The organism is Undibacterium sp. GrIS 1.8, assembly GCF_040544445.1.
Lineage (GTDB): Bacteria > Pseudomonadota > Gammaproteobacteria > Burkholderiales > Burkholderiaceae_D > Undibacterium.
This window is the reverse complement of sequence record NZ_JBEONQ010000003.1, coordinates 1-115,343: the sequence shown is the minus strand read 5'-3', so window position 1 is coordinate 115,343 and position 115,343 is coordinate 1. Positions and strand designations below refer to the sequence as shown.

100 protein-coding genes, 1 tRNA gene, 1 other RNA gene and 1 pseudogene (1 of these 103 running past the window's edge) are annotated in these 115,343 nt (G+C 46.7%); 22 read left to right on the top strand and 81 right to left on the bottom strand.

The window, feature by feature from the left end:
* The 13 genes from cheA to cysS all read right to left on the bottom strand — a co-directional run.
* On the bottom strand, window positions 1-1,732 hold the 5' portion of the coding sequence (gene cheA / locus AAKU64_RS02370) for a chemotaxis protein CheA (RefSeq protein WP_354361303.1). The gene continues 320 nt to the left of window position 1, outside the view; only the first 1,732 of its 2,052 coding nucleotides appear in the window; the start codon lies at window positions 1,730-1,732; its stop codon lies off the left edge, out of view.
* Window positions 1,733-1,782: 50 nt separating this feature from the next.
* The gene (locus tag AAKU64_RS02365) at window positions 1,783-2,148 is read right to left on the bottom strand and encodes a response regulator (RefSeq protein WP_322119056.1); all 366 of its coding nucleotides are present in this window, start codon (window positions 2,146-2,148) and stop codon (window positions 1,783-1,785) included.
* A 53-nt stretch (window positions 2,149-2,201) separates the two neighbouring features.
* Entirely contained in the window at window positions 2,202-2,750 is a 549-nt protein-coding gene (locus tag AAKU64_RS02360) for a chemotaxis protein (RefSeq protein WP_354330530.1), read from the bottom strand.
* Window positions 2,751-2,799: 49 nt separating this feature from the next.
* Window positions 2,800-3,729, bottom strand: coding sequence for a flagellar motor protein MotB (motB, locus tag AAKU64_RS02355; protein WP_322119058.1), 930 nt, complete (start codon window positions 3,727-3,729; stop codon window positions 2,800-2,802).
* Window positions 3,730-3,751: 22 nt separating this feature from the next.
* Window positions 3,752-4,612, bottom strand: a complete 861-nt coding sequence (motA, locus tag AAKU64_RS02350; protein WP_322119059.1) for a flagellar motor stator protein MotA — start codon at window positions 4,610-4,612, stop codon at window positions 3,752-3,754.
* A 458-nt stretch (window positions 4,613-5,070) separates the two neighbouring features.
* Window positions 5,071-5,874: a class I SAM-dependent methyltransferase gene (locus AAKU64_RS02345; protein WP_354361301.1), complete on the bottom strand. Its 804-nt coding sequence runs from the start codon at window positions 5,872-5,874 to the stop codon at window positions 5,071-5,073.
* 24 nt (window positions 5,875-5,898) lie between these two features.
* On the bottom strand, window positions 5,899-6,450 hold the full coding sequence (gene flhC, locus AAKU64_RS02340) for a flagellar transcriptional regulator FlhC (RefSeq protein WP_322119061.1): 552 nt from the start codon (window positions 6,448-6,450) through the stop codon (window positions 5,899-5,901).
* Window positions 6,451-6,505: 55 nt separating this feature from the next.
* Window positions 6,506-6,823, bottom strand: coding sequence for a flagellar transcriptional regulator FlhD (flhD, locus tag AAKU64_RS02335; RefSeq protein WP_262836001.1), 318 nt, complete (start codon window positions 6,821-6,823; stop codon window positions 6,506-6,508).
* A 558-nt stretch (window positions 6,824-7,381) separates the two neighbouring features.
* The gene (dnaQ, locus tag AAKU64_RS02330; protein ID WP_354330535.1) at window positions 7,382-8,110 is read right to left on the bottom strand and encodes a DNA polymerase III subunit epsilon; all 729 of its coding nucleotides are present in this window, start codon (window positions 8,108-8,110) and stop codon (window positions 7,382-7,384) included.
* Window positions 8,111-8,435: 325 nt separating this feature from the next.
* Window positions 8,436-9,833: a tRNA lysidine(34) synthetase TilS gene (gene tilS, locus AAKU64_RS02325; protein ID WP_354361299.1), complete on the bottom strand. Its 1,398-nt coding sequence runs from the start codon at window positions 9,831-9,833 to the stop codon at window positions 8,436-8,438.
* The gene (locus tag AAKU64_RS02320) at window positions 9,830-10,804 is read right to left on the bottom strand and encodes an acetyl-CoA carboxylase carboxyltransferase subunit alpha (protein WP_322119064.1); all 975 of its coding nucleotides are present in this window, start codon (window positions 10,802-10,804) and stop codon (window positions 9,830-9,832) included. Before AAKU64_RS02320 ends, tilS begins: the two co-directional genes overlap by 4 nt.
* 72 nt (window positions 10,805-10,876) lie before the next feature.
* Window positions 10,877-11,533 carry a DNA-3-methyladenine glycosylase family protein gene (locus AAKU64_RS02315; RefSeq protein WP_354330625.1) on the bottom strand — a complete coding sequence of 219 codons (657 nt, stop codon included), beginning with the start codon at window positions 11,531-11,533 and terminating at the stop codon, window positions 10,877-10,879.
* Window positions 11,530-12,921, bottom strand: a complete 1,392-nt coding sequence (cysS, locus tag AAKU64_RS02310) for a cysteine--tRNA ligase (protein WP_354330539.1) — start codon at window positions 12,919-12,921, stop codon at window positions 11,530-11,532. The genes AAKU64_RS02315 and cysS overlap by 4 nt, the downstream gene beginning before the upstream one ends.
* Before the next feature lie 206 nt (window positions 12,922-13,127).
* On the opposite strand from cysS, the gene AAKU64_RS02305 reads away from it, so the two are divergent.
* From AAKU64_RS02305 to AAKU64_RS02285, 5 genes are all read left to right on the top strand, one after another.
* Window positions 13,128-14,162, top strand: coding sequence for a L,D-transpeptidase Cds6 family protein (locus AAKU64_RS02305; RefSeq protein WP_354330541.1), 1,035 nt, complete (start codon window positions 13,128-13,130; stop codon window positions 14,160-14,162).
* 83 nt (window positions 14,163-14,245) lie between these two features.
* Complete coding sequence (locus tag AAKU64_RS02300; RefSeq protein WP_354361297.1) at window positions 14,246-15,430, top strand: L,D-transpeptidase family protein; 1,185 nt, start codon at window positions 14,246-14,248, stop codon at window positions 15,428-15,430.
* Between the two features lie 16 nt (window positions 15,431-15,446).
* Window positions 15,447-16,118, top strand: coding sequence for a peptidylprolyl isomerase (locus tag AAKU64_RS02295; protein WP_354361295.1), 672 nt, complete (start codon window positions 15,447-15,449; stop codon window positions 16,116-16,118).
* A 58-nt stretch (window positions 16,119-16,176) separates the two neighbouring features.
* The gene (locus tag AAKU64_RS02290) at window positions 16,177-16,665 is read left to right on the top strand and encodes a peptidylprolyl isomerase (protein WP_354330547.1); all 489 of its coding nucleotides are present in this window, start codon (window positions 16,177-16,179) and stop codon (window positions 16,663-16,665) included.
* A 29-nt stretch (window positions 16,666-16,694) separates the two neighbouring features.
* The gene (locus tag AAKU64_RS02285) at window positions 16,695-17,504 is read left to right on the top strand and encodes a UDP-2,3-diacylglucosamine diphosphatase (RefSeq protein WP_354330549.1); all 810 of its coding nucleotides are present in this window, start codon (window positions 16,695-16,697) and stop codon (window positions 17,502-17,504) included.
* Between the two features lie 246 nt (window positions 17,505-17,750).
* On the opposite strand, the gene cysE is transcribed toward AAKU64_RS02285, so the two are convergent.
* The 3 genes from cysE to rnr all read right to left on the bottom strand — a co-directional run bounded on the left by cysE (window position 17,751) and on the right by rnr (window position 22,091).
* Window positions 17,751-18,494, bottom strand: a complete 744-nt coding sequence (cysE, locus tag AAKU64_RS02280) for a serine O-acetyltransferase (RefSeq protein ID WP_354330551.1) — start codon at window positions 18,492-18,494, stop codon at window positions 17,751-17,753.
* 169 nt (window positions 18,495-18,663) lie between these two features.
* Window positions 18,664-19,407: a 23S rRNA (guanosine(2251)-2'-O)-methyltransferase RlmB gene (gene rlmB, locus AAKU64_RS02275; protein ID WP_354330553.1), complete on the bottom strand. Its 744-nt coding sequence runs from the start codon at window positions 19,405-19,407 to the stop codon at window positions 18,664-18,666.
* Window positions 19,408-19,616: 209 nt separating this feature from the next.
* Window positions 19,617-22,091 (bottom strand): ribonuclease R, encoded by a 2,475-nt coding sequence (gene rnr, locus AAKU64_RS02270; RefSeq protein ID WP_354361293.1) that lies wholly within the window; start codon window positions 22,089-22,091, stop codon window positions 19,617-19,619.
* A 175-nt stretch (window positions 22,092-22,266) separates the two neighbouring features.
* On the opposite strand from rnr, the gene AAKU64_RS02265 reads away from it, so the two are divergent.
* Window positions 22,267-22,351, top strand: a tRNA-Leu gene (locus AAKU64_RS02265).
* A gap of 390 nt (window positions 22,352-22,741) precedes the next feature.
* Here AAKU64_RS02265 and trhA read toward each other — a convergent pair.
* The 22 genes from trhA to surE all read right to left on the bottom strand — a co-directional run bounded on the left by trhA (window position 22,742) and on the right by surE (window position 45,843).
* The gene (trhA, locus tag AAKU64_RS02260) at window positions 22,742-23,359 is read right to left on the bottom strand and encodes a PAQR family membrane homeostasis protein TrhA (protein WP_354330557.1); all 618 of its coding nucleotides are present in this window, start codon (window positions 23,357-23,359) and stop codon (window positions 22,742-22,744) included.
* 511 nt (window positions 23,360-23,870) lie between these two features.
* Window positions 23,871-24,410 carry a phosphoribosyltransferase gene (locus AAKU64_RS02255; protein WP_322121577.1) on the bottom strand — a complete coding sequence of 180 codons (540 nt, stop codon included), beginning with the start codon at window positions 24,408-24,410 and terminating at the stop codon, window positions 23,871-23,873.
* A 37-nt stretch (window positions 24,411-24,447) separates the two neighbouring features.
* Window positions 24,448-25,761 carry an adenylosuccinate synthase gene (locus tag AAKU64_RS02250; protein WP_354330559.1) on the bottom strand — a complete coding sequence of 438 codons (1,314 nt, stop codon included), beginning with the start codon at window positions 25,759-25,761 and terminating at the stop codon, window positions 24,448-24,450.
* 3 nt (window positions 25,762-25,764) lie between these two features.
* Window positions 25,765-26,916 carry an ATP phosphoribosyltransferase regulatory subunit gene (locus AAKU64_RS02245; protein ID WP_354330561.1) on the bottom strand — a complete coding sequence of 384 codons (1,152 nt, stop codon included), beginning with the start codon at window positions 26,914-26,916 and terminating at the stop codon, window positions 25,765-25,767.
* A gap of 133 nt (window positions 26,917-27,049) precedes the next feature.
* Complete coding sequence (gene hflC / locus AAKU64_RS02240) at window positions 27,050-27,961, bottom strand: protease modulator HflC (RefSeq protein WP_354330563.1); 912 nt, start codon at window positions 27,959-27,961, stop codon at window positions 27,050-27,052.
* Entirely contained in the window at window positions 27,961-29,250 is a 1,290-nt protein-coding gene (hflK, locus tag AAKU64_RS02235) for an FtsH protease activity modulator HflK (protein ID WP_354330565.1), read from the bottom strand. The genes hflC and hflK overlap by 1 nt, the downstream gene beginning before the upstream one ends.
* 62 nt (window positions 29,251-29,312) lie before the next feature.
* Window positions 29,313-30,437: a GTPase HflX gene (hflX, locus tag AAKU64_RS02230; protein WP_354330567.1), complete on the bottom strand. Its 1,125-nt coding sequence runs from the start codon at window positions 30,435-30,437 to the stop codon at window positions 29,313-29,315.
* Window positions 30,438-30,475: 38 nt separating this feature from the next.
* Window positions 30,476-30,712: an RNA chaperone Hfq gene (hfq, locus tag AAKU64_RS02225; RefSeq protein WP_322119080.1), complete on the bottom strand. Its 237-nt coding sequence runs from the start codon at window positions 30,710-30,712 to the stop codon at window positions 30,476-30,478.
* 142 nt (window positions 30,713-30,854) lie between these two features.
* Window positions 30,855-32,198: a ribosome biogenesis GTPase Der gene (gene der / locus AAKU64_RS02220; RefSeq protein ID WP_354330568.1), complete on the bottom strand. Its 1,344-nt coding sequence runs from the start codon at window positions 32,196-32,198 to the stop codon at window positions 30,855-30,857.
* A 6-nt stretch (window positions 32,199-32,204) separates the two neighbouring features.
* Window positions 32,205-33,353, bottom strand: a complete 1,149-nt coding sequence (gene bamB, locus AAKU64_RS02215) for an outer membrane protein assembly factor BamB (RefSeq protein ID WP_354361291.1) — start codon at window positions 33,351-33,353, stop codon at window positions 32,205-32,207.
* Between the two features lie 12 nt (window positions 33,354-33,365).
* Window positions 33,366-34,031, bottom strand: coding sequence for a YfgM family protein (locus AAKU64_RS02210; RefSeq protein WP_354361289.1), 666 nt, complete (start codon window positions 34,029-34,031; stop codon window positions 33,366-33,368).
* A gap of 12 nt (window positions 34,032-34,043) precedes the next feature.
* Window positions 34,044-35,405, bottom strand: a complete 1,362-nt coding sequence (hisS, locus tag AAKU64_RS02205) for a histidine--tRNA ligase (RefSeq protein WP_354330574.1) — start codon at window positions 35,403-35,405, stop codon at window positions 34,044-34,046.
* Window positions 35,406-35,443: 38 nt separating this feature from the next.
* Window positions 35,444-36,709 carry a flavodoxin-dependent (E)-4-hydroxy-3-methylbut-2-enyl-diphosphate synthase gene (gene ispG, locus AAKU64_RS02200; protein WP_354330576.1) on the bottom strand — a complete coding sequence of 422 codons (1,266 nt, stop codon included), beginning with the start codon at window positions 36,707-36,709 and terminating at the stop codon, window positions 35,444-35,446.
* A 2-nt stretch (window positions 36,710-36,711) separates the two neighbouring features.
* The gene (locus AAKU64_RS02195; protein WP_354330578.1) at window positions 36,712-37,737 is read right to left on the bottom strand and encodes a RodZ domain-containing protein; all 1,026 of its coding nucleotides are present in this window, start codon (window positions 37,735-37,737) and stop codon (window positions 36,712-36,714) included.
* Window positions 37,730-38,530, bottom strand: a complete 801-nt coding sequence (gene pilW / locus AAKU64_RS02190; protein WP_354330580.1) for a type IV pilus biogenesis/stability protein PilW — start codon at window positions 38,528-38,530, stop codon at window positions 37,730-37,732. Before pilW ends, AAKU64_RS02195 begins: the two co-directional genes overlap by 8 nt.
* Window positions 38,527-39,684, bottom strand: coding sequence for a dual-specificity RNA methyltransferase RlmN (rlmN, locus tag AAKU64_RS02185; RefSeq protein ID WP_354330582.1), 1,158 nt, complete (start codon window positions 39,682-39,684; stop codon window positions 38,527-38,529). The genes pilW and rlmN overlap by 4 nt, the downstream gene beginning before the upstream one ends.
* 65 nt (window positions 39,685-39,749) lie before the next feature.
* Window positions 39,750-40,175: a nucleoside-diphosphate kinase gene (ndk, locus tag AAKU64_RS02180; RefSeq protein ID WP_354330584.1), complete on the bottom strand. Its 426-nt coding sequence runs from the start codon at window positions 40,173-40,175 to the stop codon at window positions 39,750-39,752.
* 349 nt (window positions 40,176-40,524) lie between these two features.
* Window positions 40,525-41,859, bottom strand: coding sequence for a 23S rRNA (uracil(1939)-C(5))-methyltransferase RlmD (gene rlmD, locus AAKU64_RS02175; protein ID WP_354330586.1), 1,335 nt, complete (start codon window positions 41,857-41,859; stop codon window positions 40,525-40,527).
* 165 nt (window positions 41,860-42,024) lie between these two features.
* Window positions 42,025-43,074: an RNA polymerase sigma factor RpoS gene (gene rpoS / locus AAKU64_RS02170; protein WP_354361287.1), complete on the bottom strand. Its 1,050-nt coding sequence runs from the start codon at window positions 43,072-43,074 to the stop codon at window positions 42,025-42,027.
* 114 nt (window positions 43,075-43,188) lie between these two features.
* Complete coding sequence (locus AAKU64_RS02165) at window positions 43,189-44,166, bottom strand: peptidoglycan DD-metalloendopeptidase family protein (RefSeq protein WP_354361326.1); 978 nt, start codon at window positions 44,164-44,166, stop codon at window positions 43,189-43,191.
* Window positions 44,167-44,209: 43 nt separating this feature from the next.
* The gene (locus AAKU64_RS02160) at window positions 44,210-45,097 is read right to left on the bottom strand and encodes a protein-L-isoaspartate(D-aspartate) O-methyltransferase (protein WP_354361285.1); all 888 of its coding nucleotides are present in this window, start codon (window positions 45,095-45,097) and stop codon (window positions 44,210-44,212) included.
* The gene (gene surE, locus AAKU64_RS02155) at window positions 45,094-45,843 is read right to left on the bottom strand and encodes a 5'/3'-nucleotidase SurE (protein WP_354361283.1); all 750 of its coding nucleotides are present in this window, start codon (window positions 45,841-45,843) and stop codon (window positions 45,094-45,096) included. Before surE ends, AAKU64_RS02160 begins: the two co-directional genes overlap by 4 nt.
* Before the next feature lie 108 nt (window positions 45,844-45,951).
* Here surE and AAKU64_RS02150 point away from each other — a divergent pair, with 108 nt between their 5' ends.
* Entirely contained in the window at window positions 45,952-46,932 is a 981-nt protein-coding gene (locus AAKU64_RS02150; RefSeq protein WP_354361281.1) for an NADPH:quinone oxidoreductase family protein, read from the top strand.
* A gap of 395 nt (window positions 46,933-47,327) precedes the next feature.
* On the opposite strand, the gene AAKU64_RS02145 is transcribed toward AAKU64_RS02150, so the two are convergent.
* The 17 genes from AAKU64_RS02145 to AAKU64_RS02065 form a co-directional block, all read right to left on the bottom strand.
* Window positions 47,328-48,596 carry a cyclic di-GMP phosphodiesterase gene (locus AAKU64_RS02145; protein ID WP_354361279.1) on the bottom strand — a complete coding sequence of 423 codons (1,269 nt, stop codon included), beginning with the start codon at window positions 48,594-48,596 and terminating at the stop codon, window positions 47,328-47,330.
* A gap of 211 nt (window positions 48,597-48,807) precedes the next feature.
* The gene (locus AAKU64_RS02140; protein WP_354361277.1) at window positions 48,808-49,608 is read right to left on the bottom strand and encodes a uracil-DNA glycosylase family protein; all 801 of its coding nucleotides are present in this window, start codon (window positions 49,606-49,608) and stop codon (window positions 48,808-48,810) included.
* 65 nt (window positions 49,609-49,673) lie between these two features.
* Window positions 49,674-50,258: a type II secretion system protein N gene (locus tag AAKU64_RS02135; protein ID WP_354361275.1), complete on the bottom strand. Its 585-nt coding sequence runs from the start codon at window positions 50,256-50,258 to the stop codon at window positions 49,674-49,676.
* A 138-nt stretch (window positions 50,259-50,396) separates the two neighbouring features.
* The gene (gene gspF / locus AAKU64_RS02130) at window positions 50,397-51,617 is read right to left on the bottom strand and encodes a type II secretion system inner membrane protein GspF (RefSeq protein WP_354361273.1); all 1,221 of its coding nucleotides are present in this window, start codon (window positions 51,615-51,617) and stop codon (window positions 50,397-50,399) included.
* Between the two features lie 6 nt (window positions 51,618-51,623).
* The gene (gene gspE / locus AAKU64_RS02125; RefSeq protein WP_354361271.1) at window positions 51,624-53,054 is read right to left on the bottom strand and encodes a type II secretion system ATPase GspE; all 1,431 of its coding nucleotides are present in this window, start codon (window positions 53,052-53,054) and stop codon (window positions 51,624-51,626) included.
* Window positions 53,055-53,058: 4 nt separating this feature from the next.
* On the bottom strand, window positions 53,059-55,212 hold the full coding sequence (gene gspD, locus AAKU64_RS02120) for a type II secretion system secretin GspD (RefSeq protein ID WP_322119100.1): 2,154 nt from the start codon (window positions 55,210-55,212) through the stop codon (window positions 53,059-53,061).
* Window positions 55,213-55,241: 29 nt separating this feature from the next.
* Window positions 55,242-56,021: a type II secretion system protein N gene (locus AAKU64_RS02115; protein ID WP_354361268.1), complete on the bottom strand. Its 780-nt coding sequence runs from the start codon at window positions 56,019-56,021 to the stop codon at window positions 55,242-55,244.
* 1 nt (window position 56,022) lies between these two features.
* On the bottom strand, window positions 56,023-56,526 hold the full coding sequence (locus AAKU64_RS02110; RefSeq protein ID WP_354330606.1) for a type II secretion system protein M: 504 nt from the start codon (window positions 56,524-56,526) through the stop codon (window positions 56,023-56,025).
* Window positions 56,523-57,854 carry a type II secretion system protein GspL gene (gspL, locus tag AAKU64_RS02105; protein ID WP_354330608.1) on the bottom strand — a complete coding sequence of 444 codons (1,332 nt, stop codon included), beginning with the start codon at window positions 57,852-57,854 and terminating at the stop codon, window positions 56,523-56,525. Before gspL ends, AAKU64_RS02110 begins: the two co-directional genes overlap by 4 nt.
* A gap of 50 nt (window positions 57,855-57,904) precedes the next feature.
* The gene (gspK, locus tag AAKU64_RS02100; RefSeq protein WP_354361266.1) at window positions 57,905-58,963 is read right to left on the bottom strand and encodes a type II secretion system minor pseudopilin GspK; all 1,059 of its coding nucleotides are present in this window, start codon (window positions 58,961-58,963) and stop codon (window positions 57,905-57,907) included.
* Window positions 58,960-59,631 carry a PulJ/GspJ family protein gene (locus tag AAKU64_RS02095; protein ID WP_354330612.1) on the bottom strand — a complete coding sequence of 224 codons (672 nt, stop codon included), beginning with the start codon at window positions 59,629-59,631 and terminating at the stop codon, window positions 58,960-58,962. Before AAKU64_RS02095 ends, gspK begins: the two co-directional genes overlap by 4 nt.
* 46 nt (window positions 59,632-59,677) lie before the next feature.
* Entirely contained in the window at window positions 59,678-60,082 is a 405-nt protein-coding gene (gene gspI / locus AAKU64_RS02090) for a type II secretion system minor pseudopilin GspI (protein WP_322119106.1), read from the bottom strand.
* Between the two features lie 2 nt (window positions 60,083-60,084).
* Window positions 60,085-60,558, bottom strand: a complete 474-nt coding sequence (locus AAKU64_RS02085; protein ID WP_354330614.1) for a GspH/FimT family pseudopilin — start codon at window positions 60,556-60,558, stop codon at window positions 60,085-60,087.
* Between the two features lie 8 nt (window positions 60,559-60,566).
* Window positions 60,567-61,046: a type II secretion system major pseudopilin GspG gene (gene gspG, locus AAKU64_RS02080; protein ID WP_354330616.1), complete on the bottom strand. Its 480-nt coding sequence runs from the start codon at window positions 61,044-61,046 to the stop codon at window positions 60,567-60,569.
* Between the two features lie 452 nt (window positions 61,047-61,498).
* On the bottom strand, window positions 61,499-63,349 hold the full coding sequence (locus AAKU64_RS02075; protein ID WP_354361264.1) for a M4 family metallopeptidase: 1,851 nt from the start codon (window positions 63,347-63,349) through the stop codon (window positions 61,499-61,501).
* 855 nt (window positions 63,350-64,204) lie between these two features.
* On the bottom strand, window positions 64,205-66,523 hold the full coding sequence (locus AAKU64_RS02070) for a xanthine dehydrogenase family protein molybdopterin-binding subunit (protein ID WP_354361262.1): 2,319 nt from the start codon (window positions 66,521-66,523) through the stop codon (window positions 64,205-64,207).
* Between the two features lie 206 nt (window positions 66,524-66,729).
* Window positions 66,730-66,918, bottom strand: a complete 189-nt coding sequence (locus AAKU64_RS02065) for a DUF1289 domain-containing protein (RefSeq protein ID WP_354334068.1) — start codon at window positions 66,916-66,918, stop codon at window positions 66,730-66,732.
* A 235-nt stretch (window positions 66,919-67,153) separates the two neighbouring features.
* On the opposite strand from AAKU64_RS02065, the gene AAKU64_RS02060 reads away from it, so the two are divergent.
* Window positions 67,154-67,756 carry a MarC family protein gene (locus AAKU64_RS02060; RefSeq protein WP_322119113.1) on the top strand — a complete coding sequence of 201 codons (603 nt, stop codon included), beginning with the start codon at window positions 67,154-67,156 and terminating at the stop codon, window positions 67,754-67,756.
* A gap of 73 nt (window positions 67,757-67,829) precedes the next feature.
* Here the strand turns inward: AAKU64_RS02060 and AAKU64_RS02055 are convergent, their stop codons facing one another.
* From AAKU64_RS02055 to AAKU64_RS02040, 4 genes are all read right to left on the bottom strand, one after another.
* Entirely contained in the window at window positions 67,830-68,018 is a 189-nt protein-coding gene (locus tag AAKU64_RS02055; RefSeq protein WP_322119114.1) for a hypothetical protein, read from the bottom strand.
* A gap of 113 nt (window positions 68,019-68,131) precedes the next feature.
* Window positions 68,132-68,728 (bottom strand): recombination mediator RecR, encoded by a 597-nt coding sequence (recR, locus tag AAKU64_RS02050; protein ID WP_354334065.1) that lies wholly within the window; start codon window positions 68,726-68,728, stop codon window positions 68,132-68,134.
* Window positions 68,729-68,886: 158 nt separating this feature from the next.
* On the bottom strand, window positions 68,887-69,213 hold the full coding sequence (locus tag AAKU64_RS02045; RefSeq protein ID WP_322119116.1) for a YbaB/EbfC family nucleoid-associated protein: 327 nt from the start codon (window positions 69,211-69,213) through the stop codon (window positions 68,887-68,889).
* A gap of 82 nt (window positions 69,214-69,295) precedes the next feature.
* Window positions 69,296-71,722, bottom strand: a complete 2,427-nt coding sequence (locus AAKU64_RS02040; RefSeq protein ID WP_354334064.1) for a DNA polymerase III subunit gamma/tau — start codon at window positions 71,720-71,722, stop codon at window positions 69,296-69,298.
* A 342-nt stretch (window positions 71,723-72,064) separates the two neighbouring features.
* Here AAKU64_RS02040 and AAKU64_RS02035 point away from each other — a divergent pair, with 342 nt between their 5' ends.
* Window positions 72,065-73,660: an esterase/lipase family protein gene (locus AAKU64_RS02035; RefSeq protein WP_354334062.1), complete on the top strand. Its 1,596-nt coding sequence runs from the start codon at window positions 72,065-72,067 to the stop codon at window positions 73,658-73,660.
* Window positions 73,661-73,986: 326 nt separating this feature from the next.
* On the opposite strand, the gene AAKU64_RS02030 is transcribed toward AAKU64_RS02035, so the two are convergent.
* The 3 genes from AAKU64_RS02030 to ffs form a co-directional block, all read right to left on the bottom strand.
* Window positions 73,987-74,448, bottom strand: a complete 462-nt coding sequence (locus tag AAKU64_RS02030) for a cache domain-containing protein (RefSeq protein ID WP_354334060.1) — start codon at window positions 74,446-74,448, stop codon at window positions 73,987-73,989.
* A gap of 77 nt (window positions 74,449-74,525) precedes the next feature.
* A complete protein-coding gene (locus tag AAKU64_RS02025; RefSeq protein ID WP_354334058.1) occupies window positions 74,526-74,987 on the bottom strand; it encodes a cache domain-containing protein in 462 nt (153 codons plus the stop codon).
* Between the two features lie 282 nt (window positions 74,988-75,269).
* Window positions 75,270-75,368, bottom strand: an RNA gene (ffs, locus tag AAKU64_RS02020) — signal recognition particle sRNA small type.
* 470 nt (window positions 75,369-75,838) lie between these two features.
* Here ffs and AAKU64_RS02015 point away from each other — a divergent pair.
* From AAKU64_RS02015 to AAKU64_RS02000, 4 genes are all read left to right on the top strand, one after another.
* A complete protein-coding gene (locus AAKU64_RS02015; protein ID WP_354334056.1) occupies window positions 75,839-76,768 on the top strand; it encodes an ABC transporter ATP-binding protein in 930 nt (309 codons plus the stop codon).
* 9 nt (window positions 76,769-76,777) lie between these two features.
* A complete protein-coding gene (locus tag AAKU64_RS02010) occupies window positions 76,778-80,347 on the top strand; it encodes an ABC transporter permease/M1 family aminopeptidase (protein WP_354361260.1) in 3,570 nt (1,189 codons plus the stop codon).
* Window positions 80,348-80,646: 299 nt separating this feature from the next.
* Window positions 80,647-81,759, top strand: a complete 1,113-nt coding sequence (locus AAKU64_RS02005; RefSeq protein WP_354334052.1) for an FUSC family protein — start codon at window positions 80,647-80,649, stop codon at window positions 81,757-81,759.
* 35 nt (window positions 81,760-81,794) lie between these two features.
* Window positions 81,795-82,109 (top strand): Mpo1-like protein, encoded by a 315-nt coding sequence (locus AAKU64_RS02000; RefSeq protein WP_354334050.1) that lies wholly within the window; start codon window positions 81,795-81,797, stop codon window positions 82,107-82,109.
* Between the two features lie 91 nt (window positions 82,110-82,200).
* On the opposite strand, the gene AAKU64_RS01995 is transcribed toward AAKU64_RS02000, so the two are convergent.
* The 12 genes from AAKU64_RS01995 to AAKU64_RS01940 form a co-directional block, all read right to left on the bottom strand.
* Window positions 82,201-82,647: a GNAT family N-acetyltransferase gene (locus AAKU64_RS01995; protein ID WP_354334048.1), complete on the bottom strand. Its 447-nt coding sequence runs from the start codon at window positions 82,645-82,647 to the stop codon at window positions 82,201-82,203.
* 82 nt (window positions 82,648-82,729) lie between these two features.
* Complete coding sequence (locus tag AAKU64_RS01990) at window positions 82,730-83,173, bottom strand: GNAT family N-acetyltransferase (RefSeq protein WP_354334047.1); 444 nt, start codon at window positions 83,171-83,173, stop codon at window positions 82,730-82,732.
* 85 nt (window positions 83,174-83,258) lie between these two features.
* Window positions 83,259-83,708 (bottom strand): acyl-CoA thioesterase, encoded by a 450-nt coding sequence (locus tag AAKU64_RS01985; RefSeq protein WP_354334045.1) that lies wholly within the window; start codon window positions 83,706-83,708, stop codon window positions 83,259-83,261.
* 1 nt (window position 83,709) lies between these two features.
* The gene (locus AAKU64_RS01980) at window positions 83,710-84,606 is read right to left on the bottom strand and encodes an alpha/beta fold hydrolase (protein ID WP_354334043.1); all 897 of its coding nucleotides are present in this window, start codon (window positions 84,604-84,606) and stop codon (window positions 83,710-83,712) included.
* A gap of 260 nt (window positions 84,607-84,866) precedes the next feature.
* The gene (locus tag AAKU64_RS01975) at window positions 84,867-85,769 is read right to left on the bottom strand and encodes an SDR family oxidoreductase (RefSeq protein ID WP_354361258.1); all 903 of its coding nucleotides are present in this window, start codon (window positions 85,767-85,769) and stop codon (window positions 84,867-84,869) included.
* 74 nt (window positions 85,770-85,843) lie between these two features.
* Complete coding sequence (locus tag AAKU64_RS01970; protein ID WP_354361256.1) at window positions 85,844-86,779, bottom strand: glutathione S-transferase family protein; 936 nt, start codon at window positions 86,777-86,779, stop codon at window positions 85,844-85,846.
* A 135-nt stretch (window positions 86,780-86,914) separates the two neighbouring features.
* A complete protein-coding gene (locus AAKU64_RS01965; protein WP_354334037.1) occupies window positions 86,915-87,916 on the bottom strand; it encodes an NADP-dependent oxidoreductase in 1,002 nt (333 codons plus the stop codon).
* 7 nt (window positions 87,917-87,923) lie between these two features.
* Window positions 87,924-89,186, bottom strand: coding sequence for a serine hydrolase domain-containing protein (locus AAKU64_RS01960; protein WP_354334072.1), 1,263 nt, complete (start codon window positions 89,184-89,186; stop codon window positions 87,924-87,926).
* 496 nt (window positions 89,187-89,682) lie between these two features.
* Window positions 89,683-90,213 (bottom strand): PaaI family thioesterase, encoded by a 531-nt coding sequence (locus tag AAKU64_RS01955; protein ID WP_354334035.1) that lies wholly within the window; start codon window positions 90,211-90,213, stop codon window positions 89,683-89,685.
* A gap of 193 nt (window positions 90,214-90,406) precedes the next feature.
* The gene (locus tag AAKU64_RS01950) at window positions 90,407-91,198 is read right to left on the bottom strand and encodes an SDR family oxidoreductase (protein WP_354334033.1); all 792 of its coding nucleotides are present in this window, start codon (window positions 91,196-91,198) and stop codon (window positions 90,407-90,409) included.
* A gap of 43 nt (window positions 91,199-91,241) precedes the next feature.
* Entirely contained in the window at window positions 91,242-93,059 is a 1,818-nt protein-coding gene (locus tag AAKU64_RS01945; RefSeq protein ID WP_354334032.1) for an acyl-CoA dehydrogenase, read from the bottom strand.
* A 247-nt stretch (window positions 93,060-93,306) separates the two neighbouring features.
* Window positions 93,307-94,485 (bottom strand): acetyl-CoA C-acyltransferase, encoded by a 1,179-nt coding sequence (locus AAKU64_RS01940; RefSeq protein WP_354334030.1) that lies wholly within the window; start codon window positions 94,483-94,485, stop codon window positions 93,307-93,309.
* A gap of 495 nt (window positions 94,486-94,980) precedes the next feature.
* Between AAKU64_RS01940 and AAKU64_RS01935 the strand changes: the two genes are divergently transcribed.
* Window positions 94,981-96,642, top strand: a complete 1,662-nt coding sequence (locus AAKU64_RS01935; protein ID WP_354334028.1) for an MFS transporter — start codon at window positions 94,981-94,983, stop codon at window positions 96,640-96,642.
* Between the two features lie 238 nt (window positions 96,643-96,880).
* Here AAKU64_RS01935 and ldcA read toward each other — a convergent pair whose 3' ends face one another.
* The 6 genes from ldcA to AAKU64_RS01905 form a co-directional block, all read right to left on the bottom strand.
* Entirely contained in the window at window positions 96,881-97,822 is a 942-nt protein-coding gene (gene ldcA / locus AAKU64_RS01930; protein WP_354334027.1) for a muramoyltetrapeptide carboxypeptidase, read from the bottom strand.
* Between the two features lie 343 nt (window positions 97,823-98,165).
* Window positions 98,166-98,678, bottom strand: coding sequence for a tRNA adenosine(34) deaminase TadA (gene tadA / locus AAKU64_RS01925; RefSeq protein ID WP_354334025.1), 513 nt, complete (start codon window positions 98,676-98,678; stop codon window positions 98,166-98,168).
* A 27-nt stretch (window positions 98,679-98,705) separates the two neighbouring features.
* Complete coding sequence (gene queD, locus AAKU64_RS01920) at window positions 98,706-99,149, bottom strand: 6-carboxytetrahydropterin synthase QueD (RefSeq protein WP_322118379.1); 444 nt, start codon at window positions 99,147-99,149, stop codon at window positions 98,706-98,708.
* Between the two features lie 37 nt (window positions 99,150-99,186).
* Complete coding sequence (gene queE / locus AAKU64_RS01915; RefSeq protein WP_354361254.1) at window positions 99,187-99,822, bottom strand: 7-carboxy-7-deazaguanine synthase; 636 nt, start codon at window positions 99,820-99,822, stop codon at window positions 99,187-99,189.
* A 549-nt stretch (window positions 99,823-100,371) separates the two neighbouring features.
* The gene (locus AAKU64_RS01910; protein ID WP_354361252.1) at window positions 100,372-101,634 is read right to left on the bottom strand and encodes a type II toxin-antitoxin system HipA family toxin; all 1,263 of its coding nucleotides are present in this window, start codon (window positions 101,632-101,634) and stop codon (window positions 100,372-100,374) included.
* Window positions 101,624-101,956 carry a helix-turn-helix domain-containing protein gene (locus AAKU64_RS01905; RefSeq protein ID WP_354361250.1) on the bottom strand — a complete coding sequence of 111 codons (333 nt, stop codon included), beginning with the start codon at window positions 101,954-101,956 and terminating at the stop codon, window positions 101,624-101,626. The genes AAKU64_RS01910 and AAKU64_RS01905 overlap by 11 nt, the downstream gene beginning before the upstream one ends.
* Window positions 101,957-102,253: 297 nt before the next feature.
* Between AAKU64_RS01905 and AAKU64_RS01900 the strand changes: the two genes are divergently transcribed.
* Window positions 102,254-102,850 (top strand): DUF6088 family protein, encoded by a 597-nt coding sequence (locus tag AAKU64_RS01900; RefSeq protein WP_354334017.1) that lies wholly within the window; start codon window positions 102,254-102,256, stop codon window positions 102,848-102,850.
* Window positions 102,851-103,178: 328 nt separating this feature from the next.
* On the opposite strand, the gene AAKU64_RS01895 is transcribed toward AAKU64_RS01900, so the two are convergent.
* A complete protein-coding gene (locus AAKU64_RS01895) occupies window positions 103,179-105,575 on the bottom strand; it encodes a TOTE conflict system archaeo-eukaryotic primase domain-containing protein (protein WP_354361248.1) in 2,397 nt (798 codons plus the stop codon).
* Between the two features lie 769 nt (window positions 105,576-106,344).
* On the opposite strand from AAKU64_RS01895, the gene AAKU64_RS01890 reads away from it, so the two are divergent.
* The 7 genes and pseudogenes from AAKU64_RS01890 to AAKU64_RS01860 form a co-directional block, all read left to right on the top strand.
* Window positions 106,345-107,181 carry a type IV toxin-antitoxin system AbiEi family antitoxin domain-containing protein gene (locus tag AAKU64_RS01890; protein ID WP_354361246.1) on the top strand — a complete coding sequence of 279 codons (837 nt, stop codon included), beginning with the start codon at window positions 106,345-106,347 and terminating at the stop codon, window positions 107,179-107,181.
* Window positions 107,182-107,332: 151 nt separating this feature from the next.
* Complete coding sequence (locus AAKU64_RS01885; RefSeq protein WP_323492474.1) at window positions 107,333-107,929, top strand: DUF6088 family protein; 597 nt, start codon at window positions 107,333-107,335, stop codon at window positions 107,927-107,929.
* Window positions 107,922-108,944, top strand: coding sequence for a nucleotidyl transferase AbiEii/AbiGii toxin family protein (locus tag AAKU64_RS01880; protein ID WP_354361243.1), 1,023 nt, complete (start codon window positions 107,922-107,924; stop codon window positions 108,942-108,944). Before AAKU64_RS01885 ends, AAKU64_RS01880 begins: the two co-directional genes overlap by 8 nt.
* Window positions 108,945-109,015: 71 nt before the next feature.
* Window positions 109,016-112,000, top strand: coding sequence for a TrlF family AAA-like ATPase (locus tag AAKU64_RS01875; RefSeq protein ID WP_354361241.1), 2,985 nt, complete (start codon window positions 109,016-109,018; stop codon window positions 111,998-112,000).
* Window positions 112,001-112,056: 56 nt separating this feature from the next.
* A complete protein-coding gene (locus AAKU64_RS01870) occupies window positions 112,057-112,878 on the top strand; it encodes an abortive infection family protein (protein ID WP_354361240.1) in 822 nt (273 codons plus the stop codon).
* A 380-nt stretch (window positions 112,879-113,258) separates the two neighbouring features.
* Window positions 113,259-113,765 (top strand): RadC family protein, encoded by a 507-nt coding sequence (radC, locus tag AAKU64_RS01865; protein ID WP_322209335.1) that lies wholly within the window; start codon window positions 113,259-113,261, stop codon window positions 113,763-113,765.
* Between the two features lie 571 nt (window positions 113,766-114,336).
* Window positions 114,337-114,777, top strand: a pseudogene (locus AAKU64_RS01860) (DUF932 domain-containing protein); the annotation flags it as partial.
* Between the last annotated feature and the right edge of the window lie 566 nt (window positions 114,778-115,343).

The following is a 115,343-nucleotide window of genomic DNA, read 5'->3' as shown; positions in this document are numbered from 1 at the left end:
GCATCGCAGGCTGCAATGACTCCATCACAAAGCCAAGAGGTAGTATATAAACTTCCTCACCAACCTTAATCGACATGCCATCTAAGATTGCCAGTGTCAGCGGCAACGAGATAGTGATGGTCGTACCAAATCCTTTAGCTGATCGAATATCGACCACGCCGCCCATGGCAGTAATATTGCGTTTAACCACGTCCATACCAACACCACGCCCAGAAACATCGGTAACGGCCTCCGCAGTTGAAAATCCTGGCGCAAAAATAAGCAACCAAACTTCGCTGTCAGACATAGCATCAGATACGGGCAAACCATTTTGCTTGGCTTTAGCGAGTATTTTTTCACGGTGCAATCCACCGCCATCATCACTAACTTCGATGACAATATTACCGCCTTGGTGAACTGCAGATAACGATAACTTACCGGCCTCGTGTTTACCCGCCTTTAGCCTGGACGCTGGCATCTCAATACCATGATCAATGCTATTTCTGACCAGATGAGTTAAGGGATCAACGATTCTTTCGATCAATCCTTTGTCTAATTCTGTAGAGGCACCATAAGTGACGAACTCAACTTTCTTACCTAGTTTGCTCGCTAAGTCACGCACCATTCGCGGGAAACGGGAAAAAACATAGTCCATAGGCATCATGCGTATAGACATCACTGCCTCTTGCAGATCACGCGTATTTCTGGTCAGATGTGCCACGCTACTAACTAAGCGCTCGTGCTCAATAGGATCCAGTACTTGGGTGCGTTGCTCCAACATCGCTTGCGTAATCACTAGCTCACCGATCAAATTGATCAGCTGATCCACTTTTTCAATACCAACCCTGATCGTCGACGACTCCTGAGATACCGATGCTTTTTCAACTTCTTTCTTAACTAAATTTTTCTTATCGGCACCGACAAGATTAGAACCGGATACAGGCTCTTTATTAGTAGCTGCCGGCGCTTGTTCACCACCCGCCAGAGGAGGAAACATTGATTCAATAGGCTCGAAAAAGCCATAACCTAAATCGTCGTCAGATTGATTATTTTTTGAACTAGCTTTAGCTGAAACAAAATCGGTTCTAGTAATTTTTAAATCATCAGGGTTCAAGATAAAAGAACATATTGCAACAATGTCGTCCTGACTTTCGTTGGTGTTCAACGTAACGACCGTACGACCTTTTTCAACTTCCTCTTTGCTAATAAATCCGAGTAAACCTAATTCAGACACGATAGCTTTAATGTCATCGGCAGATATCGGAGGTAGCTCTACCCGAAAACAAGACGTGTAAATTACGTTCTCGTGGTCTACATCTCTCGATCTATCCGCAAAACTAGCAACTGGCGCAGCAATGGGTACAGCGTCTTGCGACAAAGATTGCAGCAACATTCTGACATCTGCTACGGCATCCTGATCCACTGGGCTGCCATGCTTATGTCCATCCAATTGCATTTTTAAGATATCTTTTGCAATCAAAAAAGCGTCGACATGTTCAGATGTTAAGGCCATCTCCCCTTTTCTGATCTTATCTAAAAGTGACTCAAGTATATGTGTCACTTCAGTCATATCAGTTAAGCCAAACGTAGAGGCGCCACCTTTGATGGAGTGTGCTGCACGAAATATGGCATTCAGATCCTCAGGATCGGGGGAGGAAATATCGACGGCCAGCAATAGTTTTTCTTTCTCCGCAAGCAGCTCTTCTGCCTCGTCGAAAAAAACTTGAAAAAACTGACTCATGTCAATCGTCATTGTCGTACTCCGTGATTGGCTCGCATTAAAAAAGTAGTCTCAAAGGAGGTTTATCCAATGACTTTTTTAACGACCTCAGTTAACTTCTGAGGATCAAAAGGCTTTACCAACCAACCGTTTGCACCGGCAGCTCGACCTTTTGCCTTCATATCGTCACTCGACTCCGTAGTCAACATAAGGATGGGTACTCGCTGATAGGTTGGCAGAGCACGCAAGGACTTAATCAAGGTTAAGCCATCCATTCTTGGCATATTTTGATCAGTTAAAACGAGATCAACTACTTGATTTCTCGCTTTCTCTAAACCATCTTGCCCATCGACCGCCTCAATAACTAGATAACCAGCTGCTTTGAGACTAAACGCCACCATTTGTCTTAAAGAACCAGAATCATCCACTGCTAAAATTGTCTTGGCCATCATCACTCCGTTATACAGATTAAAGGGACACGCATCCCATCATCATTGAGTAGTTAAAATAACTCAATGTCACCACTATCTAAATGTTTTTGATTTACAGCTTTACGCAATAAACTTTTTAATTCAATGCTTTGTTTTTCTAAACGCTGAGTTATATCTTTGAGCAATAACGCTATTTCATCCGTTTCACTATCAAGCGGAATGCCATCGCCAACCAAACCGAGATTACTCAAAACCTCTCGCAAACCGGCACTGCGTTGAACAGTTCGGGAAATAAGCTGGCTAGTAAGATCCTGGAATTGAAGGCTAGTAACAGCAGCATTAATATGGACGGCAATGTCAACTTGTATTGCTTTAAGTCGATCAATACTGGCAACTGGCGCGGCGCCAGAAGAAATAACTAGGTCAATTTCTTCTTGCTGACTGGTGATGGCTGCATGCAAGGCCAAAAAACTCGCCCCTAGTTTTTCGATCGCCTCAGCGAGCAGAATAGTAGTTTGAACTAGATCAGTCTCTACTTCGAGCAGATGCTCGTTCCCATGACTTGAGACGCCAGACAAGAGCTCTTTTACATGAGACCCTAATACTTTCTTTTTTGACATATTCAGCATCCCAATTTTCTATTCATCTGATCCGATTATGCCCGTGTAACTATTGCACCACTTTGACAGGAACTTCAGCTGAGGGCTCAGAAGGATTTGTCAGTTCAATTGAACCACCATCTTGTGAAGCAGATTGTTCAGCTTTTTTATTCATAACGATGATACTTATGCGTCTATTAATCGGATTAAGAGGATCTTCTTTATCAAACAAAACCGATGATGATAAACCGACGACCCTTAGGACCTTAGTTTCATCCATACCGCCGTAAATCAGTTCACGACGAGACGCGTTTGCTCTGTCAGCAGACAGCTCCCAATTACTATATCCCTTCTCGCCACTGCCATAAGGTGCGGCATCGGTATGCCCAGACAAACTGATTCTGTTTGGCACATCGTTTAATGCCTTACCAATCTCATGCAGAATTTCTCTTGTATAGGGTTGCAAATCAGCTTTTGCAGAGGCAAACATCGGTCTGTTTTGCTCGTCAACCATCTGGATACGCAAACCGTCGGTCGTAATATCTAACAATAGCTGCTTTTTATATTGCTTTAGTATCGCATTCGATTCGATTGCCGTCTCAATTTTGCCCTTCAAGACTTTAAGACGCTCGGCATCTGCTTTTGCCAATGCGGCCTCTGCAGCTTGAAGGTTGTAGCTCTTTTTTTGCGCCTCAACATCGCCTTTTTTATTTTGGCCGTCGCGCAAAGTGAGATCTTTACCACCACCTTTAATGACACTAGAGCTGTCGCCACTACCATCACCGCCGGCCATGGCGACCTTCAGGGGAGTTTGAAAATACTCCGCAATCCCATTCAGATTACCTTTTGCTGTTGAACCAAGCAACCACATCAACAGAAAAAATGCCATCATCGCGGTAACAAAGTCAGCATAGGCAATTTTCCATGCTCCGCCATGATGCCCGCCAGCGACTTTTTTTATTCGCTTGACGATAATCGGTCTTAGTTCCTCATTAGCCATTATGCATTCCTGATCAGACTATCTACTTAGATTTAGATTGCTTAATGTGTTCTTCCAGCTCACTAAATGTAGGTCGCTCCGTCGAGTACAAAACCTTACGTCCAAACTCAACAGCAAGCGCCGGAGCGTATCCGTTTAAGCTAGCTAATAAAGTTACTTTTATGCATTGAAAGGTTTTAGAGGACTCGTCCAATTGTTGCTCCATCAAACCAGCCAACGGCCCAACGAAACCATAAGCGAGCAAAATACCTAAGAATGTTCCAACCAGCGCATGTGCAATCAATATACCGAGCTCTGCTGGCGGGATACCAACTGACTCCATTGTATGCACCACGCCCATCACCGCAGCAACAATACCAAAAGCAGGCAAACCATCACCTAACTTAGCAATAAAATGTGCCGGTGCCGCACCTTCATGGTGATGCGTTTCCAGCTCGTTATCCATCAGATTTTCGATCTGAAATGCATCCATATTTCCGGACACCATCAACCGTAAATAATCCGCAATGAATTCCATTAAGTGATGGTCAGAGGCAACGAGTGGATACTTGCTAAAAAGAGGACTCTCTTCCGGCTTTTCAATATCACCCTCAATTGACATTAAGCCCTCTTTACGTATTTTTGTCAGCACATCAAACAGCATGGTCATCAATTCCATATACAAGGCTCTGGTGTATTTGGAGCCTTTTAATACACCAGGAATTGCTTTTAAAGATGCCTTCAGGGTTTTACCGTTATTGCCGACCAAGGAAGCCCCAACGGCGGCACCACCGATCATCAGCAATTCGAGTGGCTGAAATAAGACGGCGATATGTCCGCCGGACATAACAAATCCACCGAACACTGACCCCATCACAACTATATAGCCAACGATGACTAGCACGAGCCAGACTCCTTATGAGAAAAGAACCAAATATAAGCGTGGAAATTAATCAGTGAATTAATCATCACATCAATTTGATCAATTAAGAGTTACAGGAAACAATTGCAAAAAACCGAATCTATCAACAAAAATAAGAGACAACGCTTCGCTGCTTTTTACGGGAATAGAATATACGTAAATTCAATATACTCCCCATTATTTTTATTAAAAACACCTTACTGTCCAAGTATTACCTGGACAATAAAATATACTACCTAGGAGTACCATAGCCAATCACAATCAAAGTTCAAACAACAATAACGCAAAAGGTACGAAAAATTTACATAAAGAGACGTTTATTTCTCACTACTTCAAGCTCTTGGCTAAGCCAAATATTTTATTCTTAGCAGCTCTGCACTATTCTCTTGAAGCTTAAAAGCAATTGAGTATTGCCTGAGGAATACATTACATGATTACTATTATATGCGCCATACATATAGTGTTGGATCATTAGGATTTTTATTTATACACAAGTCGGGAGCAACATTCGGCACTATAAATTCATAGCTAAGCAGTAATGACCCTGGCGTCATTTCTTTCCGCACTTTCTCCCATAACGATGGCATTGCAGCAGGCGAAAGATAAGCAAATACAACATCGAATTGGTTCAAATCAATTCTCTCGTAGCTACAGAATAAAAACTCAACTTTGGCTCGATTAAATTTCGCTCTTAAATAACTGATAAACCAAGGCAATGGCGCGATTTCAACACCATAAAAAAAACTGTCCCGTCTTACTTGCGCCAATTTGAGAACCAAGCCGCCCAGCCCACTGCCAACATCAACAAAATGGACAGGTCTGTCTGGCAATAACTCAAATAATGTCGGTAACAAAGAGGATTTAGATGGGTAATACGGCACCTGCGTGCGAAACGTACTCCAAAAAAGTAAAGCCAAAAAAATAAAACCACATAAATAGTAATAACGTGGAATATCAAAGGCCAAGAGTACGAAGACAGCAAGGGGAAAGAGGAAGTGAATAATCCACCACCACCAATCCATTTTTCGCCAATATGAAAAACAACAGGCGACAATTGCTTGCGCAAAAATGATGGTAATTGGAGGAATATTTTTTTTGAAGCTGACGCCTACAACAAGAGCAACGACGAGGCAAAGAAGGAGGGAAAAAATCTGTATCAATAACGACTGCAAGGCAGGCGGGAGCAATGGCTTACCCGCCAAAGAAATATCATTTTCGTTTGTTTGCTTTGACCTTAGGTTCAAAAAGGCTCCGAAAAATCGTCTGCATTATGCAACCATCGCTATTGAGTCTAATTCACGGGCTCTTTTAGTCTTGCCTGCTCGTGAAGGGACATGGCATAAACCACATGCATAATCATCATGCAAATCCAATGTGTGTGCAACAAATTGCCCGCCACATTTGTTGCATTTTGTGAATTTCAGAATTTTCGCATCAAAAAACCTCACCAAGGTCCAAGCACGCGTCAATGACAGCACTGGCTCATCACCTGCTTGAGGCGGTGTTTGTTCTAAATAAAGTCGATAAGCTTTGACAACAGCCTCAATGCCACTGATATCTGCATGATCATGCAAATACTTGTGAATATTCATAAATAACGATGAATGGATATTTGGCTGCCAAGTAATAAACCATTCTGTAGAAAAAGGCAGCATCCCTTTAGGAGGTGACACACCCTTTAGCTCTTTATATATTTTCAACAATCGCTCACGAGACAAACTCGTTTCGGACTCCAAAAGCTGCAAACGTGCGCCAAGATTGACTAAATCAATTGCCAACCGAATTTCGTGTGCTTCATTTACTACGCTTTTGCTAGCCATTTTGATCACCTCAGTGTTGAAAAATTATTAAATAGTCAGAAACTAATGAATCTCTTTAATGAATTTCCTCAACAGCTTGTCCAGCCATTAAAATTGCAGCATGAGAATGTGCCAAGGCGCGTTCTTTATTATAATTTGTCAACATGCACAAAATGGCACTGTCTTCAAATCTAAAGCGAGCAAGCATCATGTTAGAGCCAGCAAGCTTAAGAATTTGTGCGTTGTTCAACCCTTCAATCAGGTCAGCGATTTCTTTCGCTATGCCTAAACGAAATATCGCAGTAGCTTTGTCAGCACGAATCATTTGCTGAGCGAGCATCAGATAACTTAAGTTAGCGTCGCGAATTTCAGCCATCATATCGTTCGGTGTCATTTTTCTACCCTCCATCTTGTTTAACCCGGCACAGAGTTCGTTGCCAGTGAAATACATTGTGGATGCAAGAAAAATACCGGAGTATAGGCAGGAAGAGGTATTTAAGATGAGGAAAAACAGAAAAAACTCGTAGGAGTTTTTCCTACGAGCTATATTTGATTTCTTTTAGAAAGAATTTAAAAAGAATTTTTGATTTTTATTATTTTTAGAAAAAATAGTTTGTTCAATTAAATCAAGAACTTAGGTAAAAAATTAATATACTTTGTTCTATCTTTAGTACTATTAACGGCACCGAAATCAATAACTTTAGGGTTTATTAAAAATATTTTTTTATTTATCTATGTTTGTTTAACGACGCAAAAATCCAAAACTTTAGTAAAAAATTGAAAAATATTTTGGAAGAAATCGCTTGCTTGCAACAAAACATGCCGAAAACCATACAAATCAATGATTTTTTATTATTAATTTGTATGGATTTGGAATTGTGGAAGGATGAACTACTGACAAAAGTTGAAAATATAATCATGTGCAATTGAAAATTGCAGTCAATGCAGAGATTTATTCTGCTGTTTGACTATTTGAATGCCAAATACTTTGGCCACGCACTTCTTTACCTAAACCGACCAACAAGGTCTCATGTGCAGCAAGCTCATCATCAGAGGCGCAAACAACAATAACGCCTTGCAGCGGAATGTCTGGAAGTATCTCCTCTACCACAGACACTTTTTCTTCCACTTCAGCCTCTATAGCAAAACTATTTTGCCCACGAGACATCGCCAGGAACACATCCGCCAATAACTCGGCATCTAATAATGCTCCGTGGAGTTTTCGGTGCGAATTAGAAACGTCATAGCGAGTACAGAGGGCATCGAGAGAGTTACGCTTTCCTGGATGCAACTCCTTTGCCTGCACTAATGTGTCAGTAACTTGCTCTACATAGTCGGTAAAGACAGGCAAATTAAGGCGGAGAAACTCGGCATTAAGAAAACCGACGTCAAACGGTGCATTATGGATAACAACTTCTGCATCTTTAATATAAGCGCAAAACTCTTGGACAATTTCTGCAAATTTAGGCTTGTCGCTTAAGAACTCTGTTGTCAGTCCATGAACGGCTAACGCGCCCTCTTCCGAGTCACGTTCAGGATTAATGTAGCGATGAAAATTATTGCCAGTTAGCTTGCGGTTAATTAATTCTACACAACCAATCTCAATCACTCTGTCGCCAGTTCTGGCGTTGAGTCCTGTTGTTTCCGTATCTAAAACAATTTGTCGCTTCATATTTGTCATTTCATACTCGTCATTATTTTTATTAATATTGCCTAATTGATAGCAATAGTATTTAAAACTACGTAATTTTTTTAAATCAATTAGATGAGATCAGGAAAATTTAGATAGCTTTCGCGCATTAAATCTAGAGGAAACTAACTATACTCCCCATAACAATTCCAAAAAATGGCTGCTACCTCAATGATTATATGGACAACCGAATATACATACCTGGAGTATAAATATAATCATCTAAATTTACGCATCGACGACAACATAAACCAGAATAAACACTGCGTATATTTTGGTGCTTCATTCTAAAACCATGATTCTTTTACGTGCTCGGTTAATTAGCATCAGATTCCCACTTGATACAGATTTTTACGTTTGCATCGTCTGTGAAAAATGCGGACTCCATGCCGACACCAGCAGCAAACAAGAGTTTGCTTCCAGCAGATATAAATGGCAAACGTTCTCGTTGCCAAAATGGGATTTTCAAGGTTTGGTAATGACTTTTGATATCTCTGGTTGGCCGATTAAATGCCAACTTCAAGCGTTCACCACCTTGGCGAGGATGTATAGTCAAAACTTGTTGCTTTAACCAAATCAGATCAACTCCCGAAGAACACTCTTCAAAATATAAGGTTCCACCGTAACTAAGAAATGGGATGCTGGGCTCGCCATTCCAATTAAATTGTATTGGAGTTATCTCACTGCCTTTTACAACATCTTTCGGGGAAGCGTAAATTTTATTCTTGTATCGATGAATCCCCAACGTATCGTGAAAGACACTAATTTTTGCGTCGTCTCGCCCATCAAAAAGCTGATGTCGCATTTCTGTTAGCCTGGCAGTAGTTGGCATGCACACGCCCTGCTCTCCCAGCCAAAATCGCAATAAATTATCGATGCGGTCAATGCTGTAATTACGCAACAAACTAATATCCAATGCGCCATCTATTTCGCAGACACTTCTATCTTGCCGCGCTAATTCCGCCAGTAATCGGTTTGTTGACTGGGCGTGGGAGGCACTTCTTGCCAAGCGTTCAGTGTAGCCAGGCGAAATCACCGATAAGACGGACATCACCTGATGTCGTAAGGCATTTCGGGCATAACGCTGATCTGCATTAGATTCGTCGTCGACATAAGCAATCGTTGCTTCATCGGAATAGTCCAACAAGCTTTGTCGCGTCACTCCAAGCAAGGGCCTGGCCAACATGACGGTATCCGACCCTAATAATTTAGGTGCTTTATTAGATAAATCCATCCCGGATAGCCCAGCAACACCAGAGCCACGTAATAACTGTAGCAATACAGTTTCGGCCTGATCGTCTTGATGATGCGCCGTCAGGATAATAGGTAGTTGTCGTTCTTGGCATAAAGCACCTAGCGCTTTATAACGTGCCTCACGTGCAGAGGATTCAATACCATCCTTGCTTTGCTGATCCACTATGACTTTGACGCCAGCAAAAGTAACACCTGACAAAGCACAAACCGATGCGCAATGTTTGAGCCAAGCATCGGCATTAATGCTTAAACCATGGTGTACATGAAATGCAAAAAGTGGGATTTTATGTTTCTGGCAAAACTGATTTGCCAAAGCAAGTAAGACTGAAGAATCTAAACCGCCGCTATAAGCGACGGCCAAACCTTGTTCCGGCAAAGACAAAGCATTTTTTGAAAGTATCTCGTTAAGCGTGCGTTCAAAATGATAAGCCAACGTACGCTCATTTTTGGTCGCCGTCATTCTGACAGTTTAGTTTCCTTGAACTTACCATAGCTCATCAATTTTTCATGACGTGCTGCCAATAAATCTTTGGTTTTAACGCCTTGAAATTGACGCAAAGTATCTGCTAATGCACGCTTTACGAAAGCACACATTTGCTTAGGGTCGCGATGCGCGCCACCTAAAGGCTCATTGATAATTTTATCGATCAAACCCATCGCTTTTAATCGATGCGCTGTAAGACCTAATGCCTCAGCCGCATCCGCAGCACGGTCAGAAGTTTTCCATAAAATAGAAGCGCAGCCCTCAGGCGAAATGACTGAATAAGTTGCATATTGCAGCATCAATACTGCATCGCCAACCGCCAGTGCCAATGCGCCACCAGAACCACCCTCACCGATAATAGTTGCGATTAGTGGCACTTTTAACTCTGCCATCACATACAAATTGTGGCCAATAGCCTCAGACTGTCCGCGTTCTTCAGCGTCAATCCCAGGCCAGGCACCGGTGGTATCGATAAAAGTAAATACGGGAATATTAAATTTCTCAGCCAGTTTCATCAGACGCATGGCTTTTCTGTAGCCTTCTGGCTTCGGCATACCGAAGTTACGCATTGCGCGTTCTTTTGTGTCGCGTCCTTTTTGATGCCCGATTACCATACAAGATTGCCCGTTAAAACGAGCCAATCCACCAACAATCGCCTGATCATCTGCAAAACTACGGTCGCCGTGCAACTCATGGAAATCAGTGAATATCTGGTTCACATAGTCCATTGTGTAAGGACGTTGCGGATGACGAGAAATTTGTGAGACTTGCCAAGGAGTGAGTTTTGCATAGATATCTTTGGTCAACATCTGGCTCTTTTTAGATAACCGGTCGATCTCTTCAGAAATATCTACTGCAGAATCATCTTGCACAAAGCGCAATTCTTCAATTTTTGTTTCGAGCTCTGCAATAGATTGCTCAAACCCCAGAAATGTCGTTTTAGTCATTGTGACTCCCAATTGACAACATTGATCTCAACATCAGTCAAAACCAAGCCGCTGTTTCTTAACTTTAAAATATTATTCTGCTACCGGATCAAGGCTGCGCCATAAATACCAGGTTGCCACCGTGCACCAAGTGCCCCAGTTTGCAGCCACCTCTCTTGCATCACTGCGAGAAACGGGCTCACCGGAAAAATAGTTAGTACTAATGCCTTTAAGTAATCCGGGATCATCCAAAGGCAAAATATTCGGACGGAGCAGATTAAATATCAAAAACATCTCTGCTGTCCAGCGTCCTATGCCCCGAATTTGTATTAACTCCGAAATGACGTCTTCGTCGGCCATCTCCGCCCATTTGTCGACGTGCAGTCTTTTCTCTTTAAAATGCTCAGCAAGGTCAAGAATATATTCTGTTTTGCGTTTGGACAAGCCGCAGGCAAGCAATTTATCGCTTCCGGCTTTCAACACTTGTACATATGTACATTTTGGGCAAAGTTCGAGGAAGCGTTGCCATAAAGCATCTGCGGATTTTACCGAAATTTGCTGAGCTAAAATAGAGCGCGTGAGGGTTGTAAAAGGGTCGTCGCGACCAATTAGATACAAATCGCCAAATTGAGGGATCAGTTTGCGCATAATTCTATCGCGTTTCATCAACTCAACTTTTGCACTCTCCCAATATGCTGGTACTTGCGGCATATCTTTAGATGAAAGACCTATTTTTTCGATAACACTCATGCCCTGCGCCACTCGGTCAAACCACCAGCTTTGTCCTCAAGAATAATGCCTTCAGCTAAAAGTTCGTTACGAAGCCGGTCGGATTCCGCAAAATTCTTTGCTATTTTTGCCGCAGTACGCGCATCAATCCTTGACTGGATCTGGGTCATATCGTTGTCATTCAAAATTTGGGGAGATGCATGCAAATACTCGCTTGGCGAGCGTTGTAGCAAGCCTATCGTTCCAGCTAAGGCTTTTAATTGTCGCGCAAGTATAGGGGATTTCGTTTTATTCAGGTCATTTGCCAAGTCAAACAAGACAGAGATTGCAATTGGTGTATTGAAATCATCCAGCATTGCATCAGCAAAACGTTGGGCGTAGGCATCACTCAGATCCAGAGGTAATGCGTCACCTGGTATTTCTTTTAAAGCATTGTACAAACGAGTCAAAGCTGATTTTGCGTCATCCAAATGCGCATCAGAATAATTTAGTGGGCTACGATAATGTGCTCTTAATATGAAGAAACGAACCACTTCCGGGTCGTATTTTTTGAGAACATCACGTATCGTAAAAAAGTTACCCAACGATTTAGACATTTTTTCGTTGTCCAAACGTACAAACCCGTTATGCATCCAATAATTAACGAAAGTGTGCTGATGAGCGCCCTCAGACTGCGCAATTTCGTTTTCATGATGAGGGAACTGCAAATCTTGCCCGCCACCATGAATATCAAATTGCTCACCCAATAAATCACCTGCCATTGCTGAGCATTCAATATGCCAACCCGGTCGTCCCGTTCCCCATGGCGATTGCCATTTCACTTCTTCAGGTTCGGTTTCTTTAGCGGACTTCCAAAGTACAAAATCCAAAGGGTCACGTTTACCGGTATTAATATCGATTCTTTCACCAGCGCGCAGATCGTCTAATGACTTACCCGATAACTTGCCATAACCAGCAAAGTCACGAACAGAATAATTAACATCACCATCAGTTGCTTTATACGCCAAACCATTTGCTTCCAACTTGCCGATCAAATTGAGCATTTGTGGAATATATTGCGTTGCCCGCGGCGCATAATCAGGTGCCTGCACACCCAAGGCCTCAGCATCCTCATTCATATAATCGATAAAACGACCGGTCAGTTGCGAAATTGTTTCACCGTTCTCAACTGCGCGTTTGATGATTTTGTCGTCGATGTCCGTGATATTCCGTACATAGGTCACATCAAAACCAGAATTTCTCAACCAGCGCTGCACCATATCAAAAACGACCATCACGCGCGCATGCCCTAAATGACAATAGTCATAGACCGTCATACCGCATACATACATACGAATTTTGCCAGGTTCAATCGGGACGAAGATTTGCTTTTCGCGAGTCAGGGTGTTGTATATTTTTTGTTTAGTCATGAGCTGCGTGTAAATTGTTTTGCAAGATGATTGCGCGCAATGGCATTAAGCAAATAAACTCCGTTGTCGGCATGTTTACTTGTTAAAGCTAAAACGTGTCAAAAACCCATTTTGTGCGCATCTTTGTTAAGATGTCGCTTTATACTCAGTATAACATTGCCGAAGCGATGTTCCTCTGTTCACTAATGAAACCAAGTCCATTTACTATGCGCCACATCTTTAAAAGTGTTTTTGCGTTATCAAGCCTGTCTTTGGCGCTGATGTCATCGCCATCTTTTGCGGATGACGCATCGGATATTTCTAAAATGTTTCGTGCTGGACAAACGGTAGAGGCCTCTGCAAAACTGGACGCATTATTAGTCCAACGCCCTAAAGACGCGCAATTACGCTTTCTTAAAGGTTTGATTCTGACTGATCAAAATAAATCATCAGAAGCGATTACGGTATTTTCCAAGTTGACCGACGATTACCCTGAGTTGCCAGAACCTTATAATAATCTGGCAGTATTGTATGCCTCCACAGGACAATACGATAAAGCCAGAGCATCGTTAGAAATGGCGATTCGGACTAACCCTACTTATGGCACAGCGCATGAGAACTTAGGTGACGTCTACGCGAAATTAGCGAGCCAATCGTACGACAAAGCCCTGCAACTTGATTCTGCAAACACCGGTGCAAAACTAAAACTGACGCTAGTCAAAAATCTGATTGGCAATACGACAGGCGGCACCAACCCTAAAGCAGCAAGCAGCGCGCCTGCCGTCGCTGCGGCAAATCCAACTAAAGTCGCTCCGGCCAGAGCAGAGCCAGACCCGGTTAAAACAGCAAAAGTTGAGACTAAAGCGACACCAAAAACCGATCCAAAAGTAGAAGCAAAACCGGTTATTGCCGCAACAAATAATGATCAGGATGACGCTTTGAAAGTAGTAGAAAGCTGGGCAAAAGCATGGAGTGGTAAAGATACCAGTGCATATCTTGCCCATTACGCCAAAGACTTCGATACTCCCAAAGGTGAAACCCGCAAAGCTTGGGCCGAAGAACGTCGCGCCAGAATTGAGGGCAAAGGTCACATTAACGTCAAGATTGAATCAGCTAAAGTCAGTATTGATGGTAACAATGCCACCGTAAAATTCCGTCAAATTTATAGCTCTGACCAACTGACAGCCAATAGTCGCAAAACCTTAGCGCTGGTAAAACAGGATGGGAAATGGCTCATCAAGCAGGAGCGTGCGGGTAGCTGATGTATCGCTCTGCTGTGTTTTTTTATTCTCGTCTGCTTAAAGCTAGACAATATTTTTGTTTGAGTTTTTTATTGTTGATAACGATGTCACTTTTCACAGTGCCATCATTACTTCATGCTAAGTCACGTAATGAGAAAACAGCGTCTGCCGATGCCATTCAGCACCTGCCTGATCCAGATATTTTATTAATTGAAGTCTATAAAAATCTTGCCGCAAATCATTTGCAAGAGGCTCAGTTAAAAGCGGATGATCTGGTAGAAGCCTATCCAAATTTCCAATTAGGACATTTGATACGCGGAGATTTACTCTTGATGCATACCCGCCCGGTGAATAGCTTTGGTGGCAGCTCAAACGGATCGGCAGAAAAACTCAAAGACCTGCGTGACGAGGCGATTGTCCGACTAAAAGCGATTCGTGAAAAACCAGACCCTAATCTAGTGCCACGAAATATTCTGCAGCTCAGAGAAGATCAAAAACAAGTCTTACTAGTTGACGCAAAAAAATCACGTCTGTATTTGTATGAAAACGAGCATGGACAACTCAAATTCCTTACCGATTTTTATGTCAGCCAAGGCAAGTTTGGCATCAATAAATCAAAAGAAGGCGATCAAAAGACGCCGATAGGTGTGTACTACATTACGAGTCATCTGTCCGGCTCTAAACTCCCTGACTTTTATGGTCCTGGTGCGCTACCAATTAACTATCCAAACGAATGGGATAAAATCAATGGCCGCAGCGGATCAGGCATTTGGTTGCATGGTGTTCCATCAGAAAATTTTAGCCGCCCGCCTATGGCATCTGATGGATGCGTTGTTTTGACTAATCCTGATTTTTTAAAAATTGCTGCCATGATTGACATCGGCAAAACACCTGTGATCATCAGCGAGCAATTAGAATTTTTGACGGCAGCAAAATGGAATGTAGAGAAACAATCTGCCAGTAAAATGTTAGAAGACTGGCGTGCGGATTTAGAAAGTCAAAATCCGAATCGTCTGCTGAATAATTATTCAAGAAATTTTAAGACCATGCAGGGCGACAATCTCAACGTTTGGTTTCCAAAGCAGCAACAAGCGATTGAGGGCTTGCAGCATCTGTCTATCAAGCTGAAAGAAGTAACGCAATTCCGTTACCCAGGCAAAGATGAGTTAATCGTCAGCACCTTCACCCAGGAGACGATTGCAGGTAAAAGTAAAAGTAGCGTACGTAAACGTCAGTATTGGATCAAAGAAGCTGCTAAGTGGAGAATCATCTATGAAGCACAAGTTTAACCAGCCAAGGAAAACTATGTCATACAACCGCCGTCGCGCGCTCTCCTTATTATCTTTATTGGCCGGATCCGTTCTGGCTTTAAATACCACATTCGCCGTCGCACAAGACTTTCCCAAAGTGGCATTAAAAACGAATTTGGGTGAAATTGTGTTGGAATTACATCCTGAAGCAGCGCCCAAAACGGTAGAAAATTTTATCCGTTATGTCAAAGCAGGCCATTACAATGGCACGATTTTTCATCGTGTGATTGATAACTTCATGATCCAAGGTGGCGGTTTTGGTAAAAACATGAAAGAAAAATCAACCAATAAGCCTATCGCGCTAGAAGCACGTCAGTCCTTGGAAGCTGGCTGGAAAAATGATGTCGGCACCGTCGCTATGGCACGCACCAATGATCCTAATTCGGCGACAGCCCAATTTTTTATTAACGTCAACGATAACGAATTTTTAAATCATCAGGTATTGTCGGAAGGTGATCCTGTAGAATTTAGCCGCAGAGGCAATCTGACTAAAGCGCCACGTGCAGAGGCCTTGTTAGCCACCGCCGGTTATGCTGTTTTTGGCAAAGTCATTAGCGGCATGGACGTAGTGAATAAAATCAAAGCAGTCGAAACCAGTAGTTCAGGCATGATGGAAAACGTTCCCAATCGTCCTGTCATTATAGAATCTGCCAAGCTAATCAAATGATATACAATCAAGTATCTAACTAATAAAACCTCTTCATCTTTACTTATCAAGGACTATCATGGCCGTTATTCTGACCACCAATCATGGCAATATCAAAATCGAACTCGATGCCGAAAAAGCGCCTAAAACAGTCGCTAACTTTATCGCTTATGTCGAGTCCGGCCACTACAGCGGCACGATTTTTCACCGCGTTATCGATGGCTTTATGATTCAAGGCGGCGGCTTTGAGCCAGGCATGAAGCAAAAACCGACTAATGCTCCGATTGAAAATGAAGCAAAAAATGGTTTAAAAAATCAACATTACACCATCGCAATGGCGCGTACTGGCGACCCTCATTCTGCTTCTGCGCAGTTCTTCATTAATACTGGCAATAACAGTTTTCTGGATTATCCGGGACAAGATGGCTGGGGCTACTGTGTCTTTGGCACAGTGACAGAAGGTAAGGATATTGTAGATAAAATCAAATCGGTCAAAACAACCCGTACCGGCATGTTCCAAGATGTGCCAGTAGAAAATGTTTTGATTGAAAAAGCAGAAATCGTTTAAATCATTAAACGAAAAGAAATTAGTCGATAGTGATCGCTCCATATAACCACTCAAAAGCGCAGCCAACTTTGGTTGCGCTTTTTGCTTCTGATGTGCATTTACGCGCATTGCTCCCAAAAACTAGCCAGGCTTTTTTTGCGTTTTTAAAAACGCAGGCACCTCAAGCAAAACAATTATTTTTGTTGGGTGATTTGTTTGAATATTGGGCTGGCGATGACGATATTGTCGATGACTATAATCAAAAAATAGTCGACGCTCTACGCGCAGTGAACGATACCGGAACAGAGATCTTCTGGATCGCCGGCAATCGGGATTTTTTAATTGGCGATCTATTTGCAGAGGCGACCGGCGCTCAGTTACTACCTGACCCAAGCGTGATTACGCTGACTGGCAAGGAAATAGTAATTGCCCACGGTGACGCACAATGTACTGACGATGTTGCATATATAGCGTTTCGCAATCAAGTACGTCAAACGGCGTGGCAAACACAGTTTCTCAACATGCCACTGACACAGCGCAAAGCTATTATTGAAGGTATGCGCAAAGACAGCAAGATGGAACAAAAAGGCAAAAGCCTTGCGATCATGGATGTCAATCAAGCAGCGATAGAAAAGCTTTTCTCAGAGAGCGGCGCTAAGATCATGGTTCATGGACACACACACAGGCCTGCAATACACCAGCACGGACAAACTACACGCTATGTCTTACCTGATTGGGATTGCGATGTAGGCACAACGGAGCTAGCTCGTGGTGGCTGGCTTGCGCTCTACGACAATGGAGAATTCGTCAGTTATCAGTTTGATGGAACACGCTTAGATACTCCATCTGAAGCAATCTGAACACTCTCGCCTAGAATATACTCCTATACGGTATATTTAGATGTCCATTAATAATCTGGTCGATACGGCTATTTTGACGAATTTAAGGGGGGAGTATATTAATCCGACATGTAATAATTCAATGCCATTTTTGATTGATATTTCCAGGGTCTGGCCGACTAAATTATTTTAGCTCTGTAAGAAAAGCAAAGTACATTATCGATTTTGCGTAAGTCCTAAAAGAATAAAATTACCACCGCAGATAAATCAATCAACCAAACTATTAATTTGTTCTGGATTGAGCTTATCGGTGGCCGCTTGTTGCTCACAGGCGATGCCTGCACTGGCAAGTGCGATGGTTAATTTTTCTATTTGCTCTTGCTGTGCAGCGGCATGGTCAATTAACTTATGTAGCACTTTAGAGATCGGATCATCACCGTTCGACGTTACGCCATAGGCACTAAACAAATTGCCTGTACCAACATCGGACGCGGATTCTTTTTTTACGATATGAGCCGGATTGCCGACGGCAGTTGCGCCAGCTGGCACGGGTTTGACCACGACAGAATTAGAACCAATTTTGGCACCGGCACCAATTGTAAAACCACCTAACACTTTAGCACCGGCACCGACAATCACACCTGGCTCTAAAGTCGGATGCCGCTTGGCGCCTTTAGAGAGTGAAGTCCCACCTAACGTCACTCCCTGGTAGATCGTGCAGTCGTCACCGATCTCCGCGGTCTCACCAATCACAACACCAAAACCATGATCGATAAAAACTCTGCGTCCTATGGTTGCGCCCGGATGGATTTCTATCCCAGTCACTATGCGCGCCAAATGGGCAATAAAACGCCCCAGCCACTTCAAACCACGAGTCCAGCACCACTTTGCCCAACCATGCATCAAGATTGCATGAAAGCCTGGATAACAAGTCACGACCTCCCAAGTATTGCGGGCAGCAGGATCTCGTTGGATGATGTTGGCGATATCTTCGCGCAAGCGGCTAAACATGATGTGATCTATAAAAGATAAAAAAGGATAATGGCAGAAACCAAAAGGGAGATGCATCTTAGCGCGTCCAGAAAATTCCTGCCGACACTAAACGAACTCCTGAGGAGTCCGAGCTAAGATGAACAGATCAGAGCACCGCTAAAGAAATGTCGATATAGAGACAAGAATATTATCGGACACCCGGCAAACGCTGTCTACGAGCTTCGTATAGACACAAGCCAGAGGCAACTGAGACATTTAAACTTTCAACCGAACCAAACATTGGAATACTAACCAATGCATCGCAGATTTCTCTAGTCAAGCGACGCATGCCCTCGCCTTCTGAGCCCATGACGATCGCAATACCGCCCTTAAAATCAACGTCGTAAATCGTCTTATCCACTTCATCAGAGGTACCGACCAACATGATGTCGCGTTCTTTTAATTCGCGCAAAGTACGCGCCAGATTCGTTACTGTGATGTACGGCACCGTCTCTGCCGCGCCGCTGGCGACTTTGGCTGCAGTCGCGTTTAAACCAACAGCCCGGTCTTTTGGCGCAATGACTGCGTGAGCACCGGCACCATCGGCTACCCGTAAACATGCGCCCAGATTATGCGGATCGGTGATGCCATCCAAGATGAGCAATAAGGGTGGACCTTCAATTGCATCCAATAATTCATCCAGATTGCGTGCTAAAGATAACTCACCTGCTTTTGCCACAACACCTTGATGACGGCGAGTGCCGACAATATTGGATAAACGCTGATCATCTGCCGGAATAATACGCACACCTGCTGCTTTTGCTGCACTTAACAGGTCTTTCATACGGCCATCAACACGCGAAGAATCCACGTAAATTTCCTCTACTGAGGACGCCTCATGACGAATACGAGATGTCACAGCATGGAAACCAAAAATCATTTTATTTTTCATTATTTACTTCTTTAATTTATTTCTTTGTTCAACTAAATGGGACACTTATTCCATGGGCACTTACGACATGAAATATTTACTACATCGGATATTTACAATGTTTGTAGCACTTACTGCATTTGCAGCAAATCTAACATGTCGTATGCATATCTGTTTTACTTTAGCACTCTCAATTACCTGCTTTTTGATGCAGGAATTGAGCGTTTCTTCTAGCGTTTCTTTTTACCGCTTCTAGATGCTGCGCGAGGTGCGCGTTCGGTAGTTGCAGGCTTACCGGAACGCGAATTCGCAGCAGGACTAGCGGCCTTAGCAGCGATTTTATTCGGCGCTTTTGCACTTGCCTTATTTGTCTTCACGCCAGCTTTACCTACGCTGGCTTTACCTGCTTTAGCGCGCTCAGTAGCGCCTGAATTACCACGGGCATCTGCCGCTGGTGCAATGCGAGCACCAGTACCGCTGGCTGGCACAATTGCCAAGTCGATTTTTCGTGCGTCAAGATCAACCCGACTAACCTGCACTTTGATTTTGTCTGCTAGTTGATAACGCTTGCCAGTGCGCTCACCACGCAACTCGTGACGTGCATCATCGAACTGGAAATAATCTGCACCAAGTTCAGTAATATGAACCAGGCCTTCGATATAAATATCATCCAACTGCACGAAAATACCAAACTGCGTTACGCCCGAAATAGTGCCGCTAAATTCTTCACCGAGTTTATTCCTGATGAAATAACATTTCAGCCAGGCTTCCACGTCGCGGGACGCCTCATCTGCTCTGCGCTCATTGGCAGAGCAATGCACACCAAGAGCATCCCAAATGGTCAGATCTTGTTCTGCTTTAGGCTTTTTACCAGCAGCCTTATCAATAATTTGCTGTTTACGAGCAGCATTAGAAACCGTCGTATTGAGCAAGCTGGTATCTATCCCTTTTGGTTCATATTTTTTGCCTAACAAAATGGCTTTGATCGCTCTATGCGTCAACAGATCAGGATAACGCCGGATCGGGCTGGTGAAATGCGCATAAGCGTCATAGGACAAACCAAAATGACCGATATTATCCGGGCTGTAGACCGCTTGTTGCATAGAGCGCAGCAACATGGTTTGCAGCAAACTAGAGTCTGGACGCCCTTTGATTTTGCCCATGAGTTCAGCATAATCAGAGGCGGATGGTTTATCCCCACCCGTTAAATTAAGGCCGACTTGCTTTAAGAAGTTTCTGACTTGCGTCAATTTTTCTTTGGTCGGTCCTGCATGAATTCGATAGGTTCCCGGTTGCTTGTATGTCTCCAGCAAATTAGCAGCACATACATTGGCGGCCAACATGCATTCTTCGATCAGCTTGTGCGCATCATTGCGAGTACGCGGCAGAATTTTTTCTATCTTGCCGGCGGCATTGCAAACGATGTAGGTTTCCGTCGTCTCAAAATCAATTGCACCACGACGATGGCGGGCTTTTAACAATGCCTGGAAACAGTCGTATAAATCCAATAAGTGCGGTACTAAGGTCAGACGTTTGTTTGCCTCAGGACCTTTGGTATTACCTAAAATTGCAGCGACTTCTGTGTAAGTAAAGCGAGCGGAAGAATGAATAACAGATGGATAAAATTGATACGCTGTCACTTCCCCGTCGAGAGAAATAACCATATCGCAGACTAAAGTCAATCGATCAACATCGGGATTCAGCGAGCACAGTCCATTCGACAATTTTTCCGGCAGCATCGGGATAACCCGGCGCGGGAAGTAAACCGATGTACTGCGTAATAATGCATCTTGATCGAGTGCGTCATTTGGTTTGACGTAATGACTAACATCGGCAATCGCAACGATCAGACGATAGCCTTTTGATCGACCAGTTTTAATGGCTTCGCAATATACGGCATCATCAAAGTCGCGTGCGTCTTCACCATCAATTGTTACTAGCGGGATGTCACGCAAATCAACGCGATCAACTAAATCAGCATCGCGGATCTCTGAGGGCAATTTACGGGCTGCTTTTTTTGCTGATTCAGAAAACTCATGCGGCACGCCAAATTTTCTGACGGCGATTTCGATTTCCATTCCGGGATCATCAACGTCGCCTAATACCTCAACAATACGGCCAACTGCTTGTGCATATTTAGTCGGTTGTTCGGTCAGTTCTACGCTAACAACTTGTCCCGATTTAGCTTTGCCAGGCGAACCCGCCAGCAAAATATCCTGACTAAATCGTTTATCTTCTGGAGCAACGATCCACACGCCGTTTTCATTGAGCAGCCGCCCAATGATATGGGTATTAGCGCGCTCTAAAATTTCGATAATGCCACCTTCCAGGCGACCTCGCCGGTCTGTGCCGACAACACGTGCGGTGACGCGATCACCATGTAATACGCGTTGCATTTCTCGTTCTGGCAAAAACAAATCTTCGCTACCGTCTTCTGGCGTTAAAAACCCATAACCATCGCGATGACTGCTAACTCGACCGGAAATAAAATTATCCTGATTGGCAAGCGTGTAGTTTCCAGACTTATCTTGCTTGACCTGCCCATCTCTTTCCATCGCGTTTAATCGTCGCACCATGCCGTCAAGCTCCTCAGGTTTTACGCCTAGTTGGTCTGCAATCGTCTCCACCTTTTGCTTGGAGCTAGAGGTGCGCAGGATGCCGAGAATTTCCTCGCGGCTTGGAATGGGGTAGGAATGTTTATTCAAGAGTTGAAAATCTTTTCTTCAGTATGATTAAAAATTGGTTCCTGTCACTTTTACAGGAAGTACTTAGTTTACCGGAGAGCAAGCAAATTGCCTAACTTTACTCTCTATCTTACGTCCCTGGACTGGCCAAGCTATTGACTTAGTACGCGGATACTTTATAATCACGTCTTTCGTTGCCCACGTGGCGGAATTGGTAGACGCGCATGGTTCAGGTCCATGTGCCTTCGGGTGTGGGGGTTCGAGTCCCTCCGTGGGCACCAAGTATTTTAAGCCTCGTTGATTTTTCAACGAGGCTTTTTGCTATTTGGATGACTAAATTCGTTTCCATTTTCGCTTTCGCTCAACACCGCTTCTAGCTTCTACTCACTACTCAATGCATTACACATCGAGTATTTGGTCGCTGAGTTGATTGCGGAGAAATCTCATCTGTTCAGCGAACGGTTTTAAGATTATAACTGCGAATACACGACTCATTGATGACACAAACGAAGCAAATGTGTTCGATCTAAAAATCAACTCCGATCTTTGCTCAAGCCCATCTAAAACTATCGTTATATTTATAAATCTCCTAGCTTTTTATCTCATCTGCTCTGCAGATAACATACTGATTACTAAAGAAATTAAATCTATCAGTCTTTTACCTACGATCACTAGGCAACGTAAAATAAAACTGCAACATAGTGGCAAATACTGCCAGCCAAAACAAAAAGATGCCATACGCCATGACCATGCTTCACCTTATGATCGGTAGCATAAAAACCAATTCCTAAAGTATAAAACAGCCCTCCTGCAGCAAGCCATGCAAAGCCATATGGGCCTAGCGCAGTGAATAAAGGCTTAATGCCGATCAATGCCAACCAGCCCATCATTACATAAATGATCAGCGACATAATGCGCGCGCCTTTAGCCAGCCATATTTCCTGAAGAATACCGGCCAACGCTAAGCCCCAGACTACGCCAAACAAGGTCCATCCCCAAGCACCACGCAAGGTCACCAGGGTGAACGGCGTGTAGCTTCCGGCAATCAATAAGTAAATTGCACAGTAATCAAATTTTTGAAACACATTTTTAGCTCCTCCACGCAGGCTGTGGTAAAGCGTGGACGCCAGATAAAGAATCAATAAGGTAGCGGTATAAATACTGAAGCTAACTATTTTCCAAGGATCACCAGATTTTGCTGCGAGTACGATTAAGACAGTACCGCCGATAGCAGCCAAAGCGGCGCCGACTGTATGGCTGATACTGTTGAAACGTTCACCGTAGTGCATATGTTATTTGTCCGTTGTTTGTTAATATTTACTGATCATTTTGATTGCCTGTTTGCTTATTTATCTTAATTGTTTAGGCTATGTAATCAATCGTTGAATAGTTTGGTTATGTGTACAACAACCGGAATTTCAAGCAACACCATACCGCTTTATATTTGTTCACAAGCTGCGAACAGATACGAACTAAGAGTCACTATAAGCAGCTATGCGAACATCATTGACAGATCTAAACGCTCCTAAAATATTAATACTGATAGTGAGTATATTTTAATCGTCGAAAGATTAATTGGACAATACAGCATTTTTATTGAAAATATAGGGGAGTATATTTAACTCAATAAATCCATGAACCAAATATCACTCTCAACAATAGGTAATACCGATTTTGTATTTCTATTGAGTAATTAGTTTTGAATTCGCGTGAGGCTTGATTTCTGTTAATTCGAATTATCTATGTCTCGTCAATATCAAAAAAAACGGGAGCAAATTTTGTTTGCTCCCATCATGATGATTACTCTTTTGTCTCACCTTTTTTTAGCCAAGCATTTAATTGCTGTGGTCGAATACTGTCGTACTCTTCAAAAGGTTGATGTATCCAAGGATTGCTTGCAAGGTAATCCAGATAAAAATCTGGCTTTACAGTCGAGCAAGCCTTATACCAAATGACGGCTGATTTGGCCTCAGTAACACCTGGGAAATTTTCACGCAGATGATGCAAAACTTTTTCTAAGGTGACACCGGAATCGACCAGATCATCCACCACTAAAACGCGTCCTTGCAAACTACCCTTAGTCATCGAAATATATTTACCTATATCCAATGATCCCTGCACTGTACCCGCGTCTTCACGATACGAGCTAGTCGATAAAATTGCCAATGGCACATCAAAAATACGGGATAAAGTATCACCGGGACGCAAGCCACCACGCGCGAGACATAAAATCTGGTCAAACTTCCAACCAGACTCATATACTTTTAACGCCAAATGCTCGACGGAGCGATGGTAAGACTCCCATGAAACCCATAAATCTTTATCTGTTGAAGCTGGCAACGTCATCTTACTTCCCTTATTTTATTTATTTGCTGAATTATAGAAATGGGTGACGCAAAACGATAGTCTCTTCCCGATCCGGGCCAGTAGAAACCATATCAATGGGCACGCCAACTAATTCTTCAATACGCTTAATATAATTACGCGCGTTCAATGGCAAGGCATCCATACTTTTTGCACCTACGGTTGTTTCTGTCCAGCCTGGCATTTCCTCATAAACAGCGACACAACGAGCTGCCTCTTCGGCGCCAACCGGGAAGATATCCACGGCTTTACCATCAACGGTATAGCCAGTACACAGCTTCAATGTATCAACACCATCCAACACGTCTAGCTTGGTTAAGCACATGCCAGACACGCCATTGATCTGTACAGAACGCTTCAGCAGTGCTGCATCAAACCAGCCGCAACGACGAGCGCGGCCAGTGACTGTACCAAACTCATGTCCAACGCTAGCTAAATGTTTTCCAACACCTTGATCCGTCGGCAGTTCAGAAGGGAAAGGACCAGAGCCAACACGGGTTGTATAGGCTTTAGTAATTCCCAAAATGTAATGCAACATATTTGGGCCAACACCAGAGCCTGCGGCAGCGTTACCAGCTACACAATTGCTAGAAGTGACGAATGGGTATGTGCCATGATCCACATCTAACAAACTGCCTTGGGCACCTTCAAACAGCAAGCTAGCGCCATTTTTATATGCGGCATAAAGGGCGCTAGAAACATCGGCAACCATAGGACGGATACGCGGCACATTTGCCAAGGTATCATCCAATGTTTTTTGAAAATCAACGGCTGGCGCTTTGAGGTAATTGGTTAGCACAAAATTGTGATAATCCAGATTCTCTTTGAGTTTTTCAGCAAAGCGTTCTGCGTTAAGCAAATCGGCAACGCGAATCGCACGACGAGCGACTTTATCTTCATACGCTGGGCCGATGCCTTTTCCAGTCGTACCAATTTTGGCCGCGCCACGCGCTACTTCACGCGCTGCATCAAGTGCCGTGTGGTAAGGCAGAATTACCGGGCAAGCTTCTGAAATTTTGAGGCGCGATACAACCTCTACGCCATTGGCCTGCAGTTTATCAATTTCACGTAATAAATCAGGTACTGACAACACAACGCCATTCCCGATATAGCAAGCAGTGCCAGCGCGCATGATGCCAGAGGGAATCAATTGCAACGCCGTTTTTTGCCCACCAATCACCAAAGTGTGACCAGCATTATGTCCACCTTGAAAACGAACCACGCCTTGCGCATGATCCGTCAACCAGTCAACGATTTTGCCCTTACCTTCATCGCCCCACTGGGTACCAATAACGACGACGTTTTTTGCGATTTTATTTTGTGACATCACTTAACCTACACTTTTAAGAATCCAATGACTACCATCAAATACGACTGCCCTATTACAGTCAAATTCGTCCTGTTCGCTCTCATGACCTGGCAAACTTTGAATAACAATTTCTCCACTTTTGCGTAATTCACCAATCTTTATTCGCAGTGCAGGATCTTTACTCCATGGGGCAAGGATCGCATCTTTGCGCTCTGCCGATGGCATTAGACGCGCTAGCTCGCGCAAATCAAGTGAAAATCCAGTCGCTGGGCGAGCACGGCCAAAAGCTTCACCAACATGATCGTAACGTCCGCCGCGAGCAACTGCATTTGGTAAGCCTGGCACAAAAGCATTAAACATTACTCCGCTGTGGTAATGATATCCACGTAAATCTGCCAAATCTATCGTAACTTTCGCACTACCGGCGAGCTTCACCAGATAATCAAGCTCATCCAAGGCAACAGCAATTCCAGCAAATGGCGGCAATATGGCGCGTGCGCGCTCAATCACCGAGATATCGCCATATAACTTAGGCAAATCCAACAAAGCTTGCCTTACGACCGGACTAAACTCTTTAGAAATTAACTCTATTGCAGGTAAGTCTTTCGCTTCCAATAAGGCAAATAAACTGGACGCATGCTTTTTAGCAACGGGATCACTTTCTAACAGCGATCTCAGTACACCGACATGGCAAAGGTCAAGGTGCACTTCTGAGATATTTGCTATTGCTAAAGAAGCTAACGCTAATTCCTGGATTTCGGCATCCGCCTCTAAACCAGCATGCCCATAAATTTCAGCACCAATCTGAATCGGCTCACGTGTTGCATGCAGGCCAGACGGGCGCGTATGCAATACACTGCCTGCATAACATAAACGCGTTACAGAATTACGGTTCAGTAAATGCGCATCAATCCTTGCGACCTGAGTTGTCATATCAGCCCGAACTCCCATGGTTCGGCCGGATAATTGATCAACCAATTTAAACATACGCAAATCCATGTCCTGACCGGCACCTGTCAGCAAGGATTCTATGTATTCGAGTAAAGGTGGCATGACCAACTCGTAGCCATACAACCTAAAATTGTCCAACAACACACGTCGTAACTCTTCTATTTTGCGTGCTTCGGATGGCAAAACATCAGCAATATTTTCCGGTAAAAGCCAATTTGGCATGAGCTTACAATCAAATAAAAACAAACAACAAATTATCAAACCTCAAACGCAACAAACGTAGGTCTGCCATCATATTAGATAGCACGACCTACGTTATCACCTTGTCAGTTACGAGTATTACTTAATAAATTAATTACTTTGACTTACTTGGAGCGACGGCTGAACCACTTGAGCCACCTACGCCAGGCGCTTTAAAATATTTAAAAAACTCAGAATTTGGATCAACTACCATCACATCGTTCTTAGTTTTAAAGCTGGCACGATATGCCTCCAAGCTGCGATAAAATTTGTAAAACTCTGGATTTTGACCGAATGCCTGCGCATAGATTTGTGACGCTTCAGCATCACCAGCGCCACGCATCTTTTCAGCCTCACGATATGCTTCCGCCAGAATTACAGTTCTTTGTTTATCTGCGTCTGCTCTGATTTTTTCGGAATCGGCAGATCCTGTAGAGCGTAATTCATTAGCCACGCGAGTACGCTCTGCTTTCATTCGATCGTAAACTGAACTATTGATCTGATCTACGTAATCAACGCGTTTCAATCGCACATCAATAATCTCTACGCCGATTTGCTTTGCCTCATCAGTAACTTTGACGCGGATCGCTTCCATAACTTTGCCACGCTCACCCGAAATAACTTCACGTACAGTACGTTTAGTGATTTCATCATTTAAGGCTGCTTTCACAATTTGATATAAGCGATCACGAGCTCTGCCCTCATCACCCTTAAAGCTAACGTAATACAATTTTGGCTCAATAATGTGCCATTTTACGAAAGCATCAACCAGTATGTTTTTCTTTTCTGCCGTAATAAAACGATCTGCATCTGGAGTATCTATCGTCAAAATACGTTTATCTAAAAACAAAACATTTTGAAACGGTGGTGGTAATTTGAAATGCAAGCCTGGCTCGCTAATCACCGCTTTTACTTCACCTAATGCAAAAACAATGGCATATGATTTTTGATCCACAACAAAAATCGTGGAATACAAAATCATGATTGCAATGATGAGTGCAAGTATCGAGGAAAATAACTTATTCATTATCTTACCTCCCGATCACGAGAATCACGACTATCACGGGATCTGCCGTCTTTACTGTAGCGCAACTCAACCGTCGGAATCTGCTCAGTTACTTGCGGGGTTGGTGCTGCCGGTGTCGTTGTTACAGATGAAGGTGAGGACTTAACATTGGCATTATCCGACGCTGGAATTAACTTATCTAAAGGAAGATAAATCATATTGTTACCACTCTTAGAATCCATCATGACTTTAGTCGTACTAGAGAAAATTTGCTGCATCGTTTCAAGATACATACGGTCTCGCGTAACTGCAGGCGCCTTTTGATATTCAGCCAACACTTGCTTAAAACGCGATGCATTACCTTCGGCGGTCGCTACAATTCTTGACTCGTATGCTTCCGACTCTTGCAACATGCGCGATGCCTCACCACGTGCTTTCGGGATCACATCATTTGCGTAGGCTTGGCCTTCATTTTTTTGACGTTCTTTATCCTGACCTGCTTTTACGGCATCATCAAAAGCTGCTTGTACTTGCTCAGGAGGCTGCACACCTTGCATCGTGACATTCGCAACCTGTACACCGGCTTGATACCGTTCAAGAATTTGCTGCATTAAAGCACCGACATCTTGCGCTACCTTTTCTCGTCCCTCGTACAGAACAAAATCCATTTTACTTTTCCCTACAACTTCACGAATCGCAGTTTCTGCCACTTGCTTGATCATACCCTCTGGATCACGATTATTAAACAGCCAATCAGACGCACTCTTTAATTTATATTGAACGGCAAACTGAATATCGATGATATTTTCATCCTCGGTCAACATCAGTGCTTCTTTTGGCTCTTTATTTTTTACATTAGAGCGATAACCAACTTCGACGGTGCGTACCTGAGAAACGTCGACGATTTCATGAGCCTGAATCGGGTAAGGCCAACGCCAGTTAAAACCGGACATTGTTGTATGGCTGAACTTACCAAATGTCGTAATAACGCCGGTTTGACCTTCTTGAACAATGAAGAATCCACTGATTAACCAAATAAACGCCAGCACAACAACGATGATGCTTACACCTAATTTAGCACTGGCAGCATCAGGAGTGAATCCGCCACCACCGCCGCCGTTATTACCATTATTTTTTGAGCCTAGGAAACGACTAATGCGTTCATTAAAGTCGCGCCATAATTTCTCTAAATCGGGTGGACCCTCAGGTGGCTTCTTGCCATCCTTGTCGTTATTTTGAGAGCCACGACCCCACTGAGGATCGTTCAACGACATCGTTAAGCCAATTTTTTTTAGAAGTGAAACGAACATTCTGTCGTTATCCAATAAAATAATGAGTTGAACTACAAATAGACTTAATACTGAATAAATTTTTAGACAAACCGCGCATCATCAAACTGGGCGATCTCTACTGGATTGTTTCTTTTAAATGCATAGTCTTTAGCAAACTCTGTAACCGCTTGCCGCAACAAACCTACTCCGGCACCAGTTTGCGCACTCAAAAAAACTCTTTGAATTTTATCATACTCACCTAGCTCCAAACTCGGCTCCAAGCCAGCCAAATCGATCTTATTCCAAACCAATAATTGAGGAATATGGTCAGCACCGATCTCTTTCAATACGTCATTAACTTGTTGAATTTGGTCTAAGCGCACTGGACTACTTGCATCAACTACATGCAACAACAAATCGGCATGAATTGTCTCTTCCAAAGTAGCACGAAATGCATCGACCAATTGATGCGGTAGCTCCCTGATGAACCCTACCGTGTCAGATATCACAACACTACCTGCATCGGCAAGATACAAACGTCGTGATGTAGTGTCTAACGTAGCAAACAACTGGTCTGCTGCGTAAGCACCCGCCTTCGTCAACGAATTAAATAACGTAGATTTACCAGCATTGGTATAACCAACCAAAGATACTGAAAAGGTGTGGCTTCTACCACGCGAACGTCTTTGTGTTTCACGCTGCTTATGCAACTTATCCATACGAGCTTTAAGTGCTTTAACTCGGTCACCGATTAAACGGCGATCAGTTTCAAGCTGAGTCTCTCCAGGCCCGCGCAAACCAATACCACCCTTTTGTCGCTCCAGATGAGTCCAGCCGCGTATCAACCTTGTAGCAAGATGCTGCAACTGCGCCAATTCGACTTGGACTTTACCTTCATGACTATGAGCACGCTGCGCGAAAATATCAAGAATCAGACTAGTTCTGTCTACCACCCGTATTTTCAAACGTCGCTCTAAATTCCGCTGTTGCGCAGGTGATAATGCATGATTAAAGATTGCAATATCGAGCTCAGCATCAGCAATGGTATTTGCAATCTCATCCGCTTTACCAGAGCCTACAAATAACGCAGCATCAGGACTAGAGCGCTTGCAGGTAATGGTTGTCATGGGCTCTGCCCCCGCAGATCGGGAGAGCAGAGATAGTTCTTCTAAACTAGCGGCAAAATCATCTTTACCGAAGTCCACACCGATTAAAACGGCGCGCATAGAAAAATTTTATTTTTCAAAAAATAAATGCCTAATAATTACTCGGGCTCTGACTCAGTATTGATGGTCACAGCACGTGCGGGAACAACAGTAGAAATGGCGTGTTTGTATACCATCTGCGTCACTGTATTACGCAATAAAACTACGTATTGATCAAAAGATTCAATATGACCTTGCAACTTAATGCCATTCACCAAATAGATGGATACAGGAATATGTTCTTTACGAAGTGCATTCAAGAACGGGTCTTGTAACAGTTGCCCTTTATTACTCATAACAGCTCCAATATGTTGTTGTGATCAGGAGTTGGGGACACATTGCAAAAGTTCAAGAGTCCCAATAGTTGATTACCTTGTAACTGTAATCTATTTTCGCTTGTGCTGCTTGCTAGATCCACCAACGATCAAATGAAAATTCTTATTTTTCAGTTTTAGAGAAAGGATTTTTACCTGAGCGCATTTCTATGCGCAAAGGGGTTCCCACTAAAGAAAAGGTTTCTCGAAAATGTTTTTCCAAATAGCGTTTATATACATCACCAATGGAATCCAAGGCATTGCCATGAATAACAATAATGGGTGGATTTTGACCGCCTTGGTGGGCATAACGCAGCTTAGGTCTTATCGAGCCTTTACGCTTCGGCTGCTGATGCTCAACAGCTTCTATCAGCGCACGAGTTAATTTTGGCGTAGATAAGTTCGCTGTTGCTGCAGCATAAGCAGCATCGACGGACTTCATTAAAGGAGCGATACCGCTAGCTTTTAAAGCAGAAATAAAATGAAACTTAGCAAATGTCAAAAAATTCAGCTTACGTTCAATATCCAATTTGATTTCATCGCGTCTGTCGCTTTGCAAGCCATCCCATTTATTGACACCAATAACTAAGGCTCGTCCAGACTCCAAGATAAAGCCAGCTATATGTGCATCTTGCTCAGATATATCTTGCTGCGCATCGAGCATAAGCAACACAACATTTGCTTCCGAAACCGATTGTAAAGTCTTGACTACAGAAAATTTCTCTATTGCCTCAAACACTTTTCCACGGCGGCGAATACCCGCTGTGTCAATCAAAGTGTAATGTTTTCCATCGCGCTCAAAAGGAATTTCAATCGAATCACGGGTAGTGCCGGGCATATCAAATGCTATGACCCGATCCTCGCCCAATAGTGTATTAACTAAAGTTGATTTACCAACATTGGGACGCCCAACTATCGCGAGCTTGATTCCCCTTACGACATCATCTGGCTCCTCCAATTCTGGAGGTCTTTGCGCAAACGCAATGTCTAACGACTCCTCAACTAAATCTGTTACGCCATCTCCGTGCGCTGCTGAAATGACGTACGGATCGCCTAATCCTAATTCATAAAAATCGGCTGTAACAGAGCTATATTTCATACCCTCAGCTTTATTTACTACCAACATCACGGAGCGTCCAGATTTTCGCAAAAAATCCGTAATAGTTTTATCATGCGGAGTCAAACCCTGACGTCCATCAACGATAAACACAACCACATCAGCCTCAGCTACAGCCTGCTTAGTTTGCTTGGCCATTTCATGCATGATGCCTTCTTTGGCAACGGGCTCGAAACCACCAGTATCTATAACCAAAAATGGACGTTCACCAATACGTCCCTCACCGTAATGTCTATCCCTTGTCAAACCAGGAAGATCTGCCACTAACGCATCACGAGAGCGAGTAAGTCGATTGAACAGCGTGGATTTGCCGACATTTGGTCGACCTATAAGTGCAATAACCGGCTTCATTTAGTATTACTCGGTTGTCAATGCAACCACTGCCCCTGATTTGGTTTGAACGATCAAACTCGAGCCAACTACAGTTGGAGCTGCCAAAATTTGACTGCCATCGGTACTAATACGACCGATGAAAGAACCATCCTCTCGTGAGAGAAAATGGATAAAGCCAGAACCGTCGCCAACAGCAACAGCTCGACCGAAAGAAATTGGTGCGGACAAACGCCTGTAAGCTAATTTATCATTTCGCCAAACACTAGCACCGGTACTACGAGCATAAGCGGATACAGCACCCGAATTATCCGCTGCAAAAACAAATCGCTCATCTACACTTACACCAACTTCGCTGGATAAAGTTTTCGCCCAGCGCGCAGCACCAGTGGTTAAGTCATAACAACCAACACGTCCTTGATAAGCAGAAACACAAGCCTCATTTCCGATAATAAACGGAGTTCCAGAAACATCGGTAATTCGCTCAAGCTCAGTCGCACCTTTAGGATCTGCAACAGCAATCTCCCAACGCAAACCGCCATTAGTTAAAGAAAAAGATGCTAGCTTACCACCAGGCAATGCGACTATAGCCCACTGATCCGCGATTGCGATGCCTTGAATAGTACGTAAGGTCAAAATTGGCAGTGGTCTCTCGACAGACCATTTTTTTGTTCCTGTTGCTATATCGTACGCCGCGATTTTGTTATCCATACTACGAACAACCACAACATCTTTGGCGACAGCTGGAGAGGAAAGTATCTCGCTGGAAGTTTGCACACTCCAGCGCAACTTACCCTCGGTATCAAAAGCGAATAACATACCTTTTCGCCCTGCAACAACTACTACAGAAGCGCTAGCACCAACTCCAGCAGTCAAAGAAGAACCTGCATTAATACGCCAGACCGCCTGACCATTAGCAGCATCCAATCTAATTACAGTACCATCCACTGCAGCCGCATATATATCCGCACCAACTTGAGCAGGCGTAAATACATATTCACCTGATGAGCCAACCGAGCTTGACCAAAGAGTCTTCACTGGCATGGTCACGGTAAAATCCTGCAAGGTCGCCGGAATATTTTTTGTTTCAGACTTACTCGCAAACGGATTCATAGAGGAACAAGCCGCGAGGGAAAGCAATACTAATGAGGCCAGCAATTTGCCAGAAAAATGCATGAACTACTCCTATTATTTACTAGCTGAACTACTTGCAAGCTTAGCCTCGGCACCACCAAGAGCATCGAGCTTTATCTGGATTAACTGACGCGCAGGATTTTTCTCTTTTGTCTTTTCTAATGCGCTCTGAAATGCAGCGCGGGCTTCTACAGGTTTATTTTGAGCGAGATAAATATCGCCTTTCCGATCAGCAATATCTCCAGCAAATTCTGACGAAAAATCACCTGATAAAAAAGCTAGTCCTTCATCGTAAGCTTTTTCATCCAAGGCAATACCTGCTAAACGGATTTTTGCGATCGCTTTATATTCTTCCACGCTACTATGATCAATGACCCAACGTAATTGGGCTTTGACTACTTTGATATCTCCAGCATCAAAAGCACTCTTAGCTGCTGTCAATGCGGACATAGCCGCATATGGTGTTTTAGAAAATTTTTCGACAACATCATTAGCCGCTCGCTGCACTTTTGCATTATCTTTAGCTTGTACTGCCTTTTGTAGCACGTCATACAATTGTGACGCCTGACTTGACTGATCACGCTGATAGCTGGTCCAACCCGTCCATGCAGCGTAAGCAGATAAAGCGATTACCAACAGCCAAGTAACCAGGTTGCCGTATTGTTTCCACCATGCTTTGAGAGTGTCTAATTGCTCTTGTTCTTCGAGATCGTATGCCATTTTGTATAAAGTCTAGTGATGAATATGAATATGAGTTGGATCGTCACAGCATTCGCCTGCATCACCGATCCCAGCGATCTGGTCAACCAAGTAATCAACAGCAGTATCAAACGGCACCGTGACTTGGTTATTCTCCATATCTTCCGTGCGCATTGCCTTGATACTGACAGTATTCGATGCGGACTCATCCTCACCAATGATGACTGCGTAGGCTGCTCCACTACCGTCTGCTTTTTTCATTTGCGATTTAAAACTACCTACACCGCTTGCAGTTGCGCAATGTAACACAACATCTAGCCCCGCATCGCGCAAACGCTCGCCTAATACGAAAGATTGTTCTTGTGCTTTGCTACCTTGATGCACAAGATAGATATCGCATTGGGCTGGCGCATGTGTTTCGCCAGATGCTTTCATTAACTCCAACAATCGTTCAATGCCCATTGCGAAGCCACAAGCGGGAGTAGGTTTACCGCCGAAAATACTAAATAAGGAATCATAGCGACCACCAGCACACACTGTACCTTGTGAACCCAATTGATCAGTTACCCACTCAAAAACTGTACGGTTGTAATAATCCATGCCTCGCACCAGACGTGTATTGATCGTGAATGGAATACTATTGTCACGCAATATTTTTTGAACACCCAAGAAATGTGACATAGACTCTTCACCAAGATAACTAAGCAGCTTAGGTGCAGAATTTACCATTTCTTGCATTGCCGGATTTTTAGTATCAAGAATACGCAGTGGATTACTATGCAAACGTCGCTGCGCCTCGGCATCTAAAATATCTTCATGTTGTTCAAAGTAGGCAATCAATGCTACACGATGCTTAATACGCTCTTCTGCGTCACCAATCGAATTTAGTTCTAGACGTAAGTCTTGCATACCTAAATCATCCCAAAGACGCTGACACATCATGATTAATTCTGCATCGATATCAGGACCACTAAAACCTAAAGCCTCAGCCCCTACTTGATGGAATTGACGATAGCGTCCACGTTGCGGCTTTTCATGCCTAAACATGGGGCCGTTGTACCAAAGACGTCGTGGACCTTCGTAAGTCAAATTATGCTCTAGTGCTGCACGCACAACGCCGGCCGTGTTCTCTGGACGCAGGGTTAATTTATCCCCATTCATTGCATCTTCAAAGGAGTACATTTCCTTCTCAACGATATCAGTAACTTCACCAAGACCGCGAGCAAATAAGGCCGTAGGCTCAACGATAGGCGTACGAATTTGTTGAAAGCCATAACTCTTCAAAACAGACTGCACCGTATTTTCAAACAATTCCCATAAGGGAGAATCGGTTGGAAGAAGGTCATTCATCCCTTTCACGCCAACGATTTTTTCTATTTTTTTATTTTCAGACATACTTTACAACCTAATTATTTATTAGCCAAATACGTTTGTTACACAGTAGACGGAGTGTAATGAGTCTTCACATAATCTAATACGATAGCTTGGAATTCTTCTGAGATGTTATCGCCTCGCAAAGTTAACGCCTTTGCTCCATCAATAAAAACTGGCGCAGAAGGAGACTCGCCAGTACCAGGCAAGCTAATTCCAATATTGGCATGTTTGGATTCTCCGGGACCATTTACGATACAGCCCATCACCGCAACATTCATGCTTTCCACACCGGGATATTGTTTTTTCCAAACAGGCATCTGATCGCGTAAAAAGGTTTGAATACTATCTGCCAATTCTTGGAATACAGTAGAAGTAGTACGCCCGCATCCTGGGCAAGCAATCACCATAGGAGTGAATTTTCTTAAACCCATCGTCTGTAAAATTTCTTGCCCAACTACGACTTCCTTACAACGATCACCGCCTGGCTCAGGAGTAAGAGAAATACGAATCGTATCGCCAATCCCCTCTTGCAACAACACAGATAGTGCTGCTGTCGATGCCACGATACCTTTGCTGCCCATACCTGCTTCTGTCAAGCCTAAATGCAAAGGATAGTCACAGCGCTGCGCAAGTTCTCGATATACAGCAATTAAATCCTGCACTCCTGAAACCTTGCAAGACAGAATAATCTTATCGCCAGCTAAACCTAGCTCTTCAGCTCGTTGTGCATTTTCTATTGCAGATGTAATCAACGCCTCATACATCACCGTTTGCGCACTCCACGGCTCTGCACGCTGTGCATTTTCATCCATAATGCGAGCGAGTAAAGCTTGATCGAGACTCCCCCAGTTCACTCCGATACGAACAGGCTTGTCGTAGAAACATGCCATCTCTATCATCTGTGCAAACTGAGTATCGCGTTTTGCGCCCTGCCCTACATTTCCTGGATTTATACGATACTTGGATAAAGCCCGGGCACAATCAGGAAAGTCTTTTAGCAACGTATGTCCGTTGTAATGAAAATCCCCAACCAAGGGAACATCTATTTCCATCTTATCCAATTGCGCACGAATCGCTGGTACTGCTGCCGCAGCTTCCGCATTATTAACAGTCAACCTTACCAGTTCAGAACCAGCCCTTGCTAACTCTTTAATTTGAATGGCAGTACCAATTACATCAGCGGTATCCGTGTTTGTCATCGACTGAACCACCACTGGTGCAGAACCACCAACGACAACTTGACGTGAGCCATATACAATTTTTGCACTTCGGCTCAAGCGACGTACAAATGGTCCGGATGCTATGCCAGAAAAAGAAGATGTCATACTTACTTCACACTTAGATTAAAAACATTGCTCTCTTTTGTCGGCGCAATATTTAAAGAAACCCCACGTAATGTCCCATCGACACCAGCCGCATTACCAATTTTGATCTGCAAAGGCTCTTTGAGATCGAAACTCTCTTCTGTCCCAGCCCTTGCTAAATGAGACGTCACTACACTGCCATTTTCACGTTTTAATTGTATCCAGGAATCCTGCCGAAATTTAAATTTCATTAAATTATTTGCAGAATTAAGCACAACAGCCTGAGCCGGGTCAGCTAGCTGCTGATTAACAGTACTGGAGGACAAAACTGGCGCAGATACTGTTGATGGCACCACAATATCAGATATAGAGCTTGAACCAGACTGAGAAGTATTTGGAGATGCCACTTCAGATGACGGTAGATTCACTTGCCCCTCCGATTTATTTTCTACAGAGGCAGTATCCAAGGCAACAGAATTAGTCGAATTTTTAGAAGTCGCTGCGCTCGCGGGCGCTTCCAAACTGGATGACACTTTAGGTGAAATTAGATTCTGAATATAACTAATATGCTCATATTTTTGCAATACAAAAAAAACAAGCGCAAGTATCGCAAGCACCACAGCACCCCAGACGTACTTACCATTATTGACATCTTGCCGCCCCATTAGAGGCAATCTAGACTCAAGAAAAGGAGTAGCTAATACCGGCCGAACACCCGTCGACTCTACAGACAAGTCATTCTCTTTAGGTAGCAACTCAATGATTGGCTCAGCATCAATTTTTAACAACTTAGCATAAGACCTGATAAAGCCTCGCACTATCACCATCTTAGGAAGTTCGTTAAAATGATTTGATTCAATTGCGATTATCTGCCTTACTGAAAGTTTTAATTGATCAGCAATATGCTGGACTGTCCAGTCTTTTTGCTCACGAGCAGCTGCTAGAAGCGCTCCAGCAGAGCGAGTTGCCGATAACTCAGGCTTATTATCTTCATTCATATCTGAGGTATTTAATTTCTCTACGGATAAATTCATACCTGCATCACTCATCAAAAGCCCCTCGCTGAAACAGAGCGTACTCTTTGGAATTAGGATAGCGTCTACGCAACTGTGTACCCAAACCAGCTACGGCGGATTGGTCTCCCAGTTTATTTTCTATTTTTATCGCCAACCAAAGTACGTCTGCCGCAAATATGTCTTCTTTGAGTACTCTGTTTATATAAAATTTTGCCTTTTCGTATTCAGTACGATCCAAATAAATTTTGGCCAGATTAGCATTGATTGTCGGACTACCCGGATCAATACGAAAACCTTGCATAAAATAGTTTTCTGCCTTAACTGTATCTTTCAATCTAAGACTACAAACACCTGCGTTGTGAAGGACTTTTATCGGTGTAGTGTAGGTTGGGTCTTTTAGTACTTTGTCGAAGTAAGTCATGCCTTGTTTTTCATGTCCGTTTTGACATAGAAACCAACCATAATTATTAGCAATATCTGAATTATTTGGCGCCAGTTTTAAGGCACGCTGAAAGTTCTCTTCAGCCAAGGACTTCTCACCCATATCCATGTAAACCAAAGCTCTGACACTATAGGCATCAACCAAATCAGGGGACATGATTAACGCCTGTCTAATTTCATCCAGCGCGACTTTGTATTGTCCTTGCTGATAATAACCAATCGCCAATTCCATACGAATGGATGCTCTCTTTTGCAAATCAACACTTTCAGTTGGCTGGTTATTCTCAGGCTTAAACCCCTCAGGCTTTTTGCTTGCACATGCGGACAACATCAGCGCCAGTAACACGCCAGATAAAAAACGATAGTGCAATCCAAAAATTTTCACTGAGTGATCTCCACGATCTTGCCAAAATTTTTACCAAACTTGGTTTGATATTCCGCCATTTTTTGCATACGCTCTTGCACTCGCGTTCTGTCCTGAACCTCACCTGCTAACTGCCCACAGGCGGCATCAATATCATCGCCTCGCGTCTTACGTATGGTTGTCACTAATCCCGCATCCATCAGCACTTGGGCAAAAGCCTTTATACGAGGATTGGCTGAACGTTTTAAACCCGATTCCGGAAAAGGGTTAAACGGAATCAAGTTAAACTTACAGGGAACATTTTTAACTAATTGCACCAGCTCACGAGCATGTTGATCCGTATCATTTACGCCATCCAACATGCAGTATTCAAATGTCACGAAATCACGTGGAGCATAATCCAAATACCGCTTGCAAGCCGCCATTAATTCATGCAACGGATATTTTTTATTTAACGGTATTAAGCTGTCGCGCAGAGTGTCGTTTGAGGCATGCAAAGACACTGCCAACGCCACTGCACACTCTTGGGACAACTTATCAATCATTGGCACCACACCGCTGGTAGACAACGTAACACGACGACGTGATAAACCATAGGCATTATCATCTAACATCAGACGCAAAGCAGTGACCGTTGGCTCAAAATTCAATAAAGGTTCGCCCATCCCCATCATTACTACATTAGTAATTTGACGTTCGCCTTTTGGTCCCGGTGCTATACCTTTAGTTTTACGCAATAAAAACTCAGCCATCCAAAGTTGGCCAATAATTTCACCAACGCTTAAATTACGATTAAATCCTTGCTTACCCGTTGAGCAAAAGCGGCAATTGACTGCACAACCGGCCTGAGTGGAGATACACAAGGTTCCACGATTCTCTTCGGGGATAAATACTGCTTCTACAGCATTGCCCTGCCCCACATCCAACAACCATTTGCGCGTCCCATCTGTTGACGTATGGTCGCTAATAATTGCAGGAGCGGCAATAAAGGCTCGCGTAGATAATTTTTCTCTTAGCGATTTTGCGAGATCGCTCATTTCTTCGAAGCTACCGGCACCGAACTGGTGTATCCAGCGCTGCAATTGCTTGGCGCGAAACGGCTTCTCACCCAACTCACCGCAATAAGCGACGAGTTGCGCGGGATCCAGGTCCAACAAATTGGTGAGAGCCGTCATATGCATCTTCCTTCACATCCTGCTTAAGTATCACTACAAAACCAAGACGATATTACAAACTGTGATTAACGTGAGTACACGTTCAACGCTGGGAAGAAGTAAGCGATTTCGATGGCGGCTGTTTCAACTGCATCGGAACCATGTACTGCATTTGCGTCGATTGATTCTGCGAAATCTGCACGAATTGTGCCTTTTTCTGCTTTCTTTGGATCTGTTGCACCCATCAGATCACGATTTTTCAAAATCGCGCCTTCGCCTTCTAATGCTTGAACAAAGACTGGGCCAGAGATCATGAAATCAACCAGGTCTTTGAAGAATGGGCGTGCAGCGTGAACTGCATAGAAACCTTCTGCTTCAGCGCGGGACAATTGTGTCAAGCGAGCAGCGACTACTTTCAAGCCAGCAGCTTCAAAGCGGCTGACAATTTGACCAATAACGTTTTTTGCAACTGCATCAGGCTTAATAATAGACAATGTACGTTCGATAGCCATCTAAAAACTCCAATAAAATGAAAGGGTTAAGACAAAATTTCAAGAATTCATCTAACCTTCGATTTTATCATAAAAACGACCCACCTAAGGTAAGTTGCCAATAAAGACAATTACCTGCAAGAATTATTATTAAATAAGTACTTGGGCGCCGAAAGCACCAATCAGATCAGTTCCTTATCCCCCAAAGCGAGTACAAAAACCGCAAAATAGAATATGGGATGATCAGCTTGGCTAACTAAGTCAGCGTTAAATTTAGAAATTTTTTAGGATTACAGGGAGTATATGCATAATTAGCCATATTATCCAGCGTTTCTATGGACAACTTTAAATACACCCACCCAGTATTAAATTAATCCAAATCAAAAACTGCCATCGATTCTACGTGGGACGTGTGTGGGAACATATTGACGACGCCAGCAAAGCTCAAGCGATAGCCGGCCTGATTGACCAACATGCCAGCATCACGTGCTAGCGTAGACGGGCTACATGACACATACACAATGCGCTTGGGCTTCAACTCTGGTGCTAGACTGCCCAAATCGATCAGGGCTTGGCAAACTGCCATTGCACCATCGCGCGGGGGATCGACTAAAAAGCGATCAAACTTACCCAAGGCAACGAAATCTTGCGCAGTAACCTCGAACAAATTACGCGTACCAAATGAAGTCGTTGCCTCTAATCCGTTGGCACGAGCATTCTCCATTGCCCGCTCTGTCAACGTTGAACTACCCTCGATCCCCACAACTTCTTTTGCTAAAGTTGCAATCGGTAACGTGAAATTACCTAAACCGCAGAACAAATCAGCAATACGCTCGCCTTTTTGGACATCCAGCAAACGCAGAGCGCGCTCTACCAGAACGCGATTGATATGATGATTAACCTGAGTAAAATCAGTCGGCTTAAATGGCATTTTTATACCAAACTCGGGTAATAAATAATGCAATTCACTGTGCTCTGGATAAAACGGAGTAGCTGTTTCTGGCCCTTTGGTTTGCAACCACCATTGCACTTGATATTGATCCGCAAAAGCCTTCAGCTTTATTTCATCCTCGGCAGTCAGCGCCTCCATTATGCGCAACACCATCGCAGTTACACCCTCACCGATCGCCAGTTCGATTTGCGGCAATGCCTCAATAATCGATAAAGACGAAATCAGATCACGCAATGGCATAAGCATTGCAGACACATGCGGCGGCAAAATCTCACAGGTTTCCATATTGGCGACATAGCGAGATTTTTTCTCATGAAAACCGACTAAAACCATGCCTTTTTTATGTACATTACGCACAGAAAGCCGGGCGCGATAACGGTAACCCCAAGTCGGACCATAAATTGGTCGCAACATTGTCTCTGCTTTCACCTTGCTGATATGCCAGAGATTATCTTCCAGCACGCGCTGCTTCATCGCTACTTGTGCATTTGACTCCAGATGCTGCATAGAGCAACCGCCACATACGCCAAAAAATTCACATTTAGGCTTAACCCGTTGTGACGACTCACGCACCAACTGCGTCATATTTGCAGCTTCCCAGGTCGCCTTCTTTTTGAATGTGCTGAAGCCAACCACCTCACCCGGCAAAGCCCCTTCAACAAAAACAACTTTTCCTGGAGTGCCATCTTCATTTTCCAGATGACCAACGCCACGGGCGTCCATGTCGAAAGAACGGATATTAATAGTATTCATAATAATTGCGGCGTGATGCACAGATCACGCCGATCAGGTTTAATTCAGAAAACGGGATTATAGGAGAAACTATGGAGAAAGCGCGTAGAAACTTGGGAGCAGGTTCGCAAACAGCTAGAAATTACTTTACTTACAGTGCAGCCCAAAGCAGATCAGTCAGGCAAATCACAACAGCGCATCACGTCCTACACCACGTGATGAGAAGGATCGCTTGAGCTTAATCAGCGCCTCTTGCTGAATTTGTCGCACACGTTCACGCGTGATACCCATTTCATCCGCCAAGGTCTCTAGCGTTGCGGGATCATCATTATCAAGGCCAAACCTACGCACGATGACGATGCGTTGCTTGTCCGGCAGCTTAGACAACCAATCTCTGACCAAAATAGTCATCTCATGCTGTTCTGCACGAATATCCGGTGTGTCTTCGCTGTCACCTGGCAGCATGTCCATCAAACTAGATTGCGGATCATTATCCAGAGGCGTATCTAGCGACGTTGCATGCTCAGACAAAGCAAGAATATCTTGCACCTCATCCAGCGGTCTGTCGACCAGATGGGCGATATCTTCTAACGCCGCATCACGACCATCATGCTGCTGTGATTCCAGATGATATTTGGCACGTAAAATCTGGTTCAGTTCACGTACCATGTGCACAGGCAAACGGATAGTGCGCGCTTGGTTCATGATGGCGCGCTCAATACTCTGGCGTATCCACCATGTGGCGTAAGTCGAAAAACGAAAACCGCGCTCAGGCTCAAACTTATCAATCGCATGCATCAAACCCAGATTACCCTCCTCTATCATATCGAGCAAGGCGACGCCGCGATTGATGTAATGCTTAGCAATGGAAACGACGAGCCGCAAATTGTGCTCTATCATTTTTTGGCGCGCTTCAAAATTACCTTGCTTGGCCAAAGTCGCGTAGTGTAATTCTTCTGCGACAGAGAACAATGGGCGAGTGCCGATTTGATTTAAATAGTGCTGCGTCGTATCGGTCGATAACTCAGCGGCTAATACTGTTTTCAGCTCATCAATCGGAGCAACGATTAAAGAAATCGGATTATCGTTTTGCCCATCCTCAGCCTCTTCAACCTCATCCTCAGAGAAGTCTGATGGGTTGGTTCGTTCAGCGTTGGCATCAACCAGACCATCTTGATCTTGATCGTCGTCCGTTTCAGGCGATTGCAGTTGATGTTTAGTTGAAGTATTGGGCATAGTGTGAGTTAAACGACTTATCCTATTTTGAACTTACTGACTAATTATTTTCTAACCAAAATTAAATAATGATTGCTCTTGATTCTAGCGTTGTTTCTAGTTACCGATTACTAACTACTGATGCGGCAAAAATTTAGACGGATCAACTGGCTTACCTTGCTGTCTGATTTCAAAATGCAACTTCACAGTATCACTATCAGAATCACCCATCTCGGCGATTCTCTGCCCTTTTGCAATAGTCTGTCCTTCAGTAACCAAAATGGTTTTATTGTGAGCATATGCAGAGAGCAAGGTGCTTGTATGCTTGATGATCACAAGATTACCATATCCACGAATACCGTTACCGGCATACATAACTTTGCCAGCGCCAGCAGCCATGACACTCTGTCCCAGCTTGCCTGAAATATCGAGTCCCTTATTTTTTGCATCATCAAATCCGGCGATTACTTTCCCTTCTGCTGGCCAGATCCAATCCACTACATCACTCTCTGGAGCTGTGGCTTCAATTGGTTTATCTCTCTTAGGCACAGCGACTACCGCAGCCGGAGGCACGACATCTGATTTAGCCACACCAGGAGTTGCGGGACTCACTGCGCCGGTCGAATCAAGCTTTTGCAGTTCAGCTAAATTGGCGTCTGAATATGGACGCTTATCACCCCGTGGACTGGTCTTATTGGTTGATGGATTTATTGGTGCCGCCGTAAGCGACCTCACCTCTACACCACTGGTATTGACGCTACCTGTTTGTACAGAGGTGGTTCCGTCTGGCGGCGCTACGCGTAAAACTTGATCTACTTTAATATCATTCGGATTTTTTAAGTTATTCCATGCGACCAGATCGCTATAACTTTGCCCATTGTCTAAAGCAATTCTGAATAATGTATCGCCGCGCTTAACAACATAAGTACCGCGAGTATCGGCGGGTTTTGGCACGACTTTTGATACGTCCGTAACACCTTTGGAGTCCGCTTTTATGCTGTCACTTCCGCGATCAATCACCGGGGCATTATTGGGCGTGGTACTACAAGCAGTGATAAAACCTGATAGAGCAACTGCGGGGACTAATGTGATTAATAACTTTAATTTCTTCATACTCATTGCAGATTCAATTAATTAAATAATGGATTCATCAAATTTAGATGACGCCTTGATGTAAAGGGACGAAATGACATTGCTCAAGTATCGAACTTTGCCACTCATGTTTTGCGGTACGCTGAATTAATTGTAAAACTTGTTTAGCGCCACCCACTGGTGCGATCAGGCGGCCACCAATTGCTAGCTGCTCCAATAATGCCTTTGGCACTTCCATACCTGCAGCAGCCAAGATGATACCGTCAAATGGTGCAACTTGAGGCAAGCCCAACATACCATCGCCATAATGCAATCGAATATTTGCAATTCGCATGGGGCGCAGGTTATTTTTAGCCAGTTCGTGCAGTGCTTTAATCCGCTCAATCGAATAGACCTCTTTTGCCACCAAGGACAATACGGCAGCCTGATAGCCGCAGCCAGTTCCGATTTCTAAAACACGATTGAGTTTGCCATCATTACGCATAATTTCTATCATACGCGCCACGATATAAGGCTGTGAAATCGTTTGGTGATGCCCAATAGGAAGCGAGGCATCAACATAGGCCTGGCTTGACATACCAGACTCAATAAAAAGGTGGCGTGGAATTGCCTCCAGCGCAGCTAATACTAAGCGATCTTTGACGCCTTGCTGAGCAACACGTGCCACCATTGCGCGCCGCACACCATCCGATACTAAAGGACGAGAGCTCACTACGTTGGAAGATGTCTGATCAGATTTTGTCGTTGGATTAGGATTGAGCGACGATGACCGGAGCGAATTTTTTGCCGCATCGTGTTTAGTCGCTTCATGTTTGGCGGCATTTTGCGTTGCCGTCTGGGGTGTCGCCGTTTTTACCAAATGCGCTGAAATAGATTGACGATGCGTTTGCTGCTTAGCGCTATCCATCACGGAAGACAATTGCAAGGGAAAACGTTTTTCATTTTTGGTCATGCTTCACCCGCACCAAAATCGTCTTGCAATTGCGACAGTTGTTTTATGTTGGTCAGATCAATTTGCAAAGGCGTAACCGATACATAGCCTTGCGCCGTCACAAAAAAATCTGTGCCCTCGCCTGCCTCTTTTGCTTTACCTGGTGGGCCTATCCAATAAATATCACGACCATGTGGATCTTGTGCTTTAATCACCGGCTCAGACATATGGCGCTTGCCCAGGCGCGCAGCACGGATCCCTTTAATATCCGACATAGGCAAATTAGGGATATTCACATTCAACAAATAGGGTCTGGGCAGCGCGGCAAAACCTTGCTTGACCATGTTCAGTGCTATTTTTGCCGCATCCTCAAGATGTGACCATCCTTTATCTACTTGCGAAAAAGCGATAGAAGGTATGCCAAATAAATATCCCTCAGTCGCGGCAGCTACCGTACCAGAATACAAAGTATCGTCTCCCATATTCTGTCCCTGATTAATACCAGAAACGATCAAATCCGGCTTCTCTTGCATGATTGATGTCAGCGCAATGTGCACGCAATCGGAGGGAGTACCATTCACAAAATAAAAACCATTCGACGCGCGCTGTGCTGACAAGGGTCGATCCAATGTCAAGGCGTTAGAACTACCGGAGCGATTGCTGTCAGGCGCGACCACGACAATGTCGGCAATAGATGCTAATGCATCGGCCAAAGCGACAATGCCAGGAGCGAGGTAACCATCGTCATTACTGATCAGGATTTTCATAAGAAACATTTTAACCGATGCAACATTGTAATTTGAGACAAGCGTCGGATTTTTGCGGCATAATCGCAAAATCAAACGGTCGTACTATTTTAAAGAGGAGACAAATACATGAAAGCCGTACTTTGCAAAGCTTGGGGTTTACCCGATACCTTGGTCGTAGAAGAGTTGCCAGATCTTGTTGCAGGTGCTGGACAAGTGGTGATTGATGTAAAAGCCGCCGGGGTTAACTTCCCTGATGTGCTGATCATCCAAAATAAATATCAATTTAAACCAGAACTGCCATTCACCCCAGGCAGCGAATTGTCTGGCGTGGTAAGAGCTATCGGTGATGGCGTCAGCATTGTCAAAGTCGGCGATAAAGTAATTGCGTTCATCGGTCACGGTGCATTCGCACAGCAGGTCGTAGCACCTGCGCAATCGGTGATGCCTATGCCACCGGGGATGGATTTCGATACTGCAGCAGCGATTACTCTCACCTACGGCACATCGCATCACGCAGTAGTCGATCGTGCTCAGTTAAAAGCCGGAGAAACGATGTTGGTGCTAGGCGCTGCCGGTGGCGTTGGCCTGGCAGCGATTGAAATCGGCAAAGCATTAGGGGCACGCGTAATCGCCGCGGCCTCGTCCGATGAGAAGCTTGCTATTTGCAAAGAACATGGCGCCGATCTGACGATCAATTACAGTACGCAAGACCTGCGTGAGGCAATCAAAGCGGCAACAGATGGTAAAGGGCCAGATGTTATTTACGATCCGGTTGGTGGCAACTATGCAGAACCTGCATTCCGCTCCATTGCTTGGCGCGGACGTTACTTGGTCGTGGGATTTGCAAATGGTGAAATCCCGAAATTGCCATTGAACTTAACGCTGCTCAAAGGCGCTTCTTTAGTCGGTGTGTTTTGGGGAGAATTTGCCAAACGCGAACCTAAAGCAAATCTGGCAGCAATGCGCGAATTAATTGGCTGGTTAGCTGAAGGCAAAATCAAACCACGAATTTCTGGGCGCTATGCATTAAAAGATACGGCGATTGCGTTGAACGATATAGCCGCTCGCAAAGTTACCGGCAAAGTTGTTATACAGCCAGAGAAGTAATTTTCAGTTTTTTGCATGCATAAGACTTACGCAAAGCCGCCCAGCTTCTTGCAGCGCTGAAGTAATTTCTTCGTCGCTGCGCTTTACTGGGACAATTTTGCGTAAGTCTTAATTAGAGATATCGACGCAGAACTTGCGCAAAACTCATCCATCATAAAAGAGACGGATAAGATTCCCCGCTTAATCTAGCGCAAGTTCAATACGCCAAAAATCAATATACTCCCCAATATTTTTACAAAATATGCCTTATTGCCCAGTTAATCTCTGGACGACTAAAATATACTCACCATAAGTATTATATTTACCCTGAATAGCAATCCAAATAAAAAAGCACTCAAAATGAGTGCTTTTTTTATTTGGCAACAACCATTAAGGACCGTCTCTTCAAATGCCAATCAAGCAGTGGGGGCCGTCGCATCACCAAGCCAATAACGGCTTATGTCTTTTAAACCCCACTTACTAGCATCCTCGCGGCCTACAATTTTATCTTGTGAACCAGGTCGGGCTAAATCAATCAACTCCGGCACAATATAACCTAGAGATTTGATGGAGAAAAAAACGCGCACTTTAGGTAACAATAAAGACTTACCGACTTGCTGCTCGACCACCACGCCAAGCCGTCCGGACTCCAGCCGAATTAATGTTCCGACTGGGAAGATGCCAATACTTTTTACGAAAGCCTGGAATACTTTTTCGTCAAAATGACCCTTGCTCCACTCCGCCATTTTCCGCAAAGACTCTGCCGGACACCAGCCCTGTTTATATGGACGATCAGAGGTAATTGCGTCATACACATCACAAACAGCGCCCATGCGTGCAAACAAGCTAATTTGCTCACCAACCAGGCGGTCTGGATAACCGCTACCATCCATTTTTTCGTGATGATGCAGGCAAACGTCTAAGGCAACATCACTAATGCCTTTTACTTCCAATAACATGTTGTAGCCAGCCTCTGGATGTTCTTTAACAGAGATAAACTCGTCGTCGGTCAATTTGCCTGGCTTATTCAGGATATCTGCAGGCACCATCATTTTGCCAATATCATGCAACAAACCAGCTAAGCCAGCGTCACGTATCTGGGCATCATTCAGCCCTAATTGTTTGGATAAAGCGATCATCAAAGCACATACCGCGATGGAATGCATGTAGGTGTAATCGTCTTTTGTTTTGAGGCGAACCAAGCCAATTAAAGCACCAGAATTACGCATGACTGAGGAGGCAATTTCCTCGACTAATGGCAAGGCATTCTCGACATCAACAGCATTGCCCATGCGTGCCTCATGGAACATCGAAAAAACAGCTTGCTTCGATTTGCTAACAATTTTTGCTGCGCGTCCTAGCTCTTCATCCATTGAGACACTTCGTATCTCTTTAAACGACGGCATCTGGACAGCTTCAACCGGCTCAACTGGTTTAGTGACTGTTGGTTCTACAACAATTTCTTCAGGCTCTTCATCGCTATCTTCCGCGGGATGAAAAACATCAAGTCCTTTTATCGTGTCAATCCAAGCTTCTTTGATCTTTGTGCTCAGTACCTTATTTAATACATTTTGATCTTCTAGCAAAAAAGATTTTTGCCAAAATGGGGTGTCCATCCAGGAACTGCATAACTCCTGCACATACATCCCGACTCGCAGTTGATTAGTTTCTATTTTTTTCAGCATGTTTGATCTTAGTTACACTGATTATCTCGACTGGCGATGACCTTATCTTCGGTAGCTTAGACCGAAGCAATTTTATGCAACATAAAGCAACAAATTTTCAAGTCTTAGTTTATTCCACAAATGAAGATTTGAATCAGTATCCAAGGTATTTTTGTTACGGTTATTTATCGTAATGGCAAATATAGCTAACGATCAGAATGAGTAGAGGTATTTATGCAAGACGTTTATGCAACAAGTTCATCGGGGCAAAAAAATCTTGCATATTTTTATTCCCAATAAATGACAAGTTATACGGATGCTCAGCAATCTGTTGTTGAAATAAAGATACCACTGACATCTGCTGTAATTGCTCAGCAATTTTGCCCCATAAGACCAGAACGGTGGGCTTTACTGTGGTTTGATTTTGTTGTTCGTTCAATGCCAAAAAAATGGATTGAAGAAACGGCAGCCAGGCTTTTGCATCTTTGGCAGGTGCAACATCGGATCGAAACACCAATGACGCATTCAATAACAAAAATCCTTGTGCGAGCAAATTATCTTGCAACTCTGGCAGAGATTGAATGAAGACAGAATCAGTCGCTTTAGCTTTGCTTGCGACCTCAGCAACCGCAGAAATAGAAGTGTTTTCTTGCATCAAATAGCTGCCAGTAACCAATAACATTTTAATGAAATTACGCAGCGATGTTGCACGATTCACTTTTTTGGATAAGCCGCCGCCAGTCTCTTGCGACCATAAATCTGTGACGGCACCATCCATAAAACAAAATCCGGTCGCGCTATCTTCCCGAGGATAAGGCCCCTCACCTACCAGCACATAGCGTACCGCATCAATAGGTATGGCAAATGCAGCAAATAAACGTCCCGCAGTAGGTAAAAAATGGGAGCCTGACAGATTACTCAAATACTCTGGATCTGCCGCTTTTACTGCGGCCAAGCCTTGGTACAAAGCTGGATGCCAGGATGGATGAGCCTGAGCCAAGGCATCTTGTAAAAATTGAGGAAGTGTATTCACTAATAGGCTTAGTAGACTTAAAAGACTTACCGGCCTGATTGGGCCGTATTGAGACTAATCTTCAGTTATTGCTGATTATCTGGAGGCGTTGGTGTAGAGGCTGGTTGCGGCGTTAAAACAGGTACGCCACCACTAATAGAAATACCAGGATTATTTCCACTAAAAACCTGACGACTATTTGATGGGAACGCAATTGGATTTGGCGGAGCTATGGTAGCAGCACCATTTGGACTCATCGGTGCGCTGGTAATGGTTGCTGATGGTGGCAGCTCAACTCGCTTGGAAATACCGTTTTCAGAAATCAAAATATATTGATCATAAACGGCCTTCAGCGTGACCCCTGGAGATAACTCTTGATCAATGCCAACAGCTTGAGCTGGCCTGCCATTGGCGCTGATGATGGCGACACTTTCTATTTGTCGAACAGCGAGTATCACGCCTTTTAATTGATAATTACTAGCCGCTTGTGCTACCTGACTTTGACCAAATACACTACCCCACTGGCCAGCACCTGGCTCAAATGCAGCAGACTGCATCGGTACGGCTACAGCACGTGCTTGCGGTTTAAATAAATGGATACCCCAAAAACTGAGGGACATACATAAGGTAATAAACATCAAAAAACTGACTATTAATGGGGCACGCTTCATTTCATTCCTTGCTTATGGCAGATAACTCAACTTAGTTAATCATCTAAGTTAATCGCCTTGATTAATCTACCCAATAAATTGGCCTGATTAGTCAGGATCAATAGCTTGGTAGTGTTTGCAATATCGGTGATTAAGTTGTCAGCGAACCAGTTGATTAATTTCAATAATCGGCATCAACACGGCAAGTACAATCAGTAGCACAACTACACCCATTGCCAGAATTAATGCTGGTTCCAGTAGACCAGCCATCGTCAATGCACGGCGTTCTAAATCTTGCTCCTGCGCGTTAGATGCACGCTCCAGCATCGCGGGCAGCTCTCCGGTGACTTCTCCTGCACGTATCATATGAATCAACATTGGGGGAAAGTGCTTATGTGCTGACAGCGCGCGCGCTAAGCCCACACCTTCACGTACACTGGCGGTCGCATCTTCCACTTGCTGGCGCATTGCGACATTAGACAAGGTCTCCCGACTGGTTTGCAAAGCGCGCAAAATAGGTACGCCAGAGCCAGTAGTAATCGCCAGAGTGCTAGCAAAGCGTGAGGTATTTAAACTACGTTCAAACTTGCCATATAAAGGTGCCGTTAACAACCAGGTATGCCAGCGCATTTTGACATCTGGATTCTTAAGCGCCATGCGCCAGCTCCAGAAGGCAACTGCAATCACGATTCCGACGAACAATCCATAGCTACGCACAAAATCAGATATCGCCAACATCATCACGGTCAAGAGAGGTAATTTTTGTTTTGTATTGGCAAAAACAGAGACGATCTGCGGCACCACATAGGTCAACAAAAATATCACAATCGCAAACGCAACGACCGTGACAATGGCCGGGTAAGTAAAGGCTAATTTGACTTTTTGCACCAAGGCATTGCGGCGCTCAATATAATCTGCCAAGCGCGATAATACACGCGACAAATGACCGATTTGCTCGCCGGAAGCAACCAGCGCGCAATAGATATCGGCAAAGTCATTTGGATGCTGTTTCAGACCATCAGACAGAGACGCGCCAGCCATCACCTCTGAGCGAATAGATGCAATCAAATCACGGATATAACTGCGTTCTGATTGCTCTAACAAGGCTGACAACGATTGCTCTAAGGGCAAACCTGCTTCTAACAAGCTCGCTAGCTGTCTGGTAAATAGCGCCAGTTCTACTGTAGATAAATGCTCGCCAAAAATACTACGTCGCTTCTTACCTTCTGCATCGAGTTGATTGGCAATCAGTTCAACAGTGATGGGTAAAAAATTCTGGCTACGCAAATCGGCACGCGCTGCGCGCGCACTATCTGCGTTGACCACACCTTTTTTGCTTAGTCCATCTGGATCAATGGCTTCATATCTGAATGCTGGCACGATGGTTTACTCTTTCGTTACTCGCAATAATTCTTCCCGGGTGGTAACGCCTGCCGTCAACCAACGATCGCCATCTTCACGCATCGTTTTCATACCATCTCGCTGCGCTACTATGCGGACTTCTGCCTCGGAAGCCTGATGATGAATTTGCGAACGAATTTCTTCTGTCGTCAGCAACAATTCATAAACTCCTACTCGTCCTTGATACCCGGTATGACCACAATGCTCACAGCCGACTGAATGCCAGTCCTGACCATCAAAACGTTTGCAATGGGTGCAGAGCTTACGCACTAATCGCTGTGCGATAACACCGAGTAAAGACGATGACAGCAAGAACGGTTCTATGCCCATATCAAGCAAGCGAGTGACTGCTGCCGCAGAGTCATTCGTATGCAAAGTCGCTAACACCAAATGCCCAGTCAACGACGCTTGCACCGCGATTTGCGCTGTCTCTAAATCGCGAATCTCGCCGATCATGATGACGTCGGGATCTTGTCGCAAGATAGCGCGAAGTGCCTTGGCAAACGTCATATCAATACGCGCATTAACCTGAGTTTGTCCCACGCCAGCAAGTTCGTATTCAATCGGATCTTCTACTGTCAGGATATTGGTCTTACCCGCATTTAAACGTGACAATGCCGCATACAGCGTAGTCGTTTTACCTGAGCCAGTAGGCCCGGTGACCAGCACGATACCGTGTGGCTGCGCGATCAATTTATCAAACTGTGGCAGCACATCGGGGCTCATCCCTAAGGTACTCAGATCTAACCGACCCGCCTCTTTATCAAGCAGACGCAATACTGCGCGTTCGCCATGCCCTGTTGGTAAGGTGGAGACGCGGACATCAACCGGTTTACCACCAATACGCAAAGTAATACGTCCATCTTGTGGTAATCGCTTTTCGGCAATATCTAGCTGCGCCATGATTTTAATTCGCGATACTAATGAGGCATGAATCGCTTTTTTCGGACGCACTACATCGCGCAATGAACCATCAATACGAAAACGCACTATCGAAATTTGCTCAAACGGCTCAATATGAATATCTGATGCACCGTCCCGCAATGCTTGTGTCAGCAGAGCGTTAATCATTCGAATGACTGGTGCATCATCGGCAGACTCCAGCAAATCCTCAATCGCTGGCATATCCAGCATCAGCTTCGCCAAATCTAGATCAGACTCTACTTCACCAACTACGTCAGCAGCATCACCGCCAGATCCTGCATAGGTTCTGGCGATCATTTCCAGCAAGTCTGCATGCGGCATCACGTTTAATTTAACGCGGCCAAAACGGCGCCCTACCTCAGCAATAGCGGCAGGTTTAGTTTCGGTGGATACAGCTAGTTCTACACATGCCGCTGAATCGTTCAAATCACGACAAGCAAGTACTGAAAAGTCACGGGCATACGCATACGACAATAATCGGTTCTCTAGCATGCTGTTATTTACTCTCTTTGCTTTCCGTCGCAGATTTATCACCCGGATTTACAACAGGTGTTTTAAATAACTTACCTTTTTCAATTTCCGGCAACAGACTATTCATATCAGTTCCTTTTACCGGGGCAATCTGCGTACGCATATAGTCGTAGCGATCCAGGGATACATTGCCGCTTTGTTCTGCATTACGAATCACGACTGGCCGTATAAAAATCATCAGACTTGTTTTACCGCGGGTCTTAGTTTGATATTTGAATAAATTACCTAATACAGGAATATTACTTAGCAGAGGTACGCCCTCGCTAGAATCTTCGATCGAGTCTTTCATCAAACCACCAAGTGCGATAATTTGTCCATCATCGACCAACACATTAGATTCGATCACGCTCTTGTTTGTGATTAGACCTGCACTATTCGTCGTCGTGTTGTCTACGCTTGATACTTCCTGATAAATCGACATTCTGATTGAGCCACCATCAGATATTTGTGGTTTGACTTTTAAAGACAAACCCACATCTTTACGCTCCACCGTAGTGAATGGATTTACGCCAGCACTACCGCCAGCAGAAGCAGATGTCGCATATTGACCAGTAATGAAGGGAACGTTTTGACCAACGATAATTTTCGCTTCTTCATTATCAAGAGTAATCAAAGTTGGAATTGAGAGGACATTCCCATTGCCATTGGATTCAAGAGCATGCGCCAGCGCACCTAAGCCAAGCTGGCCATTTACCTGTTTAAACAATCCCAAGGTCAAACCAGCGCCAGGCAGTGCCGATCCATTGCCTGCGATTAGCGCACCAATGTTATTGCTCGTGGTAGTTTGAAATGACGTACCGCCGCCAACGCGATAATCGCTATTGCTATTACCAGATAATCCCAACCATTGAATACCAAAATCGTTCTCTTTACTCGCTTTAATTTCAACGATTAAAGCCTCAACATATACTTGGGCACGGCGTGCATCTAACTGGTCAATAATCGTTCTCAAATTTCGATAAACGGTCTCACTTGCAGTAATAATCAAAGTATTAGTTGCTGCATCTGCCTGAATAAAACCACCTGCACCACCACTCGACAAGCTACTTTGAGAAGAGCTAGCAGTGGACGATCCAGAGGATAAGCCACTCGTCGATGACCCGCCAAGGCTAGCATTAGAGTTAGTGCTGCTACCCAAAGAACTCGCGCCGTTACTACTTGAAGATAGAGAAGAATTTCCACTGGACGGCAATGAGCTGTCTTGAGTAATAATCGAACGCAAGGTTTGAGCTAACTTCACTGCCTCTGCGTTCTTCAGATAAACCACATGCACGTTACCTGGCAAAGTAGTCGGCTGATCCAATTTAGCGATTAAGGATTTGATTAAATTGGCTCGCGCTGCTGAAGGCGCTTTAATCATGATGGAGTTAGTACGCGAATCTGCCAACAGAACAGCTTTTCCACCTTCAGCAGATGCGCCACCACTTTCAGTTAAACGAGTGACCATCGTTGCGATATCACTAGCAATTGCATTTTTAACTGGAATGACGTCGACATCATTTGACGCGGGCACATCTAATGCGCCAATTATTTTTGTAAGACGCTTTAAATTATCAGCGTAATCTGTAATAACTACGGAATTGTTCCCAGGGTTGGCATTGATCGTGTTATTAGGCGAAATCAATGGACGCAGAACAGTAACGATATTATTTGCCGACTCATAATTTAAGCGGTAAATCTGAGTAGCAATCTGATCACCTTTTAGCGATTCAGCTTGTATTGGTCCCGCTTGCAACTTGGCATCTGACTCAGGAACCACTTTTGTATAACCGTCCCCGGTGACTACCGAATATCCCTGCAAGCGCAAACTAGAAGTCAGTAGTTTGAACGCCTGATCCTTACTTAAAGGCTTTTCGGAGACTAAGTTAATTTGTCCCTTTACTCGTGGATCGATAATAAATGTCACACCAGTATAGTGACCAATTGCCTTGATCACAGATTCAATATCGGCCCCGACAAAATTAAGCGCCGCAGTATTTTGCGATGGATCTTGCGCATACGCGGGACACAAACTTAGCGTAAAACAGGCGGCCGTTATGAATGCGGCTATCGGCAATCGCTTCAAATTAGTTTGCCGACTCTGTTGGGGATGCAACACATTCTGTACTGATACGCTCATGGCAGATATTACTTTCAATAGATTTTTTCTCATTTGAACTCTAACGCTATCACATCTTTATTGCCGTCCCTACGGCGCTGTCCAAGCAAATTCAATAAATTTGCCAACCTGTCTTCTTGCCCTGTCTCTGCCATTGCCCGCCCAGAAAATTGCATATGTCCATCATACAAATTCCCCGCTCCACTTAGCAACATTGGACCCTTGATACTGGTCAATGTAATGTTCGCTGTAGAGCCTTTCCAATCCATAGTCAGCAAATAACTACCTAATGGTTTTATGGGTGATAAACGCGACGCCATTTCATTCATTTCTAAACGCATGGCGCCAATAATATCCAATTTCACGCCCTGTCTTATGAACTGCAAACTATTCCAAGACAAACGCAATTGACCGGAGGGACCTATCGTATTTAACGGGGCTCCCAGCCCCTCCAACCGCTCCGGCGGCACAATCAAACTTGAGCCACTAACGCTCCATTGACCCAGATTACCTTCTAATTTTATAGCTTGAGATAAAGATATCGGATTATCCAAATTTATATCAAGCTGCCCCAATATTATTGAGGGTGAAATACGCCAGGTAAAACGTCCTGGAAGCAAGGGAGTTAGCGGAGCATTTCCATTCGGAGCCCCTCCAATAAATGCAGAGCCGCGCCAAAAACTACCTTGGGCATCCCCTAAACTAATACGTCCCATCGTTTGCTTCTCAACCAACAGAGCTAACCAACTTGCCGGCAAAAAAATTAACACTGTAAATACCATGCTGAGAATAGCTGCAAAAACCCAAAGCAATCGACTAATCTTAAACATGTCAGAGATTATTCTTTTGCTGCTTTAAGGTGATCGTTACACTGACCTGACCACTCTCTGGCAACGCTGCTAGCTTCGCTTCTTCGACCGTTAATCTCGTTGATTTTTGCGCTTCGAGTAACCATTCCATCAAATTGGCATAGGCAACGGTAGAAATCTGAAATCTGACAACATCGTCATTCACAGATAAATTTTGTGCTTTAATGCTACGGCGAGCCAAAGATGTCTCAATCGATTCACGCGACACAGTATCTATATTTTCAGACATAGCGTTGCCGAGTTGCGCGCTTTGCTTACTCATTAAATCCATTTCTGCGACTTGCTGTCTTAATTGCGGTATGGCTTTTTGTAAACTCTGCTTACCTGATAAAGCGGGATTAATACCAATCACATAAATTAAAGCACAAACTATCGTAAGCAAGGCTAACGACAACATCCAGCGCTCCCGCGGCACACGCTGCTGCCAAAACAAAGATAAGCTTTCTACCAGCATCGAGTTTTTCATTTCAAGCCCCCTGAGCTTGCGGCAGTATTGTTTTTAGCATCAAGACTAAGACCAGTCTTGACCTGTAACAAACCATCTTTAAAGGATACTAAAGTCAAAGATTGCTCTTGTAACGCAGCTTTAAGCTGGTCCTGCTGATTAAACGAACGTGTTTTTACGAACAAACTATGTTCGCGGTATTCCATACTGAGCACGCTAGCTCCTGGGGAAGCACCACTGATTCTGTCCCATATTTGAGAGAACTGGGCAGCGAGAACAACAAAATCGTCTGGCACCGATTGTCCAGCTAGTTTTTTAGATAAACTGATTTTTTGCTGCATTTGCGCTAGCGGATCAATGATGACGGTTTCTTTAGGATAAGCAGCACGATAAGATTGCACTAGTGACGAACTCAGTTGCTGAGCCTCGCGCTTGAGTGAAAACCACTCAAAATTTATGCCAATCAAATTGATGATTAGAACCGCAGCAGCTAAACCTATTGGCCAACGCCATGCAAACAAATCAATCGCCGACGGATTTGCCAAAGCTACGCCGGCCATCAGATCTGGGCTGGCCGGAGTGAGACCAGCAATCCGGTTTTTCCATTGAATTGGCTGCAAGGTAATTCTCTGGGCAAGCTCTATATCTTTTTGTATGGCTTGTTGATAAGCCTCTATTTTTTTAGGCTCAAGATAAACAACAACACTATCTTCTGACAGAAACAACTTCAAAGTCTGTAAAACCGTGTTTAGCTCAACGTCCAATTTCTCATTCACATCAGAGCGCTGAGCTATCTCGTCAACACTCAAACCTAAACCCAAAAAATTACCGTCAAGGGAGCAAGCAGCAAACTCCAGCATATTGCCCTCCTGTTCGTACATAACGGTGGCACTATCACTGTTGTGCTCCATCGCCATTTGTACGGGATATGCAGAGATTTTTTTTGCGCCAAATAACAGCATACTTTTTGCAAGCGACTCCATCCAGTTTTTATCAACCACGGCAACTGAGCACATGCCGTTAACGACCATGGTCGATTGCAGAATTACATCTGCAGCATCGGTTGCCAACTGATCTTCTAATAAATTTGGTAAAGACTGGCGCAGTTTTGCGGCTGACATCGGCGGCACTTTAGCTTGCAACACACTGACGTCGCTAGCGGCCAACAACAATACGACTTGGCGCGCCATGCTAATCATAGTTTTTAATTGAACTAGCGTTTGATGGCCTTGTTGCTCTATTGTGCCATTATTAGAAACCAATGCAAATGGACGAGCTTGAGTCGTCCAATCGCTACCATTTTGGCCAATGATTTTTGACGGTGATAGTATGTACAGTGTACTTGCCATATTCAATTTTCTATTTTAGTGCGATACAAAATTTACCTGCATCACGACTATCAAAGCTCTCTTATCCAGATAATTTTTGTATCTATCTTGATTCGCTCGATCAAAGCACTAAAATTCAGTGTTGATCGTCCTAATTTTATCTTACCGGCAACAATAAAGTAGTTTGTTGCGAAGGATAGGTCGTTAGCAGAGACATCTGTTAATTTATCCGGGAAGCGCTGCTTAAAGTCAGTTAGGCCAAAAAACTCTGCCCGGTCACGACTTGCAATAATTGCGGCTGCATCGGATAAGGAGAGCGCTGCAATTCTTGCCGATAGTACTTCTGCCGATGCCGTATTCACGTTGATGGGCGTGGCATGCGGAAGCACCGTCACAAAATCCCTCAGTTTTAACAACATATCTGAAGTAAATCCTGGGACCGACAACACATCGTCGATCTGAGTAAAGCGCAAGAATTGTACTTCAGGAATTGCATCAGTTGACGCTTGTCCAGTATTGCTCGCACTTTTTGATGCATCTGTTGTATTCGTTACAGTAGCCGTTGAAGTATCAGCAACACTAGATGCGCTAGCAGCGCTGGTTACTATTGAGGGACCACTAGGAGCAGTTGTTTTTTTTGTTTGGGAATTAGCTACAGCAGTAGCTGTTGCAGCGGCCAGAGAGGGGTCTAGCTTGATATTGGTAAGTAAACGCTCAAATGCAATTACCTCTTTAGGGTTAATGACCCCATCCGTAGAGAGATTATTTATATTAAAACGAGACTGAGCATCCGTAATTTGACCGGATAAAGTAGCGTCAGAGGCCTCGGTATCCGCACGACCATTTTCAACATATTCATCAAGACGAGTTTCTGCCAAAGGCGTCGCCCAGGCTTCTTTAAGATGATCAACGTTACTTCCACGACCATCCTCACGCAAAATCAGACGAGCCCAATCTAAAGCACCACGCAAGACCCATTTTTTTTGCAGTTGCAGTCGTTGATTTTCAATTGAGCGAACCTGAACTTGCTGCTGCCAAAATAAACTAGCAACAATGGTGATGGCTAGCGTTGTCAGCAATAGCGCCGTCACAACGGCGACACCAGCTTGATAATGTGGCAGTTTTTTCACGCCGCCCCCAGCAAGAATACTTTTAAGATCACGTTCTCGCGCCCCAATAGCTGGAGCGATACCTCAAGCCCACTTTTCAGAGGGATGGGCTTACTTGCAGAACCTGTTGTGGCATTTTGTGATGTATCAATATCAGTGCCTGCTACCCTCCAAGTATTCTCATCCTTATTCCAGGTACGCATAGAGATGGATGCGACATCTGTTTGCAATACAACGATAGACATATTGTCAGTCTCGTTAAGGGCATTTTGCCAATCGGCATCCAGCATTTTTAAGTCACGGGTAGCGACAGACTCTCGACGACTCAAGATCCCATCTTTCAGGCGATAGGCGACTATTTGCAAGCGCAACGGTTGGTTATCATCAAACACTGTACGTATCATGTACAAGCCTTGCGGTGATGCTCGAAGACTCTCACGGGTCGCAAGCAAATCTGTCCCGGCAAGATGCGCGCTGTCGTTTTCTAACTGAGCAAAACTAATCTGCGTTCCACGAGACTGCTCAAGTTCATTGGTCAAAGTGATACGCGCCCTGACAATACTATCCAGACCACGCCAGCCGAGAACAGCAACAATCGCCAAAATAGTAATTGCGACGAGCAACTCAACCAAAGTAAAACCAACTATTTTTTTTACTTGTTTTGGTCTGTTATTAGTTGAGCAATTCATTGAAAGATCAGTCGAAAGATCAGTCGAAATGTTGAAGCGATTTTTATTAGATGGCATTGGGCACCACCTGCGTTAATTTAACAATCCTTCGTTCTGGATGATTGGCATCAAATACATAAACTTCCACTCGTCTAAACAAAGGATTTGGCGTTGCCAATACATGCTCCTCACAAACCAGATTCAACTCACCCTGAGGACAAGGGAAAGAACGCTCCCCAACGGCAGGCCATTCGGAACCAAGCCTGATTTGCGCCAATCGGTTTTCTGCTGACCAACTAGCCATCATTGCAGCCCGTAAATCATTACTATTTTGAGTCAGGCTTCCTATCGCACGCAAGCTCGCCCCTAATGCGGTCCCGACTATCACTAGCGCAACTAGAACCTCAAGCAAAGTAAAGCCTGAAGTTTTTTTCAATTGATATGGCGTCGCGCAATACGTACTCAACTTCATACCTACTCCACCACAAAATGGCCAATGCCATCTGCACGTATGACTATCTTGTCTTCCCCGACAATCATACTCAGGACAAATGGCTTATCAACTGGTTCACGACCAAATACAATCCGCAGGTCGGTAGTGTTGGCAAGTGATACTGGATCAATAGCCAGTTGAACTGGGCTCATAGAGAATTCGCGTTCGCGCAACATGTCAACATCAAGGATTGGCTCCCATGTCAGATCGTTACGTACTAAAAAATGGTACCGATTTTGATCTGCCTCGAATGCAATAGGATGGTTTCGGACAATTGCTTCTTCCCGGGCTAATTGCAACAGCAAAGCAATACGTTGCGCATCTGTTTGCAAACGCTGACGGCTACTTTGCATCGCATTGAATGACACGGCACCCAGCATAATGCCGGCGATTACCAGCACCACCAGCAACTCCAGTAAACTAAAACCTGAGTTATAGCGAGAAGAGCGCGACACGGAGAAACTTACAGATCCCACGAACCGATATCTGCATCGTTGCCAGTACCATTAGGCTGACCATCTGCGCCCAAGGAAAAAATATCAACCTCCCCTTTAATTCCAGGAGATAAATATTGGTAAGGATTACCCCAAGGATCTTTCGGGAGTTTATCGATGTAGCCACCAGTTTTCCAACCATTGGCAGCAGGGCCTGAAGTTGGTTTTACGATTAAGGCCTGCAAGCCCTGCTCAGTGGTTGGGTAACGTTGATTGTCAAGGCGATATAACTTGAGCGCTTGCATCAAGGTTGAAATATCTTGCTTGGCAGCAGCAATACGAGCATCGTCTGTGCGCCCCATTAATTTAGGCACGACTAAGGCTGCCAAAATCCCCATGATAACGACAACAACCATGATTTCAATCAGGGTAAAGCCTCGCACAATGACTTTACGAACTTGACTAGTTTGACGAATTTGAACTTGTTGGGACGAAGATGAATAGCTCATATTAGATAAAAATAACTCATTTCTACTTGCTAATGCTTTAGGGCATTGGCAATAAATTAAATCGATCAAAATTTTGAGAGCAATCAGTGCTACTGATTACTGCCAAGACTAATTTCAAAAATACATTATGCGTCACGAAAATCAATGCACCTAGATTTGTCACATTTATTTACGCGAATTTACTGTATCTGAAAAGTATTGCATATTACGTCAAATATATTTCAAAAGAATAACTATTTAGAGTCGGCGAATAAATATTACTAAGATAAGCAACTTAAGTTGCGGTCTAGTCAAAACACTCTAAAAAATTAAGCATATCAAATGAATACGTCTAGATACTCATGGCAGATTCAGTAATTAATTATTTGGACTAAAAAAAATTCCCGCTCCAATTGGAGCGGGAACTAGGAACATTCAATACTTAACCTATACAGAATTAAGTATGGTTAACCTTATTGATAAGTAGCGACCAATGACGCGCCACTTACAGCAGCATATGCACTGACTAATACATAGTAAGTCGCTGTCTTAGGTGCCGCTATCGTTACTGTCTCTGCGTTAGTAGAGCCATCAGATTTACTATCATAAGTGCTAGTAGTTGGTGCTGCGCTTGCCTTCACGTAAATATCTCCATCACCAGAACCGCCAGACAACTTGACGCTCAGGTTTTTAGCACCTGCTGGAACAACGATGGAATACAACTTAGTCGCACTCTTAGCTAAAGAAATTCCGGTGACGGCAACGCCCTTAGTTAATACTGTCGCAGTAGGAGTTGTTGTTGCGCAACTTACACCGACGGTTTTGAATGCCGCAGTAACATCAGCAACTGTGTAACCGCGATTACCCGCTGCTTTTTCTACACCACAAGCACCTTGGTTAAATGTGCTGCCCGCAGCCCAATACAGGTGATTTGCATCAGCCATCACTTCAAATGCTTTACGTGTATTCCAACCAGAAGTTGTTGCTAACAAGTAGAACGCTTTGTTGTAAACGCCACTGCTGTAATGCACATCAAGGCTGCTTGTGTAGTTAGCTGCATTATCAATGGAACCACCATCCAGTGGCGGATTGTACATATAACGTAATGCACCGCTTGCTTTAAAGATATCGACGCCAACCTTAAAGTCATTCGTCCCTTTAACATAATACTTAACTGCCTCACCAGCCATGTCAGAGAATGCCTCATTCATACCACCGGACATACCAGAGTAGGTCAGATTGGAGTTTTGCTCTGTAAAGCCATGACTGATTTCGTGACCAGTTACGTCTAATGCTGTCAATGGATAGAAAGTCGATGCACCATCACCAAAATTCATCGCACTACCATCCCAGAATGCATTTTCATAGGCAGAACCGTAATGCACTTTCATCACCAGTTTTTGGCTAATTGGACGCAAGCCTAAATAAGCTTGATACATATTGAAGACTTGATTACCAAAGTAATGAGCATCATTCATTGGAGAATAAGCACCGTTAATCGCTTTGACAGTATTACGTGGGCAAGTAAATGTTTGCAAAGTACCTGAACCAGTAGTAGCGCTATTCATGTTGTAAGTGTCAACGTTGGTGCTACTCAGCTTACAAGTAGATCCGCTGACCAATACGTCAAGGTAACCATAACCTGCAGTCGTGCCGTATTCATATTGACCGGTTTTAGCATTGCCGCCAGGTCCGGTGCCGCTTAGGGCGTGAGTCAAGCCTTCCCATTTTTCCAGCACTGCTCCTGTATTTGCATCAATGATGAAATGTGGGCGGCTTGGTTTATTTGGATTGGATGTGTCGAGGAAAGAAATCACATAAATCAATTGAGCAACATTATTTGCGCCCAATTTGACATGCAATTTAGATTGATCGTTTTCAGTGGAATTTACACGTGCTTGTGTTTTCGCCAAAGTCAGTGCCTGAGTCGCTGAGTAAAGCGGCTTTGCGGTCGGCAAATCATTAGTCAGGTTGCGCAACATTGCGCCAGACAAAGTTGGCTGAGCTGCGCCAGGAGCGACTTGCTCAACAACACCTTCACCCCAGACAGGGATACCTTGGTGAAATTGTTGATAGCGCGTAACAACTTTGCCATTAGCATAAGTCTTGCTGCGCACTGCTTGCAATTCACCAGCCGTTAGGCCAAGTAAATCACTAGTTTTCGAGCCGCCTGTCGATAAGGACTTAGGCGATACAGCCGCCGCTGGAGCAACAAAATTTTCCAGATCAACTCGTTCTGCTGCTGTTGCACTGTATGCACTAGCCACCAAAACTGCCAATAAGGTAGGACGTAAAACTTGGTTCAATTTCAAAGCTTGTTTCATCTTCTCTCCATTTTCAAATTGCCGTAGGGATTTTGTCCCCTATGAGTATTAGCCAACGCGGTAAGCGTTGAAGTAAGTCGTCGAAGTAATTCGTTGCAATAAGTCAAACTAAAAAAACAAGTGGACCAGAGTGAAGGCGTTTGATCTGTATCCCAGCAAAAACACTGAAATGGCGTTGAAGATCCGACTACGCTTATGAAAAGGATTCAACCGGCTACTGCCCAAATAGCTAAGGAACAGTTAATCAGACATCAAAACAGTTGCAAATATGCTCGTTGTTTTTTCGCGATACGAGAAAATTTGTAAATAAATCTTTACAAGAGAAAATTTTGGTAACAAAGACAAGACAGTCATTTATTCAAAAAAATGATCAGCTTATTAAAATAAAAAAATGTATTTACCTCACTTTATGTAAATTAAGTTTTTATAAAAGTAAATGAACTAATTTTAAAAAATCCAGGCTACTTAGATTTTTTAATCCGTTTTTTCAGATTTTGGTTCAGTTGAGACAACAATCTGGCCGTAATTGCGTAGAAAAAAGAAGGGAATCTTGCGAAATAGCAAGATAAGGGAGACTGTTTTTTCCAACCAGAGATCCAGATTTGCAATCAGAGCGGAATATGTACACATCGTTAATGGCAAGTAATAATTAATACTCCTGACTAGTATATTTAATCCTCCATATAAAACTTGGACAATCAGCTATTTTTATAAAAATTAAAGGGGAGTATATGAAATACTCAACAGAAAACTGGCATAAATGAAGAGAAATAGTTCTTCATTTACGCCAGCAGTTTTTTCTATACGGATTGATTAGCTTGAATTAGATCGTGCCAACAACAAGTCTGAAAATATTTAAGCTACATCCAAACGCAGAGGCAAGCTACGAAGGCGCTTGCCTGTCAGTACAAATAAGGCATTAGCGACTGCCGGGGCAATCGGTGGTGTTCCTGGCTCGCCAATACCTTCTGGCGGATTGGCACTTTTGATAATAATTACGTGGATGTCTGGAGTTTCATTCATCCGTAAAACGGGGTAATCGTGGAAATTGGTTTGCTCCACCTGTCCGTTTTTAATCGTGATATCTCCGTACAAAGCTGCGGACAAACCAAAAATAATTGCCGACTCCATCTGCTGCGTAATGATATTTGGGTTAACAGCGATCCCGCAATCCACGGCGCAAGTGACTTTGTGTACGCGAAGCTGATTGTTCTCAATCGACACTTCGGCGACTTGTGCAACGATAGAACCAAATGATTGATGCAATGCCACGCCATGCGCCCGTCCCTCTGGAGCAGCACCAGCCTTACTCACTGCCGCCTCCAGTACGGCTAAATGTCTGGGATGCTGCGTCAACAATTCACGTCGGAAATCTATTGGAGTTTTATTGGCAGCGTGCGCCAACTCATCGATAAAACTCTCTTTAAAGAACGCATTGTGAGAATGTCCTACCGAGCGCCAATAGCCTAATGGTACTGGCGTCGGCACAATCACATGAGCGATCTTTTGGTGCGGAAATTCATACGGCATATCGAACTCACCTTCTGCCGTTGTTTTATCAGGACCACCTGCAGGCAAGCCAAATGTGCGTTGCATCACTTGATGTGTGACAGAACCAGAAGCAGATTTATTGTCATAGGCGGCAATTTTTCCACTTCCATCAACGACCGCTGCAAAGCGTGCAATTGCGGCCGGACGATACATATCGTGGGTAGTATCTTCCTCGCGGCTCCAGATCAATTGAACTGGCGCACCTTTCGTTTCTAAGGCGATTTTTACGGCTTGGATCACCATATCAACTTCTAGCCGGCGTCCAAAACCGCCACCCAAATAGGTCATATGCAGATGCACATTATCGGAAGAGATATTGGCGATCTTAGCTGCAACGCCAACGGCAATACTTGGAACCTGAGTCGATGCCCAGATTGTTAATTTTCCATCCTTAAACTGGGCGGTGCAATTCATCGGCTCCATCGTGGCATGCGCTAAAAACGGTGCACGATACTCTGCCTTAATCAACTGATCTTTGGCTGTCGCAGCAGCAAACCCAGACGCGGGATCACCAACTTTATAATAAGTAAAACCAGATTCGGTATCCAGTTGATTACTAAGTTCTTTAAATATGCCAGCACTAGACAAACCTGCATGTGCACCGGGAAGCCACTCTACCGGCAATGCCAGCAAGGCTTTTTTTGCCGACCAGTAATTTTTAGCCACCACAGCAATGCCAGCGACAATATGCTCTTGACCAGGACTGGAGAAGTCCACAACATGCATCACTCCAGGCATAGATTTCACCGCATCGGCATTGAAGTTTTTAATACTGCCGCCAATGGTCGGACTCATCTTTAGCGCGGCATAAAGCAAACCCGGCGGTCTTACATCAAGACCGAATACCGCACTACCATTGACCTTGGACGCTGAATCGGTACGCGCTTGTGGCGTTCCAATTACCTTAAAGTCTTGTGGATTTTTTAAGCGTATTTCGCCAGGCTCAGTTTGAGATGCCTTCTGCGCTAAATCGCCATAAGTGAGGCTTTTGCCTGATGAATGGATTACTTTGCCATCAGAGGTGTGACATTGCTCTGGTGGCACGGCCCATTCTTTTGCTGCTGCAGCTACAAGCATCGCGCGTGCGGTGGCACCTGCTTCACGCAATGGACCCCAAGAATCTTTGACACTCGATGATCCGCCTGTTAATTGCAAACCCAACTCGCGCGCAAACTTACCTGTCATCCATACCGCTGTCCGCTTTAATACGCCGGTGTCATCGGGATGAAATGGCAAACCATCGGCCATGACGACAACGTTTCCATAAATTTTATCGATGGGAGCGTACATCGTTTTGATGCTAGGCATGCCGATATCTAATTCTTCCGCAATTAACATCTGCAAAGCGGTATGAATACCCTGCCCCATCTCACTCTTATGCAAGGCAACCGTAACCGTACCATCTTTAGCAATCTTGATCCAACCATTCAAGCTTACTTCGTCATTCATCACAGGCAAAGCGCTGCTACCGTTTTGACGTTGCCGTGTCGGCATCACACCCCAACCAACCACAAGCGCACCAGTGACGCCCAAGCCGCCCAAGACAAAACGACGACGCGACTTGTTTTTGGGTGCTGCTGCAGTTATTGCTTTGGATGTTGATCCCAGCTCAGGCTTTGTCATTGCTATGTCTCCATAATTTGATTATGTTTTTTTGGAACTTACGCAAAATTATCTAAGCTGCGTTGCAGTTCCTATGTTGAAGTACTAAGTGAAGTCCCAAGTGAAGTACTAAGAACTAAATTACAGCCCTCGTCGCCACTCCTTGCTGAGGCGGTTTTTCGTAAGTTTTATTGTTGATTAAAGTTAGCACAGATAAAACACAGCGTTTATTTATTCCGCCGCGGATACCCCTCAGACAATATGCGGCTCCATACAATTTCTTTTTGCTCTTGTGACATGAAAACCCACTCAGCAACCTCTGCCACTGTGCGACCACAACCGCGACATACATCGTCAAATGTAGTGGAACATACTGCAACGCAAGGGGTATCAGGTCGTTCTTTATTTTCAAACATAATTATTGCCATTCAAAGTCAAACTTAGTGATTTTAGTCCGTCTACATATACAAGCATCATCCAACTGGTCATTTACCAGCAAGGACACAACAGTCAGAGCGTAATGTAAAGACTCGGTACTCGTTATTTATGACGAATAATAACGCGCTTTCTAAAATTGTCTTGTGGCACCTCGTCAATTCACTTACGATGCCTTACAGTCCATAGAACACCATCAAAGCACGCTAAAAAATTATGACCAAAGACTTTTTTCAATCTTTTATTTTACTGATACTGGTCACTGATCCGTTCGGTAACGTCCCAATTTTTGTCAGCGCACTGTCACATGTTTCGCCAGAGCGTCGCTGGCGTGTCGTAGTCAGAGAATGTGCGATTGCCTTTGCCCTGTTATTACTATTTATGTTTTTTGGTAAGCATTTTTTAACAGCGATGCAACTCTCGGATGTATCACTGCGTATCGGTGGCGGCGTAATTTTATTCTTGATCGCATTACGTATGGTGTTTCCGCAAGAAGGCGGTATTTTTGGCGATGTGGAAGACGATCACGAACCCTTCATTGTGCCGTTGGCTATTCCTGCATTAGCAGGTCCCTCTGCTCTAGCAACCGTATTATTATTTTCGTCCGATAGCAAAATGGACGTCGCCGTACATCTAGCGGCACTCACCGCAGTAGCCATAGTCTGGCTCATTGTTTTACTCAGTGCAGAACAGATGCAACGGGTATTAGGCAAGCGTGTAATGACAGCGTTTGAACGTTTGATGGGATTGATATTGACAGCAATGTCAGTAGAGATGCTGCTAGCAGGAATACGCGATTATCTGAAAACTTTATCTTGACGCACAAGATTCAAAGTCAAGATTAAAGGCAGAGATGAGCGTGGAAATTAAACGTAAAATAAAATCCGACAACTCAAAATACAAACTCAGCAGATGAAGGTATCAGAGCTAAATTATGTGCAGAATAGCGCAATTGCAACTCTGCATTTTGCGCGAGACCTTGCTCTACATTTTGCGCAAATAACTTATTATTAAAAGTAAAGTAACCGAGCAAAAACAGCAGCAAAGCGATAGCGAACTGTTTGAAAAATCGTCGATTCATATTGTCATCCTTACCTACTCAATTAACTACCTACTTAGTTATCTAGTATCTAAAATAATTAGGCATCTATCGGGTATTGATGCCTAAATTGATACCAGCTAATCCGTACCACATTAAGTTGCGCGACGATCCAACATTGCCCTTGCAATCGTCCCGGCATCTACATATTCAAGCTCACCACCAACTGGCACTCCCCGGGCAAGACGGCTAGCTTTTAATCCACGTGATTTTAAAGTCTCGCCAATATAATGCGCAGTTGCCTCGCCCTCATTGGTGAAGTTGGTCGCTAACACGACCTCAACCACAATGCCATCTGTCGCACGGACGACTAGTTTTTCCAGATGAATATCTTTTGGCCCGACACCATCCAGCGGAGACAAACGCCCCATTAATACAAAGTACATGCCTTTGTATGTCATGGTCTGCTCAATCATCATTTGATCTGACGGCGTTTCTACTACGCAAAGTAAAGAGGCATCGCGCTCAGGATCAAGACAAGTCTCACAAACATCACTCTCGGTAAAGGTATTACAAAGCTGGCAGTGTTTAATTTTCTCTACAGCCTGCATCAATGCTCTGCCCAATTGCGACGCACCGTCCCTGTCGTGTTGCAGCAAGTGATATGCCATACGTTGTGCAGACTTAGGGCCGACTCCGGGCAAGCGACGCAAAGCTTCTGCAAGAAATTCAAGACTGGTATGGGGTTTCACTTAGGGGGAATAGACCGTTAATAAATAAAGAACAGATAAAAAGCATAGCGCGAAAAAGCGAAGAGACGAATTTTCTGCATGAGGACGAACAAAAATACGGAGGCAAGATACCAAAACTTAACATTGCAAAGGGCTTTATACCCTCTGCAAAAACGTACTTAGAACGGCAGTTTAAAGCCTGGTGGCAATGGCATGCCAGATGTCAACGCAGACATTTTTTCAGCCGATGTGGCTTCTGCCTTGCGTACTGCGTCGTTAAAAGCAGCTGCAACCAAGTCTTCCAACATATCTTTATCGTCGGCCAGCAAAGACGGGTCTATCGTGACGCGTTTTACGTCATTTTTGCATGTCATCACTACTTTGACTAAACCTGCACCAGATTGCCCTTCTACCTCAACTAGCGCCAATTGGTCTTGCGCTTTTTTCATGTTGTCTTGCATGGCTTGCGCTTGCTTCATCAAGCCTGCGATTTGGTTTTTCATCATAAAAATCTCCTAAAACTTTTTCAATGGTGTTGATAAATGCTTGATTAATTTGTAGCTATTGGCCGAATCATTTTGTAAGAAATCAAACAGGTTTAATACTGCCAGTCACGATAGACGCGCCGAATTCTCGCATTAAAGACTGAATGAAGGAATCACTTTGTATCGATTTTTCTGCAAGCTGCTGACGCTCTGCGCGCTCAGCAACTGCCTGGGCGTTAGCGGTTTGCTCGACGGCACCGATTTTAGTCTCGACCTTAATTGTCTTTGCAAAACGCTCTGACAAAGCGAGCTCTAATTTTTCAACGCTGCCAGATGATAATAATGTTTGCAAAGGTACGCGCAAACTAAATACGAATGTATTACCGTTGATCTGGCAATCAATTAACTCACTTTGCTGCACTAATTGCTGTGCCACGCCACGCATCGGCAAACTGCTTGCCAGATTAGGCCAATGTCCATCCCAATTTAATTCTGGTATTGGTTTAATTTCTATAACGCGCGCTGCTATTTGTGGCGACTCCCCAAATGCTGCAGAGTCAGTTGGCGCTTCGCTAGTATTTGTAGTTTGCGCCGAAATTGATATGGTCGGCTGAGGAAGGTTAACGGGAGGTGCTGGGTTTTCTGACTTCACTTGCACGGCAACAATCGCAGCCTGATCAAACTGATCATCAAAAGCAGCGGACTGAAAATGTGACGGCAACTCATTAGAAGAGCTCGCTTCCATCATATCTTCGTCCCAAGGCGGCATGTCATCCATCCCGGCTGGCGCCGCTATTTTTGTCTGGCTTACGGGTGATGGGTGTCGCTCTTTTGTCGGAGAAACAACTTGCGTAGCGTTGGCAAATGACGCAACTGGGGCAGTTGGCCTAGCTGGTGCTGAACTTAAGACTAGCACCGTAACAGGTGCCGCTATCGGACGTGTTGCAGATATTTCAGCAACTGCTGCACGACTGGCAACTGAAGGCTTACGTAAACCAGCAGCAGCCAACGCAGCATCACGAGGCGATAAAACAGGGACTGCCACGGTTGCTGGTAGAACTACCGGCGCTACGATTGGAAGCGCTTCTCGTATTACTTCTGGAAGTATTTCCCCCACCTGCTGAGCAGTCGAAACAAGTTCAGTAACACGAGCTACCTGATTATCTTGAGCAGAAGATTCAACAACCGGCACGGCCATAACTGGCACAACGTGCGGTATCGCTACAGACATTGTTGGCGAGACTATTGCAGCGGAGCTTAAAGGCGGACTGGATGCTAGTTGCCCACTAATTAAACTAGCTGAATTTACTGATCTGACTGAATTTACTGGGCTTGCTACACTCGGCATAATTGGACGTTGAGGAACGCGGCCAGACGGCGCAGATCCACCTGGGCCACCAGCGGTGTTACCAGAAATTGCCGCACCACTATCAGACGGACGGAAGGCTAGTAAGCGTAGTAGCGTCATACTAAAACCAGCGTATTCATCCGGTGCTAACGGCAACTCATTACGACCATGTACCGCGATCTGGTAAAACAATTGAATCTCCTCTTTACCAAACAAGGCAGCGAGGCGAATAACATCGTCGCGCTCTGGCATGTCCTCAGGCACAGCATCCGGCACCATTTGTGCGATGGCGATCTGGTGCAGCAAACTACCTAAATCTTGCAAAGCTGATTTATAAGACAAGCTGCGTGCCGCCATTTCGTCAGCGACATCCAGCAAAGCTTTGCCCTCTTTCACAGCCAAGGCATCGAGTAAGCGGATCAGATACGACTGATCCAGTGCACCCAGCATACCTTGCACTGCCTCTAAGGTCACTTTGCCAGCTGCATACGCAATTGATTGATCTGTCAGCGATAAGGCATCGCGCATAGAACCATGTGCACCTTGTGCCAGCAAGCGAAGTGCCGGGACTTCAAATTCGATCTGCTCTTGGCCGAGAATATTTTCCAGGTGCGAAACAATATGACCAGGTGGCATCTGCTTCAAATTAAATTGCAGACAGCGCGACAATACCGTCACTGGGATTTTTTGTGGATCGGTGGTGGCGAGGATAAATTTGACATGCTCAGGCGGCTCTTCCAGCGTCTTTAACATGGAGTTAAACGCATGGTTAGTCAGCATGTGCACCTCATCGATCATATAGACCTTGAAGCGTGCATTCGATGGTGCGTAGACTGCCTGCTCCAGCAATGCTGCCATCTCATCCACGCCGCGATTAGAGGCCGCATCCATCTCGATATAATCAACAAAGCGTCCGGCATCAATCGCCACGCAGGCTTCGCACACACCACAAGGGTGCGAGGTGATGCCGCCGTTACCATCGGTACCGATGCAATTAAAGGATTTAGCCAGTATGCGTGAGAGCGTCGTTTTACCGACACCACGAGTCCCTGTGAATAAATACGCGTGATGCAGCCTTTGCTGCTCCAGCGCATGAGATAAGGCACGAACCACGTGCTCCTGCCCAACCAGCGTTTCAAAGCTTTTGGGACGATATTTTCTGGCGAGAACTTGATATGACATGACGGGATTTTACCTTATCCGACTCTGTTTTGACGTAGTGCAGACAAAGATCATTGATTAAAAATAATGGAGATAGCAAACGGTTAATTCTCTGCCGTCAAGAAGATGAAATATCTAAAAACACTGATTAGACTACTCAGGGCGATCCGGCAGCTTTTCAGATATGTCTTACAAACATTTGCTTAAGCCTAATAATTGTACTATAACGATAACATTTCAAAATAGATAACAAATGAAAGCCTGCCAGTCATGATGCATGACTGAGTTCACCGATGTTAGCTAGAAAAATACGTCAACGTTCTCACAAATTACGCAGAGGCGTTACCAAAAACTAAGGATGGTATGAGCAATCCAAACGCCCCTTTTTACCCGATCATCTATGTGCGTGGCTATGCAATGACGCCAGCGGAAATTGATGAAACTAGCGTCGACCCGTTTTGCGGCTTTAATCTTGGCTCCACCGTGTATCGCGCAGTGCCGGACAAAACGCGGCAACCGCGTAAATATATTTTTGAATCACCCGTGATCCGGCTCGCCTCCGACTTTGACTATCGCGATGTGTACGAAGATGGTTATGACATCCTCGATCCTGAGTGGGTCGCCGATCCAGACAATAAGCTAAGCAGCCGCTCCATCATCATCTATCGTTATTACGACGAAGCATCCCGCTTGCTGGGCATCGGAGAGACACCTGGCATCGAAGTATTCTCACAAAAATTAGCGGAACTCATTTTGCGTCTGCGAGATTTGGCCTGCGCCAATCCAGACAATCAAATCACGCCAGAAGATTTCCGCTGTTATTTAGTTGCTCACTCTATGGGTGGGCTGGTCTGTCGCGGCCTGTTACAAAACCCTGCAAATGACCCGAATAACGCCAAACAATATGTCGATAAATTCTTCACTTATGCTACACCCCATAACGGAATAGACATATTGGGAGCGAACATTCCCTCATGGCTAAGTGCATCGGACATGAATAATTTTAACCGTGAAAAAATGGCGGGCTATCTGGATTTGCAAGACACTTATGCCGCAACTGGCCGCGTCGATTGGTTGCCGGAAGATCGTTTTCCATCCGAAAAAGTATTTTGTATGGTCGGTAGTAACCGCACCGATTACGAAGTAGCGATGGGCCTATCCCGCACCTTTGCGGGTCATGGCAGCGATGGCTTAGTCCGTATTGATAATGCAATACTCCATGGCATCCATCAAGATGGCAGCGCCAGCACGCCATGTGCAAAAGGCTTTGCCTACCGTTCGCATTCCGGTTATTTTGGCATCGTTAATAGCGAAGAGTCGTATCAAAATTTAACCCGATTTTTATTTGGCGATGTGCGGGTAGATATCTGGGTCGATGTAGAAGAAGTCCGCTTACCTGATGAAGTACAAAAAGCGGTAGACGATGGCCGCACCGTCAACGCTTTATATCAATTTGAAATTCTGGCATCCCCTCGCGGCAAGCTCTGGTATCTGACGCGCCGTACCAGTGAAGAAGATTCTGTTGCCTGTATGAGCCAAGACGAATGGCATACCGATCCAGTCAAAAATGGTCCTCAATACTTGTCCACCGTTTTCCTAGCCAACCGCTCCCGCGTCAACAAACAACGCCGCTCCTTGGCGTATAGCGTAGCGCTGGGCGTGAGGGTGCCGGACTACGAAATCGACCGTAAATTATGGATTAATGAACATTACGAAGGTGGTTACTTATTCCGTAACGCCATCTTGTTAGAAATGGTGCCGCCAGCAAGCACGGACGAAGCTTGGACAATTCATTATGCATGGCAAAACCAAGGCACTGCCATCGCCGATCAAAAAATTGATACCGAGGGACTATGCGAAGGCAAGATCGAGGTCAGCATTCCATTTGACAGCGACACTACACCCGGCATGAGCGGCAACCTACGCTTTGTCGTCACAGCATGGAATGGCTGTGCATGAAGTATTACAACCGCAAACTAAGCCCATAAAAAAGCCACTCGGCTAGAGTGGCTTTTTTCATATTTCGATCAGCGCTAAAGAGTGCTAGAGCAAATAAAGCGCTACATTGCTTACAACGGACGCAAGTAAGCCAAAATCAATATACTCCCCTACTTTTTTCAAAAAAACAGCATATTGACCAAGGTTTACATGGACGATTTATATATACTAATAATGAGTATATTAAAACCATTAAAAAAAACAAATCTTTATTACTAGATTGTCAGCGCAAACCGCTCAGCTTTAGCAACGCAAGCTATCGAATTAACCTGAGCAATTAGCGCAGCTTATTTATAGATTCCGCAACCAATAAAAAAATCATCCACTTTTTCAACGTAGGTCGATTTATTTTCCAATGCCTTGGTGACTGGATTTGGCCACTGATAATCAACCCAGCCGCTACCTTTGCTCTTGATGATGGCAACCATTTCTTTGCCGACATAAACGTTACCGGCTTTGAGTTCCATTAAATTTTTACCGACCATTCTTGGGTTATTGCCATGCGCCAAATTGACCGCATTCATGTCATAAGCGATTAAATACAGATCCCGGTCATGGAACTCTTTGTTTGCCGGATTACTGAAATCGGCAAATGCTTTTTCTTTACCTTGCGCTTTAATTGCCGCAATGCCTTTTTTTACCATCGCAATGGCCTGGTCTGCTGTGCCGTGATCATCAGCAGCGAAAGCAACAGGTAATAAGCTAAAACTCAATATGCATGACATTAAAATTTTGCTAAGGTAGTTCATGGGAGTCCCCTCTATTTTTACAACGCAGATAAAAACAAAAAAGCCACCCAAATCAGAGTGGCTTGTAGATCTCGATGTTATTTATAAATACCGCAACCAACAAAATAATCGTCCACTTTCTCAACATAGGTCGATTTGTTTTCCAATACTTTAGTGACTGGATTTGGCCATTGATAATCTACCCAGCCACTTCCTTTTGTTTTGATCACAGCAATCATTTCTTTCACAACAAATTTATCGCCAGCCTTCAACTCGATTAGATTTTTACCCATCATTTTTGGGTTATTACCGTGCGATAAATTAATCCCGTTCAGGTCGTACACAATCAGATAAAGATCGCGATCGTGATAATCCGCATTGGCGGTATTGGCAAACTCTGCAAATGCTTTCTCTTTCCCCTGAGCCTTAATCGCCGCAATCCCTTTTTTTACCATCGCGATAGCCTGATCTTTGGTACCACGGTCATCGGCAGCAAACGCTGCGGGCAGAAAGCTAAGACTCAACACGCAGGACATTAGAAATTTACTAAAGACGCTCATTATTTATCTCCTCAATAGATCGATTGGGATGAATCAACAACTCTTGGAATGCAATTTTTAAAGCCTGTCGATATTTGATTTAAACACTGCACGCAAAGCTAAGCAGATTTTTTAAATCCGTTTTCAACATGCTGTTATCTAGAATAAATACAAACCTGTGCTAACGCAAGCAGATAAAGCGTGAATAATTTGAGGATGGATTTGTTCATTGACGCATTTGAAGATAACTCAAATACATCTAATGATGAGGCGATAAAACTTGAATGGAGAAGATCTTAGGAAGGAGGCGAGCCTGATCTGCGGCACTTACGGGAAATGACTGTGGCTGCTTCGTTCCCGACCTGACCAGATTGGCCACGCCGCAATGCGCAGGGGCCCGCCAGCGCATATTATAGCGTATGACCACTGGCTCGTGCTGGCATTTTTATCTGAAAAATTAATCCTGCCAAAACTAATCTATACCTGATCTAAGCCTACTCTATTCAGGTTTGGATTGGGCGTTAGTGCTGTATGGGTTCAGCATTAATCAATTCGTGACCCACTCACCCATCCTGAGTTTTAGCATGCTCTTCATCAAACACCTGCTTATTCCATCCCCATAAATTCTGTTTTCATCTTCACTCAGAGCTATTTCGTCGCTTTTTGATGGAATGCAATGACTAAGTCTTTTATTGTGCAAACTGCAAAAAATATAGCTCAGTGACGACATTAATAAAGGCATCAATAAAAACTTGATCGATGCAAAACATATTGTAATTTTGAAAATTACTGATCACAATCCAACAGCTTGCTTTTTTTGCACTGCACCGTATAAAACATCAGCACTTTAAAACACTTTTTAGGGAATGGTCATGGAACTACGCATACAGAATTTATCCAAGCAATATAGCAATGGTGTACAGGCACTTAATCATATTTCTTTGACGATTCCGGCTGGCATGTTTGGCTTACTCGGCCCCAACGGTGCGGGCAAATCTACTTTGATGCGTACATTGGCAACCTTGCAGGATGCTGATTCTGGTACTGCGCAGCTAGACACTATGGACATCAAGACACATAAAGATGACGTGCGTCGCGTACTCGGCTATTTGCCACAAGACTTTGGCTTGTATCCTAAAGTCAGCGCCTATGATTTATTGGATCACTTTGCGGTACTGAAAGGGCTTTCTAACGGTAAGCAACGCAAAGAAGTCGTAGAAGGTTTGCTACATCAAACTAATTTATTCGACGTAAAAAACAAACATGTCGGGGGGTTTTCCGGCGGTATGCGCCAACGTTTCGGGATTGCGCAAGCGCTACTTGGTAATCCAAAATTGATTATCGTCGATGAGCCAACGGCTGGCCTTGATCCAGAAGAACGCGTGCGTTTTCACAATCTGTTGTCTGACATTGGCAGTGACAAAATCGTCATTCTCTCTACCCATATCGTGGAAGACGTAGCAGATTTATGCAATCACATGGCTGTCATCAACAAAGGTGCTGTGATTTTGACGGGTCAGCCATTGGAATTGATTGATCAGATTCAAGGCAAAATTTGGAAACGTTTTATCGAGAAGAGTGAGCTGGCACATTTCCAACAACAATATCAGGTGATCTCTAGTCGCCTGACATCCGGCCGTACGCTTGTGCATGTGTATGCAGATAGCAATCCTGGCGACGGCTTTACCCAAGCGCAAGGCAATTTAGAGGACGTCTATTTCTCTGCGATGGCGAATCTCTTGCCGCAGCAGTTGCCACTGGGGCTGCAACAACATTCAGCACCTGCTGTGCAAGCCGCTTAAGGGAAAAATATGCTTCCTATTATCCTCTTTGAGCTACGGCAAAAATCCCGCAGCATTTCTACCTACGTCTATTTCCTGATGTTTTTCTCACTGGCGATGTTGTGGATTGCAGCAGCCGGCGGTGTGTTTGATGGCGCAGTGATCGACTTCGGCGGCAAGGTACACATCAACTCGCCTGTGGCGATTTCGCAGACAGTCACTTTCCTCGGTTATTTTGGTGTTGTGATTGTTGCTGCCATGATGGGCCGGGCGGTACAACAAGATACTGAACACAATATCTGGCATTTTTTCTATAGCTCACCAATCAGCAAATTTCAGTATTTGGGGGGACGCTATGTTGGTGCCCTGCTCACTCTGATTCTGATTTTTTCTAGTATCAGTCTGGGCGCATGGTTAGGTTGTTATTTACCGGGCCTGAGTAGAAACTTCCTTGGTCCGATGATTCCCGCGGCCTATGTTGCGCCATATCTGACTTCGTTAATCCCGAATCTGATGATCTTCGGCGCCTTGTTTTTTACGCTGGGTGCACTGTATCGTCGCATGTTGCCTGTGTATGTTTGTAGCGTAGTTTTACTCATCGGTTATCTGGTTGCTGGCACTTTAGCACGCGACGTTGATGACAGAACATTAGCCGCCCTGCTCGATCCGTTTGGCTCACGTGCAATCAGTCGCGTGACTGAATACTGGAGCATTACGGATAAGAACACCCGTATTGTGCCTATGCAAGGCCTGTTGTTATATAACCGCCTAATCTGGGGTGCCATCGGCTTATTAGCACTGGTGCTTTGTTATTGGCGTTTTGATTTTGCGGCAATCACCGCAGGAGGCAAACAAAAGAAAGAAGCGACTAAAAAAGCAGCCCCAGCAGTAGTTAACATTCCACTAGTAACGCCCAACTACAGCAGTTCAAATATCTTCTCTTTGTTTATCAGCCAATGCTGGCTTAACCTGCGCGAAACCGTTAAAAACGTTTATTTCATCGTCATTGCGTTAACCGGTGTGATGTTCATGTTTTCGCTCTCCAGCGCGCTGAGCAAAATGTATGGCACAACCACCTATCCTGTCACCTATGCAGTACTGGATTTGCTCGGTGGCAGTTTTAGTCTATTCATGCTGATCATTACTACCTTCTACGCGGGCGAGCTGGTATGGCGCGAACGTGATGCCAGAATTGCGCAATTGCTGGATGCGTTACCAATACCGAATTGGGTACCATTGATGGCGAAGCTAGTTGCCTTAATCAGCCTGCAAGGCATCTTGTTATTCGTCTTAATGTTGTGCGGGATTGTGATTCAAACCTTTAAGGGATACACCCATTACGAGCTTGGTCAATATCTGCAACATCTGTTTCTAATGCAATGGCCCGGTTACGCCTTAATCGCCGTTCTGGCAATCTCTATCCAAGTGATATTGAATAACAAATACGTCGGTTATTTCGTCATGATCGCGTATTACATCGCCACGATCGCGGTACCTGCGCTGGGTCTTGAGCATCCTATGATCATGTACGCCGGTGGGCCGACACCACGTTATTCCGACATGAATGGCTACGGACATAACTTGCCGCAAGTGTTCTGGTATCAACTGTATTGGACTGGTGCCGCGCTGCTGCTATTGGGTTTGTCGATGTTGATGTCGGTACGCGGTACGGCTGGCGAATGGCGTCATCGCCTGGGTCAGGCGCGATTGAGTATGACGCCTGCGATCAGGTCTACCCTGATCGTCGGATGTCTAATGTTTGTTAGTGTCGGCGGCCTGTTGTTCTACTACACCAATATCGTCAATCATTACGAGAACAGTTTTGACCGGGAAGAAGACCGAGCTGAGTATGAAAAGCACTATAAACAATACGAAGCCATGCCGCAGCCCCGGATTACCGATATCAAAGTGGCAGTAGATATCTTCCCCGAGACACTCACTGCCCATGCCAAAGCCAGCTATCAACTCGTCAATAAAGGGACGACATCAATCAGCGAAATCTTTATTACACAAAATAAAGATATTCGAATGGATAAAGTCCATTTTGATCGTAACGCTGTATTAGCGATCCAAGACAAGACAGGTTTCTATAGCTATAAACTCACGCCCTCCTTAGAAGCTGGCGACAAACTCAATCTTGATTTTGAACTGGAGTTTGCTCCAAAAGGTGTGGCAGGCATGGGTAGCGAAAGCCAAATCCTGAACAACGGTAGCTTCTTTAACAGTAGCGCATTTCCACATATCGGGTACCAATCTGTAACAGAACTCAGTGATGATAAACAGCGCAAAAAACATGGCTTAACGGAAAAAGAAAGAATGCGCGAACGCGACGACCCCAAAGGTCTGGCGAATAGCTATATTTCTAACGATGCGGACTGGATACGCTTTGATGCAACGGTGTCTACCAGCGCAGATCAGATCGGCATTGCGCCTGGGCGACTCGATAACGAGTGGACGGAAAACGGCAGGCATTATTTCCACTACGCGCCGGACAAACCTATTCTGAATTTCTTCGCGTTCTTATCAGCACGTTATAACGTTAAGAAAGCACAATGGAATGATGTCGCGATTGAAATCGACTACCAAAAAGGTCATGAATACAATCTGGATCGCATGATCAAAGGTGTACAAGAGTCGCTGACGTATTACACCCAGAACTTCGGCCCTTATCAACATAAAATGGTTCGCATTGTCGAGTTCCCCCGTTTCGCCAGCTTCGCGCAAGCCTTCCCGAATACGATTCCATTTTCGGAAAGTATTGGTTTTATTGCCAAAGTAGATGACAAAGATCCCAAAGATCTGGACTATCCGTTTTATGTTACGGCACATGAAGTAGCACATCAGTGGTGGGCGCATCAGGTGGTATCGGGCAATACCAAAGGTGCGACGATACTGGTAGAAACCTTAGCGCAGTATTCTGCCCTGATGGTCATGGAAAAAACCTACGGTAAAGACAAAATGCGTAAGTTCCTCAAATACGAACTGGATCAGTATTTATTCGGTCGCGGACAAGAGCGTAAGAAGGAACTGCCAATTGCCTTTAACGAAAATCAAGGTTATATCCATTACTCAAAAGGTAGTCTGGTGATGTACTTGCTACAAAGCCAGATTGGTCAGGACAAAGTCAATGCTGCTTTACGCGATGTGCTGGCGCAATATGCCAACAAAGGCGCGCCCTACCCTAGTAGTAAAGTGCTAGTCGATGCACTGCGCAAGGTCACGCCAGAGGACAAACAAGCACTGATCACTGACCTGTTTGAGTCCATTATCCTATTTGAGAATCGCGCCTTGTCCGCCAGCGCCAAAGCAGTTGGCAACGGTCAGTATGAAGTGACGCTCAAGGCTAGTATGAACAAACTCAAAGCAGATGAGCTCGGCGCAGAAAAAGAAGTCCCGCTGCACGAATGGATAGATATCGGCGTCGACGACAAAGATGGCAAACCCTTGCTGCGTGAGCGTAAATTCATTGATCGTAAAGAGATGACATTTACGATGTTAGTCAAAGGTGAACCAGCTAAGGCCGGGATTGATCCAGACAATATGTATATCGACCGCAAACCCGAAGACAACTTGATTAAGGTGGAAATGGCGGCAAAGTAAGTAAGATAAATAAAGCAAAGAAATAACGCATCCAGATGTCCAGATAAGCGGATCGCAATACTCAGGGCGAACATGGCAAACATTTGCTGTGTTCGCTTTTTTATTTTAAGGTGATATTTTTATTTGATCTAAGTTAGCTGATTTAAAATAGATTGCTGATAGGCGGTTGGTAGGCGCTTGATAGTCGGGTAATAGGCGGCTAATAAGAAATTCACTGGCGACGTCAACCAGGAAGTTTTTAAGCAATAAAACACTAAGCCAAAGGGAAAGCGATCTTCAATGAATCCGCTTTAAAAATAATGCAAAACGATAACGCAATCAATCGGATATGGCAGGCGATTCTCACCGAGATCAGACAATTGCTGGTGTGGAATACGCCGAGCAGATCTTGGCATATTGCCTTCATCGTCTCGTTGTGCATGGGGATTCCCGTATTTGCCGGAGCCTATTTTGGAAAGCAAGATTACGGCATTCTGGTTGGCATGGGTACCCTGGTCATTTTGTATCTACCTAAAACATCTATTGCTCACCGCATGTTGACATTGGTGGCATGTTCATTCGGTTTTTCGGTCTGTTTTACCTTAGGTTTATGCGCCAGCTTTGATCCCTATGTATCAGTCGCTGTGATGACACTCACTGTTCTGTTGATCGACGTCATCTGCCGTTATTATTCTTTACCACCACCCGCCAGCTTCTTTTTTATTCTGATGATCGCAGTCGGAAGCACCATGCCGTTTAACCTTGCAGGTATACCGATGCGGGTAGGACTGATTTCGATCGGCGGCATGCTGGCTTGCTTAATCGCCTTTATTTATTCTTTAGCGATCGCCAACAAACCGATCAAACTCACACCAGTGCCGCCGGTAGACCGCGACATCTTTGCGATCGTGCTGGAATCTTTAGTCATTGCCAGCTTTGTCGGCGGATCGTTTTTACTCTCACGGCTGCTGCATTTAAATAATCCCTATTGGGTACCGGTATCCTGTGCAGCGATTATGCAAGGTGCTACCTTCCGCTTGATCTGGCATAAAAAAGTCCATCGTATTATCGGTACCGCATTGGGTATGGGGCTGACCTCAATAATTTTCTCATTGCCATTAAACGTCTGGACTTATGCCCTAGCCATCACGGTATTACAATTTATCGTTGAAATCCTCATCGTCAGGAATTACGGCGTCGCTGTTATTTTTATTACGCCACTGACCATGTTATTTGCAGAAGGGGCGTCTGTCAGAATCCCTCCCGATTCGCTGGTACTGACACGCTTATTCGATATTATTTTAGGTAGTCTGATCGGCGTTGCCGGCGGATGGGTCTTGCATCATCCTAAAATTTTGACGCATGTTGCTGGTAAAGTGAAATCAACAACACAGACGACAACACGAGCCAAAACTGACAAAGACCCAGAATAAAGAAGCGCGCATAAGAATAATCTAAGGAGACCAGCATGAATCAAAAATACAGTAGCTTCGCCGAATTTTATCCCTTCTATTTAAGTGAGCATCGCAATCGCCGCTGCCGCCAACTTCACTTTATCGGATCAACCCTGGTGTTGCTCTGTCTGGCAATGTTTATTGGCACCGGTGCCGGCGCATGGCTAATCGCCGCACCGCTAAGCGGTTACGGCTTTGCATGGGTTGGTCATTTTGGTTTTGAGAAAAACAGACCTGCCTCATTCAAACAACCGCTGTATTCCTTGATGGGCGATTGGATGATGTATTGGCAGTTATGGACTGGGAAGATTGGGTTTCAGACAGGTTGACTAATCGATCAAGGAAAATTTTAGTCGTCTGAAGTGCGCCGAAGTAAATACTCAATAAATTCAAAACGACTAATTTAAGACTGCTATGAGATCACATTGTCTTTCTAAGTTCAAATACGCATCCTGGTCGAGACTTAGTAAAACCTAAAGACTCATAAAAGATATGAGCCTCAACTCTATGAACTCCTGATCCAAGCCGCACCCGTGAGAAGCCGTTAGCGTATATCCAATCTGACGCGTAACGCACCATATGCCCACCAATTCCTTGCCTGTGAAATTCGTTCCTTACAACGAGTGTCAATATTTCGCCATAGCCATCACTATCAATGCGCCTGACGCCCGTAGCATGGCAAAATCCGACTACCTGACTATTCAATTCTGCGACAAAAACGCATTCACACGAACGAGCAAAAACGTCTTCAAATCTTCGTAATATAGTTTGCTCTGACGCCTCATAGTCCAACTCTGGCATCAGTAAAGAGATGGATGCCGCGTCACGCTCTTCCATCGACCGAATAATTAAATCATCCAAATACATCTAACCACTCTCTTGGGTTAATGTTTGCCAAACGGGATTTAGGCAACTAAGCTTGTCATCGCGGAACCAGAAAAGGCTACCATCAAAACTCATGCGACATACTGATATGCGGAATCCCCGCCTCTTCAAACACATCACCATCACGGCTGTAGCCATTACGGGCATAAAACGGTTCTGCTGAGGTTTGTGCATTGAGCTTGACTGCTTTGTCGCCACGGTTGCGTGCTTGCTGCATCAGGCTTTGTAAGATGGCAGCACCGACACCTAGTCCCCTCGCAGCGCTTCTGACTGCCATGCGTCCGATGTGGCCGTCGGGTAGCAAGCGTCCTGTACCTACCGCTGCACCTTGTGCGTCGTAGGCGACGGCATGCAAGCATTGCGCATCCATCTCGTCCCACTCCAATTCGACAGGAATATTCTGCTCAATGACGAAGACATCATAGCGAATTGCCTGTGCTTCTTTTTGTAGTTCTGCCCAAGAACCTAAGGTGACGCGCACTGCGTCAGTGTTTGCTGTTGTAGTCATAATATTGTTTCGGTATAGATTCTAGTGGCCTTGATTGTTCAACTAAAGATGGACTCTCACCACCATGATCAGCGGATCAAAAAATTCAAACTTTACCCTGATTAGCCTCAGGTTTACAAGTTTCTAATTCAGAAATGATCGCACGCCATTGCTCAGGTACGGCAACCCCTTTGCGCACAGCGGTGTCAGCATAGACATAGAATAATTCGCCAGAAATCAGATGCTGATCACCGATATAAATCTCCAGCACAAAACGCAGGGATGAATTGCCGATTGCCGCGCAGCGTACGCCAATCTCCAGCACATCATCAAATCTGGCGGGCGCCATATACTCGACCGTGGCTTTACGGGCAAATAGTTCTTTGCCCTGTTCCGCTTGCAAGGTGACATTGGGCAAGTTGGTTGCGCGCCAGTATTCAGTAAAAGCGACATCAAAATACGTCAGGTAGTGGCCGTTGAAGACGATGCCTTGCATATCGACTTCTGACCAGCGTACCCGTAACGAATGAAAAAAAGCAAAATCAGTACGTGCCATTTTATTGCTCTAAAAATCCACGGATCAATTGATTAATACGCGCAGGCTGTTCATGGATGACCCAATGACTACCTTCTGGGATGCGCACGACTTCTAAATCGTCGATAAAGTTCTCTAGCCCATCGAGCAGAGTCTTTGGTAAGGCCTTATCGGTCTCGCCCCAGATCACGCGGGTCGGCACTTTGATTTTGAAGTCGTCAGGATTGAGTTGCAGTTGTAATGGTCCTTTATTGCTGTCTGTCGGTGGGTGCAAAGGCGAGGCGCGGTAATAATTGACGCCGCCAGTCAAGCCACGTGACCAGCACTCGTGATATTTGGCGCGAGTCTCTGCATCAAACCAGCCCGTATTGGCTTGTCCCATTCCGTTAAAGAATCCTTCGATCAGCGCGAAATCATCTTTAGCTAGCGCTTTCTCTGAACCTTCTGCCCGCAACCAGTTCATGTATTCGCTAGCCGATTTTTGGGAGGGATCAGTGCTTAGCGCCTGCATAAACAAATACGGATGCGGTGAGTTAATGATGATCAGCTTATGCAACAACTGAGGGAAGGCAATCGCCAGATTCCAGCAGATCGCACCGCCCCAATCATGCGCGATGATGACAACTTTTTCGTAGCCCAGATGCGCAACCAATAAGCGCAAATCGTCGACAATATGACGCGCCTTGTACGCAGACAAATCAGCAGGCATATCCGACAAATTAAAACCTCGCAGGTCCGGTGCGACGGCAAAATAGTCCTGACCAAACTCGCCTAACTGCGCCGACCACTCGTACCAAAACTCAGGGAATCCGTGCACAAAAAGCAGCAAAGGCTTGCCCGCCTGGCCGGCGCTGGCGTAATGCAAACGAGTACCGTTGGACAGCGATGCGAATTGATTTGATTGTATGACTGCACTCATAATTTCACCACCATAAAATTGATTGGAGATTTGGGCAAGAAAGCAAAATATTTCATATACTCCCCATAAATTTAATGAAAATTGGCTTATTATCCATATAATCTATGGACAATCTAATATTACTGACTAGGAGTATATTGAATGTCTATTGCGTTTATCAGGTGTTTACTTTGCCTTATTCTGCACTTCTAATATCTCATCCGTCTGGCAATGAGCTTGATTGCAAAGCCAGACTTCAGGTCAACTATCGGGAACTTCTATCAGGCTGATTTCAACTTAGCGCGCAGCATATCGCGGATGTGTGGTGCTGCTTTGTATGGGTCGCCTGGATTACGTTGCATAATGATATCTTCCATACGCTCTTGCACATTGCCCAGCGCGGCCGGATGTGAGTAGATGTAGAACTGGCCGTCGCTAATCGCTTTGAAGGTTTTTTCCGCAACTTCTGCCGCAGTGACTTTACCTGAAGAGACTGCTTTATCCGACATCGCTTGCGAGGCTTTTTGGCTGGCTGTCGGCGCTGACGCTTGTACGTCGTCGGGACGATTACGTTGCGACTGGCTGATACCGGTTGGAACAAAATAAGGACATAAGACCGATGCGCTTATCGGTGCTTCGACCAGGCTTAAATCCTGGAACAAGGTTTCGGATAAAGATACGACAGCATGCTTGGAAACGTTGTACACACCCATGGTCGGTGCGTTGAGCAAACCTGCCATAGAGGCGGTGTTGACGATATGACCTTCATAATCTGGGTCGGTCTTTGCGCATTCCAGCATCAGCGGTGTGAAGATACGCACGCCATGGATCACGCCCCATAAATTGACGCCCAATACCCATTCCCAGTCGGCTTGGGTGTTTTCCCAGATCAGCCCACCAGAACCGACACCGGCATTATTGAAGACTAAATGCACAGCGCCAAATTGTGCCATCGTGGCGTCGGCCAAAGCCTGCACTTCTGCCGCATGCCGCACATCACAGTGCATAGTCAATACTTGTGCACCGATTGCCTCCAGCTCTGCTTTGACTTTATCCAATGCATCTTGCTGCACATCGGCCAATACCAGCTTCATACCGAGCTTGGCACCGATCAGCGCAAATTCACGACCAAATCCGCTACCACCACCAGTGATAACGGCTACTTTATTTTGAAAATTTTTCATGGGTGTCTCCAGCTATTTTTATGGGAAAAACGATTAATGCAAAAGGATCAATTAAGACTTAGTTTGCTCAAAGCTCAAGCCGGTGTTACGCGTTTCATTTGGAAACCTACACGTGGAAAATGCACAGTCACGTTACCAGCACGATCATCGTGACGTCGTACCGCTAACTGATTGGCGCTGCATGTCACCAACTCACCCTGCACCGGGTCCAGTGCGTAATCGTTAGGCATGATGGTGACTTGCTCACCCAACGCAATGCCGTGAGTATCAACAAAACTGGACGTGACAGCAGCAGGCGTAGATGTACTGGCGAGTTCAATCGCCTCAGCACTACGCATTTTTTCAAACTGCCCATGACCAAAGGCAGCGATCTTATCCATCCATGTAAGCAGAAGCGGATGCGCATCCAGAATCCCTGCCACTGCGGGAACACGCCGGATAAACCACAAAGCGTGATACACAGAAAAATCAGCGATGCTCGCCTGATCACCGAGTAAATACGCTTGACCACCCGCCAACATAGCATCCAAGCGACGCAGATACTCTTGCAATTGTCCGGTCGCCTCTGGCAGAGACATACGCGGTGCATTGGCCCGCATCGCTGCACGGTCAGCACCAAACGCCTTCATCTGTTCTGGCGTGATATCGCCCAGAATGCCACTCATCGCAGCGGGCTGAAACGTGTAGGCAATCGCAGTCCAGAACAAGGTGGTATCTGCCCAATGTGCCAGTGTTTTAGACAAGCCAGCAATCGGTTCTGGATAGAGTGACGGCGTTGGTGCGAGAGTTTCCAGCACGTCAGCAATCAAGGCGGTATCACAATAAATATCTGCGCCGATTTGCATGATCGGCGTACGGCGATAACCGCCAGTCAACGCGACCACATCTGGTTTTGGCATGATGGACGGAATCATCACAGACTTCCAACTCAGATTTTTAAACCCGAAGATCAGACGTATTTTTTCTGAAAACGGTGAAACTGGATAGTGATGGAAAATAATATCGGACATGAACACCTCTTTTTGCGGCTATTGGAATTGACTTTTCAAATCACAACGCACAACAGTAACTCTACTAATCTGCTGTGTTTTCTGCCTCTCTGCTTATGTGAGAGGCAGAAAAATTGATTAAATCCGTTAGGCCAGTTACACCAACTTCACCAACTGCTTACCAAAGTTTTTACCCTTCAGCAAACCAATAAATGCCTCTGGTGCGGCAGCCAAATCTGGTGCAATCGATTCACGGAATTTGAGTTTGCCGGTAGCAACCAGAGTGCCCAGTTCTTTCAAGCCTTGTGGCCACATTTCGATATGTTCCGATACGATGAAGCCTCGTAAAGTCACACGCATGGTCAAGAATACACGCGCGTTACGGATAGAAATTGCTTCACCGTTGTACCCGGCAATCATGCCACACAGGGCAACACGACCAAATTGATTCATGCGTGCCAGACTAGCGTCGAATACTTCACCGCCAACGTTTTCGAACACGCCGTCAATACCATCTGGCGTCGCTGCTGCGAGGTCGGCCTCTAAGTTACCGGCTTTGTAATCGACGCAGGCGTCAAAGCCTAATTCGTTCACAACATAAGCGCACTTCTCTGCACCACCGGCGATACCAACAACTCGACAGCCCATTTGTTTGGCTAACTGGCCGACCACACTACCGACTGCACCACTGGCTGCGGAGACTACGACCGTCTCACCTTTTTTAGGATGAATGATTTGTGTTAGACCGTACCAGGCGGTCATCCCTGGCATACCGACAGAGCCGAGATACGCCGACAACGGAATATGCGTCGTATCGACTTTGCGCAACATGATGCCGTCGGATACGCCCATCTCTGCCCAGCCCAACATGCCAACGACTTTATCGCCGACAGCAAACTGAGGATTTTTACTCGCGACGATCTCGCCCACGGTGCCACCGATCATGGTCTCGCCAATGGCTTGTGGAACCGCGTAGCTTTTCGACTCTTCCATACGGCCACGCATATACGGATCGAGTGACATAAAGTGATTGCGGATTAAGACTTCTCCGTCTTTGATCTCTGGAACAGGGACTGTCTCCAGACGAAAGTTATCTGACTGAACTTCCCCTTTTGGGCGGGATGCAAGGACAATACGTTGGTAAGTTGTTGTGCTCATGTTGATCTCATTTCATTAATTGGTTAGCGACTGCCTGAAAAGCGCGATAAGTGATAGGGTCACTTGCGCCATTGGCAGCGATGGGGTGAGAAGAAAATTTAACGATGACCATTTCGGCCACTGGATCAATGTAAATACGTTGACCATGGATACCGCGTGCTTCAAAAGTTTTGTGGCTGTTATGTCCTATCCACCACATATTGCGATACGAATAACCGGGGATAGTGGCGTAACCGGCTTTAGCAAATTTGGCCTGATCACCACCTTTGCGAATATCATCGATGGCAGCTTTAGGAATAATTTGCTGTCCGTTAAACTTGCCGTCCAAACGCATCATCTCGCCAAACCGAGCCATATCACGTAAGCCAAGATTGAGACCACCACCGCCCTGCTCGGTACCGATGCTATCAACCGCAAAATAGGCGTCATTTTCGACCCCTAATTTTTGCCAGATACGTTCAGACAATAAATCCGCCAGCGATTTGCCACTGGCACGCTTGATGATCCAGGCCAGCACTTCTGCATTTACTGTTTTATAGGCGAATGCATCGTCGTGTTGACCTTCTTTTTTCAGCTTAACCAGAAAATCGTAAAAGGTTCTAGGACCATCATACGTTGGTGCTGTCGGCAACAAACCACCGGCTCTGGCGTAATCCCAAATCTCGGCTTTAGGATCAGCATAATTCTCAGAATATTGCACACCAATCGTCATATCCATGACTTGACGCACTGTAGCATCGCCATAAGCGGACTCTTTTAATTCAGGCAGATATTTGGTCACCAGCGCAGTAGAATCCAGGCTACCTTCAACCGCCATTGCTGCCGCCAAAGTACCGACAAAAGACTTAGTCACGGACATAGCGATATGCGGCAACTGCGGTTTGCTGATACCAAAGTATTTCTCATACACGATACGACCTTTGTGCATAACCAAAACGCTGTCGGTATAGGTATTGTTGAGCATATCGGCCCAGGTCGCATTGGCGCCCTTGTCATCAACAAAAGAGACTTTATCCAGATCCGCCAATGCTTGCGGCAAGGGGGACGCAGCCAGCGTGCCATGCCAGACGTTTGCTGTTGGACCTAACTCACGCCCATGCGAAAACGACCATCGGGTGCGAGGAAACTGGTAGTTACTACCGTTACTAAATTTAACGACTTTGTCTGGCGCGGGTGGAAAACCTTGCATCCAGCCCAGCGTTTTTGGATCGGTGCTCGCTGGATCAGGTAAAGCCGTTTGTGCGATTGCGGTGTTGATTGCTGTAGTCATGAGTCCGCCGATAAGTAACTTCGTCGCGAGTGTAAAACCCGATGCGATTGATGATTTCTGACGCGTTCTTTGTATTCTTTTTGTTGTGGGCATGCTGTCTCCTGTTTCCATTCTGTGTTTTTACTGTTGGATTTATTAGGACCTGCTGACACTTTATTTGCTTATACCTTTGGTCTGACTTTGGTTGAACTTTGGTAAAGTTAATCGAGAAAATATAAGATCAATATAAAGGGGAAATTCACATACTCCCCCCGATTTTATTAAAATATAGCTTATTGTCCAATGATTCTATGGACAACTAAAAATACCCCATCTCAGTATATTTATAATTCACCGATTTAAACATCAGCATCCGAATAACTATTGCGCGTCAAATCAGCGATTAGCTCGCCCTCTCCCGCTGGCGGGAGAGGGGTTTTACCAATGCAGATTGACTCGCTAACCAGATATTTTGAAAAACTAAATCACTCACTCATTCACTCATTCACTCAATCACTCAATCGCTGCCATAGAGCTTCTTCATATTCTCACCCGATTTCAAGCGGCGTAAATATTTAAACGTGCCCATCGCCTTCGCCACCAGTTTGTCACCGTTCCAGATTTCGCCTTCGCAGAAGCACATGGTCGTTGACCGATGGAAAGCATGACCACGTGCTTCGATATGGCCGCCAGTAATCCCGCCGGGTTGCAGAAAAGTCGTTTTCATTTCTACCGTGACTACACCTTTTAAATCTTCGCACAAGGATCGTCCGGCCATTGCCATCACCACATCCAGCATGGTCATCAGCACACCGCCGTGGACGATTTGCCAGCTGTTCATATGGCGTTCGGTTAAATCTAAAGTGAGTTTGGCGTTACCGCCGTCCATCTCTAAAAATTCAACTCCGAGATCATGCAGAAATGGATTGAGTGCAGAAGTAGGCTGCGGGATCGGAACACCATTGCTGGCAGATTCATCCTGAACCTGTGTCCCGGCATGTGAATGATCTTCTGCAATTTTTTTCGACTCAGTAGTAGACAAGCTCATGCTGATCTCCGGTTATATTGTCGGGACTTAGCACAGTCACAGTGCAGCCCTCTGAGCATTTCTAAAAATGAATTATCGGAATGCAGAATACAAAACACAGCAATAAATGGAGTCACTGTGTTTGGATTGTGAACTGCATTCAATAGTCGCTTTTCAGATTCAGTTTTCAGACTCAGTTTTCAAATTGCGCGCATTAAACCGCGGAGACTCCACCATCGACTGCCAAGGTTTGACCAGTGATATGTTTACCTGCATCGGAGGCAAACAATAAGGCAACGCCTTTCAGATCTTCGTCATCACCGATGCGTTGCAGCGGAGCGTCTTTGGAGAGTTTTTCCTCGCCTAGATTTTCCAGAATTCCTTTCGTCATTTTGGACGGGAAAAATCCCGGTGCGACGGCATTCACAGTAATGCCATGTACGCCCCATTCACCGGCCAGAGTGCGAGTGAAATTGATGACTGCCGCTTTGGACGTATTGTAGGCAATCGTCTGCATGGTGCCGGGTCCGTTGCCCGCCAAACCAGCAATCGAGGCGACATTGATAATGCGACCGTATTTGCGAGGAATCATCGAGCGCTTGCCGACTTCTTGCGACAACAGAAAAATGCTACGGATGTTGAGGTTCATCACCTTGTCCCATGCCTCAACCGGATAATCTTCGGCCGGGGCACCCCAGGTTGCACCAGCATTATTGATGAGGATATCGATATGGCCGAGTCGCGCCAATGCTTCATCGACCAGCGGCTTTACCGTACCGTCTTTACCCAAATCAGCGGCAATCGCGCTAGCGTCAATGCCTTTGCTTTTCAGATGCGCGACCGCCTCGTCCAGATCCGATTGTTTGCGTGAAGACAGCACCAACTTGGCGCCCTGCTCACCCAGTGCCTCGGCCATTTGCAAACCTAAACCACGAGAGCCGCCAGTGATTAAAGCAGTTTTACCTTTGAGGTCGAATAATTGTTGTGATGTACGTACTGTTTTCATTTTTGTCTCCGATTATTTTTAATCTGTTTTTGAGCTAATTTTTTTAAAACCAGGCGTCTTGCATATCTAAAGTCGTCGTATCCAGACTCGCCAGTAAATCTAATTGCTGATGGACTTTTGGCAGTTCCCACTGATAAAAGTATTTACAGGCTTGCAGTTTTCCTGCGTAGAAATTGGCGTCGTGATGGGTTTCTTTTCCAACCGACAACAGTGCTTGCTCCAGCCAAATCCAGGAGACAACGGTGTGGCCAAATACCTCTAAATAAAGGGACGCATTTGCCAGTGTTTTATTCAAATCACCGGCAGCATATAACTGCTGTGTGACCATCGCAATGCGACGTAAAGCCAGCGACAAGGCTTGGGCATAGTCAGATAATTCCGGGTGGCTGGCAGCGCGTGTAATCGTCGCCTGCATCTCTACACCTAGCGCTTGCAATGCAGCGCCGTCTTGCATAACAACTTTACGCCCCAACAAATCCAGACCTTGTATGCCGTGCGTTCCCTCATGGATAGGATTTAAGCGGTTGTCGCGATAGAACTGCTCCACGTTGTATTCACGCGTATAACCATATCCGCCGTGGATTTGAATCGCCAGATTGTTCGCTTCCAGACACCATTGTGAAGGCCAGGACTTAGCGATTGGCGTCAAAATATCCAGCAACAATAAAGCATTGGCACGGGCGGCAGGATTTGTCGCGCTGCGTTCTTCATCTACTAAACGAGCGCAATATAAATTCAGTGCCAGCCCACCTTCGACATACGCTTTTTGCGCCAGCAACATCCGTTTGACATCGGTATGTTGAATGATAGGCAGTTGCGCCGTAGCAGGATCTTTGGCTTGCGGATTACGCCCTTGCGGACGGTTTCGCGCATAATCCAGTGAATGCAGATAACCGGTATAACCCAGCATGACGGCACCTAGACCAACACCAATGCGCGCCTCATTCATCATGTGGAACATATTAGCGAGACCTTTGTGCACGGTACCGACCAGATAGCCGATTGCGCCTGCTTTGCCTTCCGGCTTAAACTTACCTTCGCCAAAATTGAGCAGGCAATTGGTGGTGCCGCGATAGCCCATTTTATGGTTTAAGCCAGCCAGCACAACGTCATTGCGCTCACCTAATGAACCGTCTGCATTGACGAGTTTTTTAGGGACGATAAAAAGAGAAATCCCTTTAACACCTGGAATCAGTTTGCCGTTCTCGTCCGGCACTTTGGCGAGTACCAAATGGATAATATTTTCTGATAATTCATGCTCGCCAGCAGATATCCACATCTTATTACCAGTCAGGCGATAACTACCATCGGCCTGAGGTTCTGCGCGAGTGACAATATCGGACAAACTGGACCCTGCCTGCGGCTCTGACAAACACATCGTGCCAAAGAAGCGGCCTTCCAACATCGGCTTGGCGAAAAGTTCAATTTGCTCTGGCGTACCGCATTTCATCAAGGTATTGGCATTGCCAATCGTCAGAAATGGATATGAAGAAGTACCAACGTTGGCACCTTTAAAGTAGGCAAAACCTGCTTTCTCGACTACGCAGGGCAATTGCATGCCACCCAGTTCAAAATCTTGTCCGGCGGCCATCAAACCCGCTTCGCAAAATGCATTGAGCGCCGTTTTTACCTCAGGGATGATGTGTACGACTTCACCATCAAAATGCGGCTCGTTCTGATCGTTCTTTTTATTATGCGGGGCGAATAACTCAGTGGCAATTTGCTCGCAGGTATCGAGCGCAGCATTGAAGGTTTCACGGGTGTGATCAGCAAAACGTTCGCGCTGATTTAAGGATTCGACATTCAGCCATTCATACAGCAAAAAATCGAGGTCGCGGCGGGGGATGATTTTTGATTGCATAGCGGATCGGATATCAGATATTGGACGTTGGCAGGACGACGGATCGTCCTTTTAAAAAAAGCAAGACAGGTTACGCCGGTCTTGCTCGTCTTTATTTTTTAGGACTTACACAAAACCGCCCCGGCTGCGTTGTAGCTCCTAGCTGTACTAAAGTACTATCTTCGTCGCTACGCCTTGCCGGGACAATTTTGCGCAGGTCCTATTTTTATACCTTGAAGAATAGTAAAGCTAATCAGTCGCTTAGCAATTACACCACTTCAAACAAGCCAGCCGCGCCTTGACCGCCACCGATACACATGGTTACCACAACAAATTTTGCGCCACGGCGTTTGCCTTCGATCAAAGCATGTCCAGTCAAACGTGCACCGGATACGCCATAAGGGTGACCTACCGCGATCGCACCACCATTGACATTGAGTTTATCCATTGGGATACCAAGCTTGTCTGCGCAATACAAGACTTGCACGGCAAAGGCTTCGTTCAATTCCCACAGGCCGATGTCTTCTACTTTGAGACCTGCTTTTTTCAATAATTTTGGAATCGCGTAGACTGGACCGATACCCATTTCATCTGGCTCGCAACCTGCGATTGCAAAACCACGGAAAATTCCCAATGGTTGCAGGCCTTTGGCTTCTGCTAATTTGCTGTTCATCAAAATCGCGACGGAGGCACCGTCAGAAAATTGACTTGCGTTACCAGCGGAGATGACGCCGCCTGGCACTGCGGAGCGGATTTTAGATACCGCTTCCAGCGTCGTATCTGCGCGAATACCCTCATCAGAAGAGATCGTGACTTCTTTGCTGACCAACATACCAGTGGCTTTGTCAGCCACACCCATGATGGTCGTCATCGGAACGATTTCTGCATTAAATAAACCAGCGGCTTGTGCAGCGGCGGCACGCAATTGACTTTGCACGCCGTATTCATCCTGGCGATCGCGGCCGATGTTGTAACGCTTGGCGACGGTTTCTGCCGTCTGCAGCATTGGCCAGTAAACTTCTGGCTTGTGCTCTTTCAACCAGGTCTCAACGATCATGTGTTTATTAGCTTCGTTCTGTACGCAAGAGATAGACTCAACGCCGCCAGCAGCATAAACATCGCCCTCACCGGCAATAATACGCTGCGCTGCCAGAGCGATGGTTTGCAAGCCAGAGGAACAAAAACGATTGACTGTCATACCGGCAGTCGTGACCGGGCAACCGCCGCGCAATGCGATCTGGCGGGCTATATTGCTGCCAGTTGCGCCTTCCGGTGTGGCGCATCCCATGATGACGTCTTCTACCTCGCCAGCTTCAATCTTAGCGCGTTCAATCGCGGCACTGAGGACATGACCACCCATCGTGGCGCCATGCGTCATATTGAAAGCACCTTTCCAGGATTTTGCCAGGCCGGTACGTGCGGTGGATACGATAACTGCATCAGTCATGTGAGTCTCCTAATTAGGTAATTTTTTTAATTTGGGTAAATCGATCATTGCTACAAACTGGACATACTTAATATTCTGGACGTTTCTGCTAACTTTAAAACGGATTTTAAAACTGACTTTAAAAGCGATTTTACAATCGATAACGGGACATCATTATGCGCCCGATTGTTAGCCAAATTCGGTACCAAGCCAGGTACAAAAGCGTCTCGTAAAAATAACTGAATACGAGAATAGCATATTTTTAGTACGACCGTTCGCAAAAATTTTAACTTATTTTGAGCAGGTAAAACCACACAAATTCACCTTATAAACTGGTGAATACAAATTCATCCTTGTCGTCCTCATCCCCTTCTTCGTAAGGTTCTGTAAGTTTCAAGAAAGCATGCCGTAAGTTTCAGACTGCACACTCAACCACGCTAAAAGTAAGCTTTATAAATTTTCTATTCCATAAAGCTGGTTTTTGCTTACAACTTTAAAATAAAACAGGAGACAAGCATGGCGACAGCACCAGTAGCGTCAGGCAGTATGACGGCTGAAGAGCGTAAAGTAATTTTCGCGTCTTCCCTCGGTACTGTATTTGAATGGTATGACTTTTATCTGTATGGCTCACTCGCAGCCATCATTGCAAAACAGTTCTTTGCAGGCACCGATCCAAATACCGCATTTATTTTTGCTTTGCTGGCTTTTGCAGCGGGCTTTATCGTTCGACCTTTTGGCGCATTAGTGTTTGGCCGTCTTGGCGATATGATTGGTCGTAAATATACCTTCTTGGTCACGATCCTGATCATGGGTGGCTCGACCTTCTTCGTCGGTTTGCTACCTAATTACGAAACAATAGGACTGGCAGCACCGGTAATCCTGATTACTTTGCGGATTCTGCAAGGTCTGGCACTTGGCGGCGAATACGGCGGTGCGGCGACTTATGTAGCAGAGCATGCGCCACACGGTAAGCGCGGTGCATTTACTGCCTGGATCCAAACAACAGCGACGCTGGGTTTATTCCTGTCTTTACTGGTGATCTTGGGTACACGCACAGCCATCGGTGAAGAAGCATTTGCTGCCTGGGGCTGGCGTATTCCATTCCTGGTGTCAGTAGTCCTGCTGGGTGTTTCAGTCTGGATACGCTTATCCATGAACGAGTCTCCTGCTTTTGCCAAAATGAAAGCAGAAGGCAAAACTTCAAAAGCACCTCTGACAGAAGCATTCGGTCAATGGAAAAACATGAAAATTGTGATTCTGGCCTTGCTGGGTTTAACCATGGGTCAAGCCGTAGTTTGGTACACAGGCCAATTCTATGCTCTGTTCTTTTTGCAACAAACCTTAAAAGTAGATGGTCCTACGGCAAATATTTTGATTGCTGCGGCGCTGTTGATCGGCACACCGTTCTTCCTGGTGTTTGGTACTTTGTCAGACAAAATTGGTCGTAAGCCGATTATCCTCGCGGGTTGCCTGATTGCTGCGTTGACTTACTTCCCTATCTTTAGCGGTATCACGCATTATGCGAATCCTGCTTTAGAAGCAGCATTGAAAAATGCACCAGTCGTCGTGAGTGCTGATCCTGCTGATTGCCAATTCCAGTTTAATCCTACTGGTACGAAAAAATTCACGTCCTCTTGCGATATCGTGAAAGCAAAACTGGCTGCTGCATCGGTTAACTACTCTAACGAAGCAGTAGCACCAGGCACGCCAGCCACGGTCAAAGTAGGTGAAAAAGTCATCCAATCATATAGCTCCACTGGTCTGCCAAAAGAAGAAGCCGCTGCGAAAGACAAAGCGTTTTCTAAAGAATTTGCAGATGCAATCAAAGCAGCCGGCTATCCACCAAAAGCAGATTCAAGCCAGATCAACTATCCAATGGTCTTGTTGCTGCTGACTATTTTGGTGCTGTATGTGACGATGGTATACGGTCCGATTGCAGCGATGCTGGTAGAGATGTTCCCAACCCGTATTCGTTACACATCGATGTCATTGCCTTACCACATTGGTAACGGCTGGTTTGGCGGTTTATTGCCGACCACCGCATTTGCTCTGGTAGCTTATAAAGGTGATATTTACTACGGTCTGTGGTACCCGATCATCTTCGCTTTAATCACATTCGTAATCGGCGTCTTGTTTGTGAAAGAAACAAAAGATAACGATATTTACGCAGGGGATTAAAAAGCCTTTTGCTTAAAGAAAAAGCCGTCAAACATTTGACGGCTTTTTTATTGCTTTGGAGTTCTCAGACTTCTCTTTCTCTTTATCTGGTGTATTTTTAAATTTCCACGACTGAGAAAATCAAAGGAATCAATATACTCCCCTATATTTTCTCCAAATATCGTCACCGGCTCATAATTCACCTAGACGATTAAAATATACTTACCAGCAGTATTTACGATCAAAGCGAAAGTCAATGCTAAAACTCATAGTGCATCTCAAGTCTGACCTTGCCCCGCTGGCACAATAGACTGGCCTGGCTGCCAATCACTAACGACGCTTTGTCTTTGATATGACCAAACGGCAATCCCGTGATGATGGGCACCTTTACGGTTTCGCGCAGAAATTGAATCATTTGTTTAAAGTTGTAGCCATTGTCATGCGCGGCTAATTTGTATCCAGAAAAATCGCCAAATACAATCGCAGATTGCTGTTCCAATACACCAGCAAAATGCAGTTGCAACATCATGCGTTCTACCCGATAAGGGTGCTCTGCGATATCTTCTACGAATAAAATACCATTGTCGATTTTGGGGAAATACGGCGTAGCGACCAGATGCGTCAGCATTGCTAAATTTCCACCCCACAGCGTCCCTGCCACATCACATTCTGGCGAAGCACTGGTATCAAACTCAACATGATGATGCGTATTTTTGATGCAATTAAAAAAGCTCTGCAGAGTAAATTCACTCAGATCTTCACGACTAAAATCATCACACAACATCGGGCCAGAAATACTCGCTTGATGACATTGCGATAGCAAAGCCAGATGCAGCGCATTAAAATCGCTATAGCCAACAAAGCATTTTCTACTGGCGACTAATTTTTTATAATCCAGATGTGGCAGCAGACGCGATAAGCCGTAACTACCACGCAAGGCCATGATGATATCGACATCAGGATTGTCAGCCGCGTCATGCAATTGCGCTGCGCGTTGAGGATCAGTACCACCAAAACGCTGGAATTTTTTATCCGGCTGGTAGTAGTTATAAACCTCAAATCCGCGATCTCGCAAGACTTGCAAGCCACGCTCTACGCCTGGCTCATCAATAGCGCAACCACTGGCAGCGACAATAGCAATGCCTGGTTTGCGTGAATCTTGCTTGGAGTCCGAATTGTTTTTGCGAGTAAAAATAGTCATATGCGATAAATCTACCTGTCTGACGATCAGTTGATAGGAATCAGTTGATGGGAATTAGAGTCGACGTTGGAATTCTAATCAAAATTCTGGTTGGGATATAGCATAAAGTTCTGATCGGAAGCAGAGCAAACATTAGAGTTTCAAGCAGTTTGAGAGGCGATCTACCGATCTATTTTCGGGCAATAAACATCACAACAAATATTCTATACTCCCCTTCTTTTATAGAAAATATGCCCTAATGCCCAATGATTATATGGACAATCGATATATACTTACCACGAGTATATCTATTCACATCACATTTCACCGAAGCAATTCACTGAACTAATCTTAGTCCTCGATCTTAAGCATCAATCACAGGCGTTTTCTTCTGAGCGGCTCTTCGGCTGGCAAAAAAATCTTTAAGTAAGTTACTGCAATTGTCTGCCATTACCCCGCCAGTAACGCTGGTATGGTGATTGAGTTTTTCTTGCTCGAACAAATTCAGTACCGAGCCGCAAGCACCGGTTTTTAGATCGCTAGCACCAAAAATGACTCGCGCCAGGCGTGCATGCATCATGGCACCAGCGCACATGACGCAGGGCTCTAAGGTGACATAGAGCTCGCAACCTGGCAGCCGATAATTACCCAAAATCTGGGCACCAGCGCGTAAAGCCATGATTTCTGCATGTGCGGTCGGATCGTGTTTGCCGATTGGATGGTTGTAACCGACAGAGATGACTTCACCGTCTTTGACCAATACGGCACCAACTGGCACTTCGCCCAAATCCCAGGCAACTTGCGCCTGAATTAATGCGAGTTGCATAAAATCAGCGTCACTGCTTGCTTGCGCGCTGGCAGTTAGGATCGAGGTCACGAGAAATGAGCAGTGTGTGAATTTGGCTTAGCCGTCAATCTCGGCCCAGCAATTGGGTGTTTCGTAGAGCGTTACTTTGGTGAGCGATAAAGTACGCCCGTAACGATCATGATAGACATCTTTGAGGATGTCAAAAGCGATTTTCGCCAGATTCTCTACGGTCGGGACGCGATCAATGACCACAGTTTTGTGATTGGGCATACTTTCCAAAAACTGTCTGACAACGGTATCTTTTTCGTACACGATAAATGCGTGATCCCAGAGATCGACCAAGTATTGATTTGCCAGCGCTTTAATGTCGCTAAAATCCATAATCATGCCATTGTCGGACTCACCATCTTTTTCCACGACTTCACCGGTCAATGTGATGAGCAAAGTGTAACGATGCCCATGTAAATTACGGCATTGACTATTGTGATCAGGAATCCGATGTCCGGTATCGAATTCGACTTTTCTTGTGATGGTGAGCATGTAAGGCCTAAACTAAGATAACTGAAGATGACAAAAATTACGGTATTTGAAGAAGTTTGTGGGTTTGTAAACTGAGCTTCCAATGCGGATGTTGCTTGCAGAATTCGACAGCGATTTTCAAATTCTTGGCTTGTTGCGGGCCGTCCATCGCTTGCACAAAGTAATGCTGAAAATCTAATGCTGCATATGCCTGCATATTTTGTCCCAGTTGCGGGATCACGACTTTGAGCTCATTGCCTTTGCGTACCAGCAGTTCAGCACCCATTTTAGGGCTGACACAAATCCAATCGACGCCTTCTGGAACTGGCAGTGTGCCATTGGTTTCAATCGCGATTTCAAAACCAACTGCATGCATGGCGGTGATTAATTCAGTATCTAACTGCAATAAAGGCTCGCCGCCTGTGAAAACGACATATTTGCTTGCGGCATAGTCTTGCGGCCATAAGTTATTGATGGTCGCGGCTAACTCTGCCGCCTGTTTAAACTTGCCGCCGCGCTCGCCATCGGTTCCGACAAAATCGGTATCGCAAAACTGGCAAATCGCCGTTGCCCGGTCTTCTTCTCTGCCCGTCCACAAATTACAACCGGCAAAACGACAAAAAACCGCAGGGCGACCAGCATGATTGCCTTCGCCCTGTAGCGTGTAAAAAATTTCTTTGATGCTGTAAGTCACAAAACTACTCGCTCACTTTTATTCAGTTATTCCCACTCAATTGTTTCCGAGGCCTGAAAACCCTTATGGATACTAGCTTTGTTTGTGTTGACCATCTAACTTTACCGTCATATTTACCGTCAAAAAACAAGCGCTTTGACTGGCGCGGGAGATGCACTCAGTTTGCTCGGCGACTACTTTCCCACATCAATCGTCAACTATCGACGGGAGCTGGAAGGCATCGAAGCCACTGGATCTTACGTTATTCCTTCTAGGAACAAGTATAAAGCAACGACTTCTCGTTACCAACCGTTATATAGCGAGCGTGTTCCAATCTTTAAAATCCAACAGCGGGCAATAGTTTGCCGAGTAAACCGGTTGTTCAATAATTTCCGGCATCCTGGGTCAAAAGTAAGTCAAACGCGAACAATTCCCTACTTTGGTGCAGATTATGGCAAATTTCGCGATCGAATTTTCATTGTTATGTTTTACGCTCAATTCGTCTCCCACAAGGACACGAACTTGCCGCTCAGTGTCATTTACGGAGAACTTGGCGCTCATACCAGCGCTTCAACGATCCGGCGTTGCTTCAAAGAAGAAGCATTCAGGCAAGATGGCCGGAGCGATGTAGTCCACATCTTGGGCAGTCACGCCACAAGCGAAGTAGCTCTCGCGCCATTGCCGCACGACTGCCACGATCTGGTCGATTTCCCTGCGGGCCTCTTCGGCTGACAACCCGAAGCGACCTGACTGCGATAGCAAATTGTAGATACTGGCCGTGCGACCGTAATTGCCCACGGTCAGTGCGAGGTCGCGCCGCTCCAGGCTCACCACAGGTGCGGGCACCAAGTCGTAGGCGGGCGATAGGCGCCATCCCTTTGGGCGGCGCAGCAACGCATGGTTGCGCGGGTGATCATCGTTGTTGGTCACTGCGGCGTTGAAGACCATGCGCCGGAACAGTTCAGCGCAATCGGCTTCGGGCTTGTCGGACCAGCGACGCAGGTTGTCGGCCAGCAGCGGATAGGACCAGCGTTCACGGTTCAGATAGCTATCGTCGCAGTCGAGCACCGTGAGTCCACTGACCAGTCCAAAGCGCAGATAGCCCTTGTCCGTGTGTTCACGATCGAAGCGCTGCAGCATCAACACATCGCTGTCGCCGACCGCCTGCAGGCGTGCCTGCGTGACGTTCAGGCCGCAGCGGCGTGCGAGGTCGAGAGTGGCGTACTCGATGCGCTGCAAGTTGCAGCGATCATCTTTGGCGGGAAACTTGCCGAGCCACAGACACTGCGCGTCCTCGATGGTGGCTTTGGGTCGGGCACCGCCCATGCTGGTGCCGGGATCGAGCCGTTCCAGCAGGTGCGCCGGTACCGGCCTGCCTTCCTCGATAGCCTGCGCAGCAGCAACCAGTTCGGCGAGCTGATGGGTGCGGTTGTACTGCCGCTTGGGAGCGGGTGGTTCGGCCTTGAGGCCGAAGCTCAGATAGCCAGCGCCATCCTGCGGGCCATGCAGCAGATAGTCGATTTCATGTAGATCACGCGCAGCACGTTCGAGCTTGTGCTCGATGACCCGCCGTCCCCAAGCGTCTGGGCTCGCATCACGCAAAGCACCGGGGATACCCTTGAGTTGGGTGAACTCATGGACGGTTTTATCCAGCGGCAGGCGGTACGGGTCAAGTGCAACCGCTTCGGCACGCTGGAGATAACGATCGCCATAGCGAAAGCGCCCAATCTGCGTGCCGTCGGGCAAGGTCTGTACTTTCAGCAGCGCCGCCGGCACTGTGTTCAGGGTGCCGGGGAGCTGGACGTAGACGTAGGCTTCGCGCTCAGAAGTCATATTCGTTGCCGCTCTTGCGTGACTTGCCCACGCGGGTGGGACGACGGGAAGCTTCGAGCGCCTTGCCGTGAACATCGGTGTCGGGATCGGCCACAGCGTCCAGAGATTTTTCCAGGTCGAGCGCCCACAGCACGGTGAAACAGACGCCGATGGCTGTGCCGGGCTTGCCAAGTTCCAGGGCCGTGAGCGTATTGCGGTTGATCCCTGCTTTACTGGCAAGGTCCACCACTGACCAGCCGCGACGAATCCGCGCGACGCGGATGCGCTGGCCTAGCTGGGCGACACGCTCGGAAACATGCAACGGAATGGCGAAATTGCTCATGATTTTGGGCTTACATACACTTAACGACCATCATAATAGGCAAGTTATGGCTATCCTGCAAGGCTCATAAGGCCTATTTGATTAAAATAATAGGCACAGAGCCTATCAGCAGCTAAATAAGTAGGCAAGCAAGCTTCCGCGTCTATCGCCGCACCTGCGGCTTGCGGATGCCGCCTCGCGCGACCGTAGACTCCCGTTTACATCCGAGCCAACCTTGGCCGACTTTATCTCCCAAGCTTTAGGACTTGAAAAGTGTCAGGAGTTACCTCATACTTCTTCCAATCAGGAGATATCGCCATGCAGACCCTCGCCAAACAAGTCTTGGAACACGCTGCCGGAGCGCCGGAGGGCACGCCTTTGGTCGCCAAAGAACTGTTGCACCTAGGCAATCGTGCAGCCGTGGATCAAGTATTGTCCCGTCTGGTGCAGCGCGGCGCCCTATTGCGCGCCGGTCGCGGCATCTATGTCTTGCCCGTCGAAAGCCGCTTCGGCACCCGCGCACCGTCGGCCGTCAAGATGGTCGAAGGCTTGGCAAACCAGCGTGGGGAAACCATCGTGTCGTACGGTGCCGCCGCCGCCAACGCGCTAGGCCTGACTACGCAGGTGCCGATGCGAGCGGTCTATCTCACGTCCGGTCCCAGCCGCCGCTTGAAATTGGGCGCGCAGATGGTCGAGTTCCGACACGCACCAATGTGGCAACTGATCTTTCCTGGGCGGGCTGCTGGCGAGGTAGTGCGGGCACTGGCTTGGCTAGGCCCGGAAAAAGCAGGGGAAGCGATCCAGAAGCTGCGCGCCAAGCTGCCACCGTCCGAACTGAAAGAAGTCGCGTCGGCGCGGTCGCGACTGCCGACATGGATGGCCCAAGAGATCAGCACCCTGGTGACCCTTGGCTGAGTTCTTCCAGCTCTCCCGCCGCCAAATGCCTGGAGGCGCTCGACTTGGCAGCCAACACGTCGGGCCTCCCTGCCCATCTGCTGGAAAAAGACATTTGGGTGGTCTGGTCGCTGCGGCACCTCTTTGCCGCCCCCTATAGTGCTGCGGTGTTCGCGGCGACATGCCGCGCAAAACCATATCGGCACACATTTGACTGTGCAAGGTGTTCATGGCTGTTTCCTCCGCCAAAGCCAGGGACATCCCTCTACTTCAGCATATGAACCGGTGCACTATTTCCTAGCGCCAATCTCCGAACGGCCACCCGACGCGCAGCGGCGTAGTCCAACAGTCATAGGGATCCGAGGCGAAATTGCTGTTGATCGGAATCCACTTGATAACCCATCGCCCTGTAACCCCGCTGTCGCTTTTCCCACATTCTGTAGAGTTGCGGATGATCCAGCTCGACGTAGTCGTAAATCAAGATGTCGCTCTTGTTTGCATGGTCACGATGTAGACGGCCGGCGTATTGCTGCAGCGTCCCTGTCCATGAAATTGGCAGCGTCAGGATAAGCGTGTCCAACGGCGCATGATCGAAACCCTCACCGACCAGTTGGGCGCTGGCCAACAGTATGTGCGGGGCATCCTCCGGCAACTCCGCCAGGGCCTTGATGATCGCCTGACGTTCCTTTACCTTCATACGGCCGTGCAGCATGAAGCAAGGGTATTCGACATTCGCCAAATGCGCGTACAACAGGTCAAGGTGTTCTGTCCGCTTGGTCAGCAACAACACCTTCCGCCCGTTGTTCAATGCGTTGATCGCGTCGGTGACGATGCGTACGTTTCTATCGCTGTCCTCGGCCAGCAGTCGGATGATCTCTTGAATGCTGGCGTGCGGCGGAATGGACGGAGTCGGAAGATGTCGGATCCGAACCATTAGCTGATCCGGGACGTGTGCCGGGCGCTTGGCGATATGCCTGACAGGACCGGACTGCATGAAGATGATCGGGTGGTGTCCGTTACTGCGAACAGGGGTGGCGCTGAGCCCGAGGACGTAGCGTGAGCTGGCTTGCTTCAAGACCGCTTCGAAAGTTTCTGCGGTTAAATGATGTGCCTCGTCAATGATGACCTGTCCGTATTGGCTGAACAGTTCGGGAAGATCGTCTCGGCGCGCCAGGCTTTGAATGACCGCAATGTCAAGCATGCCGGTGGGTTTCTTTTTCCCGGCGCCGATCAGGCCAATTTTTTGCTCGTCCAGTCCGACGAAACTGCCAAGCCGCTCCTGCCATTGCCGCATCAGGTCGGCGCGGTGAACAATCACCAAGGTACTGACCTTTCTCTTGGCGATAACAGCCGCTGCGGTGACCGTCTTTCCAAATGCGGTGGGTGCGATCAGCATGCCGAAATCATGTTTTGTGACAGCGTCGAGCGCTTCCTGCTGATCCGGGCGCAGCACACCGTTGAACGTCGCGTTCATGCGTTGCCCCATCGAACGTGCGTCGTCCAGACGGAGCGCAATTTTATTTGCGGCAAGCAATGCCTCGACATCGCTCAGGCAACCTCGCGGCAACGACAAAAATTTTTCGTGGTTTTCTGCGCGGCTGATGATCCGGGGGGTATTCCATGTGGACCTGAGCGTGGCCTGAAGTTTGTAGAAGTCCGGATTTTGGAACGCCGCAATCCGGATTAGACGATTCATCAAGGGTTGCGGCAGGCCTGCTTTCTCGATGAACAATTGGGCGGCGATTGTCGCCTTTACCGCTTTTGGCATGATGCCGTTGAGTTTGACATCAGACTTGGCCGGTCGTACCCATGGGGCGTCAGCGTTCTCTTCCGGCACGTCGGCATAAGCGATGTCGAGCGGATGGCGGTCCCCGACCAGTTTGGACAACGCCGTTTCGATACGGCTTTGCGGAAGGGGCTTGATGTTTTCTAGGAACGCCCACTGGTCGGGGAGCTGCTGCAAGTTCGCGTCGACAAAGACGCTGCGTCCAAGGTCACGGGGTTCCTTTTGTAACGGCAAGGCGATCAGGTTGCCAAATCCGCCTTTCGGCATGGTGTCCTGATTCGGGAACAGACGGTCATATGATTTAAGGGCCAATTGACGAGTGCGGGCGCAGGTTGCGCTGATCAGCGCCGCACCCAAGCGCCGCACATCCCTTGCCGGCGTCGCGTTTGCAAAGAAAAGCCAAAGATGCGCTCCCGAGCCAGAGCGCGAGATTTCCAATGCAGCCGGGAGATCATTTTCAAGGCAGGTTTGCAGTACCGCACGGGCATCTTCGCGCCAATCCGCTTCATCAAAATCAATGGCGAGAAAATAGCATCGGTTATCGACCAGCAGTGGATACACGCCGGCGGTGATCTCGCCTCTGAGATGCTGGCGAATGATGGTGTCGGTGACGGGCGCATATAGGCTATGACTGCACTCACTACATTTTATGGTCGGCAATTTGCAAATGCCGGCTCGCCATTTGTTGGCGCAGAGGGGCGAATACCCAGACTTTCCCGTCGTCTTGCTTATCCAGCGAACTGGATAGATATCCTCCCTCCCGCGAAAGAGTCGTCGGAAGATCTTGACCTTCGCATTGGGTGACAACTCATTGGCATTGGGTTGCAGCGCGGAATCGCCAACGGGGCCAATGTCGGAATTTGATGGTTGCGGCACCGCGATGCCGTGCTGTGCAAGCAGGGCCTTCAGCGCATTATTCTCAGCACGTAACTGGATGAGTTCGGCTTCGGTCTTTGACATGCGCGGCTCGCTTTACGATGATGGATACAAACGAACCGCAGGCTAATTGAGGCCGGCGAGGGATCGTTTTCACTTGCCGCCTGACGGTAAAAAATCGCATCAACGAACAACGCCAAATTTCACCGGCAGATTTACCGTCAAAAAACGCCCTCTGTATCTTCAAAAATTCAGGCCGTCAAAATAAAATTTTTGTTATTTTTCAATAACTTATGCTTCTATTGATGTCGCATTTAGGATCATCTTCAATAAAACGTAAGCAATTGATTTATATAGATATTTCCATCACCCGTCACTCCCACTCAATTGTTTCCAAGGCCTGCAAACCCGCATGAATACAGGCGTTCTCTGTATGGGACATCTAATTTACCGTCATATTTACCGTCAAAAAACAAACGCTTTGACTGGCGCGGGAGATGCACTCGGTTTGTGCGGCGACTACTCTTCCACATCAATCATCAACTATCGAGGGGGTCTGGAAGCCCATCGAAGCCACTGCGTCCTACGTTTTTCCTCTCAAGGAACAAGTATAAAGCAACGATTTCTCATGACCAAACGCTATACATCGAGAGTGTTCCAAACCATGAAATCCAAGGTCAACGGCACGCCTGCACCAACAACTCACTCTTGGTGCGTCCCATGGCGACTTTCGCCATTGAATTTTTATCGTTACATTTTACGCTGAATTCGTTTCCCGTGGGGAGACAAGCTTGCCGCCAGATATCGTAAATGTTATATTTATTGCGCATTCCGTTTCTTTTAGAGGCGCAAATTGAGCACAAAATATCACTTGCAAACAAAGACGCTAGGCCCACGGGCAGCGCAACTCCTCATTGAGCTGAATGAACTGCGCCGGTCTACGTTCACTTTGGCGGATGTGGGTTCGATCACCGGCCTGTCGGCTGCGGCGGCCCGAAATCTCGTGCACAAGGCTAAACAGCGAGGCTTGGTGACGCGACTGAAGCCCGGTTTGTACAACCTCGTCCCCTTCGAACTCGGCCGGGCCACTGAGCACATCGACAGCCCGTACCTGATCGCGCGTGAACTCGCCGGTGCCGCGCCCTACTTCCTGTCGCACGGCACAGCGCTTGAACTGCACCGCATGGTGACGCAGCCGAACTTCACTGTGTACGTGTCATGTACGCGGCGCGTGCGTCCGCAGACGGTCGGCGGCTATGACTTTCGGTTTATCCACATCACTGAGGAACAAGAATTCGGGGTCATTAAGCACTGGATCGACAAGGAACGCTTCGTGATGATCAGCGACATGGAGCGCACGATCGTTGACGGGCTCCGACACCCGGCATTTGTCGGCGGCATTACCGAAGTCGCCAAGGGCTTGTGGATGAAGCGGGACGTACTGCAAGTCGAGCGGCTGGTGGATTACGCGCGACGCCTCGGCATCGGCGCCGTCGTGCGCCGCCTCGGCTATCTGCTGGAACACTATGGCCTGGCCGATGCGTCGACGCTGGAATCATTGCGCGGCATGCTGACAGCAACGTACCAGCGCCTTGATCCACTGCTCCCCACCGAGGGGGCATTTTTCTCACGTTGGCGGCTCCAGCTTAATGTGACTCCCGAAGAGCTCAATGCCGTGAGGCTGGGCTAATGATTCCAAAATACAACATTTCCCTGATTTCGAACAAGCGGTGAGCACTGGAAGGCGGCGCAATCCTTCGTCCGACTTTACCTTCCCGAGCTTTGGGACTTGAAAAGTGTCAGAAATAGCCTCATACTTCTTCCAGTCAGGAGATATCGCCATGCAGACCCTCGCCAAACAAATCTTGGAACACGCCACCGGAGCGCCGGAGGGTACGCCTTTGGTCGCCAAAGAACTATTGCACCTGGGTAGTCGCGCAGCCGTGGATCAAGTATTGTCCCGTTTGGTGCAGCGCGGCACCCTATTGCGCGCCGGTCGCGGCATCTATGTCCTGCCCGTCGAAAGCCGCTTCGGCACCCGCGCGCCGTCGGCCGTCAAGATGGTCGAAGGCTTGGCAAACCAGCGTGGGGAAACCATCGTGTCGCACGGTGCCGCCGCCGCCAACGCGCTGGGTTTGACCACGCAGGTCCCGATGCGAGCGGTCTATCTCACGTCCGGCCCCAGCCGCCGCCTGAAATTGGGCGCTCAGATGATTGAGTTCCGACACGCGCCAATTTGGCAACTGATTTTTCCTGGGCGAGCTGCGGGCGAGGTGGTGCGGGCACTGGCTTGGCTAGGCCCGGAAAAAGCTGGGGAAGCGATCCAGAAGCTGCGCGCCAAACTGCCACCGTCCGAACTAAAAGAAGTCGCTTCGGCGCGGTCGCGCCTGCCGACATGGATGGCCCAAGAAATCAGCGCCCTGGTGGCCTATGGCTGAATTCTTCCAGCTATCCACCGCCGAACGCCTGGAGGCGCTCGACCTCGCAGCGAACACATCGGGCCTGCTGCCCCATCTGCTGGAAAAAGACATCTGGGTAGTCTGGTCGCTGCGGCACCTCTTTGCCGGCCCTTACGCTGACCACTTGGTATTCAAGGGTGGCACGTCCTTGTCGAAGGCCTATGGCGTCATCCGGCGCTTCTCCGAAGACGTGGATCTGACTTACGACATCCGCGCCATCGCCGCCGATCTGGTGGGTGACGCGGATGCGCCACTGCCAACCAGCAAGAGCCAGGAGAAGAAATGGAGCAAGGAGATTCGTGCGCGTCTGTCGGACTGGGTCGGCGCCGAGATCGTGCCACGTCTCAAGCGCGATCTTGAACAAGATGACCTACCGGCAACCGTGCGGGCCGAGGACGACAAAGTGTTCATTGACTACGCGCCGCTGGCCACCGGCACCGGCTATGTCGCGCCTGCCGTCATGTTGGAGTTCGGTGCCCGCTCAACCGGTGAGCCCAGCGAAGCACGCGCTATCCGATGCGATGCGGCCGCATATTTGCAAGGGGTAGAGTTTCCCAGCGCGATACCACAGGTGATGCGCGCCGAGCGCACGTTTTGGGAGAAGGCCACCGCGATACACGTTTTCTGCGCGCAGGGCGAGTTTCGCGGTGGCGACCGCTTCGCGCGCCACTGGCACGACGTGACGAGACTGGATGCTGCCGGCTTCGCCGCCGCAGCCATCGCGGACAAAGCTCTTGCACGCGCCGTTGCCGACCACAAGAGCGTGTTCTTTGCAGAAAAGAACACGCACGGCGACGCCATCGATTATCACGCAGCGGTCGAAGGTGGGCTCCAGCTTGTACCGGATGACGGCGCGTTGGCCAAATTGGCTACCGACTATCAACACATGGTCGATGACGGCTTATTCCTCGATGACGCCGAGCCATTCGAAGCTTTGATGGCGCGATGCCAAGCGATCCAGCAGAGGGCCAATGCAAAACAACCACCACAATGAAATTCAATTGACATGAGATAAAAATCTCTGCCGGGCACTCTGCCTGGACGGAGAGCACCAAAGGGGATCGTATGGCTGGAGCAATCGATACGCAAAACAAGCGAGGCTCAATATGGCATCGTTGGGACCCTCACATCCATACACCTGGCACCGCTCTCAATAATCAATACACGGGGACAGATCCTTGGGAATCCTTTCTCGGTGCGATCGAAGCGTCGGACCCGCCCATCCGAGCATTGGGTATTACCGACTACTTCGGCATTGAACGCTACGAGCAGGTTGTCGAGCAACAACGCCAAGGGCGTCTCGCCAATGTCGGACTGATCTTTCCCAACGTCGAATTGCGACTGAGCATCGAGACCTCCAAGGCGTCTGCGGTCAACATTCACCTGCTCTTTTCTCCGGAAGATTCGGATCACGTCGAACAGATCAAGCGCTTCTTGCTCGAACTCGATTTCTCTTACCAAGGCGGGCCGTACCGCTGCCAGCGCAGCGACCTCATCCGCCTGGGGCGTGCCCACCAACCAAGTTTGACGGATGACGAAGCGGCACGCTCGGAGGGAGCAAACCAGTTCAAGGTTAAGCTCGATCAACTCACCGAGGCATGGGCAAAGAACAATTGGGTCAAGAAAAACGCGTTGATCGCCGTAGCTGGCGGCGAGAAGGATGGAACTTCCGGATTACGTGACGCATCCGCTTCGTTCGCCGCTTCACGCAAGCACGTTGAAGGTATCGCGAACATCGTCTTTAGTGCCACGCCGCAACAGATCAATTTCTGGCTCGGCAAAGGTAACGCATCCGTCGCTGAACTGGAAAGCCAGTACAACGGCCTCAAACCTTGCTTGCATGGTTCAGATGCGCATACAGCCTCGAAAGTTGGACAGCCAGATGCAAGTCGCTTCTGTTGGATCAAGGGCGATCTATCGTTCGAGTCTTTGCGCCAGGTTTGCATCGAGCCCGAGGAACGTGTTTCGATTGGCGGTATACCACCGCGCGGTGCCCTGGCGGGCCACACAATCAATACCGTGTCCGTCACCAACGCGCCTTGGATTTCTCAAGGCACCATTGAATTGAACGCGGGCCTGGTTGCCGTCATCGGCGCACGAGGGTCCGGCAAGACCGCGCTGGCCGACCTGATCGCTGCGGGCGGTCTGGCGCTCTCCCCACATCTCAACGAGCGGTCGTTCATTCTTCGCGCAAAGGACCACTTGGGCGACAGCGCGGCCGAGCTGCACTGGGCGTCCGGTGAAAAAACCGGCAATCGCCTCACCCAGGCCGACATGGAAGACCTGTTGGACACCCCTTATGTCCAGTACCTGTCGCAACAATTCGTCGATCAACTCTGCTCGGCGGAAGGCCTGGATGGTGCTTTGGTCAAAGAAATCGAGCGCGTGATCTTCAATGCCCACGCGCTCACCGACCGGCTCGGCACCGATTCATTCAAGGATTTGCTGGACATCCGTCTCGAAGGCTCGCGGCAGAAGCGTGAGCGGCAGCAACAGACCCTGACCAGGGCGTCCGCCGATCTCACTGAAGAGCGTGTCAAAAAGGACGGGCTCAAAGCGTTGGAGAAAGACCGCGACGAGAAAAAGCGTGCTATCGAGAAAGATAAGAACGACCGCAAATCGCTGATCGCCAAGGGCAACGAGGAACGCGCCGCGCGCCACGAACAGGTCTCACTCGCCGCCGATGAAAAGCGTCAGCAGGTCGAACACGCCAAACGGCGGAACCAGGCCTTGCTGCATTTGCAGACCGACGTGCTCGACTTCCGTTCTCGGCAAGCGCCGGCCATGCTGGCCGACTTGAAGGAAGAACGCGACGAGACTGGGTTAAACGCCACCGATTGGGAGGCGTTCAAGGTCGACTATGTCGGTGCGGTCGATTCGTTGTTGACGGAACGTATTAAGCAAGCCCAACTGCTGATCGAAACATTGCAGGGGCCAGCGAAGACCGATCCTCCGGTTTCACAGAGTCCTGATTCAACCATCGCGCTGATTCCGCAGGATGCCAATCTTTCCAACCAGACGCTATCGCTGCTGGAGCGGGAGTTGACGCGACTGCGAACCTTGGTCGGCGTCGATGCGCAGAATGCGAAACGATTCACCGCCCTGTCGGACAAAATCACGAAGGCCGATGGCGCTCTGACCAAGGTTCTTCAGCAGATCGAGCGCGTTCAAGGCGCCGACGAGCGTATCCGTACTCTGGTTGACGCGCGCCGCGTGGCCTACGCCGGAATCTTCGAGGCAATCCTCGAAGAGGAAGAAGAGCTGACGGCTTTGTATGCACCCATCAAGGAGCGTATCAACCAATCTGCCGGCTCACTCTCGAAGCTGGCGTTTTCAGTGCAGCGCCTTGTTGATCTCGATCAGTGGGCTCTCGCGGGCGAAGCGCTGCTGGACTTACGCACCAACGGACCTTTCAAGGGACGCGGTGAGCTACTGCGATCCGCGCGCGATGGACTTCGACCTGCATGGGCCACTGGTAATGCGGCACAAGCCGCCACCGCGCTATTCGAATTCGTCAAGGCAAACGAAGCCGCGCTCAGGACCCACATGCCCGAGGGCACGGACTTTCGTGCTTGGGCGCGTAGCGTCTCAGACTGGCTGTACAGCACTGACCATATCACCGTGGGGTACGGTCTCCAATACGACGGTGCGAACATTCAACAGTTGTCACCCGGAACGCGCGGCATCGTGCTGTTGCTACTGTACCTCGCCATCGACGAGGAAGATGACCGACCGTTGATTATCGATCAACCCGAAGAGAACCTGGACCCCCAATCGATCTTCCAAGAACTGGTGTATCGCTTCCGGGACGCCAAGAAACGGCGTCAGATCATCATCGTGACGCACAACGCCAATCTGGTGGTGAACACCGATGCTGATCAGGTGATCGTCGCCACATGCGGGCCGCATCGGCCTGGCCAGTTGCCTCTCATCACCTATGAGAGTGGGAGCCTAGAGAACTCGCGTATTCGACAGCATGTTTGCGATATCTTGGAAGGTGGCGAACGCGCTTTCAAAGAACGCGCCAAACGACTGCGCGTCGGGATTTAGTCCACGGCGAGACACCGCTTCCGCTGTGCACAACACCTATTCCAAGCAGAAATCCCATGGCCGATTTGTCCTCTATAGAACGCCGCAAACTGGAACGGTTGCTCCGCATGAGCGGCGGCTACGTGCTCGATTTTTCGGACCGCACATTCAGCGAATTCTTCGAGGAACACACGCGCCGTGACATTGATGCCGCTGTCTACCGCGAGCGTGGCACCTCCAAAGCCAACCGTATGCGCGGATTCTGGGCGGTCGAAGGCAACCATCTGGTCGGCAAAGTGATCCAGGCGCTGATCTTGTACGGTCAGGCTGAGAACTGTTTGGGCGACGAGCCAGGATTGACCGAACTGACCGACGATTGCTGGAAAATCGCCAGCCGCATGATGCGCGACACACCCGTCGCCGAGCTGGATGCACTGACCGCCACGGTCGACGAACGCGACTTTGAAACGGTTGCTCAACATGTGCGCGAAGCCATCGAGAAAAACCAGCCCGAAACGGCGCTGGATCGGTTGCACACGTTCGTCATCAAATACGTGCGCACGCTGTGCGAACAGCGCGGTGTTGAAGTCAACCGCGACAAAGCTTTGCACAGCATTTTCGGCGAGTATGTGAAGCGCCTGCGCGAAGCTGGTCACCTTGAATCGTTGATGACCGAGCGCATCCTGAAGTCCAGCATTTCTGTGCTCGAAGCCTTCAGTGACGTTCGCAACAACAAGAGCCTGGCCCATGACAACCCGATCCTCAACTACGAGGAAAGCCTGCTCATCTTCAACCACGTTGCCAGTTCGATCCGCTTCATCAAATCAATCGAAGCCAGAACGAAACACGCGACTGCACCGATAACGATCATGGCACCCGACGACGATTTGCCGTTTTAATTTTTCCCTATCGATATTCGACAAAACAGCAATATTTATTGTGCAGTGAATTTTGTTGAGCGATGCCGGGCGTCCCGGCGTTGCCGCCGTCGGGCTCGCGGGCGTTGCCCCGCGCCTCGTGCCGAGTCACGGCCATTCGGCATTGATCCCTGACGCCTCCGGCCCTTTGGGCCTGCGCGCGCCGCTTGCCGTAAGGCGGTGGAGTGTGTGGGGGTGGTCTTGCTGTTCCCTTCAATGTACCACGCCGTTCTCGCCGTCAAGGGCTGCGCGTGCCCTGCACGCTGGCGTCCATGCTGCCGTCTGCGACCCCTGACTGCTTGCGCTGCGGCGTGTTCCTCCGGTTCCAGGCAATTCCGCCCGATTCGGACTGGAGCACGATCATGTCGCAACTTACTCATTCTCTCGATTCTTCCCTTCTCGTTCGCGATGTCACAGGCGACTACCGTCCAGCCAATGCCGACGAGGTGTTGCAGGCTGCGCAGCGTGTACTCGCAGGACAAATGCGCGACTGCGAAGTCCTGAACTCGCCGCAGGTGGTGCGCGACTTCCTGCGGGTGAAGCTGGGCGCGCTGGAGCACGAGGTGTTCGCCGTTATCCATCTGGATGCACAGAACCGTGTCATCGAATACGTCGAGATGTTTCGCGGCACGGTGAGCCAGACATCGGTGTATCCGCGCGAGGTGGTCAAGGAGTCCCTGGCCAGAAACAGCGCTGCGTTATTGCTGGTGCATAACCATCCGAGCGGTTCAACCCAACCGTCGCGCGCCGACGAGACGCTCACACAGGCGCTGAAGTCGGCACTGGCGCTGGTGGACGTGCGAGTGCTGGATCACCTGATCGTCGCCGGTGGCGACATCCTGAGTTTTGCCGAACGCGGGCTGTTGTAGCCCCAGGGGGCATTGCCCCCTTTTTGCTGCGTCCTTGACATCCAGTAAAGGCTGCGCGCTGCGCTTGCCTCCAGGGGTCGGCTGACGCCCACCCCGCCGCGCAGGCTTGGCGCCCCACAGGACCGCCGAACAGGCTGCGCCTGATCGGCCAGCACACAACGTCGATTGCGCACCACGCGCTTTGCCCACTTCCAGTCTGGCGTGCTTGCTGCACGCAGGGGCGCTCGCCGCGCGGCGTTGGTTTCAGCGCATCCCCTGGCCCATCGACCGCTGTTCGTCTTTCCCCAAGTTCATCGCTTTCTCCCGCGACCTTAGCCTGCGGTGCCTGGCCGTCAAGGCGCGCAGGGCCGAGTCCTCGCTGCGCTGTGGGCCGCACCAACCCTGCGCTTCTTCCTTGACGGCCAATCCCTCGCAGACCCGGTTTTTCGCGGGCGATGAACTCAGGAAAGACGGCGGCAAACAGGGACCGGCCCAGGTCTCTGCGCCGAACCAACCGAAGCCACAACGGGCTCCGAATCTTGGAATCCGGTCAGCTTTGAAACCACAGCAGCAATTTTTTTGGAGAAAGACCATGCAACTCGCAACCCGCTTCGCATCCCGCTCCCCCGTCCTGCGCGCCGATTACCCGTTATCGGATGACCAGATTCGCACCGTAGCCCCGTCCATTTTCGCCGAGGACAAGCACGCCAGCCGCTCCGACCGCTACGCCTACATCCCGACCGGCGCAGTGCTGTCCGAACTGCGCAAGGAAGGGTTTCAGCCCTTCATGGTGTGCCAGACCCGTGTGCGCGATGAAGGCAAGCGCGAGCACACCAAGCACATGGTGCGGCTGCGCCATGCCGACCAGATCAACGGCGCGGAAGCCAACGAAATCATTTTGCTGAACTCACACGATGGCACGAGCAGCTATCAAATGCTGGCGGGCATGTTCCGCTTTGTCTGCAAAAACGGATTGGTGTGCGGCGATACCGTGGCCGATCTGCGCATCCTGCACAAAGGCGATGTGGTCGGACTGTCAAACAGCGTGCAATACTTACCAGATTAGGGGTGGAAACAGCGTCCAAAAGTTTCCACCCTAGTGTGTCGAACAAAGGGAAACCTGCGGAGGATGTGGAGGAAAGGGGCGTAGCCAAGGGGAGTGCGCAAGAGATTCCCGCTGACCGGACTCAGTGCCGGGAAACAGCGTTGACGGGTCTTGAGCGCATACGGGTGGCCGCTAAGAAAGATAAGCGGATGAAATTCACCACATTGCTCCATCACATAACGACGTCGCTATTGGTTGAGAGTTTCTACGATCTGAAGCGAAATGCGGCGGCAGGTGTAGATGGTGTGATGTGGCGGGAATACGAGACGACGCTTTATACGCGAGTGCACGAACTGCATCGGGAAATACATTCCGGAGCCTATCGCGCACAAGCCTCGCGACGCGTAACGATTCTCAAAGCGGATGGCAAGTTGCGTCCACCCCCCTGGGAATCGCCACGCTGGAAGACAAGGTCGTGCAACAGGCGGTAGTAAAAGTCCTGAGCGCGATTTACGAAGAGGAGTTTCTCGGATTCTCATATGGGTTCCGACGTG

Coding starts and splice junctions, on each gene's coding strand:
- AAKU64_RS02365 (WP_322119056.1), bottom strand. CDS start 2,148: ATGGCCAAGACAATTTTAGCAGTGGATGATTCTGGTTCTTTAAGACAA.
- AAKU64_RS02360 (WP_354330530.1), bottom strand. CDS start 2,750: ATGTCAAAAAAGAAAGTATTAGGGTCTCATGTAAAAGAGCTCTTGTCT.
- motB (WP_322119058.1), bottom strand. CDS start 3,729: ATGGCTAATGAGGAACTAAGACCGATTATCGTCAAGCGAATAAAAAAA.
- flhC (WP_322119061.1), bottom strand. CDS start 6,450: ATGGCTAGCAAAAGCGTAGTAAATGAAGCACACGAAATTCGGTTGGCA.
- flhD (WP_262836001.1), bottom strand. CDS start 6,823: ATGACACCGAACGATATGATGGCTGAAATTCGCGACGCTAACTTAAGT.
- dnaQ (WP_354330535.1), bottom strand. CDS start 8,110: ATGACAAATATGAAGCGACAAATTGTTTTAGATACGGAAACAACAGGA.
- tilS (WP_354361299.1), bottom strand. CDS start 9,833: ATGACGGCGACCAAAAATGAGCGTACGTTGGCTTATCATTTTGAACGC.
- AAKU64_RS02320 (WP_322119064.1), bottom strand. CDS start 10,804: ATGACTAAAACGACATTTCTGGGGTTTGAGCAATCTATTGCAGAGCTC.
- AAKU64_RS02315 (WP_354330625.1), bottom strand. CDS start 11,533: ATGAGTGTTATCGAAAAAATAGGTCTTTCATCTAAAGATATGCCGCAA.
- cysS (WP_354330539.1), bottom strand. CDS start 12,921: ATGACTAAACAAAAAATATACAACACCCTGACTCGCGAAAAGCAAATC.
- AAKU64_RS02305 (WP_354330541.1), top strand. CDS start 13,128: ATGCGCCACATCTTTAAAAGTGTTTTTGCGTTATCAAGCCTGTCTTTG.
- AAKU64_RS02300 (WP_354361297.1), top strand. CDS start 14,246: ATGTCACTTTTCACAGTGCCATCATTACTTCATGCTAAGTCACGTAAT.
- AAKU64_RS02295 (WP_354361295.1), top strand. CDS start 15,447: ATGTCATACAACCGCCGTCGCGCGCTCTCCTTATTATCTTTATTGGCC.
- AAKU64_RS02290 (WP_354330547.1), top strand. CDS start 16,177: ATGGCCGTTATTCTGACCACCAATCATGGCAATATCAAAATCGAACTC.
- cysE (WP_354330551.1), bottom strand. CDS start 18,494: ATGTTTAGCCGCTTGCGCGAAGATATCGCCAACATCATCCAACGAGAT.
- rlmB (WP_354330553.1), bottom strand. CDS start 19,407: ATGAAAAATAAAATGATTTTTGGTTTCCATGCTGTGACATCTCGTATT.
- trhA (WP_354330557.1), bottom strand. CDS start 23,359: ATGCACTACGGTGAACGTTTCAACAGTATCAGCCATACAGTCGGCGCC.
- AAKU64_RS02250 (WP_354330559.1), bottom strand. CDS start 25,761: ATGTCACAAAATAAAATCGCAAAAAACGTCGTCGTTATTGGTACCCAG.
- AAKU64_RS02245 (WP_354330561.1), bottom strand. CDS start 26,916: ATGCCAAATTGGCTTTTACCGGAAAATATTGCTGATGTTTTGCCATCC.
- hflC (WP_354330563.1), bottom strand. CDS start 27,961: ATGAATAAGTTATTTTCCTCGATACTTGCACTCATCATTGCAATCATG.
- hflK (WP_354330565.1), bottom strand. CDS start 29,250: ATGTTCGTTTCACTTCTAAAAAAAATTGGCTTAACGATGTCGTTGAAC.
- hflX (WP_354330567.1), bottom strand. CDS start 30,437: ATGCGCGCCGTTTTAATCGGTGTGGACTTCGGTAAAGATGATTTTGCC.
- hfq (WP_322119080.1), bottom strand. CDS start 30,712: ATGAGTAATAAAGGGCAACTGTTACAAGACCCGTTCTTGAATGCACTT.
- der (WP_354330568.1), bottom strand. CDS start 32,198: ATGAAGCCGGTTATTGCACTTATAGGTCGACCAAATGTCGGCAAATCC.
- bamB (WP_354361291.1), bottom strand. CDS start 33,353: ATGCATTTTTCTGGCAAATTGCTGGCCTCATTAGTATTGCTTTCCCTC.
- AAKU64_RS02210 (WP_354361289.1), bottom strand. CDS start 34,031: ATGGCATACGATCTCGAAGAACAAGAGCAATTAGACACTCTCAAAGCA.
- hisS (WP_354330574.1), bottom strand. CDS start 35,405: ATGTCTGAAAATAAAAAAATAGAAAAAATCGTTGGCGTGAAAGGGATG.
- ispG (WP_354330576.1), bottom strand. CDS start 36,709: ATGACATCTTCTTTTTCTGGCATAGCATCCGGACCATTTGTACGTCGC.
- AAKU64_RS02195 (WP_354330578.1), bottom strand. CDS start 37,737: ATGAGTGATGCAGGTATGAATTTATCCGTAGAGAAATTAAATACCTCA.
- rlmN (WP_354330582.1), bottom strand. CDS start 39,684: ATGACGGCTCTCACCAATTTGTTGGACCTGGATCCCGCGCAACTCGTC.
- ndk (WP_354330584.1), bottom strand. CDS start 40,175: ATGGCTATCGAACGTACATTGTCTATTATTAAGCCTGATGCAGTTGCA.
- rlmD (WP_354330586.1), bottom strand. CDS start 41,859: ATGAATACTATTAATATCCGTTCTTTCGACATGGACGCCCGTGGCGTT.
- rpoS (WP_354361287.1), bottom strand. CDS start 43,074: ATGCCCAATACTTCAACTAAACATCAACTGCAATCGCCTGAAACGGAC.
- AAKU64_RS02165 (WP_354361326.1), bottom strand. CDS start 44,166: ATGAAGAAATTAAAGTTATTAATCACATTAGTCCCCGCAGTTGCTCTA.
- AAKU64_RS02160 (WP_354361285.1), bottom strand. CDS start 45,097: ATGACCAAAAATGAAAAACGTTTTCCCTTGCAATTGTCTTCCGTGATG.
- surE (WP_354361283.1), bottom strand. CDS start 45,843: ATGAAAATCCTGATCAGTAATGACGATGGTTACCTCGCTCCTGGCATT.
- AAKU64_RS02150 (WP_354361281.1), top strand. CDS start 45,952: ATGAAAGCCGTACTTTGCAAAGCTTGGGGTTTACCCGATACCTTGGTC.
- AAKU64_RS02145 (WP_354361279.1), bottom strand. CDS start 48,596: ATGCTGAAAAAAATAGAAACTAATCAACTGCGAGTCGGGATGTATGTG.
- AAKU64_RS02135 (WP_354361275.1), bottom strand. CDS start 50,258: ATGAAGCGTGCCCCATTAATAGTCAGTTTTTTGATGTTTATTACCTTA.
- gspE (WP_354361271.1), bottom strand. CDS start 53,054: ATGCTAGAGAACCGATTATTGTCGTATGCGTATGCCCGTGACTTTTCA.
- gspD (WP_322119100.1), bottom strand. CDS start 55,212: ATGAGCGTATCAGTACAGAATGTGTTGCATCCCCAACAGAGTCGGCAA.
- AAKU64_RS02115 (WP_354361268.1), bottom strand. CDS start 56,021: ATGTTTAAGATTAGTCGATTGCTTTGGGTTTTTGCAGCTATTCTCAGC.
- AAKU64_RS02110 (WP_354330606.1), bottom strand. CDS start 56,526: ATGAAAAACTCGATGCTGGTAGAAAGCTTATCTTTGTTTTGGCAGCAG.
- gspL (WP_354330608.1), bottom strand. CDS start 57,854: ATGGCAAGTACACTGTACATACTATCACCGTCAAAAATCATTGGCCAA.
- AAKU64_RS02095 (WP_354330612.1), bottom strand. CDS start 59,631: ATGAATTGCTCAACTAATAACAGACCAAAACAAGTAAAAAAAATAGTT.
- gspI (WP_322119106.1), bottom strand. CDS start 60,082: ATGAAGTTGAGTACGTATTGCGCGACGCCATATCAATTGAAAAAAACT.
- gspG (WP_354330616.1), bottom strand. CDS start 61,046: ATGAGCTATTCATCTTCGTCCCAACAAGTTCAAATTCGTCAAACTAGT.
- AAKU64_RS02075 (WP_354361264.1), bottom strand. CDS start 63,349: ATGAAACAAGCTTTGAAATTGAACCAAGTTTTACGTCCTACCTTATTG.
- AAKU64_RS02070 (WP_354361262.1), bottom strand. CDS start 66,523: ATGACAAAGCCTGAGCTGGGATCAACATCCAAAGCAATAACTGCAGCA.
- AAKU64_RS02065 (WP_354334068.1), bottom strand. CDS start 66,918: ATGTTTGAAAATAAAGAACGACCTGATACCCCTTGCGTTGCAGTATGT.
- AAKU64_RS02060 (WP_322119113.1), top strand. CDS start 67,154: ATGACCAAAGACTTTTTTCAATCTTTTATTTTACTGATACTGGTCACT.
- AAKU64_RS02055 (WP_322119114.1), bottom strand. CDS start 68,018: ATGAATCGACGATTTTTCAAACAGTTCGCTATCGCTTTGCTGCTGTTT.
- AAKU64_RS02045 (WP_322119116.1), bottom strand. CDS start 69,213: ATGATGAAAAACCAAATCGCAGGCTTGATGAAGCAAGCGCAAGCCATG.
- AAKU64_RS02040 (WP_354334064.1), bottom strand. CDS start 71,722: ATGTCATATCAAGTTCTCGCCAGAAAATATCGTCCCAAAAGCTTTGAA.
- AAKU64_RS02035 (WP_354334062.1), top strand. CDS start 72,065: ATGAGCAATCCAAACGCCCCTTTTTACCCGATCATCTATGTGCGTGGC.
- AAKU64_RS02030 (WP_354334060.1), bottom strand. CDS start 74,448: ATGAACTACCTTAGCAAAATTTTAATGTCATGCATATTGAGTTTTAGC.
- AAKU64_RS02025 (WP_354334058.1), bottom strand. CDS start 74,987: ATGAGCGTCTTTAGTAAATTTCTAATGTCCTGCGTGTTGAGTCTTAGC.
- AAKU64_RS02015 (WP_354334056.1), top strand. CDS start 75,839: ATGGAACTACGCATACAGAATTTATCCAAGCAATATAGCAATGGTGTA.
- AAKU64_RS02010 (WP_354361260.1), top strand. CDS start 76,778: ATGCTTCCTATTATCCTCTTTGAGCTACGGCAAAAATCCCGCAGCATT.
- AAKU64_RS02005 (WP_354334052.1), top strand. CDS start 80,647: ATGCAAAACGATAACGCAATCAATCGGATATGGCAGGCGATTCTCACC.
- AAKU64_RS02000 (WP_354334050.1), top strand. CDS start 81,795: ATGAATCAAAAATACAGTAGCTTCGCCGAATTTTATCCCTTCTATTTA.
- AAKU64_RS01995 (WP_354334048.1), bottom strand. CDS start 82,647: ATGTATTTGGATGATTTAATTATTCGGTCGATGGAAGAGCGTGACGCG.
- AAKU64_RS01990 (WP_354334047.1), bottom strand. CDS start 83,173: ATGACTACAACAGCAAACACTGACGCAGTGCGCGTCACCTTAGGTTCT.
- AAKU64_RS01985 (WP_354334045.1), bottom strand. CDS start 83,708: ATGGCACGTACTGATTTTGCTTTTTTTCATTCGTTACGGGTACGCTGG.
- AAKU64_RS01980 (WP_354334043.1), bottom strand. CDS start 84,606: ATGAGTGCAGTCATACAATCAAATCAATTCGCATCGCTGTCCAACGGT.
- AAKU64_RS01975 (WP_354361258.1), bottom strand. CDS start 85,769: ATGAAAAATTTTCAAAATAAAGTAGCCGTTATCACTGGTGGTGGTAGC.
- AAKU64_RS01970 (WP_354361256.1), bottom strand. CDS start 86,779: ATGTCCGATATTATTTTCCATCACTATCCAGTTTCACCGTTTTCAGAA.
- AAKU64_RS01965 (WP_354334037.1), bottom strand. CDS start 87,916: ATGAGCACAACAACTTACCAACGTATTGTCCTTGCATCCCGCCCAAAA.
- AAKU64_RS01960 (WP_354334072.1), bottom strand. CDS start 89,186: ATGACTACAGCAATCAACACCGCAATCGCACAAACGGCTTTACCTGAT.
- AAKU64_RS01955 (WP_354334035.1), bottom strand. CDS start 90,213: ATGAGCTTGTCTACTACTGAGTCGAAAAAAATTGCAGAAGATCATTCA.
- AAKU64_RS01950 (WP_354334033.1), bottom strand. CDS start 91,198: ATGAAAACAGTACGTACATCACAACAATTATTCGACCTCAAAGGTAAA.
- AAKU64_RS01945 (WP_354334032.1), bottom strand. CDS start 93,059: ATGCAATCAAAAATCATCCCCCGCCGCGACCTCGATTTTTTGCTGTAT.
- AAKU64_RS01940 (WP_354334030.1), bottom strand. CDS start 94,485: ATGACTGATGCAGTTATCGTATCCACCGCACGTACCGGCCTGGCAAAA.
- AAKU64_RS01935 (WP_354334028.1), top strand. CDS start 94,981: ATGGCGACAGCACCAGTAGCGTCAGGCAGTATGACGGCTGAAGAGCGT.
- ldcA (WP_354334027.1), bottom strand. CDS start 97,822: ATGACTATTTTTACTCGCAAAAACAATTCGGACTCCAAGCAAGATTCA.
- queD (WP_322118379.1), bottom strand. CDS start 99,149: ATGCTCACCATCACAAGAAAAGTCGAATTCGATACCGGACATCGGATT.
- AAKU64_RS01910 (WP_354361252.1), bottom strand. CDS start 101,634: ATGACTTCTGAGCGCGAAGCCTACGTCTACGTCCAGCTCCCCGGCACC.
- AAKU64_RS01905 (WP_354361250.1), bottom strand. CDS start 101,956: ATGAGCAATTTCGCCATTCCGTTGCATGTTTCCGAGCGTGTCGCCCAG.
- AAKU64_RS01900 (WP_354334017.1), top strand. CDS start 102,254: ATGCAGACCCTCGCCAAACAAGTCTTGGAACACGCTGCCGGAGCGCCG.
- AAKU64_RS01895 (WP_354361248.1), bottom strand. CDS start 105,575: ATGTCAAAGACCGAAGCCGAACTCATCCAGTTACGTGCTGAGAATAAT.
- AAKU64_RS01885 (WP_323492474.1), top strand. CDS start 107,333: ATGCAGACCCTCGCCAAACAAATCTTGGAACACGCCACCGGAGCGCCG.
- AAKU64_RS01880 (WP_354361243.1), top strand. CDS start 107,922: ATGGCTGAATTCTTCCAGCTATCCACCGCCGAACGCCTGGAGGCGCTC.
- AAKU64_RS01875 (WP_354361241.1), top strand. CDS start 109,016: ATGGCTGGAGCAATCGATACGCAAAACAAGCGAGGCTCAATATGGCAT.
- AAKU64_RS01870 (WP_354361240.1), top strand. CDS start 112,057: ATGGCCGATTTGTCCTCTATAGAACGCCGCAAACTGGAACGGTTGCTC.
- radC (WP_322209335.1), top strand. CDS start 113,259: ATGTCGCAACTTACTCATTCTCTCGATTCTTCCCTTCTCGTTCGCGAT.